At 51.4% G+C, this 115343-nt stretch carries 101 protein-coding genes (2 of these 101 cut by a window edge); 18 read left to right on the forward strand and 83 right to left on the reverse strand.

The genetic code is table 11. The features are described from left to right. From DWX59_RS00215 to dapF (DWX59_RS00245), 7 genes are all read right to left on the reverse strand, one after another. Positions 1 to 710, reverse strand: the 5' portion of a protein-coding gene (locus DWX59_RS00215) for an N-acetylmuramoyl-L-alanine amidase (RefSeq protein WP_117555306.1). The gene continues 73 nt to the left of window position 1, outside the view; only the first 710 of its 783 coding nucleotides appear in the window; its start codon is at positions 708 to 710; its stop codon lies off the left edge, out of view. A 65-nt stretch (positions 711 to 775) separates the two neighbouring features. Continuing rightward, on the reverse strand, positions 776 to 1216 hold the full coding sequence (locus tag DWX59_RS00220; protein ID WP_008718351.1) for an Lrp/AsnC family transcriptional regulator: 441 nt from the start codon (positions 1214 to 1216) through the stop codon (positions 776 to 778). 26 nt (positions 1217 to 1242) lie between these two features. After that, positions 1243 to 2463, reverse strand: coding sequence for an LL-diaminopimelate aminotransferase (locus DWX59_RS00225; protein ID WP_117555307.1), 1221 nt, complete (start codon positions 2461 to 2463; stop codon positions 1243 to 1245). Positions 2464 to 2715: 252 nt separating this feature from the next. Beyond that, the gene (dapF, locus tag DWX59_RS00230) at positions 2716 to 3546 is read right to left on the reverse strand and encodes a diaminopimelate epimerase (RefSeq protein ID WP_117555308.1); all 831 of its coding nucleotides are present in this window, start codon (positions 3544 to 3546) and stop codon (positions 2716 to 2718) included. A gap of 9 nt (positions 3547 to 3555) precedes the next feature. Beyond that, the gene (locus DWX59_RS00235; RefSeq protein ID WP_117555309.1) at positions 3556 to 4104 is read right to left on the reverse strand and encodes an ANTAR domain-containing response regulator; all 549 of its coding nucleotides are present in this window, start codon (positions 4102 to 4104) and stop codon (positions 3556 to 3558) included. Positions 4105 to 4157: 53 nt separating this feature from the next. Then, on the reverse strand, positions 4158 to 5495 hold the full coding sequence (gene glnA / locus DWX59_RS00240) for a type I glutamate--ammonia ligase (RefSeq protein WP_117555310.1): 1338 nt from the start codon (positions 5493 to 5495) through the stop codon (positions 4158 to 4160). A gap of 163 nt (positions 5496 to 5658) precedes the next feature. Further along, positions 5659 to 6519, reverse strand: coding sequence for a diaminopimelate epimerase (gene dapF / locus DWX59_RS00245; protein ID WP_117555311.1), 861 nt, complete (start codon positions 6517 to 6519; stop codon positions 5659 to 5661). Positions 6520 to 6766: 247 nt separating this feature from the next. Here dapF (DWX59_RS00245) and DWX59_RS00250 point away from each other — a divergent pair, with 247 nt between their 5' ends. The 6 genes from DWX59_RS00250 (at position 6767) to DWX59_RS00275 (ending at position 12667) form a co-directional block, all read left to right on the forward strand. Beyond that, positions 6767 to 7645 (forward strand): helix-turn-helix domain-containing protein, encoded by an 879-nt coding sequence (locus DWX59_RS00250; RefSeq protein ID WP_117555312.1) that lies wholly within the window; start codon positions 6767 to 6769, stop codon positions 7643 to 7645. Between the two features lie 153 nt (positions 7646 to 7798). Then, entirely contained in the window at positions 7799 to 8959 is a 1161-nt protein-coding gene (locus tag DWX59_RS00255) for an ABC transporter substrate-binding protein (RefSeq protein ID WP_117555313.1), read from the forward strand. 152 nt (positions 8960 to 9111) lie between these two features. Continuing rightward, on the forward strand, positions 9112 to 9993 hold the full coding sequence (locus DWX59_RS00260) for a branched-chain amino acid ABC transporter permease (RefSeq protein WP_117555314.1): 882 nt from the start codon (positions 9112 to 9114) through the stop codon (positions 9991 to 9993). A gap of 10 nt (positions 9994 to 10003) precedes the next feature. Continuing rightward, positions 10004 to 11119 carry a branched-chain amino acid ABC transporter permease gene (locus DWX59_RS00265; protein ID WP_117555315.1) on the forward strand — a complete coding sequence of 372 codons (1116 nt, stop codon included), beginning with the start codon at positions 10004 to 10006 and terminating at the stop codon, positions 11117 to 11119. Further along, positions 11119 to 11973 carry an ABC transporter ATP-binding protein gene (locus DWX59_RS00270; RefSeq protein ID WP_117555316.1) on the forward strand — a complete coding sequence of 285 codons (855 nt, stop codon included), beginning with the start codon at positions 11119 to 11121 and terminating at the stop codon, positions 11971 to 11973. Before DWX59_RS00265 ends, DWX59_RS00270 begins: the two co-directional genes overlap by 1 nt. Beyond that, positions 11960 to 12667, forward strand: a complete 708-nt coding sequence (locus tag DWX59_RS00275) for an ABC transporter ATP-binding protein (protein ID WP_117555317.1) — start codon at positions 11960 to 11962, stop codon at positions 12665 to 12667. Before DWX59_RS00270 ends, DWX59_RS00275 begins: the two co-directional genes overlap by 14 nt. 441 nt (positions 12668 to 13108) lie before the next feature. On the opposite strand, the gene DWX59_RS00285 is transcribed toward DWX59_RS00275, so the two are convergent. The 14 genes from DWX59_RS00285 to ftsH form a co-directional block, all read right to left on the reverse strand. Beyond that, on the reverse strand, positions 13109 to 13747 hold the full coding sequence (locus DWX59_RS00285; RefSeq protein WP_117557109.1) for a type I phosphoribosyltransferase: 639 nt from the start codon (positions 13745 to 13747) through the stop codon (positions 13109 to 13111). Positions 13748 to 13917: 170 nt separating this feature from the next. Next, complete coding sequence (locus DWX59_RS00290) at positions 13918 to 15405, reverse strand: xylulokinase (RefSeq protein WP_117555319.1); 1488 nt, start codon at positions 15403 to 15405, stop codon at positions 13918 to 13920. 28 nt (positions 15406 to 15433) lie between these two features. Next, entirely contained in the window at positions 15434 to 16180 is a 747-nt protein-coding gene (locus DWX59_RS00295; protein ID WP_166460136.1) for a tryptophan synthase subunit alpha, read from the reverse strand. Between the two features lie 29 nt (positions 16181 to 16209). After that, the gene (locus DWX59_RS00300; protein WP_117555321.1) at positions 16210 to 17160 is read right to left on the reverse strand and encodes an ABC transporter permease; all 951 of its coding nucleotides are present in this window, start codon (positions 17158 to 17160) and stop codon (positions 16210 to 16212) included. Between the two features lie 15 nt (positions 17161 to 17175). After that, on the reverse strand, positions 17176 to 18654 hold the full coding sequence (locus tag DWX59_RS00305) for a sugar ABC transporter ATP-binding protein (RefSeq protein WP_117555322.1): 1479 nt from the start codon (positions 18652 to 18654) through the stop codon (positions 17176 to 17178). 28 nt (positions 18655 to 18682) lie between these two features. After that, on the reverse strand, positions 18683 to 19750 hold the full coding sequence (locus tag DWX59_RS00310) for a sugar ABC transporter substrate-binding protein (protein ID WP_117555323.1): 1068 nt from the start codon (positions 19748 to 19750) through the stop codon (positions 18683 to 18685). A 14-nt stretch (positions 19751 to 19764) separates the two neighbouring features. Further along, positions 19765 to 20697, reverse strand: coding sequence for a sugar-binding transcriptional regulator (locus DWX59_RS00315; protein WP_117555324.1), 933 nt, complete (start codon positions 20695 to 20697; stop codon positions 19765 to 19767). Between the two features lie 248 nt (positions 20698 to 20945). After that, on the reverse strand, positions 20946 to 21863 hold the full coding sequence (locus tag DWX59_RS00320) for an ABC transporter permease (protein ID WP_117555325.1): 918 nt from the start codon (positions 21861 to 21863) through the stop codon (positions 20946 to 20948). 4 nt (positions 21864 to 21867) lie between these two features. Next, positions 21868 to 22932, reverse strand: a complete 1065-nt coding sequence (locus tag DWX59_RS00325; protein WP_117555326.1) for an ABC transporter permease — start codon at positions 22930 to 22932, stop codon at positions 21868 to 21870. Positions 22933 to 22935: 3 nt separating this feature from the next. After that, the gene (locus tag DWX59_RS00330; RefSeq protein ID WP_117557111.1) at positions 22936 to 24456 is read right to left on the reverse strand and encodes an ABC transporter ATP-binding protein; all 1521 of its coding nucleotides are present in this window, start codon (positions 24454 to 24456) and stop codon (positions 22936 to 22938) included. A 90-nt stretch (positions 24457 to 24546) separates the two neighbouring features. Continuing rightward, a complete protein-coding gene (locus DWX59_RS00335; protein WP_117555327.1) occupies positions 24547 to 25653 on the reverse strand; it encodes a BMP family protein in 1107 nt (368 codons plus the stop codon). Between the two features lie 216 nt (positions 25654 to 25869). Continuing rightward, positions 25870 to 26634 (reverse strand): response regulator transcription factor, encoded by a 765-nt coding sequence (locus tag DWX59_RS00340; protein ID WP_117555328.1) that lies wholly within the window; start codon positions 26632 to 26634, stop codon positions 25870 to 25872. Continuing rightward, positions 26631 to 28424 carry a cache domain-containing sensor histidine kinase gene (locus DWX59_RS00345; protein WP_117555329.1) on the reverse strand — a complete coding sequence of 598 codons (1794 nt, stop codon included), beginning with the start codon at positions 28422 to 28424 and terminating at the stop codon, positions 26631 to 26633. Before DWX59_RS00345 ends, DWX59_RS00340 begins: the two co-directional genes overlap by 4 nt. Positions 28425 to 28685: 261 nt before the next feature. Beyond that, complete coding sequence (gene ftsH / locus DWX59_RS00350; RefSeq protein WP_117555330.1) at positions 28686 to 30842, reverse strand: ATP-dependent zinc metalloprotease FtsH; 2157 nt, start codon at positions 30840 to 30842, stop codon at positions 28686 to 28688. A 231-nt stretch (positions 30843 to 31073) separates the two neighbouring features. On the opposite strand from ftsH, the gene DWX59_RS00355 reads away from it, so the two are divergent. Further along, the gene (locus DWX59_RS00355; protein WP_117555331.1) at positions 31074 to 32672 is read left to right on the forward strand and encodes a CTP synthase; all 1599 of its coding nucleotides are present in this window, start codon (positions 31074 to 31076) and stop codon (positions 32670 to 32672) included. A gap of 104 nt (positions 32673 to 32776) precedes the next feature. Here the strand turns inward: DWX59_RS00355 and DWX59_RS00360 are convergent, their stop codons facing one another. Next, positions 32777 to 33319, reverse strand: coding sequence for a GNAT family N-acetyltransferase (locus DWX59_RS00360; protein ID WP_330665818.1), 543 nt, complete (start codon positions 33317 to 33319; stop codon positions 32777 to 32779). A 98-nt stretch (positions 33320 to 33417) separates the two neighbouring features. On the opposite strand from DWX59_RS00360, the gene DWX59_RS00365 reads away from it, so the two are divergent. After that, on the forward strand, positions 33418 to 33606 hold the full coding sequence (locus tag DWX59_RS00365) for a hypothetical protein (protein ID WP_117555332.1): 189 nt from the start codon (positions 33418 to 33420) through the stop codon (positions 33604 to 33606). Between the two features lie 122 nt (positions 33607 to 33728). On the opposite strand, the gene DWX59_RS00370 is transcribed toward DWX59_RS00365, so the two are convergent. The 5 genes from DWX59_RS00370 to DWX59_RS00390 all read right to left on the reverse strand — a co-directional run bounded on the left by DWX59_RS00370 (position 33729) and on the right by DWX59_RS00390 (position 38218). After that, positions 33729 to 34472, reverse strand: a complete 744-nt coding sequence (locus tag DWX59_RS00370) for an amino acid ABC transporter ATP-binding protein (protein WP_117555333.1) — start codon at positions 34470 to 34472, stop codon at positions 33729 to 33731. Next, a complete protein-coding gene (locus DWX59_RS00375; protein ID WP_117555334.1) occupies positions 34469 to 35272 on the reverse strand; it encodes an amino acid ABC transporter permease in 804 nt (267 codons plus the stop codon). The genes DWX59_RS00370 and DWX59_RS00375 overlap by 4 nt, the downstream gene beginning before the upstream one ends. 36 nt (positions 35273 to 35308) lie before the next feature. Next, positions 35309 to 36253, reverse strand: a complete 945-nt coding sequence (locus tag DWX59_RS00380; protein WP_117555335.1) for a transporter substrate-binding domain-containing protein — start codon at positions 36251 to 36253, stop codon at positions 35309 to 35311. A gap of 304 nt (positions 36254 to 36557) precedes the next feature. After that, positions 36558 to 37451: a class B sortase gene (srtB, locus tag DWX59_RS00385; protein WP_117555336.1), complete on the reverse strand. Its 894-nt coding sequence runs from the start codon at positions 37449 to 37451 to the stop codon at positions 36558 to 36560. A 41-nt stretch (positions 37452 to 37492) separates the two neighbouring features. Next, entirely contained in the window at positions 37493 to 38218 is a 726-nt protein-coding gene (locus tag DWX59_RS00390; RefSeq protein ID WP_235844827.1) for a hypothetical protein, read from the reverse strand. 335 nt (positions 38219 to 38553) lie between these two features. On the opposite strand from DWX59_RS00390, the gene DWX59_RS00395 reads away from it, so the two are divergent. Continuing rightward, positions 38554 to 39792 (forward strand): AfsR/SARP family transcriptional regulator, encoded by a 1239-nt coding sequence (locus DWX59_RS00395; protein WP_117555338.1) that lies wholly within the window; start codon positions 38554 to 38556, stop codon positions 39790 to 39792. Between the two features lie 69 nt (positions 39793 to 39861). Here DWX59_RS00395 and DWX59_RS00400 read toward each other — a convergent pair whose 3' ends face one another. From DWX59_RS00400 to DWX59_RS00430, 7 genes are all read right to left on the reverse strand, one after another. Continuing rightward, entirely contained in the window at positions 39862 to 41226 is a 1365-nt protein-coding gene (locus DWX59_RS00400; RefSeq protein WP_117555339.1) for an MATE family efflux transporter, read from the reverse strand. A 130-nt stretch (positions 41227 to 41356) separates the two neighbouring features. Next, positions 41357 to 42793 (reverse strand): L,D-transpeptidase family protein, encoded by a 1437-nt coding sequence (locus tag DWX59_RS00405; RefSeq protein ID WP_117557115.1) that lies wholly within the window; start codon positions 42791 to 42793, stop codon positions 41357 to 41359. 213 nt (positions 42794 to 43006) lie between these two features. Next, on the reverse strand, positions 43007 to 43756 hold the full coding sequence (locus DWX59_RS00410; RefSeq protein WP_117557117.1) for a peptidylprolyl isomerase: 750 nt from the start codon (positions 43754 to 43756) through the stop codon (positions 43007 to 43009). A gap of 167 nt (positions 43757 to 43923) precedes the next feature. Beyond that, entirely contained in the window at positions 43924 to 45120 is a 1197-nt protein-coding gene (gene cytX / locus DWX59_RS00415) for a putative hydroxymethylpyrimidine transporter CytX (protein ID WP_117555340.1), read from the reverse strand. A gap of 12 nt (positions 45121 to 45132) precedes the next feature. After that, positions 45133 to 45924: a bifunctional hydroxymethylpyrimidine kinase/phosphomethylpyrimidine kinase gene (thiD, locus tag DWX59_RS00420; RefSeq protein WP_117555341.1), complete on the reverse strand. Its 792-nt coding sequence runs from the start codon at positions 45922 to 45924 to the stop codon at positions 45133 to 45135. Positions 45925 to 46274: 350 nt separating this feature from the next. Then, positions 46275 to 47579, reverse strand: coding sequence for an ATP-binding protein (locus DWX59_RS00425; protein ID WP_117555342.1), 1305 nt, complete (start codon positions 47577 to 47579; stop codon positions 46275 to 46277). A gap of 7 nt (positions 47580 to 47586) precedes the next feature. Then, positions 47587 to 48288, reverse strand: a complete 702-nt coding sequence (locus DWX59_RS00430; protein WP_117555343.1) for a LytR/AlgR family response regulator transcription factor — start codon at positions 48286 to 48288, stop codon at positions 47587 to 47589. Between the two features lie 202 nt (positions 48289 to 48490). On the opposite strand from DWX59_RS00430, the gene DWX59_RS00435 reads away from it, so the two are divergent. After that, a complete protein-coding gene (locus DWX59_RS00435; RefSeq protein WP_117555344.1) occupies positions 48491 to 49948 on the forward strand; it encodes a sodium:solute symporter family protein in 1458 nt (485 codons plus the stop codon). 103 nt (positions 49949 to 50051) lie between these two features. Here the strand turns inward: DWX59_RS00435 and DWX59_RS00440 are convergent, their stop codons facing one another. The 4 genes from DWX59_RS00440 to udp all read right to left on the reverse strand — a co-directional run bounded on the left by DWX59_RS00440 (position 50052) and on the right by udp (position 53419). Next, positions 50052 to 50630 carry a L,D-transpeptidase family protein gene (locus DWX59_RS00440; protein ID WP_117555345.1) on the reverse strand — a complete coding sequence of 193 codons (579 nt, stop codon included), beginning with the start codon at positions 50628 to 50630 and terminating at the stop codon, positions 50052 to 50054. A gap of 91 nt (positions 50631 to 50721) precedes the next feature. Further along, positions 50722 to 51471 carry an SIR2 family NAD-dependent protein deacylase gene (locus tag DWX59_RS00445; RefSeq protein ID WP_117555346.1) on the reverse strand — a complete coding sequence of 250 codons (750 nt, stop codon included), beginning with the start codon at positions 51469 to 51471 and terminating at the stop codon, positions 50722 to 50724. Between the two features lie 123 nt (positions 51472 to 51594). Next, entirely contained in the window at positions 51595 to 52494 is a 900-nt protein-coding gene (locus tag DWX59_RS00450; protein ID WP_117557119.1) for a DMT family transporter, read from the reverse strand. A gap of 145 nt (positions 52495 to 52639) precedes the next feature. Beyond that, the gene (gene udp, locus DWX59_RS00455) at positions 52640 to 53419 is read right to left on the reverse strand and encodes a uridine phosphorylase (RefSeq protein ID WP_117555347.1); all 780 of its coding nucleotides are present in this window, start codon (positions 53417 to 53419) and stop codon (positions 52640 to 52642) included. A 304-nt stretch (positions 53420 to 53723) separates the two neighbouring features. On the opposite strand from udp, the gene DWX59_RS00460 reads away from it, so the two are divergent. Further along, a complete protein-coding gene (locus DWX59_RS00460; RefSeq protein ID WP_117555348.1) occupies positions 53724 to 54482 on the forward strand; it encodes a GntR family transcriptional regulator in 759 nt (252 codons plus the stop codon). 54 nt (positions 54483 to 54536) lie between these two features. On the opposite strand, the gene DWX59_RS00465 is transcribed toward DWX59_RS00460, so the two are convergent. From DWX59_RS00465 to DWX59_RS00485, 5 genes are all read right to left on the reverse strand, one after another. Beyond that, positions 54537 to 55166, reverse strand: a complete 630-nt coding sequence (locus tag DWX59_RS00465) for a response regulator (protein WP_117555349.1) — start codon at positions 55164 to 55166, stop codon at positions 54537 to 54539. Positions 55167 to 55192: 26 nt separating this feature from the next. Beyond that, a complete protein-coding gene (locus DWX59_RS00470) occupies positions 55193 to 56839 on the reverse strand; it encodes a histidine kinase N-terminal 7TM domain-containing protein (protein ID WP_117555350.1) in 1647 nt (548 codons plus the stop codon). Between the two features lie 219 nt (positions 56840 to 57058). After that, the gene (locus DWX59_RS00475) at positions 57059 to 59938 is read right to left on the reverse strand and encodes a hypothetical protein (protein WP_166460138.1); all 2880 of its coding nucleotides are present in this window, start codon (positions 59936 to 59938) and stop codon (positions 57059 to 57061) included. A 130-nt stretch (positions 59939 to 60068) separates the two neighbouring features. Then, positions 60069 to 60971: a PHP domain-containing protein gene (locus DWX59_RS00480; protein WP_117557123.1), complete on the reverse strand. Its 903-nt coding sequence runs from the start codon at positions 60969 to 60971 to the stop codon at positions 60069 to 60071. Beyond that, positions 60925 to 62124, reverse strand: a complete 1200-nt coding sequence (locus tag DWX59_RS00485) for an MFS transporter (protein WP_117555351.1) — start codon at positions 62122 to 62124, stop codon at positions 60925 to 60927. Before DWX59_RS00485 ends, DWX59_RS00480 begins: the two co-directional genes overlap by 47 nt. Positions 62125 to 62273: 149 nt before the next feature. Between DWX59_RS00485 and DWX59_RS00490 the strand changes: the two genes are divergently transcribed. After that, entirely contained in the window at positions 62274 to 63152 is an 879-nt protein-coding gene (locus tag DWX59_RS00490; protein WP_117555352.1) for an AraC family transcriptional regulator, read from the forward strand. Positions 63153 to 63816: 664 nt separating this feature from the next. On the opposite strand, the gene ppdK is transcribed toward DWX59_RS00490, so the two are convergent. The 11 genes from ppdK to DWX59_RS00545 all read right to left on the reverse strand — a co-directional run bounded on the left by ppdK (position 63817) and on the right by DWX59_RS00545 (position 79174). Further along, positions 63817 to 66447, reverse strand: coding sequence for a pyruvate, phosphate dikinase (gene ppdK, locus DWX59_RS00495; RefSeq protein WP_117555353.1), 2631 nt, complete (start codon positions 66445 to 66447; stop codon positions 63817 to 63819). A 394-nt stretch (positions 66448 to 66841) separates the two neighbouring features. Then, on the reverse strand, positions 66842 to 68365 hold the full coding sequence (locus DWX59_RS00500; protein WP_117555354.1) for a response regulator transcription factor: 1524 nt from the start codon (positions 68363 to 68365) through the stop codon (positions 66842 to 66844). A gap of 19 nt (positions 68366 to 68384) precedes the next feature. After that, positions 68385 to 70166: a sensor histidine kinase gene (locus DWX59_RS00505; RefSeq protein WP_227115959.1), complete on the reverse strand. Its 1782-nt coding sequence runs from the start codon at positions 70164 to 70166 to the stop codon at positions 68385 to 68387. 115 nt (positions 70167 to 70281) lie between these two features. Next, positions 70282 to 71754: a sulfatase family protein gene (locus DWX59_RS00510; RefSeq protein WP_117555355.1), complete on the reverse strand. Its 1473-nt coding sequence runs from the start codon at positions 71752 to 71754 to the stop codon at positions 70282 to 70284. Positions 71755 to 71768: 14 nt separating this feature from the next. After that, positions 71769 to 72515, reverse strand: coding sequence for an ABC transporter ATP-binding protein (locus tag DWX59_RS00515; protein WP_117555356.1), 747 nt, complete (start codon positions 72513 to 72515; stop codon positions 71769 to 71771). A 13-nt stretch (positions 72516 to 72528) separates the two neighbouring features. Next, positions 72529 to 73302 carry an ABC transporter ATP-binding protein gene (locus tag DWX59_RS00520; protein ID WP_117555357.1) on the reverse strand — a complete coding sequence of 258 codons (774 nt, stop codon included), beginning with the start codon at positions 73300 to 73302 and terminating at the stop codon, positions 72529 to 72531. Further along, complete coding sequence (locus DWX59_RS00525) at positions 73281 to 74069, reverse strand: ABC transporter permease (protein ID WP_117555358.1); 789 nt, start codon at positions 74067 to 74069, stop codon at positions 73281 to 73283. Before DWX59_RS00525 ends, DWX59_RS00520 begins: the two co-directional genes overlap by 22 nt. Further along, positions 74066 to 74869: an ABC transporter permease gene (locus DWX59_RS00530; protein WP_235844832.1), complete on the reverse strand. Its 804-nt coding sequence runs from the start codon at positions 74867 to 74869 to the stop codon at positions 74066 to 74068. The genes DWX59_RS00525 and DWX59_RS00530 overlap by 4 nt, the downstream gene beginning before the upstream one ends. 121 nt (positions 74870 to 74990) lie before the next feature. Next, complete coding sequence (locus tag DWX59_RS00535; protein ID WP_227115957.1) at positions 74991 to 76106, reverse strand: ABC transporter substrate-binding protein; 1116 nt, start codon at positions 76104 to 76106, stop codon at positions 74991 to 74993. 886 nt (positions 76107 to 76992) lie between these two features. Next, positions 76993 to 77682 carry a response regulator transcription factor gene (locus DWX59_RS00540; RefSeq protein WP_117555361.1) on the reverse strand — a complete coding sequence of 230 codons (690 nt, stop codon included), beginning with the start codon at positions 77680 to 77682 and terminating at the stop codon, positions 76993 to 76995. Further along, complete coding sequence (locus DWX59_RS00545) at positions 77654 to 79174, reverse strand: sensor histidine kinase (protein ID WP_117555362.1); 1521 nt, start codon at positions 79172 to 79174, stop codon at positions 77654 to 77656. The genes DWX59_RS00540 and DWX59_RS00545 overlap by 29 nt, the downstream gene beginning before the upstream one ends. Positions 79175 to 79401: 227 nt before the next feature. Between DWX59_RS00545 and DWX59_RS00550 the strand changes: the two genes are divergently transcribed. Together DWX59_RS00550 and DWX59_RS00555 are read left to right on the forward strand one after the other, a co-directional pair. Then, the gene (locus tag DWX59_RS00550; protein WP_117555363.1) at positions 79402 to 80016 is read left to right on the forward strand and encodes a CDP-alcohol phosphatidyltransferase family protein; all 615 of its coding nucleotides are present in this window, start codon (positions 79402 to 79404) and stop codon (positions 80014 to 80016) included. Positions 80017 to 80032: 16 nt separating this feature from the next. Further along, positions 80033 to 80914, forward strand: coding sequence for a phosphatidylserine decarboxylase (locus DWX59_RS00555; protein WP_117555364.1), 882 nt, complete (start codon positions 80033 to 80035; stop codon positions 80912 to 80914). A gap of 65 nt (positions 80915 to 80979) precedes the next feature. On the opposite strand, the gene DWX59_RS00560 is transcribed toward DWX59_RS00555, so the two are convergent. The 16 genes from DWX59_RS00560 to mtaB form a co-directional block, all read right to left on the reverse strand. Then, entirely contained in the window at positions 80980 to 81564 is a 585-nt protein-coding gene (locus DWX59_RS00560; protein WP_117555365.1) for a hypothetical protein, read from the reverse strand. After that, entirely contained in the window at positions 81561 to 81794 is a 234-nt protein-coding gene (locus DWX59_RS00565; RefSeq protein ID WP_147325724.1) for a hypothetical protein, read from the reverse strand. The genes DWX59_RS00560 and DWX59_RS00565 overlap by 4 nt, the downstream gene beginning before the upstream one ends. A gap of 116 nt (positions 81795 to 81910) precedes the next feature. Continuing rightward, positions 81911 to 83299, reverse strand: coding sequence for a glycine--tRNA ligase (locus tag DWX59_RS00570; protein ID WP_117557127.1), 1389 nt, complete (start codon positions 83297 to 83299; stop codon positions 81911 to 81913). Positions 83300 to 83335: 36 nt separating this feature from the next. Next, positions 83336 to 83989, reverse strand: coding sequence for a hypothetical protein (locus DWX59_RS00575; protein ID WP_117555367.1), 654 nt, complete (start codon positions 83987 to 83989; stop codon positions 83336 to 83338). A gap of 109 nt (positions 83990 to 84098) precedes the next feature. After that, positions 84099 to 84749, reverse strand: coding sequence for a DNA repair protein RecO (gene recO / locus DWX59_RS00580; protein ID WP_117557129.1), 651 nt, complete (start codon positions 84747 to 84749; stop codon positions 84099 to 84101). Between the two features lie 93 nt (positions 84750 to 84842). Continuing rightward, the gene (gene era / locus DWX59_RS00585; protein WP_117555368.1) at positions 84843 to 85754 is read right to left on the reverse strand and encodes a GTPase Era; all 912 of its coding nucleotides are present in this window, start codon (positions 85752 to 85754) and stop codon (positions 84843 to 84845) included. Between the two features lie 13 nt (positions 85755 to 85767). Next, positions 85768 to 88737 carry an insulinase family protein gene (locus DWX59_RS00590; RefSeq protein WP_117555369.1) on the reverse strand — a complete coding sequence of 990 codons (2970 nt, stop codon included), beginning with the start codon at positions 88735 to 88737 and terminating at the stop codon, positions 85768 to 85770. Between the two features lie 70 nt (positions 88738 to 88807). Beyond that, positions 88808 to 89635: a YdcF family protein gene (locus DWX59_RS00595; protein WP_117555370.1), complete on the reverse strand. Its 828-nt coding sequence runs from the start codon at positions 89633 to 89635 to the stop codon at positions 88808 to 88810. Positions 89636 to 89678: 43 nt separating this feature from the next. Further along, a complete protein-coding gene (locus DWX59_RS00600) occupies positions 89679 to 90914 on the reverse strand; it encodes a peptidase U32 family protein (protein WP_117555371.1) in 1236 nt (411 codons plus the stop codon). Between the two features lie 24 nt (positions 90915 to 90938). Next, positions 90939 to 91586 carry an O-methyltransferase gene (locus tag DWX59_RS00605; protein WP_117555372.1) on the reverse strand — a complete coding sequence of 216 codons (648 nt, stop codon included), beginning with the start codon at positions 91584 to 91586 and terminating at the stop codon, positions 90939 to 90941. Further along, complete coding sequence (locus tag DWX59_RS00610) at positions 91583 to 92263, reverse strand: endolytic transglycosylase MltG (protein WP_117557131.1); 681 nt, start codon at positions 92261 to 92263, stop codon at positions 91583 to 91585. Before DWX59_RS00610 ends, DWX59_RS00605 begins: the two co-directional genes overlap by 4 nt. Positions 92264 to 92363: 100 nt before the next feature. Beyond that, positions 92364 to 94529, reverse strand: a complete 2166-nt coding sequence (locus DWX59_RS00615; protein WP_227115966.1) for a ribonuclease J — start codon at positions 94527 to 94529, stop codon at positions 92364 to 92366. A 167-nt stretch (positions 94530 to 94696) separates the two neighbouring features. Then, positions 94697 to 94975: a DUF1292 domain-containing protein gene (locus tag DWX59_RS00620; RefSeq protein ID WP_117555373.1), complete on the reverse strand. Its 279-nt coding sequence runs from the start codon at positions 94973 to 94975 to the stop codon at positions 94697 to 94699. Continuing rightward, a complete protein-coding gene (gene ruvX / locus DWX59_RS00625) occupies positions 94965 to 95411 on the reverse strand; it encodes a Holliday junction resolvase RuvX (RefSeq protein ID WP_117555374.1) in 447 nt (148 codons plus the stop codon). Before ruvX ends, DWX59_RS00620 begins: the two co-directional genes overlap by 11 nt. Before the next feature lie 321 nt (positions 95412 to 95732). Next, positions 95733 to 95993, reverse strand: a complete 261-nt coding sequence (locus tag DWX59_RS00635) for an IreB family regulatory phosphoprotein (protein WP_008718501.1) — start codon at positions 95991 to 95993, stop codon at positions 95733 to 95735. Positions 95994 to 96180: 187 nt separating this feature from the next. Beyond that, entirely contained in the window at positions 96181 to 97554 is a 1374-nt protein-coding gene (mtaB, locus tag DWX59_RS00640; RefSeq protein ID WP_117555376.1) for a tRNA (N(6)-L-threonylcarbamoyladenosine(37)-C(2))-methylthiotransferase MtaB, read from the reverse strand. A gap of 212 nt (positions 97555 to 97766) precedes the next feature. Between mtaB and DWX59_RS00645 the strand changes: the two genes are divergently transcribed. Beyond that, a complete protein-coding gene (locus DWX59_RS00645) occupies positions 97767 to 97997 on the forward strand; it encodes an HPr family phosphocarrier protein (protein WP_008718507.1) in 231 nt (76 codons plus the stop codon). Between the two features lie 105 nt (positions 97998 to 98102). Here the strand turns inward: DWX59_RS00645 and thiI are convergent, their stop codons facing one another. The 6 genes from thiI to DWX59_RS00675 all read right to left on the reverse strand — a co-directional run bounded on the left by thiI (position 98103) and on the right by DWX59_RS00675 (position 104321). Then, complete coding sequence (gene thiI, locus DWX59_RS00650; RefSeq protein WP_117555377.1) at positions 98103 to 99287, reverse strand: tRNA uracil 4-sulfurtransferase ThiI; 1185 nt, start codon at positions 99285 to 99287, stop codon at positions 98103 to 98105. 34 nt (positions 99288 to 99321) lie between these two features. Next, complete coding sequence (locus tag DWX59_RS00655; RefSeq protein ID WP_117555378.1) at positions 99322 to 100476, reverse strand: cysteine desulfurase family protein; 1155 nt, start codon at positions 100474 to 100476, stop codon at positions 99322 to 99324. 123 nt (positions 100477 to 100599) lie between these two features. Continuing rightward, entirely contained in the window at positions 100600 to 101349 is a 750-nt protein-coding gene (locus tag DWX59_RS00660; RefSeq protein ID WP_117555379.1) for a 16S rRNA (uracil(1498)-N(3))-methyltransferase, read from the reverse strand. Between the two features lie 61 nt (positions 101350 to 101410). Beyond that, positions 101411 to 102367 carry a 50S ribosomal protein L11 methyltransferase gene (gene prmA / locus DWX59_RS00665; protein ID WP_117555380.1) on the reverse strand — a complete coding sequence of 319 codons (957 nt, stop codon included), beginning with the start codon at positions 102365 to 102367 and terminating at the stop codon, positions 101411 to 101413. A gap of 14 nt (positions 102368 to 102381) precedes the next feature. Further along, on the reverse strand, positions 102382 to 103137 hold the full coding sequence (locus tag DWX59_RS00670) for a sulfite exporter TauE/SafE family protein (RefSeq protein WP_117555381.1): 756 nt from the start codon (positions 103135 to 103137) through the stop codon (positions 102382 to 102384). A 413-nt stretch (positions 103138 to 103550) separates the two neighbouring features. Continuing rightward, positions 103551 to 104321, reverse strand: coding sequence for a hypothetical protein (locus DWX59_RS00675; RefSeq protein ID WP_117555382.1), 771 nt, complete (start codon positions 104319 to 104321; stop codon positions 103551 to 103553). Between the two features lie 208 nt (positions 104322 to 104529). Here DWX59_RS00675 and DWX59_RS00680 point away from each other — a divergent pair, with 208 nt between their 5' ends. From DWX59_RS00680 to DWX59_RS00690, 3 genes are read left to right on the forward strand one after another with little or no spacing between them, the layout of a single operon-like run. Continuing rightward, positions 104530 to 106254 (forward strand): ABC transporter ATP-binding protein, encoded by a 1725-nt coding sequence (locus DWX59_RS00680; protein WP_117555383.1) that lies wholly within the window; start codon positions 104530 to 104532, stop codon positions 106252 to 106254. Continuing rightward, positions 106254 to 108143 carry an ABC transporter ATP-binding protein gene (locus DWX59_RS00685; RefSeq protein WP_117555384.1) on the forward strand — a complete coding sequence of 630 codons (1890 nt, stop codon included), beginning with the start codon at positions 106254 to 106256 and terminating at the stop codon, positions 108141 to 108143. The genes DWX59_RS00680 and DWX59_RS00685 overlap by 1 nt, the downstream gene beginning before the upstream one ends. 26 nt (positions 108144 to 108169) lie before the next feature. Continuing rightward, positions 108170 to 108622 carry a MarR family winged helix-turn-helix transcriptional regulator gene (locus DWX59_RS00690; RefSeq protein ID WP_117555385.1) on the forward strand — a complete coding sequence of 151 codons (453 nt, stop codon included), beginning with the start codon at positions 108170 to 108172 and terminating at the stop codon, positions 108620 to 108622. Positions 108623 to 108677: 55 nt separating this feature from the next. Here the strand turns inward: DWX59_RS00690 and DWX59_RS00695 are convergent, their stop codons facing one another. The 7 genes from DWX59_RS00695 to DWX59_RS00725 form a co-directional block, all read right to left on the reverse strand. Then, positions 108678 to 109574, reverse strand: coding sequence for a D-isomer specific 2-hydroxyacid dehydrogenase family protein (locus DWX59_RS00695; protein ID WP_117555386.1), 897 nt, complete (start codon positions 109572 to 109574; stop codon positions 108678 to 108680). 55 nt (positions 109575 to 109629) lie between these two features. Then, positions 109630 to 110415, reverse strand: a complete 786-nt coding sequence (locus DWX59_RS00700) for an aspartate dehydrogenase domain-containing protein (protein WP_117555387.1) — start codon at positions 110413 to 110415, stop codon at positions 109630 to 109632. A 165-nt stretch (positions 110416 to 110580) separates the two neighbouring features. Then, complete coding sequence (locus DWX59_RS00705) at positions 110581 to 111771, reverse strand: coenzyme F420-0:L-glutamate ligase (protein ID WP_117555388.1); 1191 nt, start codon at positions 111769 to 111771, stop codon at positions 110581 to 110583. Between the two features lie 134 nt (positions 111772 to 111905). Further along, the gene (gene pfkB / locus DWX59_RS00710) at positions 111906 to 112856 is read right to left on the reverse strand and encodes a 1-phosphofructokinase (protein WP_117555389.1); all 951 of its coding nucleotides are present in this window, start codon (positions 112854 to 112856) and stop codon (positions 111906 to 111908) included. An 11-nt stretch (positions 112857 to 112867) separates the two neighbouring features. Then, positions 112868 to 113914 (reverse strand): galactitol-1-phosphate 5-dehydrogenase, encoded by a 1047-nt coding sequence (locus DWX59_RS00715; protein WP_117555390.1) that lies wholly within the window; start codon positions 113912 to 113914, stop codon positions 112868 to 112870. A gap of 30 nt (positions 113915 to 113944) precedes the next feature. Next, complete coding sequence (locus tag DWX59_RS00720) at positions 113945 to 114793, reverse strand: class II fructose-bisphosphate aldolase (protein WP_117555391.1); 849 nt, start codon at positions 114791 to 114793, stop codon at positions 113945 to 113947. 13 nt (positions 114794 to 114806) lie between these two features. Beyond that, positions 114807 to 115343, reverse strand: partial view of a CehA/McbA family metallohydrolase gene (locus tag DWX59_RS00725; protein ID WP_117555392.1) — the 3' portion only. It continues 378 nt past the right edge of the window; only the last 537 of its 915 coding nucleotides appear in the window; its start codon lies off the right edge, out of view — the gene reads right to left on this strand; its stop codon occupies positions 114807 to 114809.

The following is a 115343-nucleotide window of genomic DNA, read 5'->3' on the forward strand; positions in this document are numbered from 1 at the left end:
GCATAATCCATGTTCAGGAACGCGCCTACCCTTACCTTATAAAGCCCATCGTCATACACAATGAACGCAGGCAGTCCCTTGGCCTGGAGTTCCCTTACCAGACGGTCCGCAGGCATCCTGGTGCTAAACGCGCCTACCTGGACCTGATAATATTCCGGACGCTGCTGCTCCTGCTGCCGGATGGTCTCCAGGACCCCGTCCGCGATTGCCTGGGCAATGGCGTCAAAATTTTCATCAAAAAATTTGTTGTCCGCCGGATTATCGATAAATCCTGCCTCCACCAGAACAGCAGGCATCTGGGTCCGCCTGAGCACGATAAGACCCGGACGTTCCTGGATTCCCAGGTCGTTAAAGCCGGTCTGTACCAGATTGCGCTGGATATTCTCAGCCAACATGGCCGGGACGCCTGCGTCCTCATATACCAGGACCATTGCCCCGCTTCCCGTACCGGGCACGGGCATGGCGTTGCGGTGGATGGAGACAAAATAATCAGCGCCGGAATTGTTGGCAATCTGCGCCTTTTCAAGAGGCGTGTCAAACACATCCGTGGTCCTTGTATAAACCACATCCACCCCATTCTTTTCCAAAATCTGTCCTATTGCAAGAGCCAGCCGCAGGGCATCGTCTTTTTCCCGCCGCCCATCATACATGGCGCCGGGTTCTTCACCGCCGTGGCCGGCATCGATAATCACTCTCTTAATGTCTGCCATATCAGACTCTCCTTCACATGTATCTCTACACTATACCATATGTGAAAGTGAGACAAATGTTGACACTAAATTTCGTCCACATCCACACCCCTTGGGCCGACGTGGGTGGAAAATACAATCTGCGTGCTTGTCTTACCGAACTTCTGAAGCTGTCCAATGAACATATCCAGCTCCATGGTGCTCTGGAAGGCTACTTTCATCAGCATGGAAAAATCCCCTGTGACACAGCTGCACTCCAGCACATTGGGCACTTCCTTCGCATACGCGTAAAACTTGGGCTTATCCTCCGGAACCACGTCCAGGTTAATAAAGGCCAGGATATGATACCCCAGCTTCATGGGGTCAACCATGGCATGGTATCCGGTTATGATCCCTTCCTTCTCCAGCCGTTCAATCCTGGCGGACACGGCCGGCGATGAAAGGAAGGTGTTTTCTGCAATGGTCTTAAGGGACATCCTTGCATTGGCCTGCAGAAGTTTCAGTATCTTGCGGTCAATATCATCCATACTCTTATGTTCCTCCCTTGGCAGCGTTATTGTCTGAGGGACTTTAGCCTTTCCACTGCCCTTACTGTATTTTCATAAGTTCCAAATGCCGTAAGACGGAAATATCCCTCTCCGCTTGGCCCAAAGCCGCTGCCAGGGGTTCCCACCACATTGGCCTTTTCCAGAAGATAGTCAAAGAATTCCCAACTGGTCATGCCCTTTTCTGTCTTAAGCCAGATGTAAGGCGAATTCACGCCCCCGTATACGCTGTATCCAGCCTCCTTAAGCCCTTCGCGGATGGTCCCAGCATTCTTCATGTAATAGGCAACCTGATCCATGACCTGCCGGTTCCCTTCCTCTGAATACACTGCCTCTCCCGCCCTCTGTTCAATATAGGGCGCCCCGTTGAACTTGGTCCCATGGCGGCGGGCCCACAGGGAATGAAGGGACACGTCACCGCATTTCAGGTCCTTGGGCACCACGGTAAATCCAAGGCGGACGCCTGTAAAACCTGCCTTTTTAGAAAATGAACGGAACTCAATGGCGCAGGTCCTGGCCCCTTCTATCTCAAAAATACTGTGGGGCACATCTGGTTCTGAGATATACGCCTCGTAGGCAGCATCATAAAGAATGACGGCCCCTGCCTGGTTCGCATAATCCACCCACCGCTTAAGCTGTTCCCTGTTAAGGGTTGTCCCGGTCGGGTTGTTGGGATTGCACAGGTAAATCAGGTCCGGCGTTTCTTTTGGAAGTTCCGGGGAAAACCCATTTGCCTCCGTACAGGGCATGTATATCACCCTGCTCCACATCCCGGTGCCCTCATCGTATTCACCGGTACGACCTGCCATCACATTGGAATCCACATAGACCGGGTACACGGGGTCGCACACCGCAATCCTGCTGTCCCCGCTGAAAATCTCCTGGATATTGCCGCAGTCGCTTTTGGCCCCGTCAGAAACAAAAACCTCATCTGCCTCCACCGGGCATCCCCAGGCCCTGTAGTCCTTTTCCACAATAACCTGCCGAAGGAAGGGATAACCCAAATCCGGGGCATAACCGTGGAATGTCTCCGCCTGCCCCATTTCCCCTGCCGCTTTTTGGATGGCCTCCACAACCGCCGGGGCAATGGGCAGGGTCACATCACCGATTCCCAGGCGGATCACTGCCTTGTCAGGATTGGCCTGCTGGTACGCCGCCACCTTTTTCCCAATGGTTGAGAAGAGATAACTGCCCGGCAGTTTTAAATAATTCTCATTGATTTTAAACATGCGTTCCTCCTGTCCTCTCCGGAAGATATCCTGCCCTGCATGCCTGAAACCAGGCCCCGGCGCAACAATCACCTTCCATAAACGTAAACGCTCCCAGGAAACCCGTCCGGCTCCGCACAGGACTGAAAGGACAGCAAATAACCACCATCACAGGGCCTGTACAGAGACAAACCGCACATCTTCGTGCCATGGTCCCTGAGAGTGTATTAGATTACATATAATTTAAAGTGTTAAATAATTAAAGTCACCTTGTCAATCATAATATATTTCCTGCGGTATGTCAATAGTTCCGTTAAATACTTCCACCGCAGGTCCTGTCATAAAAAGGTGGCCCGTGGCACGGTCCAGACGTATCATAAGCTTTCCCCCGCGCAGGGAAACCTCCGCCTCATCATCCACATACCCCATGAGGATGGACGCCAGCACGCTGGCCGTGGCGCCTGTGCCGCAGGCCCAGGTCTCCCCGCTGCCCCGCTCCCAGACCCTCATATTGAGATGTGTCCGGTCCACCACCTCTATGAACTCCGTGTTCACCCGGTCTGGTGAAAACCGCTGATGGTATTCAAAGGCAGGTCCGATCCGTTCCAGGTCCAGCCCGTCAATGCCGTCCATATAATACACTGCATGGGGATTGCCCACGTCAATGCCCACAAACCGATAGTCCTCCCCATCCACCTGTATATCCTCAGGAAGCCTGGAAGTCAGGGTCCCCTCTCCCATGTCCACGGTTATCAATACAGCCTTCCCGTCCCTTACATCCAGTTCAAGGGTCTTAATCCCGCCCAGCGTCTCCACGGTCATGTTCCTCCGGTCAGCCGGCACCAGGCCGTGGTCGTAAGCGTACTTGCCAACACACCGCACCCCATTGCCGCACATGGATCCCTGGGAACCGTCCGCATTGTACATTTCCATCCTGCAGTCCGCCTTCCCTGAGGGACAGATAAGGATAAGGCCGTCCGCCCCGATTCCGAAATGACGGTCGCTTATGAACCTGGATACCTTTCCCGGTTCCTTTACCTGTTCCTTGAAACAGTCCACATACACATAATCATTGCCAATCCCCTGCATCTTTGTAAACTTCATTCCCACACCTCACACATGAATTAAACTGATGACCATCTGGGCCGTTTCCACCAGATTGGTGCCGCTGTCCATACTGCACTTCTGTATATACCTGTGAGCCTCTGACTCTGTCATATTATTGCGCTCCATCAGCAGCGCCTTTGCCTCGTCAATCAGCCTGCGTTCCTCGCTGCTGCGCTCCCTGGGCCGGCTTTTCATCTTCCGGCGGATCCGGACCTGCGCCTGCACCATCATTTCCAGGGTGCTTATAAGGTCATGGACCTTAAGGGGCATGGGAAGGCAGATTACATTGCCCGGGGCCTGGCCTCCCAGCCGGCTGGGCGAGGAGATAAGCAGCATATCAAATGCAGCCGGCAGATACTGGCGCAGTTCGTCGTACAGCATATCCTCAAACCGGTAGCCGCTCACCACGATGCCGCTGCCAACCCCTTCCGCCGCTGACAGCGCCAGTGAACCGGATGTGCAGACAGCGACCACCTGATAGCCGTTACGCACCAGAATCCCTTTTATGTTCTTTCCATCCTCCGGTTTGGAGAACGCTACGATAATATTAGTCACATGCCTCACCTCCAAGCAAGCCTTTGGACCGGAACCTGATTACAGTACCGGCTTCAATATTTATAAAGATATTCGCTTACTTCCCAGTCAGTGACCTGAGCCCTGAAATCGCGCCACTCCTTTTCCTTTGCTTCCAGATATTTGGTATAGATATGGTCCCCCAATACATCCTTCATAAACCAGTCTCCGTCAAATGCCTCGATGGCATCCCCCAGGGTCTCCGGTATGCGCTCCACATTCCTGGACTTCATATCCTCCGGCCCCATGGTAAACATGTTGCCTTCCACGCACTCCGGCAGCTCCATCTGCTTCTCAATCCCGTCCAGGCCGGCTCTCAGGCATGCTGCCAGGGCCAGGTAGGGATTCATGGCCGGGTCCGGACAGCGCAGTTCAATCCTGGTGCTCTCCCCCCTGGGCGACGGTATGCGGATTAGGGAACTGCGGTTGGAGGTGGACGACCAGGCTATATAGATGGGCGCATCGTACCCCGGTATCAGGCGCTTGTAGGAATTCACAAGCGGGTTGGTAAGGATGGTCATGGGCTTCATATGGTGAAGGATACCTGCCATGAAATAATAGGCTGTACGGCTCAGCTTCAAAGGGTCTGAGTCATCTGCAAACAGGTTCTTCCCGGTCCCGTCCGACAGGGACATATTGATATGCATGCCTGAACCATTGATTCCCTCCTTTGGCTTTGGCATGAAGGTGGCATGAAGGCCATGGCGCTTGGCAATGGTCTTGGCCGCCATCTTAAAGGTTATGATATTGTCCGCCGCCCTTAAGGCATCCGTGTACTGGAAATCAATCTCATGCTGGGCCGGGGCAATCTCATGATGGCTGGCCTCAATCTCAAATCCCATATCCTCCAGGTTGAGCACGATATCCCGGCGTACATTTTCAGCCAGGTCAATGGGGGATACATCAAAATAACCGGCTGTCTCATGGGTATTGGTGGTGGGCCTTCCCTCCTCATCCGTGTGGAAAAGGAAAAACTCGCACTCAGGCCCTACATTAAATACATAACCCATGTCAGAGGCCTTTCTGACCGCCCGCTTTAACACATTCCTGGGATCTCCTGTAAATGCGGTCCCGTCCGGATTATACACATCGCAGACCAGCCTTGCCACCTTGCCCTGCTGGGGCCTCCACGGGAATATCTCAAACGTATCCAGGTCCGGATACAGGTACATATCGGACTCGTCAATCCTTACAAACCCTTCAATGGCGGAGCCGTCAAACATGCAGCGGTTATCCAGCGCCTTATCCAGCTGGCTGGAGGTAATGGCCACATTCTTAAGCATGCCAAAAATATCCGTGAACTGAAGGCGTATAAACTCCACATCCTCTTCCTCGGCCATGCGGATAATGTCGTCCTTACTGTATTTGCTCATCTCTATTCTCCCTCTCTCGCAAACTGCTATACCAACAATGTGAATCCGTGAAATAGGAAAAGCAGGGGCGCCCTGGGACGCTCCCGCCTCACTCTACCAAAAATATATCAACAGAATTTTTATTTGTCAATGCGAATTAACGATTTCGTGTTTTTCACCAATATCACTTTAAAGCGCGAAGTTGTTCTGTGAAATGATTACCTAATTTCATGGTGCCCACATACCCCACATCGCCGGTCATGTGCACAACGCCCTGTTCATCAATCTCAATCTCCAATGTGCCGCCGGGCATCTGGACCACCATCTTTGGATCTGTCAGTCCCAGGCGGTAAGCCGCTGCCGCTGCCGCACAGCACCCGCTGCCGGAGGCAAGGGTATATCCGGCCCCTCTCTCGTAAACCTCGGTCTGGATATGGGTCCGGTCTAACACCTTCATGATCTGTGTATTAATCTTCTCCGGGAACTGCCTTGCGCTCTCTGAATATTTCCCGATCCTGCACACCAGGTCCTTTGATATCTCATCCATAAGGATGACACAGTGTGGGTTGCCTACGGACAGACAGGTCACCGGATAAGGAATCCTTCCAAATACCATTGTCTCATTGATGATTTCCCTGCGCGGGCCTTCCACCGGCACATCGCTGCTCCAGAAAGAGGCCCTGCCCATGGATGCCTTCAGCCGGGTCCCTTCCTCGTTCAGGTAGTGGATTGCAGCCTCGCCGCCGCTGGAATATATGGTGAAGTCCTTCTTCTGCACATATCCCGCGTCCTTCAGGTACTTTGCAAATATCCTGACCCCGTTGCCGCTTTTCTCCGCAATGCTGCCGTCCGGATTCCACACCACCATGGAAATCCTGTCCTCACTGATTACAGGCCCTTCCAGCACGCCGTCCGCCCCAACGCCAAAATTCCGGTTGCACATCAGCTGTACATTGGCAGGGTTCAGTTCCATCTTATTCTTATTCGGGTCATAAACCAGATAGTCGTTGCCCAGTCCATGATATTTCTCCACTATTAGCCTCATATCCATATCCTCCATATTTTCCTGGCATTCCGCTTAACATCCTGTTTTATCATTCTGCTTTAACACTTTGCTTTAACATTTTATTTTATATTTTATCAGGCATTTTTTAATAATAATATAGATATAATGCTGCTTTATATTGCAAATAATGCTATTATTCGTATATACTGTTCCTGTAAGACGGTTTCTGCAGGACGGTTCCTGCAGGACAGTATCCATAAAGTGCTTCCCGAAAGGAGGAACATCCATGTATATAAGCGACAGCTCCCCTGACACCCAGAAGCAGGGTTATCTGGAAGGCGACTTCCATTTGTTCCACATCAAAGACAGACTGCAGCGCACCTATAATTTCCACTATCATGATTTCCTCAAAATCCTGGTGCATCTGGAAGGAAATGTAATTTATACAATTGAAGGCCGTTCCTATTCCCTCTGTCCCGGGGACATCGTGTTGGTGGACCGCGGACAGATCCACCGCCCTCAGGTGGATTTCGCATCCCCCTATGAACGCCTGGTCCTGTACCTTTCCCCGGACTTTCTGGAACGGTACGGCGAACATGGGGCTTCCCTGGACAGCTGTTTTTCCACCGCGGCCTACCGCCATTCCAATGTGCTGCGGCTAAAGGAGGATATCCGGCATCCCATGCTGTCCCTCCTGCGCAGGCTGGAGCGGGCCCAGAACTGGCAGGAGGAAGAATTTGCAGGCCCCCTGTACTGCCGTTTACTGTGCCTTGAGTTCCTGGTGGAGCTGGGACGGGCGTCCATGGACGCCAATGCCCAGTACATCCCAACCGGCACACTGAACTATCACGTATCAGGACTTATATCCTATATTAATGGGCACCTGGACCAGGACCTGAGTATCCAAACCCTTTCTGCCGGCTGCTGCCTCAGCCCCTACCACATGATGCGGATGTTTAAGGAAGAAACCGGTTACACCATCGGAAACTACATTACGGAAAAACGCCTGCTGCGGGCCCGCGACCTGCTTGCGCAGGGCAAAAGCGCAACCGAGAGCTGTTTCCTGTCCGGGTTCCGGAACTATTCCACATTTCTCAGGGCCTATAAACAGCACTATAAAGAACTGCCCAAGCACTCAGGCCGGTTAAAAAACAGTAAAAATTAAAGTATTTCTGATTTTTTCTTGAAATTTTCGTAATATCTGTTATAATATACTCATTGTTTTCCCATTGAGGACAGTTGTCTTTGTGAGATGAACACACCTTGCACAGTGGATTTGGAATCAGTGGATTATTCATGAAATGAGGAGGATTGTAGTATGAGAATCAGGAAAATCATGGCCGTGACCATGGCCGCATGTCTTGTTGCCGGTTCCCTTGCGGGCTGCGGCAAGAAAACAGAAGAAAAAGTCATCAAAATCGGCGTGTTTGAGCCGACCACAGGCGAGAACGGGGGCGGCGGCTTCCAGGAAGTACTTGGTATCCGGTATGCCAGGGAGATGCACCCGACCGTAACAATCAACGGCGAGGAATATCAGGTAGAACTGGTAGAGGTTGACAACAAGTCCGATAAGACAGAGGCTGTCAACGCCGCGCAGAAGCTGGTAAGTGAAAAGGTAAGCGTTGTCCTTGGAAGCTACGGCTCAGGCGTATCCATTGCAGCCGGACAGATATTCGCAGACGCCAAGATCCCGGCCATTGGCTGCTCCTGTACCAACCCACAGGTAACCGAGGGCAATGATTATTATTTCCGTGTATGCTTCATCGATCCCTTCCAGGGCACGGTTATGGCTAACTATGCATTCCAGAACGGTGCAAAGAGCGCTGCCGTCATCACACAGCTGGGCGATGACTATTCCTCAGGCCTTGGTTCCTTCTTTAAGGATGCATTTGCCAAATTAGGCGGGGAGATTGTAAGCGAAGAGCAGTTCCAGACCAACCAGACTGACTTCAAGGCAATCCTGACCAATATCAAGGCAGCCAACCCTGACATCATCTTTGCCCCATCCTCCATCACCACTGCCCCGCTTATCATCAAGCAGGCAAGGGAGCTTGGCATTACGGCAACCATCGCGGCAGGCGATACCTGGGAGAATTCCACCATCATCGAGAACGCAGGCAAGGACGCCGAGGGCGTTGTGCTTTCCACCTTCTTTGACGAGGCTGAACCGGCCAATGACGAGGCTGCTGCCTTCATCAAGGGCTTTAAGGAATATCTGGTAAAGAACAAACAGGAAGACATCATCCCGGCCGTATCCGCACTGGGCTATGATTCCTACCTGGCAGCCATCAAGGCCATTGAGACAGCCAATTCCACGGACACCACCGCTATCCGCGATGCGCTTAAGGGCGTCCAGATTGACGGCGTGACCGGAAGCATTACCTTTAATGAGACAGGTGATGCCAACAAGGATATCGCTTTCATCAAGACCATCAAGGATGGCAGGTTCCAGTTCCTTACAACTACAACCGTAGAGTAAGGTCATCTGACAGTTACATATGAAACAGAGGCCGCAGGCGGCAGCCATTGCCCCGCGGCCTTTCTCCGGCTTATGGCGGATGAGCAGGATACCATGTCCTCATGCCATTCCCTGCAGGATACAATCATTAAGAAAACAGGAGGCAGACTCTTATGAGTTTAACAACATTTCTTCAACAGTGCCTGACCGGTATCTCCCTTGGCGGCGCCTATGCGCTGATTGCCATCGGTTATACACTGGTATACGGCATCCTCCGTCTGATTAATTTCGCCCATGGCGACATATTCATGATGGCAGGTTATTTTATGATTTTCGCAATGGCCAGCCTTCCCTGGTTCATCGCAATCCCGGTTACCCTGATTGTCACCGTTGTCCTTGGTGTTACCATTGAACGGGTGGCTTACCGTCCCCTGCGTTCTTCCCCCAGGATGTCCGTCATGATTTCAGCCATTGGCGTATCGTATCTGCTGCAGAACCTTGCTACCTATCTGTTCACAGCCCTGCCAAAGGGGTACCCTGAGATTCCTTTCTTAAAGAAGATTTACCAAATCGGCGGTCTCTCCGCTTCCTTTGTAACCTTCCTCACACCTGTCCTGACCCTGGTGCTGGTATATCTTCTGATACTCCTGATTAACCACACCAAAATCGGCATGGCCATGAGGGCTGTTTCCAAGGATTACGAAACCGCGTCCCTGATGGGTATCAAGATTAATAAGACCATCTCCTTCACCTTTGCAGTGGGTTCCCTGCTGGCAGGAATCGGCTCCATCCTCTATTTCACGGACCGCATGACCGTATTCCCGTTCTCAGGCGCGCTGCCCGGCCTCAAATGCTTTGTTGCCGCTGTATTCGGCGGTATCGGAAGCATTCCCGGCGCTGTCATCGGTGGTTTCATCCTTGGACTTGGCGAGACGGCCCTGGTTGCCATGGGACAGTCCACCTTCAGTGACGCATTTACATTTATCCTGTTGATTGTTATGCTTCTCATCCGCCCAACCGGCCTGTTTGGTGAGAAGACAACCGATAAAGTGTGAGGTGGCGGACATGAAGAATATGACAAAGAACAAAAACAAGGTTTATACCATCATTGCCCTGGCTGTCATAATCGGGATCCTGGCATTCCTGCAATCTGACACGGCAGAATACAGTTATCAGATATCCATCCTGGAGCGGAGCGCCATCTATGCGGTGGTTGCTGTTTCCATGAACCTGCTGACCGGCTTCACCGGGCTGTTCTCCCTTGGTCAGGCAGGCTTTATGGCAATCGGCGCCTATATCGTGGCCATATTCACCATACCCGTGGGCTCCCGCGCCAGCGTATACTATGTGAGCGGGATTTCACCTGTGATTGCCAATGTAGCGCTCCCCATCCCCGTGGCCCTGCTCCTTGGCGGGCTGGCCGCCGCTGCCCTGGCTGCCCTTATCGGCATTCCGGTGCTGCGCCTTAAAAGCGATTACCTGGCCATTGCAACCCTTGGCTTTTCGGAAATCATCCGCGCCTTCATCGCAGCGCCCATGTTTGACACGGTCACCAACGGTTCCTACGGTCTTAAGAGCATACCCGGCTTCCCCAATATCTTTGCCGTATTCGGTCTGGCAGCCCTCTGCATCGCGCTCATGGTACTGCTGATCAACTCCTCCTATGGCCGTGTCTTTAAGGCCATCCGCGAGGATGAGGTGGCCGCCCAGTCCATGGGACTTAACCTGTTCCGCTACAAGGAGCTTTCCTTTGTGATTTCCTCTTTCTTCACAGGGATTGGCGGAGGAATGCTGGCCATGTTCATGCGTTCCATTGACTCCAAGACCTTCCAGGTTGCCCTGACCTATGACCTTCTTCTGATTGTGGTCCTGGGCGGCATCGGAAGCGTTACAGGAAGCGTCCTGGGCGCGTTCCTGGTAACCTCGGGGCGTGAGCTGCTGCGGTTCTTCGATGACCCGCTAACCATTGCAGGGGTACACATCCCGCTGTTCCGTTCCGGTTTCCGTATGGTCATCTTCTCCATTCTTTTAATGGTAGTGGTGCTCTTCTACCGCCGCGGCATCATGGGCAACAATGAATTTTCCTGGGACGGACTGTTCCGGCTCATACGCGGCATACCTGACAAGCTAAAGAAAGGCCGCGGAAAGAAGGCCGCCTCCAAAAAAGGAGGTGCAAGGTAATGGATAACATGAAAAACGTACTGCACATGGACAATGTAACCATGCAGTTCGGGGGCGTGGTAGCTGTCAACGGACTGTCCTTGGATGTAAATGAACACGAAATCGTGGCCCTTATCGGACCCAACGGAGCCGGTAAGACCACTGCCTTTAACTGTGTGACAGGCATCTACCAGCCCACCTACGGCTCTGTTTCCTTTCACGGGGAAATAATCCTGGCCGACACGCCTCAGGGCAAGATGCGCCGTCTTTATGCCGGTGACGTTGCGCCGCAGGCGCTTACGCCGGTGCGCAAAACGCCGGATGAAGTGACCAAGCTGGGGATTGCCAGGACCTTCCAGAACATCCGTCTGTTCGGCAACCTGACCGTTTTTGACAATGTACTGATTGCAAAACACATGCGGGCCAGGCAGAACGTATTCTCCGCCACCCTGCGCCTGAACCACGCAGAGGAAAAACGGATGCGGGATGAATCCATGGAGCTTCTTAAAATGCAGGGCCTGGCACATCTTAAGGATGAAATCGCCTCCTCCCTGCCCTACGGCCTGCAGCGCCGCCTGGAGATTGCGCGTGCGCTGGCAACCAGCCCCAGCCTGCTCCTTCTTGACGAGCCTGCGGCTGGTATGAATCCCCAGGAGACACAGGACCTGACCGATTTCATCAAGCAGATCCGGGACGACTACCATCTGACCATATTCATGATTGAGCACCATATGGACCTGGTCATGCAGATATCCGACCGCATCTATGTGCTGGATTTCGGCAAGCTCATTGCCCACGGCACGCCGGATGAGGTGCAGAACAATCCAAAAGTAATTGAAGCATATCTGGGGGTGAGTGACGATGTTAACGATTAAAGATCTGAGGGTAAACTATGGCGGGATTGAAGCTGTAAAAGGCATCAGCTTCGAGGTCCCGGAAAAATCCATTGTCACCCTGATTGGCGCCAACGGAGCAGGGAAAAGCACCACCCTGCGTTCCATCACAGGGCTGGTCAAGGCCTCCGGCGGTTCCATCCAGTTTGACGGCGCGGAACTTCTGGGCATGGACACACCGGATATCGTGGCCAAAGGCATTACCCTGGTACCGGAAGGCCGCCGGGTATTCCCCGACATGACGGTAATAGAGAACATAAAGATCGGGGCCTACTTAAGAAGCGATTCCCTGGAAGACGACATCAACTGGGTCTACGACCTGTTTCCCCGTTTAAAGGAAAGGAGCTGGCAGCTGGCCGGCACCCTCTCCGGCGGCGAACAGCAGATGCTGGCCGTTGCAAGGGCCCTTATGAGCCATCCCAAGCTGATGATGATGGATGAGCCCTCCCTGGGCCTGGCGCCCCTGATTGTACAGGATATATTCAGCATCATCAAGGAAATCAACAAACAGGGTGTGACCATCCTCTTAATTGAGCAGAATGCCAACATGGCGCTGAGGATTGCCGACCAGGGGTATGTGCTGGAGACCGGACGCATTGCCCTGACCGGCACCGGCAGGGAGCTGCTGGCGGACGAGTCAGTGAAGGCGGCATATCTGGGAAAGAAAAAGAATTAAATACCGCTTCAGGCTGCAGGGGAAACCTGGGCTGTATAAAAGCAGACGGTAAAACCACAAGGGAGGAGGATGGCCTGGCTTATGTCATTTAGTAAAGATGCTGGACAAAGCATTCCGTGAAGTCTGGACCTATTCAACCACGGACATCCTGATTAACCCGGATTACCACCTTAACATAGATGATAAGCAGATTTCCTTTACAGACTGGGATGGAAACCACCATCAGCTGGATATGGACGGACATCTTCTCTGTTATAAAAAACGGGAGCTGAACGTAAAAGAAAAACAGCCCGGGGGATGCAGCCGCGTTCGAAAAAATCATGGCAAGATATACCCGTCCATATGGGCATTGCCAATGTATCTATACATAAAACAAAAGCAGGTATGGCCTCGGCTGCCAGCCGTACACCATACCTGCATCCACTTCCATCATCCAGCCCGTCACAGCTGTGTGAATCCATATGCATTCACCAATGCATCAAGCTTACGCTTCTCCCTGCATAAAGGACAGTCCCTGTAATCATAATATGCGTAATCCGGCACATCCTTCTTGCCAAATATTGAGGTAATCCTATACCCGTTCACCTCTTCCACCGCACTGAATATGGCAGTAACCCCTCTCAGGATGCCGCCATAATACTGAATGGCCTCAATCCCTTTATTAAGCGCCAGTCCCGTGGTAACAGACGCTGTCATGATAAGGACATTCTTATCCCGGATCATAGGAAGGTTATTCTCCTTAAAAATCATCTGGCTGTTGCTATTATACTCCGGGGTCACTATGTACATGGTCTTATGTGCGTTCATGGAAAGGACGCCCGCACTGGTCAGTTCATCTGCCAGAAACGCTCCAATGACCTGGGTCCCCTCCAGGCACACGATTGTATCCACCACCGTATCATAGAGAAACATCCCCACCAGACTCTTTGCAATCTCCCTGGCCTCACTCAGCCTGGTCTTCAGGGTTGTCATATCAAGATAATAATTGATATGTGCATGATTGGTTGCAAAATGACCGGGTGTAATCTTCAGCGGCGCATTACATCCCGCTGTCTGAATCTTTGTATACTTAACATCCATAAAAACGCCCCCTTCTGCATCGGGTATGTCTGAAGTCAGGCCTTCAGACATACTCCTGTTTCCACCATCAGTATCTATCTATTATTATACTAAAAAAAACAATCCCATACAAGAGCCGTATCATTCATGGGCCTGGATTTGTTTGACAGGTTACTGTTCAGGTATCACGTTTATTGTACATGATAATACCGCTTTACCGCCGGATAGATATCCAGATACCGTCTATAAAGCCTATCATAAAAAGCAGCCCGTTCCGGATCCGGCTCATAGGCATCTGAGCGTTCCCTGCCCTGGAGGGAATCCGTAAACCCTGAATATCCCCGGATCCTGCCTTCTGCCAGCAGCACTGCCGCTCCCAGGGCCAGGGCCGGGAGCATTTCCCCGTCTTTGTATACATAAACGGTCTGGTCCAGGATATCGGCCAAAATCTGATTCCAGACGCTGACACGGCCACCCCCGCCAATGACGGATATGGTTTTGGGCGGCACTCCGATACATTCAATCCCCTGTCTGATGGAAAATGCCACACCTTCCAGACAGCTCCTTATCATATCCCCCTGTCCCGTGGCTGCCGTGATTCCCAGAAAGCTTCCCTTTACCAGGGAATCCATCACCGGGAACCGTTCGCCGTTGAGATAGGGGAGGAATACCACGCCTCCGCTTCCAGGACTGCTCTCCCTCAGCCGTTCCTCCACATATGTGTAATCAATGGTATCCCGGGAGTCCCGGGCCGTAAAAAGGCTGCTGATCCATTTATGCACATTCCCAGCATTAAGGAAGGGAACCACGTTGATATAGGAGCCCTGCTCCATTGCTGCCAGATTGAATATGCCCTCCGATCCCCTGGAAACTTTTCTGGATATGGTGGAGACCCAGCCTGAAGTGCCCAGGTTTATGTTATATTCACCAGGGCACCTTATCCCGCTGGCAAGGGTGGCTGCACCAGCATCCCCCACACCTGCATATACCTTGATTCCTTCGTCAAATCCCGTGGCCTCTGCCCCCTTTTTGCTCATGGTCCCCACTGCCTGATGGGGATAATACAGTTCAGGCAAAAGGCTTAAATCAATTCCGGCAGCTGACAGGATCCTGCTATCCCAGGTGCCAGAGGCCATATCCATGGCCCCGGCCGTGGAGCAGGCAGTCATATCCCCAACAGCCCTGCCAGTGAGCTGCAGGATGATATAATCCTTTGCGCTTATAAGGACCTTATGGATCTTCCCGTATAAATCAGGCTGGTTTTCCTTAATCCACATCATCTTGGGCAGCGGCAGGGATCCGTCATAATGGTTTCCTGTTACAGATTCCAGATAATCCTTTCCCATGCGCTCAATCAGTTCCCGGGCCTGGGCAGCAGCCCGGCCGTCTGAATACAGGACAGCATTTCCCACCGGACAGCCTTCCTGGTCCACAGGAATCACATCCTGCATCTGGCCGCTCATGATGACCGCCTCCACGGGTGTCTCCTTGTCCATGGCCGCAAATCCCTTGGAAATCCTGCAAAAGGCATCATACCAATCCTGGGGCCTCTGCTCCTTTTTTTCATTGTCAAAAATCGTACTGATTGTTTTTGATTCAGAGGAAAGCACCTCCCCCTTTTCATTAATCAGCACTCCTTTGACTGCCGTTGTACCTATGTCATATGTGGCAATTGTCATTTGACGGATTCCTCCTTGCTGCAGGCGCCTAGCGGGCCTGCTCCATAATACCTGCCAGCTCATCTATGAAGCCGTAAAGTTCTTCCTGGGATTTGTTCAGTTTTCTCATGATCTCGGTTCCAATAATGGCCCCATAGAATCCGTTCTGTATCAGTTCCCTGACCCGGCCGCCTGAGCTGATCCCAAAACCTGCAAAAATTGTATTGCTATGGAACATCTTACCGTAATCCAGCAGTTTTTCATAGTCGTTCCCACTGGTTTCCATGCCCGTAGGACCGCTGTATAAACGCTGGTAAATCATGGGGAACTCCTGGATGGTCATTGTTATCTCATTAAAGCTGTCATCACTTGAGATAAATCCAACCACATCCAGGCCATACCCGTTCATCTCAGATTTTAACCGGATCCTGTCCTCAATCCCCATATTGGGGATTACCAGGGCGTCAAACAAGCCTTCCTCTGCCAGGTCCCTGTAAATTTCCGAATCAATCAGGTCCTCCCTGTATCCCATAAGCCATATGGGAACCGAAACCTCAGCCCTAAGGCGCCGCCAGAAGTCCATGGCATGACAAAGCCCTGTCCCCACGGTTTCATGGGCCTTCTTAATTACTTCCCCATCCTCGTAGGGGTCCTTGGAAGGAAATCCTATTTCCAGTACCGGAAGCCCCCTGCAGCAGCACTCATGGATGATATGGAAAAAACATTCCTCGTCCGGATATCCGGCGGTTATGTATCCCACAAACAGATTCCTGTTGCCGTCTATACTTTTTTGCATACGTCTGCTGTGAACTTTTATCTGATCCATTACTTAGCGTCACCTCGTCCCAACTTCTGGGCAATTACAGCAACCACTATAATAATGCCCGTAATAATATTCTGCATATAAGAGGGCATCTGCAGGATTGTCAGCCCGTTTGCCAGGATTGACAATATGGCAGCTCCCACAAATGTCCCCGCCACATTGGGGATTCCCTGCCTGGACACCGTGCAGCCGATATAGGCAGCGGCATAGGACTGGAGGAAATATCCGGCTCCCGCCGAGGTGTTGGCCGAACCCACCCTTGACGCAACAGCGATTCCCGTCCCCCCTGCCAGGGCCCCGCACAGCATAAATGCCAGGATTTTATAGGTCCTCACATTGATTCCCGCAATTTTGGACGCCTCCTCGCCTCCGCCGATTGCATACATTTTCCTGCCCGAAGGCGTATGTTTCATGAAAAACGCAAATGCCAGCACAAACAGGATCATAAGCACTGAAAGGAAGGGGATTCCTCCTATCTTAGAAGTTCCCAGCCAGGTAAAGCTCTTTGGTATGTTTTCAAAAACAGTTGCCCCGCCTGTCAGCCTGTAAATCAGGCCGTCCAACACCGTACTGATGCCTAGTGTGGTGATAAAAGAGAGTACCTTAAATTTTGCCACAATGTATCCGTTAATCCATCCAATGGCCATGCACACCAGTACCGTGAGCAGGAAGCCGGCTCCCACCGGTATGCCTGCCACTGCCATCAGGGCCGCCATAACGCCTCCCAGGCTGGCCATGCTGCCCACGGATAAATCAAATTCATTCACCACCATTACCATGGTTGCTCCAATGGAGATAATGGTAAGGGCCGCCATCTGCCGGCTTATATTGATAAAATTCTTCAGGGTAAGAAAAGCGGCAGGCTTCAGGACGCCGAATATCATGATGATTACAAGAAGTGCGATTATGGTTCCATAGGCCTGGGCCATCTGTTTAAAATCTGTCTTTTTCATCCTCTTCACCTTTCTTTATTTATCATAACAATAGGATAGCACTTCATTTGATGTAAGGTTTTCATTCTTCAGCAATTCCTTTGTGTATCCCCGTGACATGATCAGGATATTATCTGCCACTTCAAGAATCTCTTTTAAGTCAGATGACACATAAACCACCGCGCTGCCCGCCGCTGCCCGCTCCCTCAAAAGTTTATGGATTTCATTGCGGGTCTTTACGTCCACTGCCTGGGTGGGCTCATCACACAGGAATACCTTAGGGTCTGTCATAAGCGCCTTTGCAAACACCACCTTCTGCTGGTTGCCTCCTGACAGTTCGATGGCCCTCTGGTCCATGCCCGCCATCTTTATCTGAAGGCTTTTGAGCCGCTCTGATACGGCCTGTTCCTCCTTCTTTTTACTGAGCACCCCATGGTCTGAATATTCGTCAATACAGGACAGGGTCACATTTTCCTTAATGCTCATGCTTCCGATCATTGCCTTTCCCCGCCTGTCCTCACAGATCAATACCATTCCTGCGCGGATGGAATCCCCTGGGGACAGCTTCCCCATCTCCTTTCCGCCTATGGAAACAGTGCCGCATTTGGCGGCCCTGTATCCATATATGCACTCCAAAAATTCTGTCCTTCCACTGCCGCCCAGTCCGAATATCCCAAGAATCTCCCCGCTGTGTGCCTGAAGGCCGGCACATTTGACAATCCCGTCTTTGGATGCCATGTCCCTTACCTCCAGCTGCACCGGCCCCAAACCCACGGTTTTATCCACTGCCTCTGCCTTCCACTGTTCGGTCATCAGGGAAATCAGCCCCTCTTTATCCACGTCCTTTGTGCCCACAACACCTGATTTTATACCGTTTTTAAAGATGGTTATCCTGTCCGTGAGCCGGAAGATCTCATCCATCCTGTGTGTAACATAAAGGATGGATGTGCCTCTTTGTTTCAGACGTTCAATGATGCCGAACAGGATTTCAGATTCCTTATCTGTCAATGACGCGGTTGGCTCATCCAGGATCAGCAGCCTGCAGTCCGTCATCATGGCCCGGATGATTTCCAGGCATGTCTTTTGGGGCGGGCTAAGCTGTGAAGCCGCCTTTGCAAGGTCAATCTCAATTCCCAGCTCCTGTGCCTTGTGCTGCACCCGCTCCTTCATCTGCTTCCAGTCAATGGTCCCCCCTCTGCCCGGATATTCCATTCCAAGATATACGTTCTCCACCGCATCAAACGCAGGAATCAGCACATGGTCCTGATGTATGACATTGATTCCTATCTTGCGGCTGTCAGCAGGGGTATGGATGGCAACAGGCTGGCCGTTCCAGTAAACCGTGCCTTCATCCAGTGAATACACGCCTGTAAGGATTTTAATCAGGGTGGATTTGCCTGCCCCATTTTCCCCAACCAGTCCATGTATCTCTCCCTCCTGGATATCCATGTCTATTCCCTTTAACGCATAAATCCCATTAAACTGCTTACTTATATTTTCTGTCCTTAAAAGCATGCTCTTACTCCCTGTCAGTGTACTGGTGTCACTGTGCGTCTGCGTTTTCCTGGGTAATCAGTGTGGCCGGGGCATACAGTTCCCCTTTTTCAATCTCCTCACCCTTAAAATACCGGTCCATCTGCTCATAAACAATCTGGGCCATTCCCTCAAAATTCTGTTTTACCGTGGCCTTCAGGTTGGTCCCCTCTTTTACCAGGGCAATTGCCTGTTCATTCCCGTCCACGCCCGTAACCAGCACCTGGCTTCGGCCAGCTTCCTGCAGCGCCTGTGTGGCCCCGATGGCCGGTTCATCCCACGCAGCCCATATGGCGGTTATGGAATCCGGGTCCGGGTTGGCAAGCAGAAGGTTTTCCACAATATCCTGGGCGTCATTGATTGGCTGTTCGGCCGGCACATGCTGCTCTGTGATGAGCGTAATGTCCGGGTACTCCTTAATCAGATCGTCAAATGCCTCACAGCGCTTTACAACTCCCGGATGAGGCCTGTGTGTGAGGGCAATCACGGTGCCCTTTCCTCCCATCAGGTCATCAAACAGATATTTCACAATCAGCTCTCCCATCTGGTAATTATCACTGGTGGCATTCACCTGCATTCCCTCAATAAATCCGCTGTCACATCCAAACACCGGGATTCCCGATGCAAATACGTCCTGAAGCTGGTTGGAAAGCTGCCCCGGATCCGCGCTTACCAGCACAATCCCGTCTGTTCCCGCTGAAACCACATCCTCCAGCCTGCTGGCCAGCTGGGAAAAATCGTTGTTTGTGTTGATTACAGACACCTCTGCCCCTGCATCTTTCAGCTTTTGTTCTATGTACTCAACCATCTGGTTGGTGGTCACCGAACCAAGATAAGGGGTCATCAGGGATATACTCTTTCCCTGCAGCCCGCCTGCATCACCGGCCGGATTGCTGTCCTTTGCCTGTTCAGCCTCTTTCCCGTCCGCTTCACTGGCTGCGCCCGCGTCCTCCTTACCGGCTTCCTTTCCGGTTTCCTTGCCGGTATCACTGCCTCCCTGCGTGGAAGCGCTGCATCCCGCCACTGCCACTGCCATCATTGCTGCTGTCAATATGGCTAACATTTTCTTGATTCTCATGTTTCTTCCTCCCATCATATCTGCTTTGCTGTATCCAGGTCCGTGACCAGAATATCTATTTTGCCGCTTTTCAGTGCAGCCTTAATGGCCTCAACTTTGGAATCTCCAATGGCTGCTGCTATAATCCTGCTTTTCTTTAAATCCTTAAGGGACTGCCCGATGGAGCGCTCCAGGATTTCCTGCCCCACCTCCCGTCCGTCTTTGTCCAGGTAGGAACTGCACACAGAGGCAACCGCGCCCTGCCTTCTCAGCTCATCCACATCCTGTTTCCTGAGACTGCCCAGCTGGATATTGGTTGCTCCCTCGCTCAGGTTGCCAATTCCCACCAGGGCTATGTCAACCTTTTTCCCGGCCTCCAGCACCTTTGCTATGGATTCCTCCTTTCTCAAGGACACAGCCAGGTTAAGATCCGACACAACAGCCGGTGCGTTGAGATTTAATGCACTTGTTCCATGCAGGTCCGCCAGCTTCTGAGCCAGGGTATCCGCATGGATGCTCATATTGGTGGTGGATATCCCGCCTGCAAGAGGGACCACCAGCTTCAGCTTCTTGGGCGACTGTTCCATGGCGTCAATCATGGCCTTGCAGGTATATCCGCTCATGACCCCCACCCTGGCATCCTGGGGAATGTAATCCTCCACTAATCTGGACGCCTCTTTTGCAAAAGACTGCATCCTGTTTTCCCCTTCCCCGCAGGTGCTGTCAACAACCAGCGCATCCCTGATGCCAAAGCACCCAATCAGCCGGTTCTCCAGCTCTGTCTCCCTGACATAGGGATTGGAGATGGAAATGTTCACAATCCCGCCCTCCTTAGCCGCTGTGATCAAACGGCAGATCTGGGGCCGGGATATGCCGAGAATGGCTGATATCTCCTTCTGGCTCTTGTTCTGGATATAATATAGTTCACATACCTTAATCATTAAACGTTTATTATTCATTGTCCCCATGGTGATACCTCTTTTGAAATTAATTTCAATATCTGCAATATTGCTTACACCCTTATTATAGTTAAAAACATTCAATTGTCAATATTTCATAAATTGAAATTAATTTCACCTGCATTTTATGTCATATCATACAAACCGCATCTGCCTGTTTAACTGAAAAAAGCCGGAAACAGAATCCCGCCCCTTTACCTGGGCCTGGATTCTGTTTCCGGCTGTCTGTCCATGAAAGATGAAGTTTTACCTGAAAATCAATTTTCCTTACTATAGCTAACCCCCAGCTTGGCGGGCACATTAAAGCTCTTCCTGGAAACCGTCAGCACGATTGTCAGTATATAAGGCAATGCAATGAACAATTCATTGGGGAAGTATCCGCCTCCGCCCATGGACTGCATATAGATAGCCACTGCCTCTGCCAGTCCGAACACCACGGTGCCGATTACAGCTCCCTTTGGATTCCAGTTCCCAAGGAAACAGATGGCAAATGCAATCCATCCGCGGCCCCCAATCATGTTGGTGGTAAACATCCCCAGGTACCCCACCGAGTAAAAAGAGCCTGCCACGCCGCCCATGACGCCTGCCAGCAGCACGGTAAAAAAGCGCACCGTATTTACATTGATACCTGCCACATCCACTGCTTCCGGGTTCTCTCCCGTGGAGCGGATGGTCAGGCCGATGGATGTCTTAAACAGTACAAAATAAGACACAGGGATAATCAGATACACAATATAGGTCAGTATATTCTGCTGGAACAGAACCGGTCCAAGCACCGGGATCCTGCTGAGCACCGGGATGGCAATCTCCGGCAGGGGACTGATTTTTAAAGGCGTGGTCGGGACGCCGAAAAACACCCTCTGGAGGTAAGTGCAGATACCGGCCGCCAGCACATTGATGGCTGTTCCCGTAACCACCTGGTGCTGCTTCAGATAGATACACACCACCCCATAAACAGCGGCTGCGGCCACACCTGCCAGGATGGCGCACAGGATGCCGATAAAGGCATTGCCCGTAATATAGGTTCCCACAAATCCGCCCCAGGCGCCCATGAGGAAAATGCCCTCTATGGCAGTTACCATCATGCCGGAACGCTCCGCAACCACCTCTGCGATGGAGCCGAAAAGCAGAGGCGTACTCATCATCAACGCACGTTTCAATAAACTTACAACCATGGCCTTACGCTCCCTTCTGCAGTTTAAGCTTCTCTCTCCGGTTCTCCAGATAATGCCGGAAGAAATAGGAGACAATGACAAACAGCATGACAAATCCCTGCATCAGATCCACGATGCTGGACGGCACATTGACCCCCGGCATCCGGCCCATCAGGTTGCCCATGACACCCAGGGCGCCAAAGAGGATGGATGCAAAAATGATACCGATTGGATTGGCATTGGCCAATATGGCGATGCCCAGCCCGGCGGATCCAACCCCGCTGTTAAAGTCCTGGATCAGCATGTGCTGTACGCCGTTTACCTCTGTAAATCCAGCCATTCCGGCCAGGGCCCCGCTGATAAAGAAGGCGGTCACAAACACCCTTTTAGAGTTAATACCGGACATCCTGGCCGCGGAATCATTGCTGCCGACCGCCCGGATGCGGTATCCGAGGGGCGTCTTATACAGAAGTATCCAGATGCCGATTGCCACCAGGACAGCCAGCACAAAACCTGCATGGAGCCTGGTTCCCTTTACAATGGTGGGAAGCCACGCCGCCCTTGTAATGGCGTCTGTCTGAGGATATTCACCCTTGGATTCCTTTAAGAATGTACGCAGCAGGTAGTTCATCACATTCAGGGCCACGTAGGTTGACATCATGCTTACAAGGAATTCATTTGCCTTGTAATGGGCTTTCAGGAACCCGATCAAAGCCCCGATCAGGCCTCCTGCCAAAGCCGTTGCAAGACATACAATCACCAGCAGGACCAAAGTCGGCACCTTGCCGTCCAGTTTAAGGGACAGCGCAATGGCAGCCACGGCGCCCATATAGAACTGGCCCTGTGCGCCAATGTTGAACAGGTTGGCCTTAAAGGTAAATGCAAATGCCAGGGCAGTGAATATAAGAGGCGTTGCCTTTAAAAAAACCTCCCCTGTGGTATATTTATCCGTCAGCATGGTGGTGACGGAATAGGTAAATACCTCCACCGGATTGATATGCAGCATAAGAAGCATCAGGCCGGAAACCAGCAGGCCTGCAAGTATGGCAACCGCATTGGTCACAATCATATCACGTACTTTCCCATTCATGCTTTATGCCTCCTTCCCTTCTTTATAACCTGCCATAAGAAGCCCGATCCGCTCCGTTGTCAGCTCATCATGGCGGTAGATTCCCATGAATGCGCCCTTATATATAACCGCAATCCGGTCGCACAATTCAAAGATTTCCGACAGTTCCGTGGATACCAGAAGAATGCCTTTGCCCTTCCTCCGCTCCTCCAGTATGCTGGTGTGTATATTGTTGATGGCCCCCAGGTCAAGGCCCCGGGTGGGCTGGTCCATAACCAGCATTTCCCCTGCGTTGCCCACCTCCCTTGCCAGAATTACCTTTTGCTGGTTTCCTCCCGAAAGCCCCCGTATCTGGGCGTCCGGCCCCGGCGCCTTGATTTCAAAATCCTCAATGGCTTTTTGGGTATGGTCATACAGCTTTTTCCTGTTAAGGAAGCCGTGCCTGGTCCATGTCCTGTCAAAGCTTGTCTTAAGCATCATATTCTCAGCCAGGGTCATATCCCCAACCATGGCGTCCCTGTACCGGTCCACCGGCACATAACCGATTCCAAGGCCGATCCGTTCCCTGACCGAGGTGCCCGTGATGTCCTTTCCCTTAAGGAAAACGCTTCCTTCCGTAACAGGAAGGGCGCCGCAGATGACCTCACACAGTTCCTCCTGCCCATTGCCGCTGACCCCGGCCACCCCAAATATCTCGCCTTCCATGATCTGGAAGGTCAGGTGGTCCAGCACCGGCATGGCGCCCTTATGCTTCACTGTCACGTTCTTAAGTTCAAGGCACACCTTTTTCCCTTGGTCATCCTGTTCCTCATCCCGCTTTGCGGCTACCATTTCCTTGCCCATCATAAGCCTTGCCAGTTCCACCTCATTGGTCTCTTTGGCCGTCAGATTCCCTGTAAGCCTTCCGTTCCTCATTACAATAATCCGGTCCGCCACTTCCATGACTTCCTTCATCTTATGGGTGATGAAAATCACGGAATTGCCCTTTGCCGTGTATTCCTTTACAAACTGCATCAGGGTTTCCGATTCCTGGGGCGTAAGGACAGCGGTGGGCTCATCCATGATAAGAAGGCTGGTTTTCAGATAAAGTGCCTTCAATATCTCCACCTTCTGCTGCACGCCAACCGCCAGGTCCGCAATCTTTGCATCCACAGGGATATCAAATCCATACTGCCCTGCCAGCTCCTCCACTTCCTTCTTACATCTGTCGTAATCAATGACGCCGCGCACATTGCCCAGGATGATATTTTCCGTCACCGTATGCGCATTTACCAGGGAAAAATGCTGCTGGATCATGGAAATGCCCAGGGCCATGGCATCCTTTGGGGAACCTATCTTCTGTTCCTTTCCATCCATGAATATCTGTCCTTCATCTGCCTTATAAAGGCCGTACAGAATCTTCATGACCGTGCTTTTTCCCGCCCCGTTTTCCCCTAACAGGGCCAGTACCTCCCCCCTTTGTATGGAGAAGGAAATGTCTTTGTTGGCCACTACCCTGGCAAAATATTTTGATACATTCCTCAACTCAAAAAACGGTGTATCCACAAGCGTCATCCTCCTTTAATCCATTGGCTGCGCTAGAAAGGCTGCTGCATCCAAAACCATCCCTGCAGCAGCCCCTTCATGTCTACCAAATTATTTTTCAAACATTGCCTGCAAATCTACTTTTCCATCCTTGAAATCCTTCAAGCCCTGGTCAACCGCGGCCTTTATCTCATCGGAGATATTGTCTGTGTATACAGGTACAAAGATGTCTTCATTAATGCCTGCCTCATGGACCATGTTGCCTGAAAGCTTTCCTTCCATATACTGGCCGATTGCCCATATATAGAAGTTCTTGAAATCAAAGTTTACAGAAGCCACAACCGTGTCAGGGTCAATGGTTGTCTGGTCGCTGGAAAAGCCGATGAACTTGGCTCCCTTTGCCTTGGCCGCCTCAATACATCCCAGGCCGACTTCATTGGCGTATACAAACAGTGTGTCCGCCCCATTGTCAATCATCTGCTCAGCCATCTGTTTGCCCAGGGCCACATCATCCCATGTGTTGGCGTAAGCCCTTGTTGCCTTTGCGCCTGAGATACCTCTCTCCTCCGCAATCTTAACCGCATTTTTCTCATACACATCCATCAGATGTTCCATTGGCTCGTTGGGGAATCCTCCGATGGTTGCGAAGTTGCCGTTCTCTGTCACATATCCTGCGATAATGGACGCCACATAGCTGGCTTCATATTCCTTTGGGAAAATAGGAGCCACATTGTCCCCGTCGCACTTGGAGCCGTTAACAGCACAGAACGTGGTATCCGGGTAATTGGGGGCCACGGCCGCAACCGCCTCGTCAAACTGGGAACCGGCAGCCATGATCAGGTCATATCCCCGCTCCGCATATTCCCGGAATGTGGATTCATAGTCAGACGCCTGAACATTCTCAACATATTCCATTTTGGTGCCCAATGTCTCATTACATGCAACCAGGCCCGCATAGTTGGTAGCGTTCCAGCTCTGGTCATTGATTGGTCCCGGAAGAATCAGCACAATCTTATAATCTGCCGCATTTTTGCCGCCCTGGGCAGGCGCAGCCGCCTCAGCCGCCTTAGTGTCAGCTTCCTTGCCATCCCCTGCAGGCGCAGCTGCCTCAGTGGCTGCTTTTGTCTCAGCTGGTTTGCCGGAGCTGCAGCCGCCCAGCGCCACTGTACTTACCACCATGGATGCTGCCAATAATAATGCGCCTAATCTTTTCTTCATAATTACAATCCTCCTTTTTACTTGTCTGTCAATGGTATTACGTGTACGGTTTTCTTATAACAATAGTATATCAACGCCCCATGTGTCCCACAATTCTGTGAGATTACTATTTACTCCAAAATATTACGGATTTTGTTAGTATTGCTCAATAAAAGAAAGGCTGGATATGATTTTTCGTCATTTTTCCAGCCTTTTACACAATTTCACAAAATTCTTTTATCTCTTATTACGGTATTCCAACGGGGTCATCCCATATATTTTTTTAAATGTGCTGCTGAAATACTTGGCCTCCTTGTACCCCACCATCTCAGCCACATCCGATACTTTATACTCCACATGGTTCAGATAGGTCCTGGCCTTCATCATCCTGTACTCAGTCACATACTCCATCAGGTTCTTGCCCGTATGGCGTTTAAAAAGCTCGCATAAATAATTAGGGGAAAGATGCAGTTCTTCCGACATGTCCTTCAGTGTTATCCTTCCGCCGTAATGTACCTCCACGTATTGGATTGCCTTCTGCACCAGAAGGTTTCCCACCCCGTCCCCATCAGCAGCAGGACCGGCCTCAGCCTCCCGGGACAGCTGTTTCCCGTCCATGGCAGCCTCCCTGCCCTGGTTCAGCTCTTTCTCAATGCCCTCCAGCACCGCAATCAGTTCCCTTGGATTGGTGGGTTTTAACAGATACCTGGTCACTCCCAGTTCAATGGCCTTCTGGGCATATGCAAAATTACTGTGCCCGCTCAGTATCACGATATGTATGTCCTGGTTCCTCTCCCTTATCTGCCGGATCAGCTCCAGGCCGGACACCTCCGGCATCTTGATGTCTGTCACAATCACATCCGCCTCATCATCATAGAGTGCGGTCAGGGCCGAAAGGGCGTCCTCAAACACGCCTGTAACCTGCCATCCTTCCCTGGCCCCCAGCAGTTTTAAAAGACCGTTCCTGATTTTCGGCTCATCATCCACAATCATCAATTTCACGTTCCGCTGTTCCTCCCATCTCCCAATACATGGCTGAATGCTTCTTTTGGTATCCTCAGATGTATGGATGTCCCTTCTCCATACACACTTTCAATCCGGATGCGGTACTGCTCCCCATAGTGAAGCCGGATGCGCCTGTCCACATTCCGAAGGCCGATTCCGGTGTGCCCCTCCTTCTCCAGGTCTGGCAGTTCCTCCTTCAGGTGGTTCAGCTGTTCCGGCGTCATCCCTATCCCGTCATCTTCCACCGTAACCAGTATCTCTTCCCCAGCATCCCTTATGAGGATACTGACCTTTCCCTTCTGCCTGCGCGGCTCTATGCCGTGGGTGATTGCATTTTCCACCATGGGCTGCAGTATCAGCTTAGGTACCTTTTCTTCACGCAGCGCATTATCCACCTGCACCTGGTACTCCAGCTTGTCCTCCAGACGGTTTTTCTGTATTTTCAAATAGCTTATCACATACTCCACTTCCCTGTCCAGTGGCACAAAGGCGTTCTCGTCCTCAATGCAGTAGCGCATCAGGCTGCCCAGGGAAATGATGATGTCGCTGATATCATACTCTTCCCTGTCAATCAGCATCCAGTTCACCGAATCCAGGGTATTGTAAAGGAAATGGGGGTTAATCTGCGCCTGGAGCGCCTGCACCTCCGCATTCTTCTGGGCAATCTTCTCCTGGTAGACCTGGCGTATCAGGGTATTGATCTTGTCCACCATGTAGTTGAAGGAATCAGTCAGTTCACCAATCTCATCCTTCCTCCAGTTTGGCACGCGCACCGTAAAATCCCCTTCCTGCACCTGGCTCATGGCCCCTGAGAGGCGCTTAATGGGCCTTGCCATGGCATAGACCAGCACCGCGATTATCCCCGCGATTCCAATGGTGCACATCATCACCACCAGCCAGATTGCGCTGCTTAAATCCTTGGCCTGGGGAAACAGCCCTTCTGCCGGGATTGCGGAATAGGACTTCCATCCAGTGACCCCGTTGTACTGACCGCAGACATAATATTCCTTCCCCCTCCACTCCAGATCAAAACGTCGGATTCCCCGCTCAAACCTGTCGTCAATCTCCTCCTGCCATCCCTTATCCACCTTGGGATTGCTGCATATGACTTCTCCCTTCTGGTCCACGATAAAGAGGTACTGGTACTGAAACAGGCCCTGGTTGCCCAGCAGAAGGTTGCTGAACATATCCGGGTCCAGTTCAATGACCATGATGCCAAGCACCCGGTCCTGTCGCTGATCCATAATGGCCCTGGCCACCGTCACCACCTGGCGCTCCTGTTCCGGTCCTGCAATCAGGGCCGGCATGATTCCAGCCCACACAGCCTTATTGTGCCTGTCCCCCACCGCATCATAATACGCGGCCAGCATTTCCCCCGAAATGTCCTTAAGCCCCGCGGTACCGGCATCCCCTGTGGTATATAAAATCCCTGACCGGCTGATAATGGAAATGTCCATCTGCTCGCCAATGGATTTAATAAGGCTGGCGCAATAATCATCCAGATAGGTCCTGCGGATGCTCCTCTCCCCCTGGTCCCATCCCGACAGGCAGGCTCCCCGCACCAGTTCACTGTCCGCAGCGCTGTCCAATACCTCCATGATATAGCGCACCTTCACATTGATGTTAATATCAATGCGGTTGATGGTATCCGACATCTCCTGTTTCTTATTCCTCACAACAATACCCCTGCTGTGGTAATAGGAAAATCCTCCAATCAGGGTGCCTTCAATCATGACCGTCACGATGAAAACCAGCGTAAGCTTTAAGCGGAATGACATATGTCCCATAACCTGTTCCTCCGGATACGTTTCATTTGGCACTGCGGCATGCAGTTTCCTTTGTCTTATTATAGCAGAGAAAAGCAACGGATTAAAGGCGACGGATCCACCATAAAAAAACAATACATTCAGACCAGCATTTCCATCCGTGTCCGGACCTGCATTCAAAACCCCCGGACATCAGCAATGCCCGGGGGTCCATATCATCCATACAAAATCTGTATGCTATCCTTTTTCTGTCTGATACGCCATCATGGCCAGTGAGGCATGTCAGCTCCTAAATCCGTCTCCCGGATGATTCCAGTGGGTTTCCCTGGTATCATCAGACGCAGTATACCGGCCAGATGTATTGCTGTCTGAGACACTACCGGCATCCTGTCTGTCCCCGGCCGATTCTCCCGCCTTATCTTCCGGCCCGGCCCCGGTGCTTTCTTCCGCCCTGTACCCCGGCTGGTTCGCTGCCGTACCCTCCGGCTTGGCCCCGGTATCTTCTTCCGCCCTGTACCCCGGCTGGTTCGCTGCCGTATCCCCGGGCTTGGCCCCGGGCTTCTCTTCTGCCTTATCCTCCGCCTTTTCCTCAGGCTCCGGTATTCCCTTCACCTTGCGGAAAATCTGCATGAATTCCTTACCCGTAATGGTTTCCTTCTCAATCAGGAATGCCGCAATCTGGTCCATGGCATCCTTATTGTCGCTCAGCAGGCTGATTGCCTCATGATAGGAATCCTTAAGTATCTTCATGACTTCCTTGTCAATCTCCGCCGCCGTGGCATCACCGCAGTTCAAAACATTGCGTCCGGTCAGGTACTGGTTTTCCTGTGACTCCAGGCCCATAAGGCCGAACTTCTCGGACATGCCGTATTGGGTAACCATGGCCCTGGCCAGATTAGTGGCCTGCTGGATATCATTGGCAGCCCCGGTGGTGACTGTTTCAAACACAATCTCCTCAGCAGCGCGTCCGGCCATCAGTTCCACCAGCCTTGCCTGGAGTTCCTTCTTGGTATTCAGGTACTTCTCTTCCTCAGGCACGTTCATCACATAACCCAAAGCGCCCATGGTCCTTGGCACGATGGTAATCTTCTGTACCGGCTCTGAGTGTTTCTGAAGGGCGCTGACAAGGGCGTGGCCCACCTCATGGTAAGATACGATGCGGCGTTCCTCCTTGCTCATAATCCTGTCCTTCTTCTCCTTACCTACCAGCACAACCTCCACAGCCTCAAACAGGTCCTTCTGCGAAACCGCGCTGCGGCCATGCTTAACCGCATTGATGGCAGCCTCATTCATCATGTTGGCCAGATCGGCGCCCACTGCGCCTGAGGTGGCCAGGGCAATATCCTTAAAATCCACGCTCTCATCCAGAAGCACATCCTTGGAATGCACCTTAAGGATGTTGATACGTCCATTCAGGTCGGGTTTATCCACAATGACACGCCTGTCAAAACGTCCGGGACGCAGCAGGGCCGGGTCCAGGATTTCCGGACGGTTGGTCGCGCCAAGCACCAGCAGTCCCTTGGTGGAATCAAAACCATCCATCTCGGAAAGAAGCTGGTTCAGCGTCTGCTCACGCTCGTCATTACCGCCCATACGGCTGTCACGGCTGCGGCCAATGGCATCAATCTCATCAATGAAAATAATACAGGGCGCATTCTCCGTTGCATTCTTAAACAGGTCGCGGACACGGGACGCGCCGACACCCACGAACATTTCCACGAAGTCAGAACCGGACAGGGAATAGAAGGGCACATGGGCCTCGCCTGCCACTGCCTTTGCAAGCAGGGTCTTACCGGTTCCCGGAGGTCCCACAAGCAGGGCTCCCTTGGGAAGCTTTGCGCCTATCTTGGTATATTTGCCGGGATTGTGCAGAAAATCCACAATCTCGGTCAGGGATTCCTTGGCCTCGTCCTCCCCGGCCACATCCTTGAAAGTGACCCCGGTCTCCTTTTGCACATACATCTTGGCGTTGCTCTTGCCCACGCCCATGATTCCGCCGCCGCCCATCCGCTTCATGGTAAAATTCATGAGGAACAGCAGGAACAGGAATGGAACCGCATAATTAAGGAGTACCAGCAAAAGGGTATTGGCATCCTTGTTTTCCTGATGTGTCTCCACATTATTTTCCAGGAAACGGTCCACGAACTTATAATCCCCCGGCACCTTCACCACATAGTAATCCAAATCCTGGGAATACTTAGCATTGTCCTTCTTTGGTACAACTGTAATCTCGGTGCCGCCTATCTTGATGGATTCCACTTCGCCGCCGTCCACCATTTTGACAAATTCATTGTAGGACAGTTCCTGGCGTTTCTTGGAATTCAGGTAGGAGTTCATCCAGCTCACCAGTCCAAATGTAAGCAGTGCAGCAATCAGCAGCATGGTGATGGTCTGCCAGTTGCTCTTCATATTCGGATCTTGTTTGTTTTTATTATCCATATCGTACAGATTCTCCCTCTGAATGGGCCCATCTATCATTTACCAACAAAAACCCATTCTCTACCATTATAGTGTCAGTCTCCCCATAAATCAAGGAAAGAACAATTAATTTTCTTAAATTTTCACAAAATCTCCTAGATTTATTTTTCATGCCGATGTATAATGTATCAGTTATTTTTTTGATACTATCATCATAGACGTCACACAAATCAAAAAGGAGGTATCCCCACCATGCCAGTCAAGTACGTATTTGTTACCGGCGGCGTTGTCTCCGGTCTGGGAAAAGGCATTACAGCCGCATCCCTGGGCCGCCTGTTAAAAGCCAGAGGCTACAAGGTAACCATGCAGAAGTTCGACCCCTACATCAACATTGACCCCGGCACCATGAACCCGGTCCAGCACGGAGAAGTGTTTGTGACTGATGACGGCGCCGAAACAGACCTGGACCTTGGCCACTACGAGCGCTTTATCGATGAAAGCCTTACCAGGAATTCCAATGTGACCACAGGAAAGGTCTACTGGACCGTTCTCCACAAAGAGCGCCGCGGAGACTTCGGCGGCGGCACCGTTCAGGTAATCCCCCATATTACCAACGAAATCAAAAGCCGCTTCCACCGCAACTATTCTGAGACAGAAACAGAAATTGCCATCATTGAGGTTGGCGGTACCGTGGGCGACATTGAGAGCCAGCCTTTCCTTGAAGCCATCCGCCAGTTCCAGCATGAAGCAGGTCCCGGCAATACCTGCATCATCCATGTGACCCTGATACCTTACCTGAAAGCTTCTGAGGAGCTTAAGACAAAGCCGACCCAGGCCAGCGTCAAGGATCTTCAGGGAATGGGCATCCAGCCCGATATCCTTGTCTGCCGCTCTGAAAAACCTCTGGACAAGGGCATCAAAGACAAGATTGCCCTGTTCTGCAACGTTCCCCCTCACCACGTTCTCCAGAATCTGGATGTGGACGTGCTTTATGAAGTTCCCCTTGTCATGGAAAAAGAACACCTTGCCCAGTCAGCATGCGAATGCCTGGATCTGCCGTGCCCAGAACCCGACCTGGCAGGATGGCAGGATATGATTGACGCATGGAAACACCCGGTAACAGAAGTAACCGTTGCCCTGGTAGGTAAATACATCCAGCTGCATGATGCTTATATTTCCGTGGTTGAGGCCTTAAAGCACGGCGGCGTTGCCAATCATGCAAAGGTCAATATCAAGTGGGTAGACTCAGAGCATGTCACGGAGGCCAACGCCCCCCAGGTCTTTCATGATGTAAAAGGAATCCTGGTGCCTGGCGGATTTGGTGACCGGGGCATTGACGGCAAGATATACGCCATCCAGTATGCCCGCGAACACGGTATTCCATTCCTGGGACTCTGCCTTGGCATGCAGCTCTCCATTGTGGAGTTTAGCCGCAATGTGATTGGCCTCAGGGACGCACACAGTGTTGAACTGGATCCGTCCACCACCCATCCGGTCATACACCTGATGCCGGAACAGGATGGCGTTGAGGACATCGGCGGCACCTTAAGGCTTGGTTCCTACCCATGCGTCCTGGACAGATCCTCCATGGCATATGGACTTTACCAGGAAGAAACCATCCACGAACGCCACAGGCACCGTTATGAGGTAAACAATGATTACCGCGGCCTGCTCACCAAGAACGGCATGAAGCTGTCCGGCCTTTCACCGGACGGACGCATCGTGGAAATGGTGGAAATCCCTTCCCATCCATGGTTCATTGCCACCCAGGCCCACCCCGAGCTCAAATCCAGGCCCAACCGTCCCCATCCGCTGTTCAGGGGGTTCATAGAAGCCGCGCTGAACGCATGATCCGATAAATGCATGGATTGATATATGCATGATTCGATAAACGGATAGACAGGCCAAAACAGCGGACAGGCAGCCAATTCACACCGGCTGCCTGTCCATTCCCCTTATTCCATGCCATACACACCAGGCAGGCATTTCCACCAAAGGGTTTCCTCCTGTCTGTATCTGACAAATCCACAGCGTATAAGCACACGCTGGGAAGCAGTGCCCTGTTTATCCGTTTCTGCGGTTACCCGCCTGACACCCTCCTGGCTAAAAGCCCAGCCGCACATGGCTTTTACTGCTTCCGTCATATATCCTTTATGCTCAAACTCATTTCCCAGCCCATAACCGATTTCGACCTCACCGTTTTCATCCGGCGTCCCCTTAAAATCAGCGGACCCCACAACAACCCTGTCACTTTTGCGTATTAACAGCCAAAAACTGTGCCAGCAATAATCCATTGGATTACATTCCGTTATCTTCAGCTGTTCTTCTACAATATGCAGGAACATCCCTTCCATAGGTTCTGCCTTATAACTGCAACCAAGCCTCTTCTCAAGTCCTGGGATATCCTCTGTCCACATCCTGAGAAGCTCCGCACGCAATGGCACCAGCTCCAGCCGTTCTGTCTCCAGCATCTCCATTTCCATCCCCTCCGTTTCCAAACAATCTCCTAATTATAACTATCCCAATCATATATTTCCCAGTATAACCTTACTGCCGCTGCACAAACTATCCATAAACACAAAGCGGAGGTAATGCCATGAATGACCCAGAAAACAAATCACCGGAAAAAGACCCCTTTGATATCAACATCCAGGCCTGTTCCACTATGGACTGCACCGGCCTGATTCCCTCTTTGCCCCAGGACGAGGCAGAGCAGGAAGCATATGAGGATCTTTATCCCTATATAACAATGGCGGTAAAGGATGAGGGGGATATGGAAGGATAAATCCCAGGTACATCCGTCCGTAAGGGATAGTATGCAAAACGGGGAAGAGCACCCTTGCCAGAATAACAGCAGGCTTAGGTACTTTTCCCCTTATTTTATAAATGATTGATTCGGCCCGTATATCAGCCATGCATAAACCGGCTCAGGAATTCCTGGGTCTGCCTGTCCTTAGGCGCTCCGAATATCTGTTCCGGCGCTCCTTCTTCCACGATGACACCCCCGGCCATGAATACCACATGGCTGGATACATCCCTGGCAAAAGCCATCTCATGGGTTACGATAATCATGGTCAGGCCTTCTCCTGCCAGCTTGCGCATGACCTCCAGGACCTCCCCCACCATCTGGGGATCCAGCGCCGAGGTCGGCTCGTCAAAGAGAAGTACCTCCGGCTCCATTGCAAGGGCCCTTGCAATGGCTACCCTCTGCTTCTGCCCGCCGGAAAGCTGTCTTGGCTTTGCATTGATGTAGGGCGCCATCCCCACCTTTTCCAGATAATACATGGCGTTCTTCTGGGCTTCTGATTTGTTCTTTTTCAGGACCTTGGTCTGCCCTATGATACAATTCTCAAGTACTGTCATGTTGTTAAACAGGTTAAAGTTCTGGAAAACCATGCCCACCTTGGAGCGGTACTGGGGCGCATTCACCTTTTTGTCCGCAATGTTGGTGCCATGGTAGGCAATCTCTCCCGTGGTAGGTGTCTCCAGCAGGTTCAGGCACCGCAGGAGCGTGGACTTTCCGGAACCGGACGCGCCGATGATACAGGTAACATCCCCGCTGCTGACAGAAAAATCAATATCCTTAAGAACCAGGTTGGTGCCAAAGGTCTTGCTCAAATGACGGATTTCTAAGATATTATCACCCTTCATCTTGCATCCTCCTTATTCTTGGCCTTATCATCCGGAAAACGGTACATGCCGCTGGTATATGCCAGGGTATCCGTGGTGGCCAGGTCGAAGTTGTCCGCCCCGTCCATCCGGTCCTCCCACCAGCGAAGAATCCTGGAACAGGTAAATGTCATGATGAAGTACATGATCATCGTGATGGTATAGGTCTCAAAGTTCATATAAAGAGCACCTGCAGCAGCCTTTGTCTTGTAAAGCAGCTCCGTGACGCCAATGACGGAAAGCACGCAGCTGTCCTTGATATTAATAATCAGGTTATTGCCGATCTGGGGCATGATATTGCGCAGGGCCTGAGGCAGGATTACATAAATCATGGTCTGCACATGGGTCATTCCGATGGACTTGGCCCCCTCGGTCTGTCCCAGGTCAATGGAAAGGATTCCGCCCCTGACCGTTTCCGCCATATATGCGCCCGTATTGATGGAGAGGATGAAATACGCAGCCCCCCACATGGACATATCAATGCCTAACAGCGGCAGAAGCCCGAAGTAGATGAACATGGCCTGGGCCATCATGGGCGTCCCGCGGAAAAATTCCACATAGGCGTTGAGAATCAGCTTTACAATCCAAAGCAATACCCTCTTGACCGGATTGTCCCCCTTTCCGCAGGGTATGGTCTGCACAATACCAACGGCAAAACCGATGATACAGCCCACCAATGTGCCGACCAGGGCAATCCTCATGCTGACGCCGGCGCCCTGCAGCATTGACATACCATATTTGTTGAATACGACCATTACACGGCCGAAAAAGTCTGTAGGCATATCCTTTCTCCTTACTGTCTTTGCGTACTTTGCTGATTAATTCGCTAATGGCTGTACAGAAATCGCCTCATCCATCATGCTGGAGAAGTCATCCTTTGTCATCTTGGAAAGTACGCTGTTGATTGCTTCCTGTAACTCAGTATTACCCTTCTTTAAGGAAATACCGATGTTGATATCTTCCTCTGTTACCTGGAAATCATCTGCGCCGCCGCCAAACTCAAGCATCTTAAAGTTGGGGTATGCAACCAGGGCGCCCTTGCCGGTTGGCTGGTCCGTTACAACCAGGTCGCATTTGTCGGCGTTCAGGGACATCAGCATGTCCGGTGCGCTTGCAGTTGCTGCCAGTATATTGGCTCCCTCAATCTGGGGCAGGCAGGTATTGTACCAGATAGTGCTCTGCTGGGAAGTACAGGTTGCGCCAGCCAGGTCGGCAACGCTCTTTGCATCCGCATACTTGCTGCCTTCCTTCACCAGGGTAACAATGGTTGCATAGTAATACGGCTCAGTAAAATCAACTGCCTGAAGACGCTCGGATGTGATGGACTGTCCTGCGATGACACAGTCAACCTTGCCGGTTGTTACGGCCGGAATCAGGGAATCCCAGTCCAGACGTACGATTTCCAGGTCATATCCCAGTTCCTCACAGATTTTCTTTGCCATCATGACATCATATCCGTATGCGAACTCATTGCTGTCAGCAATGGGTACAGCGCCGTTGGCGTCATCGGGCTGTGTCCAGTTATATGGTGCATAGGCGCACTCCATGGCAACCCTTAAGGTCTTTTTCTCCCCGGATGCTTCTGCTGCGCCGGCAGCCTCACTTTCACCGGATGCCGCGGTTGACGCCGCTTTATCACCCTGGGCCTCGGTTGCTTCCGCGGTGGTGTCTGCGGTACTGCTTCCGCCGCATGCTGTCAGGGAACCTGCGGCCAGGACGCCTGCCAGAACCATGCCTAATACTTTCTTTGCATTCATTTTCATAATAATCTCTCCTCTTTGATTGAAACTATGCCGGTATGGCTGTTTAAGAAAAAAGCCACACCCATCCACACAGGTATGACTCCAATGTCATCTGATGACCGGCAATTTCCTAAACAGTTTAACCTTGCCCTATTATCCCTCGCACACTTTCATTTCTTAATATAAATGTGCCTAACGTGCTAAGTATAGCATAACTCGTCCTGATTTCCAATACCTATTTATGCTTTTTTATGCGTAAAAGCAGTATAAATATTTGTAAAAACAGCCACTAATCCACCAATTTGGATTTGTGGCTGCTAAAAAGTCAGTTTTCCTGCCCCTGGTCCCCTTTTGTCCCTGCGGCAGCGGCCTGGGCCTTTTCCTTCATTAAATCATCCATCTTTTGGAGGAAATCCTCATCCGGCCCAATCTCATTGCCGTCCTCATCCACCTCCACTGCAAACAGGAAGGTCCTGGCATCGTTTATCTCGTAGCTGCAGGTAACCAGGGTATACAATGTCCTTGCCGGATATGTAACATCCTCTGCAAATGAACATGGCTTAACCATCTCATGTATAAATGCGTCAAAGGATTCCTGGGATTTAAACCGCGTCTTGCGTACAATGGGCTCTGCCTCCCCGTAATAGCAGGCAACTGCCTTAAGCTTAATCTCACGGTCCGGCGTGTAGATGCTGAAATACTGGTGTTCCTTAAAATACTTCTCATCCTTATAATATATCACATCCTTGAACATGCTGCCGTTTTTCATATTGTGCCCGTACAGGATGTTGTTGCGGCCCACAAAATCCCCCTGGCTTTCAAAATCCAGGTAAATGGACCCGCCCACGCTCTCTTTTCCATAAAAATCATGGTTCAGATAAAAATCATTGTCCGTTCCCTGGACAATGGGATAATCAATATTGGTGTCCGGTACCTTTATCCAGCCCACGGTATCCGGATTCTCCTCCATCAATTCCTCAAAATGGATGGGGGAAACATACGGCTTCTCAGGCTCTGTCTCCACAGGCGCCGGGGGCGTCTCCGTCTCCACAGGCGCGGTTGTCTCCCTGGCAAGCTCCGCCAGACGCTCATACTCCTCCTGTGTCCGTTTATCCTCCAGATAGCTGTGAAGGCTTAAACCTCCGCTGATCAGCATGACTGCGGCCAACAGGATGATGACAATCCTGCGTGCCCTGCTTCTGCCCTTGTTCTGCTCCATCTATGCCTGTCTTTCCTTTCCAGTTCTGATTCTGTCACGTATCACGCCAATACGGCTGCCGTCCCTTCCGGTTCCTCATCCCATGCCTCGCTGCAAAGCGCCGCGTCCTGCATCAGCAGAAGCATCTCCAGAAAGCTGCGGAAGCTTACCTGACAACGTTTTTCCTTCCAGCATATGGTTCCCTGCCAGGTGGCATTCCGCCTGAAAAGTATGCGGACCACAAATGTGGCGGGACCAAAATTACCTGCGCTGACCGTTACGGTCCTTGGTACGATCAGTTTCTCCTCCTCCGCCCCCACAGGCAGGGGATTCAGCATATAGCCGATTTCTTCCCTTAAATCAAACTCATTGCAGAAATCCATCCTTTTATCCACTGCCGGATGGGATACATCCCCGCTCATGGCAAAGTCCTCATAATTGCGTACAATCACTTCACACATCTTCTTACCAAGGCCAAAGGGATTCTCCCCTCCATCGCCCCCAAGTGTCCTGTTAAAATACTCCATCAGTTCCAGGAAACTTAAAAAGGGAAAAATCTTCCCGTCCTTTAAATTCTTTATATCGCCCTGCCATGTTGCGTGGAACCGGTACTTTACATGAAGCCTGAATTCCCCCAGACTTCCCTCTGTCTTTTTTTCTTCCACGTCCTGACTGTCAGAAATGTCCCTGCTTTTCCCAGGCAGGTACTTTTTATGGAAGTTCCTCTGGTCCACACTTTTCATCGGGTAGTGAAGCCGTTCAAACATCCCTTCCAATATGAATGCCATCTCAGAGAGACTCCGAAACTGCAGTCCGTGGTCCAGGCTGCTATGATAAACCTGTCCCCTCAACAGGCGTCCGTCAAAACCGTCTATGCTTATGGTATAATATTTGTATGACTCCTGCAGTGCCCCTGTTCGCGAAACAGACATATATTCACCTACTTTTCTGTAAAATAATAGAAAATGTCCCATTTATCCTGATAACAGTATAACAGCAGCCGGTTACATTCCGGTTACAAAACTTCCTTTTCATGAAACTTTTTTTGATTTTTTTCCTGGACATTTCCATTATTGATTAGTATACTAAAGTGTAGTATTCCGTAATGCAAAGGAGAAGCGCCATGATAACATCAGCTTCAGAAGAAAAGCCCACCATCCATGTCAATACCCTGGGCGGTTTCTCAATAAAGGTTGGTGATAAAGAGATAACCGACAACAGCAATCAGTCTAAGAAGCCCTGGTGCCTTTTAGAGTATCTTGTTGTGTTCCAAAAAAAAGATATCAGTCCCAATGAACTGATTAATATAATATGGTCAGATGACCCGGGAGTCAATCCCGGCGGCGCATTAAAGACCCTGATGTTCCGTTCCCGTAAGCTCCTTGACCCCCTGGGGCTTCCGCCCCAGAAACTGCTGGTGCAGCAAAGGGGTTCCTATGCCTGGACCCAGGAATATCCTACGGTTCTGGACATTGATGAATTTGAGTCCATCTGTACCAGGGCAATCAACCAGCCCCATGGCGGGGATGACATCCTTAAGCTCTGTCTTGAGGGCCTGTCCATTTACAAAGGTGATTTCCTTCCAAAGTCAGAATATGAATCCTGGGTCATCCCGATCAGCACGTACTATCACTCCCTTTATCAGAAGCTGGTGTATAAAACAGTGGATCTGCTGCTGGAGCGGGAAGATTTTTCACAGATTACCTCCATCTGCCAGTCCGCAGTGGGAATCGAACCATTTGATGAGGAATTCCACTACTATCTGGTATATTCCCTGTACAAGGACGGGCATACCAGCCAGGCCATTGAAGAATACAACCATACCATGGATTTATTCTACAATGAATTCTCCATCTCCCCGTCGGACCATTTTAAGAATTTATATAAAACAATCCGAAGCAAGGAACAGGGCATCAACACCAACCTGGATTCCATCCAGGAGACGCTGCGGGAAGAGGCTTCAGGCGGGGCGTTCTACTGTGAGTATCCGGTGTTCCATGATTTGTTCCAGCTGGAACGAAGGGCCATAGAACGGACAGGGGATTCCATCTACCTCTGCCTTCTTACTGTCAGCGACCTGGACGGACATGTCCCCAAGCTTGCCATACTCAATAAGGCCATGGAGCATCTCAACAACGCCATACGCAATTCCCTCCGCTGCAGCGATGTGTACACCCGTTACAGCATCAGCCAGTACATTGTCCTGCTTCCAACCGTCACTGCCGAGAAGGGTGAGATGGTGTTAAAACGGATAACCTCTAATTTCCGAAAGCAATACAACCGAAAGGACCTGTGTGTGGATTTTAAGCTCCAGCCGGTCATGCCATGGGAACGCAGTCCTGAGACTGTAATCCCACTGTAAACATCATATTCATAAGAATCATAAAAGCTGCGGACATTGTATGCCGCAGCTTTTATGATTCATGATTCTTTATGCATTTGCCTTTCCATAGAACATCCTGCCCAGACTCTTCATCACGTACCGGTAAGCCGGGATCAGGAACAGGTCAGCCGCAATCCACGCCACCGGGTTGGCAATACAGACCGCCAGGTAACCAAACAGGGGTACCAGGCAGAAGCCCACAAAGGAACGGGCCGCCATCTCGCAGACACCTGCCAGGATTGCCAGCCTTGGATACCCAAGGCCCTGTATCATGAACCGCACCACATTGACCCCCAGAAGCGGAATGAAGAACAGGCTGTTGGCAATCAGGAACAACTGTGTGTTCTTAAGTATTTCCGTTTCGCCCGGGTCCACAAACATCAGGGCAACCCATTGGCCCATGAATAAGAGTACTGCAAATGCAGCCACTGCATAGATACAGCCTATCAGCGTTCCTGCTTTCAGGCCTTTATCAATACGGTCCAGCTTCCTGGCCCCCACGTTCTGGCCTCCGTAGGTTGCCATGGTGGAACCCAGGGCGTCAAAGGGACAGCAGAAAAACATGCTGATCTTGCTGCCTGCCGTCACTGACGCAACTGCCATGGAACCAAGGGAGTTAACAGACGTCTGCAGGATCACGCTTCCGATTGCAGTAATGGAGTACTGGAGTCCCATGGGGATTCCCATGTTGCACAGTATCTTCATATAATGGCGGTCCGGCTTCCACTCCTCCTCATCCATCTTAAGGATTGTAAACTTCCTGCGCATGTAGATAAGGCACAGGATACCTGACACGGCCTGGGCTGTTATGGTGGCCCAGCCGGCTCCTGCCACCCCCATATCCAGCACCAGGATGGTAAACAGATCCAGCAGCACATTGACCACCGATGAAAATACAAGGAATATAAGGGGCGTTGTGCTGTCCCCCAGGGAACGTATGGTACAGGATAAAAGGTTGTACAGATAGGTTGCTGGGATTCCCAGGAAAATCACGAATATATAGCTGTAAGCCCCCTCAATGATATCCTCCGGCGTCTGCATCAGAACCAGGATGTCGCGGCAGAAAATGCACACGGCAAAGGTCATCACAACTGCAAATATGGCTGCCAGCCATCCGCTGTTTGCCACGAACCGCCTCAGGGCCTTCATGTTCTTCTCCCCGAACTTCTGGGCCACAGGTATGGCAAACCCGCTGCATACGCCCAGACAGAACCCAATGATCATAAAATTAATGGAACCGGTGGAGCCAACCGCCGCCAGGGCCTTCACCCCCAGGAACTTCCCCACGATAATGGTGTCAGCCATATTATACAGCTGCTGGAACAGAAGCCCGAACAGCATGGGGATGAAAAATCCCAGTATCAGTTTTAAAGGCGGCCCTTCCGTCATGTCTTTTGTTGCACCCTTGGCCATATCTTATCCTCTCTGCTTCTATGAATTCATCTGATTAATTTACTCTGTTTGCCTTTATTTTGCAAGTAGAAAATAATCAGGATTTAATGGGCAGAGCATACATTTTTAACAATTTCCCCGGATACCGCCGTTACTCATAACAGAGTACCGGCATCCCCTTATAAACCAGTCCGTAAAGTTCCTTTGCCTTGGCCGGGGGCAGGTTGATGCAGCCGTGGCTTCCGCTTGTCTGGTAGATGGTGCCGCCGAACTTGCTTCTCCAGTTGGCGTCATGGAGACCGATTCCTCCGTTAAACGGCATCCAGTAATCCACATGGCTCTCATATTCATAGGTGCCGTCCGCTTTCTTGGCTCCCCTGAGTATCCGGTCCATCTCCTTATAGGTCAGGCTGTAGATTCCTGCTGGCGTATTATAATTCTTGGCAATGTTTCCGGTGACACAGGGCGCTTCCCACACCAGGTTCCCTTCCTGGAACATATACACATGCTGTCCGGTCAGGTCAATCTCCACATATGTGTTCCCCCAGTCAGGCAGACTGCGGCTGGCAGCCGTGGCAGCATAAACCGGTTCCCTGTCCTGCTCCCCTTCCGCAAGTCCTGCCTGGATCAGCTGGGTAAGGGCAGCCACCTCTCCCGCCACATCCAGCTTCCATCCATAAGGTCCGGTAATCTCCACGTCCCGGCCTCCTGCTGTATGGAATGTCCTGGCGGTTCCCGCCGTATCATACTTACCTGCCAGGCCTGCCACAAATGCAGTCACCTTTTCCTGGTCCAGGATTACCGCGGTCCCCTGGCTTCCGGTCATCCAGCTGCAGATGGTCTCTCCTGTGAGGGGTTCCTTCACATCCCCGAACACATAATTAATGGTCGCGTTCCTGTACCGGTTCATGGTATCGCAAAGGGCTTTCAGTTCCTCGCTGTCTTCCCGTACATTGACCTGGTAATAGCATCCGGCCTGGTCCACATCCACGGATGCCTGTCCCGCCTTTACCGCTGCCTCAATCACGCTTATGGTCTTAGCCTCATCCACATTATTGCCCTGCACCGAAGGGATGATGGTAAACGGCTTCCCTTCCTCATACGCAGAGATACGTGCATCCGCCGTCACCGTGATACCTGAACCGCTTATAAGGGATAATGACTTTATCCTTGCAATCAGGGCCTCCGGATCATAGGACGCCGTCATATCCATGGTATGGGAGTTGTCCGCAGACGGACCTGAATTGCGGCCCGATGCGTTCTGGGCATCCAGGATGGCCTGAAGCCCCTCGGGGACCGTTACCTTGTATCCGATGTCCGTACCCTTGATTGATTCCTCTGCCCCTCCGCGTCTGCGGACGGTTAATGTATATTCGCCATCATAAAAACCTTCTATCCTGGTTTTTGCCTCATCTGTGGTGAGTCCGCCAATCCCCACACCGTTCACCCTGGTGCCGGGTACGAATCTGGATGTATCAACATCCTGGTCTGCAAGGGATGTCACTGCAAATGCAGCTGCAAGGGCTGCTGCCGCCAGAGCTGTCACAAACATCCTGCCAATGGTTCTTCCTTTTTCTGATTTCTGCATAAAATAAGCACCAATCCTTACTTCTTTTTCCAGAATTACCTCAATGAGGCATTCTGCCTTCTTAACATAACAACCTTTTAACATAATTTCAACCTGTTGATGGAAAATGTAAGAATTAATTAATGATAGGGTAGGATTTGCATGGCTGGACGGAAAGGCGGGGATGGAATCCTGTCATGATTCAGGAATCCATCCCCGTCTTTTGTCTTGTTCTTAATCAATCACTTCAACACTCTCAATAACCGGCTGGTTTTCCCTTGCCACGGTGCCGTTGTTATCCTCTACCTTGGTGGCCTGGCAGATTGCGTCCACCACCTCCATGCCCTCTGTCACATATCCGAAGCATGCATATTCCCCGTCCAGGAACGTACTGTCTTCATGTACAATAAAGAACTGGGAACTGGCGCTGTCCTTTATCTGTGAGCGGGCCATGGATATGGCGCCCCTTGTGTGGGATAAGGGGTTCTCCACGCCGTTGCTGGCAAACTCTCCCTTGATTTCCTCATCGGAACCGCCCAATCCGGTTCCCAGGGGGTCGCCGCCCTGAATCATGAAGCCGTCAATGATACGGTGGAAGGTAAGGCCGTCATAAAAGCCGTCCTTTGCCAGCTTCAGGTAATTCGCCACCGTAATCGGCGCCTTGTCCCCGTCCAGCGTGACGGAAATGGTCCCATAATCCCTGACCGTAATCTTCACATGATGTTCCCCGGCTGCTGCCTGCAGGTCTTCCGATGAAATCCAGCCGTCCCCTGCCTGACCTTCTGGGTCCGAGGTTTCCCCGGTACCCGCCTGCCCCTTTGTTTCCGCCTTCGTATCCGCCTTTGTATCTGCCTCTGTCCGGGTTTCCATCCCTGCTTTTGTGGTCTGGGCCGCTGCATCGCTGCTGCCTGACCTGCCGCTGCATCCGGCCAGCGCGGAAACTGCCAGCATGGCTGTCACACATACACACATCCATTTTTTCATCATAACTGCTCCTCTTTCATCTGGAACCCTATGCCACCGCGCCAGGGCGTGTTTGAAAACAACGTTCCAACACACCTTGCGGTGAAGGGTTCCTGGTATTAAGCATGAACTGCCAGAGCATATTGTAACATCCAAACCTTATCCACGTAAAGGACTTTATAGAATTATCACATTTTCATCACATTTACGTTTCCTGTATCCTTTGAGCATACCTTGTGGCACGCATAGGTAAGCGCCATGGTGGCCGCCATGTCCGGCAATGTGTTCCCCACCGGTGTATCCACCTGCATCAAAAACCGGTAGAGGATGAAACCGGCCAGCCATATAAGCAGGTTACTGACACAATACGCATCCCTGCTGCGGTCCTTCCCCAGCAGGAAATAGTCTGTTATCTGAATCGCTATCATGGGCGCGAATACCGAACCAATCAGATAGAGGAAGCCGGTAATATTGTCCATGGGAAATGTGGCGGCCGCGCCAGTACCCACCACCGTCACTGCCACTGCCGCCCATTTTTCCTTTATACCGGAAGAAATGGATACGCTGGACACCCCGGCTGAATATGCGTCCAGGAATGTGGTGGTTACCGTGGACAGCACCACAATCAGAAGTCCGGTAAGGCCAAGTCCCGCTTTTACCATGATGACGGAAATGTCATACTCCCCTGTATGGATGGCTGCCCCCATACCGATGACGTACATGAAAATGCTTATGATGCCATACACAGCCGCGCTGGCAGCCGTGGCGGCAAAGGGCTTTTCGGCCTCCCTGGTATAATCGCTGATTAATGGGAACCAGGACAGGGGCATTGCCACGGACAGTTCCACGGCAGCTCCAAAGCTCATGTCCCCGCCGGATATGCCTGCTGCCGCGCCATGGCCGGTGAATATGACACGGCACAGGACAAGGGTGAGGATGAAAAGCGCTCCCATGGCGATTACGTTGATTTTCCCCAGGTTCTGGATCCCAATCAAGATCCATATCAGGATCAGGCCGCCGATGACCAGGCACCAGCCCCACCGGCCAGCCCCATAGATGCCTCCTGCCGCAAGGGCGCCGTCGTATATCATGATGGAAGTCCACCCCACCAGCTGAAGCACATTAAGCAGGACAAACAGAAGGCTGCCCCGTTCCCCAAAACTCATTTTCACGGTTTCCATTGCGCTCTTTCCCGTATATCCGCCAATCAGGCCGGCCAGGAACAAAAGAGCGCAGCCAATCACATGCCCCAGCAGGATGGCGGCCAGCCCCCTGCCAAATCCCAGCGGCGCAAGATATGTACCTGTCAGTATCTCTGCAATGGACACCCCGGCCCCAAACCAGATTAAGCCGTTGCTGAATACAGAAGTCTTTTTTCCTCTCATTTCCCCGCCTCCTTAATATTCGCCTTGGATGGCAAAGGCATGGTTCATGGGACCGCTTCCCTTTCCCAGGTCAAGCATGGCACCCAGGGCGCCGGACAGATATGCCTTGGCCCGCTCCACGGCCAGGTCCATGGCCATCCCTTTTGCCAGGTTAGAGGCAATGGCGCTGGAAAGGGTGCAGCCGGTTCCATGGGTGTTGGGATTGTTAATCCGCTTGCCGTAAAACCACTTAGCCTGCCCGTCCATGTACAGCAGGTCATTGGCATCATTCTGCTGATGGCCTCCCTTGCACAGAACGGCACATCCGCACCTGTCCCCTATTAGACGCGCTGCCTGTTCCATATCTTCGGGGGAGTTTATCTTCATCCCCGACAGGATTTCCGCCTCCGGCACATTGGGTGTCAGGAGGTCCGCCATGGGAATCAGCCTGTCTTTAAGCACTGCCACCGCTTCCCCGTCAATGAGCCTGGAACCGCTGGTTGCTGCCATGACCGGATCCACCACAATATGGGAGGCCTGATAGAAAGCCAGCTTTCCTGCAATCATTTCAATCAGTCCTGCCGAGGAAACCATTCCTATTTTTACTGCATCCGGGAAGATATCTGTAAAAATATCATCCAGCTGTTCACCCAGAAATTCAGGTGATACCTCCATTATTCCTGTTACGCCGGTTGTATTCTGTGCAGTAAGGGCCGTAATCGCGCTCATGCCGTAAACCCCATGGGCTGTCATGGTCTTTAAATCTGCCTGGATGCCGGCGCCTCCGCTGGAATCACTTCCTGCGATTGTTAATGCTGTGTACATAGTCATTCTCCTTTTCGCATTAATTTTCTTAGGCGGCAGAAGGTGGTGCCCCCAATCTGCCGCCGGGGCCATAAAGTAACTGAAACGGATACCGGCCTCATGCAGGTACGCCAAAACGGCGGTACACCAAAACAGGTGCACCGCCGGCATATAATCCCTATGGTCCCTACGTTGGCATTATCCAAATCAGGTAATGGGTCTAGGCATGAACAGCCTACTCTCAGCCCGCTTAAGTGAGCTCCCCGTTGTCTATTTACAATCCTTATTATAACTCGTAATCAGGAAAATGCAATCTGTTTTTCCATCCCGCCATAGTCCCCGCCATTATCCTTATCCCGGCATGTGGTCAGCTATCTTATCATCCGGTCTGCAATTTTAACCATTACAGTAAATGTGGCGCCGTCATAATCCATGTCGAATTCGTCCCCCGGATAGTTTAATATCCTGCGTATGCTGAGGATTCCCAGGCCCCCGTCCTTTTTGCTGGAAAGGATTTTACCGCCGCTCTGCCTGATCTGTCCGTCATAGGAATTTTCCACCATCATCATCAGGTGGTCCTCCAGCCATCTGGCCTGGATGCGGACGAACCGTTCCGTTTCAATGCGCCTGCATGCCTCAAATGCATTTTCCAGAAGGTTTCCAATGACAATGCAGAGTGTCAGGTCGTCCACCGGCACATGGGCCGACAGATCCATACGGGCCTCAAAGTCAATCCGGGCCTGCCTTGCCCTTGCTGCATATTCCTGAAGCAGGCCGTTGACAGCCTGGTTCTGACAGAATACCATGTCGGCGGTGCGGTCCAGCTCCTCCTTCAGGTTCTTAAGGTACTTCTGCTGCTCCTCCCTGCCCATGTTCTGCAATGCATGGATGTGATGGCGGAAATCATGTTTGATGATGCGGACCTGTTCAATATAGTCCAGCGTCTGGTTATAGTGTTCCCTTTGCTTGCCGATAAGCTGCCTTGCAAACTGCAGCTCCTCCTCCGTCTTCCTGCGGCACATGATTCCCAGGGTATTTCCCAGAATCATCACATACAGCACCAGGATCATGGCGCAAAGGGCAAGAAAGAACAGGATGTCCCAGGTCCCCCTGGCCGCCAGGGACCTGGGCGAAAATATGGTGTTGGTGCCAATGGACAGGATAAGCAGGGATACGGACGGATACGTAAGCAGCAGGGAACAGGAACGTTTTGAGAGCTGCGCGAAAAGGCGCTGCACCGTATCCTTAAGCCAGTAACGCACAAACAGGCAGAATCCGGCCGCCGAGACCAGGGACACCACCACTGAAATCTGTCCATAGGTCAGGCTGACCCGGTGAAGCAGCAGCCAGACGGCAAATTCATTCAGGGACGTGGACAGCACCCCAAAGAGCCAGGCCGATATGTAGAGGAATGCCTTTTCCAGCAGGCCGCCCTTAAAGAAGATAAGCAGCACCAGAAAAAACAGGCAGGAAAATATGCCGTGAAATACAAAAAACACCTGGGGGCTGATATGGAACAGGGATTGCAGTGACACCATGATGACCCACAGATAGGCGGACACGGCCGCGATGTTTTCCCTATTCCTGTGTTTTGGCTCCAGACATACAAAGATGGGCATCATGCGCACGGCCATGTTAATCAGGTTGAGGATAATCGTACATGCATTGTCGTTCATAGGAACCTCACTTCAGCCTGTGGTGGTAATATGCATTTTTGCTCTGCTTATAAAAATTCCTGGATATGGGAATCACCTGGCCGTCCTTCATATGAAAGCAGGAGTCCTCCAGCCGTTCCACCTGCTCCAGGTTAACCAGGTAGCTCTGGTGGCAGCGCAGGAACCCCGGATATTCCCCCAGTTCCTCCTGCAGTTCGGTCAGCTTCTGGTGGATGGAAATGACCTCCCCGTCCGTAAGGGTTACAAAGACCCGGTGAAGCCGGTTCTCAAACCATGCAATCCGTTCCAGCTTAAGCTTAAGCGGCACACGGTTATGGACCACGGATATACAGGCATCCTCCTCTCCCAGGCGCTGTTTTACCACCCGCTCCATGGTGGCCCAAAAGCTCTTCCTCTCCACGGGTTTCAGGATGAATCCGGCCGCATTGACACTGTAGCCATCCACCGCCGCTTCCAGGGACGAGGTGATGAAAACCACTGCGCGGCACCCGTTTCCCAGGCGGGCAGCTGTCTCAATGCCGGTAATCCCGGGCATCATTACATCCAGGAGATATAGGTCATACTGCGTCCCGGATTCCAGCAGCTGGGTCCCGTTGCCATATATATCGATGTGCACTTCCCTGCCCTGTTCCGTGAAAAAAGCAGACGTATACTCTACTATCAGGGCACATTCTTCCTTTGTATCATCGCAGACAGCAATCTTAAGCATCCTTTATCCCCCTCCGCCCATGGACCTGGCGCCTGTCCTTCCTATCCCCCGTGCATTTCCTTCTATTTTATGGTGATTCCCTTCATAAGTCAAGTTTTGGCGGAAATATCATATTTGGTATATTTTCTGCAGAACTGGTCATTAAGCACACAACGGGTTTATGTTACACTTATTGTAAGAAAATTATTACAGGAGGGATTTTATGGGTACAAACATTATTGTAACAGTCATTGTAATCGTCTACCTGCTTTTCATGCTGTGGATCGGATGGTATTCATCCACCAGGATTTCCACCAACACTGACTTCATGGTGGCAGGACGCCGTCTCGGGCCGCTCCTCATGGCCGGAACCCTGGCAGCCACGGAAATAGGCGGCGGAAGCTCCCTGGGCGTTGTGCAGAACGGTATGTCCGGCTTCGGACTCAGCGCCCACTGGTACATCACCACCATGGGTATCGCATTCATCATACTTAGCTTCATCGCCCCTAAGTTCAGGGCCGCCACCGTTAAGACGGTTCCTGAATATTTCCGCAGGCGCTACGGCAAATCCTGCGGCATCATCACAGCCATCATCATGCTCCTTCCGCTGGTGGGCCTTACAGCCGGACAGTTCATCGCCTCCGCCGTCATCCTGTCCACCATGCTGAGCATTGATTACCAGGTTGCAGTCATCATCGTGGCCGTGGTCGTGACCGTGTACTCCATCATGGGCGGCCTCTGGAGCGTTACCCTGACAGATTTCGTGCAGGTGTTCCTTATTGTAATCGGCATGATCATCGCGGTTCCCTTTGCCATGAATTATGCAGGCGGATGGGGTCAGGTCACTGCCAACATACCGGAAGGCACCCTGAGCATGTTCCAGGGCTATGATTTATTCGGAATCATCTCCCTTGTAATCATGTACACGGCTACGTTCTCCGTTGGACAGGAGGCTGTTTCCCGTTTTTATGCCGCAAGGGACGAAAAGGCTGCCAAGGGCGGCGCATGGCTGGCGGCCCTGGTAAACTTTATTTACGCCTTTATCCCCACCATCCTTGGCATCATCACCCTGGCATTAATCAATATGGGCAAGTTCAGTTCCGACCAGTTTGCCGCGGTGGGCGCACGTTACGCCCTGCCGGTACTGGCCATCAATACCATGCCCGCCATCATCTGCGGACTGCTGTTTGCAGGAATCATTTCCGCAACCATGTCCAGTTCCGACTCCGACCTTTTAGGCGCAGGCTCCATTTTCGCCAATGACATCTATAAGGCCGTGTTAAAGCCGGATGCCTCCAGCCAGTCCGTCATGAAGGTGACCAAGATTGTCATGTGCCTGGTGGGTGTGGCCTCCATGCTCATCGCCCTGTTCAACACACAGAGCATCGTATCCATCCTGATGTTCTGCTTCACACTGAGGGCTGCCGGTTCCTTTTTCCCATATGTAATGGGACACTACTGGAAAAAGGCTTCCACCGCAGGAACCATTGCTTCCCTGATTGCAGGAACCATTGTGGTTGTATACCTGGAGCATGTATCCAAGGGAATGCTGTTCGGCATAAAATTCAGCCAGCCCATCATCCCCGGCCTTGTGGCTGCATTCATCTGCTTTATCATCTTCTCCTATGCCATGCCTCCAAAGGTTGAATCCACGGAACTGGCGCCGGAAGAGGATGACTGATAGGGAAACATATAGGATACGGACATGACAGACCCGGCGCCGTACAAACCTTTAAAGGTTTGGGACGGCGCCGGGTCTGTCATGTCCATCTGGTGACGGCCGGTCATGGTCCCACCGTGACCGGTACCCCCAGATTACAATATTCCCATAATATGTCCATCACGTCATTGGTGACGGCAATGCATCCTGCCGTACCGCCTCCCTGTTCGCCATGTATCATGATGGCCCCTCCCAATGGCGTATCCCAGGGCGGCTGCTCTCCTGCCTTATTGGCGTCCACGATTGCCTTGTACTGCTCTTCGTTAATCAGGCCGTCGGCCAGCCCCCGCTCCGCATCCTCGATGCCTGGATAGGAAAGCCCCAGGGACAGATAGTACTGGCTCTGGTCATTCTTCGTACACACGTAGAACTTGCCGGAAGGGGTTATCCCATCTCCCTGCTGCACCTTGTCCCCTGCAGCGGACTCCCTTCCAATCTGGGCGGGCCAGCTTCCGATAGTGGAATTATACCGGTTCAGGGTGACCGTGTTTCCCTTTTTGCTTACATAGATACTGATGCCGTTCACGGACGGCTTATACGCTGCCCCAGGTCCCGCCTGCCCGGCCATGGCGCATGCAGGGCCCGATGCCGCCAGGGCCAGTGATAAAAGACCAAGCCCAAGGCATTTACGGATATTCCTCATTTCTGTTCTCCTTATAACCATTTTTTACCTGACGCCATTATACCATACGAACCTGGAAATGGAATGCAGGTAATAAAATTGAAAGGAAATCCTAAGCATTTGTTTCATCCCCATACCCCAGCAGAGGCAGCACATCCATGGGGTAGTCCAGGAGGACCAGCGCCGCCTCTTTATCCAGATAGTGTTCCTGCTTGTGGATAATCACGATATTGCGTCCTGTAAAATACTCAATATACTGCCGGAACACCTCAGAAGCAAGGGTGGTTCCCAGAAGCAGCAGGGTGTCCGCCTTAGTTATCTCAACCGTTGTCTTAGTCATGTTCTGGCTGTCCACCATCTCCCCAATCAGGGAAATCATGGGCCTCACAGGGATGTTGCAGGATTGGCAGATTGGCACGCGTCTGGCCTTTGTTATATATGTAACCGGATATTTCCTCTTGCACCTCGGACACTGGTTCTGGTAAATGCTGCCGTGAAGGTTAATGACATGACGGCACCCTCCCCTTCTGGGCTTGTCATAAATGTTGCTGTCTATGACGCACTGAAGCTTCCCCGCCCGCTCCATGGCGGCCAGGGCCGGGCCGGATGCAGTATCCCTTGGAGCGTTATAGAGCATTTCCTTTTTATAAAACTCGAAAAACTGTTCCGGACGCGTATTATAAAATGCACTGGAATACATTTCTTCCACACCATAGCCATAACGGTTTTCAATGTCATATGCTTTATCCTGCTTCTTGATTCCTATGAATCCTCCCTCTTCCATCATACCGGAACCACAGAGCGCTACCGTATAGTTGCTGTCATCCAGAATTTTCCTCAGCTGTCCTATCTTCCCGTTCATAGTGATACCTCCCTTTAGTCCTTCTCCCGGCAGAGCCAGAAGGTTAACCATTGTCATGTATTATCACTATTATATCTTCTTTTCCAGATTATTACCACATTTTCCCGCTGATTTTTCTAATTATTATGATAGTTTTTCCCTGTTTTCTTTCTTTTCCACATGGGAATAGAGCAATACGCCCCCAATGGTAACCGCTCCCCCCGCTATCTGGAGGGGGGCCGGGACCTCCCCAAACACAAACAGGGCAATCACAGCCGCCACCGCTGGTTCGCACAGCTTGGACGCAGAAACAAAGGAGGGGGACAGGAACTTCAGGCACCAGCTGAATATGCTATGCCCCAGAAGGGTGGAGCAGACGCTGAGCAGCAGTCCCACAATTACGGAGCGCACCCCGTAGCCGGTAAATGCAAACCCGCTGGCAGCCGTGGCGATTCCCAATGCAAGGGCGCAGAATACATAGACAATGTAGGTGTATACAGTTGTGGACATATGCCCCCTTGCCTGCCGTCCAATCAAAGTATACACGGCGCAGAACACAGCCGCGGCCAGGGCCAGCACATCACCCAGCAGGTGATTACCGCCCGCTGAGTAATCGGAAAGGGCAATCAGCAGGCTTCCTCCCACCGTGACAAAGATGCTTCCGGCAGCGGCCGGGGAAATCTTCCCTTTCAGGAACAGGCAGTAGCCGATTGCCACCCAGATGACCTCGGTGCACACAATGGCAGTGGAGCTGGCCACGGAGGTCTTGTTCAGGGACTCAAACCAGGTGGTAAAATGCATGGCCAGGAACAGACCGCTTAAGGCGCACAAAAGTACTGACTTCCTGTCCGTCCCCATGAGTTCACGTCTGGATTCCCCCCGTCCAAAGACTACCGGCGTCATCAGGACCACGGTCCACATCAGCCGGTAAAAGGCCGTTACCACAGAGGGTGCCTGGGAATATTTAACAAAAATAGCCGATAATGAGATACCGGCTATTCCAATTACAATCATGATTAATGGATGTTTTTCTAAAAATTTCATCTTGGGTACCTTTGCCTTTGCTGGTTTATCCACGTTATTCTACCACAGGAACCAGGCCGCGTCCAGATACTGCCATATTTCTTTCTGCCATTTCATCCGGATTTCATCAAAATAGTGTCAATAGGCCGGATTCCATGGCGATAAACTACTCTTCTTTATCCGCCCGGATTAGCCTGCGGACCGCTTCCACCGCCACTTTGATGGCTGCTTGCGTATCATGGACAATGGGGTTATCCAGCCCGGCAGCCTGGCGTTCCTGATTCCCCACCACCAGGAAATCAGAGCCGCAGCGCACCCTCAGGTGGCTTGCAGCAACGAACAGGGCAGCGGATTCCATCTCAGAGGCCTTACATCCCAGGCGCTTCCATGCCTCCCATTTGTTCAGCAGTTCATAGCTTACCGGCATGCGCTGGGGCTCATGCTGCCCGTAAAATGCATCCTTGCACTGTACCACGCCCGCGTGATAGGTATATCCCAGGTCTTTTGCCGCAGCAACCAGGGCATTGGTCACTTCAAGGTCCGCAACCGCCGGGAACTCGATGGGCGCATACTCCCTGCTGGTGCCTTCCATTCGGATGGCTCCCGTGGCAACCACAATGTCCCCGCCCTTTACATCCATATCCATTCCGCCGCAGGTCCCCACCCGGATGAATGTATGGGCGCCGCACAGCACCAATTCTTCCATTGCAATGGAGGCAGATGGTCCGCCAATGCCGGTGGAGGTCACGCTCACCATCTCACCGTCCAGATAGCCGGTGTATGTAATGTACTCCCTGCTGTCGGCAACCAGCCTGGCATCGTCAAAATAGCCGGCTATCCTGGCACAGCGCTTGGGATCTCCAGGCATAATGACATACCGGCCCACATCCCCTTTCCTGATTTGTAAATGGTACTGTAAACCCTCTTCACCTGAATAATTCTGCATGATATTCCTTCCTCTCTTTTCCTTTACTGTCCCTCTCAACCTGTCCCTTTAACTTGTACATGTATAATATCATTTTACTTGTCTATTTTATAGTTGGGATTTTTTACAATTATTGCGGTTTGCATTTGTGCACTTTTACAAATATCCCACGCTTTTATTATGGTTTTATCTTGTTTTTATTCAGAGTTATACTTTCACGCAACTATACATGTCTATTTTATTGACAAATACCCGTTGTGGATTTATGATGTTTGGTAAGGACCTGTATACTTTATCAGACAGGAAGACAGGAGATGACAGTCCCATGGAACAGGATGAGGTAAGTGAGAAGGTAAGGAAATTAAAACATGTAAAAGTATATAACCGGCTGTATTCCATGATACAGGACGGTGTCTATCCTCCGGGCAGCCAGCTTCCCTCTGAGCCTGATCTTGCGCAGCAGATGGATGTGAGCCGCATGACCCTGCGCAGGGCCCTGGCCCTTCTTCAGGAAGATGATCTGGTCATCAATATAAGGGGAAAAGGGAATTTCATCAACGAGACGGACCCGGATGCGGCCCTGCCGGGCATGGAAACCATCCAGCATCCGGTTCTTGGGACATTTGCCGGTACTATCAGCGATACGGAGCTGGAATTCCGTATCGAGCCGCCCACAGAACCAATCATCCAGTGCCTGAAACGCAGGACCCCCGTTGTTGTGATTGCCGACCGCTGGTACAAGCAGGTGGGAAAAGCCTGCGCTTACAGCCTGAGCTTTGTTCCGGTTGAGGTGATTTCTGAAAAACAGATTGATTTAACCAGCAAAGAGGATTTATTCCAGTATCTGGAACATGGCTCCTACCAGGATGTCAGCCGCAGTACCTGCCAGTTTTCCTATACCACCACAGGTAATTTTACAGCCGCCAAATACCTGCTGTCCCAGCACCCTTCCTTTATCCTGATACAGGAGACCCTGTACGATGAAAACCACCGGGTCCTGGTATCCAGTAAGCACTATATACCGGTGGAACTGTTTAAAATGCAGGTCAACAGCAATACCGGACACGGCCTGAAAGATGAATGAGGACAGACTGCCCCCGGTATACAGGCAGCGCGGATTCCCCGTACACGGAGGGCATCATACATCCAGGTTGTTTTTCACTGTAAATACAGCCAGCTGGGTTCTGTCCTTCAGCTTCAGCTTTTCCAGGAGACGGGATATATTATTGCGCACGGTCCCCTCTGCCAGGAACAGTCCTGCCGCTATCTCCCTGTTATCCATGCCCTGGGCAACCAGGCGCATGATATCCCGCTCCCTGGGTGTTAGGTCCAGGCCAGGTCCGGCTCCCGCCGGCGCCATCTGACGGCGCATGCCTTCAAACACACTTCCGCCGAACACGCGGATTCCCGCGCATACAGCCTTCACGGACTGTATGACCTTATCATCTTCCATCTCCTTAAGGATATATCCGTCCGCCCCGCCCTGCACGGCAGCATCCACTGTTTCCCTGTCGTCAAAGGTGGTGAGCACCAGCACCCGTATGTCCGGGAAATCCGCCTTAATCCTGGTAATTCCATAGCTCCCGTCATACTGGGGCATGCGCATATCCATCAGCACCACATCCGGCTTAAGCTTCCTGCACAGCTGCCACGCCTCCCTGCCATCCGCTGCCAGTCCCGCCACCTCTATCTCATCATCCTGCTCCAGGATGGCCTTAAGCCCCTGCCTCAATATCTGGATATCATCAGCAATCACTACTTTTATCATACCGTATCTCCCTTATTCCCTTGTGATTATGCCGCGACAAGCGGCAGCCGGATGTAAATCTGGAACCCTTCCCCATTGCCGGATATGGTCCGGACAGTACCCCCGGCCGCTTCTGTCCTCTGGCGGATACCGCGCATCCCATTGCCCTCCTGTATCTCCCCGCACCCTGCCCCATTATCAAAAATGTACAGGTTCAGGCAGCCGCTGCCAAACTTAAGGATTACGTCCATGTGGGTGGCATGGGCATACTTAAGGCAGTTGGTAATGGCTTCCCGCAGGCACTCATACACAACCGGGGAAAGGTGGGAATATGCCTCCCTGTCCTCCCCCTGTATCTCCACCTCCACCTCAAACTCCTTCACGCTTTGGGCCAGCTGGTATACGCCCTGGGTTATCAGTCCATAGGATGAGGACTGCCTGAGATGGTTGATGGAACAGCGCAGTTCCCGGATGCCGTTGCCCGCCAGTTCCCGGGCCTGTCTCAGGTATTCCGGGATTCCGGTTTCATCCGCCCCGGCTTCCTTTCCGTCTTTTTCATATTCAATACGTATCAGCTTCAGCAGGGAATTTATCATGGTAAGGGTATGGCCCGTTGTATCATGGACCTCCTGGGCTATGCGGTTGCGCTCCTGCTCAATGGCCAGTTTCTGGTTGGACACAGCCAGTTCCTGCTCCTGCTCCAGAAGCTGGTAATATTTACCCACATCGGTAAACATCACTGCCCCGGCAATGTTTTTGCCATTCCGGTCCCTGTAGGCATAACGTTTCACCTCCAGTTTCCGGCCGGCCGGACCATCCCCCAGCGTCATGACCGTTTCCTTCCCCTCCGCCGCCTCCTCCGGGCTGATTCCATTTTCCCTTAATATTGCCCAAAGCATATCCACGCCGTCCCCGGCTTTCAGGCCGAACCAGCCCGCGGCAGCACCGTTGCAGTATGTAACCTTCCCCCTCCGGTTGTACACCACCACACCCTCTGCAATGGAATCAAACATCCGGTCAAATGCCATGGTATTCACATCCAGGAAATCATACCGGAACACGGCCAGCAGCATAAGGATGCTGGACAAGGCAAATGCGGGAGGCGTCAGATCGAAACCGGATTTTACCAGACCCGTCATATAGAGCAGGTTAAACCCAAGGGGAACCGCGGCCGACAGAAGGATGACCGTTATATGCGGCAATGCGACGGCATTCTTCCTGAATGCCATCAGCACCACCCCCATCCCCGCCAGCACGCAGATATAGGTGTAAATCATGTGGACATAGAAGACAGGCCCGTAAACCACCTGCCCTATCTCAAAGCTTGTATAGAACAGATGATGGTATTCATTGGTCAGCAGAAAGGAATAATTAATTGCTCCAATACCAAACAGCACAGCCTCCGCCAGATGCCCCAGCCTCCTTTTGCTGTATAGGAAGGCAAACACCAGCCACGCAGGCCCGATAAAGCTGATTCCCACATAGGAAATCACATAGGTCAGGTATTTTATCCCTTTGGTTACCGACAAGGAAGAGAACATCTGTGGTATACACCATATAATGATAAGGAACTGGCAGACAGCCAATGCGCCGGTGGTCTTATTCTTATCTGCTTTTATCAGCAGCCATCCGGACGTGTACAAGGACAGGATGATGGCTGAAAGATATGCGGTTTTCAATAGGATATCCAACATTCCAGAACCTCCCCGGAGAGCTTATTGCTTTCCGTTTTCCCTTTTTCTTTTTCCTGAAAAACACATCAGGGGACAGAAAAACCTGTCCCCTTGATTATAGCCTTTCTGTAACAATGTGTCAAAAGAATACTGGCCTTCTTTGAATGCTTCTTCTGTTCAGGCCTTCTTCCGTTCAATGCTTCTTCCGGCTATGTTTCTTCCCTACAGCGTTTCTTCCGTTCAGTGCTTTTTCAGTTCCGTGTACGCCGCAAAGATGATAAGTCCCAGGCCGGCTGCCAGCAGGTATACCCACCAGGACAGGCTGAGCCAGAAGCTCTTTGTCATATACAGCGCCACCGTGACGATGATGATGCCGGAAATACGGAACCACCTTACACATTTCCTTACATGCGCCCACAGGAAGATTACCAGGCACACCGCTTCCAGAATCAGTGCATCGCCTACATTTCCCGTATAAAACGCGTCCAGTATCATGGCCCCCAGGCACAGGCAGCAGATGGCTGTCTGAAACCAGGGAATGAACGCCTCTTCCTTCCATATACGGGCCAGGGACCAGCTAAACAACGCCGCCGGCGCCAGCTGTACCTCCAGCCGGATAAGGTCAGGCCACTGGATATACGGCTGTATCCAGAAGGCAAGGACTGCCAGGGCAGATGCAATGGTAAGCGAACCTTTCCTCAGTGGCTTCACCGCTGCATACTGAAGTACATAAAGCACTGCCAGAACCGTGTAGGCAAATCTCCAGCCCCTTCCCGCGTCAAGTGCCAGGGAAACCAGGGGCAGGATGACCAGGATATGGAACCAGTCCACATCCCAAGCAGCCGGGACATTTTCCCGCTGTCTAAGGATTGGCCTGTAATACCGGAACAGGATACCCGATATAAGGACCGCTGCCCCTGTAAAACCACAGGCCTGGTTCTCTGTCCATCCGTACCTTAAGGCTGCTGCCAGCGGCAGCGGCAGTACGGCTATGGCCGCCGCCAGGTGAAACCACATATTCCCTCCCCTGTAAAACATCACATAGAATACTGCAAAGGATGCCAGGCAGGGAATCAGGTTCCAGACAGAAAGTCCGGGATTCCAATAAAATGCAGCCATTGTACAGAGGAACACGGTCAGCCCGGCCCCATCCCAGAACCATGTCCTGGCCTGGCCCCGATAACACATGACGGCGTATTCAGCCCCATATGCAGCGGTTACCCACATCATGACCGCCACACCGTTATCGGTCAGACTGCCGGCAAAGATATAGACGCCTGCCAGAGAATACAGGCAGCTTCCCTTAACATACCACTCCTGCAGCTTCCCTTCCTTTCTGAAGGACCATAGGAAAAGATATGCGGCCAACAGGATGAAGAACGGAAGAGGCTTTTGTCCATTTATCTGAAAAAGAATCTGTGCGATTGTCCCTATTACCAGGATGGCCTCCCCAAACCGGCCGCGTCTTTGCACATCCCACACAGCCATGATCAGGATGTAGGTAAATACAATCACATCATATCGCGGTTCCAATCCCGGAACCTGTGCCAGAATCTTTCCCGCCGTCATGGTCAGGGCGTAAAGGATGGCCGGTATGGTTTTGTGTAGGATTGGATACTGTCTGCCCCACCATGCTGTCACGGCTGCCAGAAGCAGGATTGCTGCGGATGTGGCTGCCTGGGCCCCCAGGTCATACCGGGACAGGGATTGGGCCACAAGCATCAGCGTATCAATGGCGAGAGCCGCTGTTAAAACGCATCCGCCCGCCTGGCTGCAAAGAGGGCTTCCCTTTTTCCGCTCAGCCAGGAACCATCCTCCGGTCATGAACGCACCTGCAACTATCTGATATATGGGTCCAAACGGCAGGCAGAAACCTGCGTACTGTAAAAATGCCGCCATGGAAACGCTGTGGAGGACGCACATTTCCATACGCCTGTCCCCCAGGGCTTTCAACGATATCCCTGCTGCTGTCAGGCCCAGTGCAAGGGTACTCCACGGAGTTATCCGTACGGTCCCTAATAAGGAAAAGCCGGTTATGCCGGTCATCCATCCGGCCGCTGCCTCCAGTGCCATAAGGCCGCTGAATATCCAGAAATGGAGGTTTACAAAGAAACCCAATCCGGCTTCCATGAATTCCGGCAGTAAAAATTTATCTAAAAACCTTGCTGCGGCCCAGCCCTGTCTTTTTCTGATTCCCCTGTCCCATAAAAGCAGCAGGAAGGAATAGTATACCATTACATGAAGGCAGCCTGCGTATCCCAGACCCAATGCCCCCATAAGAAAGGTCATGCTGACCGTCATTCCCCAGAAACAGGACTGGGTATAAAGCCGGTCGCGGAACTTCCTGGTTCCTGCAAGCATGGCGATTTCGGTCACCATACTGCCAACCCAGAGTACCCGGTAACGGTTCTGTCCCTTAAGGATGAACTCCGGCCCTATAAGGCCGAAATATCCAGCTGTCAGGACGGTCAGGAAAAGAAAAATACTTCCCAGTATGTAAAATGCCTGGCTGGTCCTCTGAATCTTAAGGATTTTCCCAGCCAGCAGGCTGGAGCCAAAGAACAGACCCGAAAAACCCAATACCATGATTACCTTGCAATAGCTTGGAAGTACATGCCATGCAGTGGTGGCAAATATCAGCCCTGCCAGAACCACAAATACAACGCCGATGATCAGGGCCGCGGTTCCTTGATAGAAGCAGGGTTGTGCTTTGCGGATCCGGACGGGATGGTCCGGTTCAGGGGCTGGTTCAGGGTACAGTTCAGGATTCGGCTTAGGATTCGGTTCAGGGGCCGGTTCAGGGCCCTTGTTACGGTTTATGATATGGACCGTATTCGGATATTCCTGTGGGACTACAATCGTTTTCCCGGTTTGGCCCCATGATGCTTTCACTATGGATGCCGGCACCAGCCATCCGTCTGACAGCGTTTCAGGTTTTGGCGGATCAGGCGGCATTTCCCCTGCCCTGGTTTTCTCCCTCTCAAAACCATACAGCCTCTGGCGTTCCAGCTGACAGGTCAGTTCCTGTATCCTCTTTTTATGACGCCCATTGGCGATGGCCAGTCCGATTATGACACCGGCTTCTGCAAAAGGAGCCACCAGCCAGATTAATAAAATCATGATTATCTCCATATCCATTCCCCTTTCATCAGATACTTCCTTTTCATGATTCTATTATAGATAATTATCCCGGCGGTTCCCAGATGTCTGGCGTCATTACCAGAATGACATTTGTCACTGATTTCCTATGTCAGCGCTCCATGAGCATTCCCAGCTGCCCTAATATTTCCTCATCCGTCACCAGGCTTACATACCCGCCCAGGCAGATGGAAGGTTTTGTCTTTCCATGATAGTCGCTCCCGCATGTGTATATAAGCCCATTCCTCCTGGCCGCCTCATAATAACAGGCTGCCTGCTCCGGCGAATGGTAACTGCTGAACGCCTCTATTCCGAACAGGCCGGTTTCAATGATTGGCTCCAGCAGCTCGCTGTGGCCCTTTAAGTTAACGCCGGGGTGGGCCAGTACCGCACAACCTTTATTTCTGTGGACCATATCAACCACCTGCTCCAAATCCGGATATTCCATCTTCACATAGCAGCATTTTCCCTGTGAATAGTAATCCCAGTAAAAATTCACATAGGGATTATCAGCCCGCTTCCCGCCCGGACGGTAAGGCCGCAGCATGGGATGGTCTGCGTATTCAGGTTTATCTAACAGTACTTCGGCGAACATTTCCCCGGTCCATATGTCCTTATTAAAATTATTCTTTGCCAGTTCCTCCATCTCCTGTTCCGAAACCTGGAATCCCATCTTCCTTGTGGCCCAAAGCATCTGCCGGGATGCCGCGGTCCCCTGGGCAGCTATATTGTCCTCTATTTCAGCAAAATCAGGACTCTCATACTCAATTCCATATCCCAGCACGTGCAGGTTCACCCCTCGGAACGTGCAGTCAATTTCAATTGCCGGAATATAGGTGATACCTGCCTTTGCGGCTTCAAGCTTCCCCCGGGCATTGGCCCGCACCGAGTTATGGTCCGCTATGGCCATGACCTTTATACCGCTGCTGCTGCATTTCCTCACCAGTTCTTCCGGTGTAAACTCCCCGTCATCGCTGTAATAGCTGTGCATGTGTAAATCGATTGTTTTTCCCAACATGGATTCTTCCCACCCTTTCTGTCATCATGATCATGGACCCGGCAAATGCCAGCAGGCATACCGGATACAGGCCAATGCTTATACGCTCTCCCAGCAAACCGAACAATGGGGGCATGAACGTGCTTCCCATATACGCGCAGGCCATCTGCATCCCCATCATGGACTGGGAGTACTCTGTACCGAAATTATCCGGCGTCTCATGAAGCAGGCTGGGATAAATAGGCGCGCAGCCAAGCCCTACCATGACAAGACCGGCCAGCACAGCCCTGTCCCCGGCAGCCGCCAGCATCAGGACAGCCCCCGTGCATGCAGCCGCCTGTCCGCACCGCACCATGTTCCTGTCACCCATACGGTCCGTAACAAATCCGCATATCAGACGTCCTGCCGTAATCCCCAGATAAAAAAGGGAGGCCCATTTTGCTGCCGTCCCAGCCGATATCCCTTTGTGAAGGACCATGTAACTGCTGGCCCAGAGACCTGCTGTTGCTTCAAGGGAACAGTAACAGAAAAAGGACGCCAGGACCGCCTTTGCTCCCGGAAGCCGCAATGCCCCGCCTATCCCTATCTTTTTACCTGCGTCTGCATTTTCTGCTTTGGAACCTCTTTTCGATTTCCACAAAGGCAGGGCCAGGACAAGGACCGCCACCAGCACAACCTGGATGATTCCCACTGACATATAGCCAAAATTCCATCTTAGCCCTCTGGCAAGACATAATCCCATGATATAGGGACCTGCGGTTGCCCCGATGCCCCAAAAGCAGTGCAGCCAGCTCATATGCCGCGATTTATAATGTATGGCCACAAAGTTATTTAACGCGGCATCCACACTGCCTGCCCCTAATCCATAGGGAATCCCCCAAATACATAGCTGAAGAAAGGTCCGGGAGGATGAAAAACCGAACAGGGCAGCCGCTGTCATGGCCACACTCAGCGCTGTCACTGCGCCGGTCCCCATCCTTCTGATAAGCCGGTCACTCAGGATACTGGATATGATGGTTCCGCCTGCAATAATCATACTGATGATTCCCGCATAGGATACCGCTGCGTCCAATTCCCCGTACATGGAAGGCCAGGCCGAACCCATCAGCGCGTCCGGAAGCCCAAGGCTGATAAAAGCCAGATAAATAATTACTAATAACAACTGATACATCGTGTCCTCCTGAATCATAACCTTTTTGCTGAAACCCGCCATCCTTTTCAGAAAGAGGCTTTCAGTAACAGGATACCGTCTTTCTTCCCTTGATTCAATTCAAATCCCGACTTATAATATAAGAAAAACGACCAAACGGAGGTGTGACCATGGGATTACAGAAATGTGCCCTCAACCTGAACCGCATAGGCAAAGAGCTTCAGCCACATGGGACGGCACAATTCCCCTGTGCAGGTTATTCTGCCGTCTATACGGACAAACCAGAGGATGTCATCCCCTGGCACTGGCATGAAGAGCTGGAAATCGTGTACGTGGAAACCGGCAGCTTAAAGCTTCAGATTCCCGGAAAGACCTTTCATTTAGGGCAGGGAGAGGGATTTGTGATTAATTCCAACCTTCCCCATTATGCAGCAGCGGAAAACTTCTGCGACCTGCATTCCCTGGTCTTCCATCCTGTTTTGATAACCGGCAGCAAGGATTCTGTCTTTGCAGTCAGATATATGACGCCGCTGATTCACTGCAGCACATTTGACGGCTGTCCTTTAAGCCTGACAGATGCATTTAACAGGGCGTTCCGGGCATTGAAGGAGGAGCGGCCGGGGCATGAATTCACGGTCAGGGAAAATCTGTCCTTCATCTGTTTTTCCCTTCATGAGCGCTATGCCCATGAGATTGATTTGGGTGAAACAGGGCTGGATCCAGACAGCAGACGCATCCAGATCATGCTGGAATATATCCATCAGCACTACTGTGAGAATCTTGACCTGACGCAGATTGCGCGGTCAGCCGATATCGGTAATCGGGAATGCCTTCGCTGCTTTAAACGCAGCATCCAGAATTCCCCCATGCAGTACCTGTTAAAATACAGGACCACCCAGGGCGCTGCCCTGCTTCTTCAGGATCCCGGCAGCAGCGTCTCCGAAATAGCAGCCATGTGCGGATTTAACAGCGCCAGCAATTTTTCCCAGATGTTCAAGCGTTTTTTCAAATGTACGCCCAGGGAGTACAGGAGGGAGCATGGCAGGTAAGCCCTTGCCTGCAAGTGCAGAAAGCCCCGGCAAACCTCCGGCATATAATCTGCCTGCGACCTAAAAGGTTCCGGAACATAATCTGCCGGAACCACTGCCATCCTGTCAGTTAAAGTCAGCAACAGGCTGAAGCACAGGATGGCCAATGTTGTTGTGCGGTACAGGCTTGTTCTTCTCATACGCATCCTCCCTTTACAATTCCCCTCTTTTAGTCCCTCTATCATAGCAGATGACGTTGCCTGCTTCATTTGCATACGGACTGCCAGCCAGCGGCAATTAGCCTGAAGAAAGCCCCAAAGATGCAACTCTGGGGCTTTTGCTTTGTGTATACATATAGAACTACTCTCTTTTGCCTGGTTTCCATACAACTCATGCTATACTATATTTGTTGTCGCACCCATTCTGGCAACAGAAAGGGGGTGCTTACATAATGGAACTTCTCTCTTTTATTCTCTCTATCACAGCAAGTGTCGTTGCCTACTTCATTTGCAAATGGCTAGATAGGAGATAACCGCGACAATTAGCCTAATGAAAACCCCAGGACTGGTACTCCTGGGGTTTTCGCTTTGTGCTTACATATAGAACTACTCTCTTTTGCCTGCCTATATTATATCAAACACTACCTGAAAAATCAATCATGGTTTTTCATTGAACAAACGGTTGCTTACTTATTATTAAGCGCTGCCTGTGCCGCTGCCAGACGGGCAATCGGAACACGGAACGGTGAGCAGGATACGTAGTTCAGTCCAACCTTATGGCAGAACTCTACGGATGACGGATCCCCGCCGTGCTCGCCGCAGATACCGCACTTAAGGTTCGGTCTTGTAGCGCGTCCCTTCTCAACAGCCATCTTAACCAGCTGGCCAACGCCTTCCTGATCCAGTCTTGCAAATGGGTCAGACTCATAAATCTTAGCCTTGTAGTAGGAATCTAAGAACTTGCCGGCGTCATCACGTGAGAAGCCGAAGGTCATCTGTGTCAGGTCATTGGTTCCGAATGAGAAGAACTCTGCCTCTTCAGCCACCTTGTCAGCGGTCAGGGCTGCTCTTGGAATCTCAATCATTGTACCGATGTGATACTGGATATCGGAATTCTTTTCCTTCTTAACCAGTTCAGCAATCTCAACTACAATGTCCTTAACGAACTTAAGCTCTTTCTTCTCGCCAACAAGAGGAATCATGATTTCCGGAACGATGTCATAACCGCACTCTTCCTTAACCTCGATAGCAGCCTCCATGACAGCCCTTGTCTGCATCTTGGCAATCTCAGGATAGGTAACAGCCAGACGGCATCCGCGGTGTCCCATCATTGGGTTGAACTCATGAAGCTCCGCACACTTGGCATTTACTTCCTCTACTGTCATTCCCATATCATCAGCCAGGGCCTTGATATCCTCCGGGTCCGTAGGAACGAACTCATGCAGGGGCGGATCCAGGTAACGTACGGTCATAGGTCTGCCTTCCAGGGCCTTGAACATGGCCTTGAAGTCACCCTTCTGGAACGGAATCAGTTCATTTAATGCTTCTTCCCTCTGCTCAACTGTTTCAGACAGGATCATCTTACGGATCTTAGGAATCCTCTCTGCGTCAAAGAACATATGCTCGGTACGGCACAGGCCGATGCCCTCAGCGCCAAGCTTAACAGCGTTCAGCGTGTCTGCCGGGGTATCTGCGTTGGTGCGCACACTCAGGGTCCTGAACTGGTCAGCCCACTCCATGATACGCTCAAAGTTGCCGCTTACGGTTGCTTCCTGTGTAGCGATGTCGCCCTTGTAAATCTTTCCGGTAGAACCATCCAGGGAAATGTAATCCCCCTCATGGAATGTATATCCGCCAAGTTCAAATACCTTAGCCTCTTCATTAATTTTAATCTCGCCGCAGCCGGATACACAGCAGGTTCCCATGCCGCGCGCAACTACTGCTGCATGGCTGGTCATACCGCCGCGTACAGTCAGGATACCCTGTGCAGCGTGCATACCTTCAATATCCTCCGGGGATGTCTCCAGGCGGACCAGGATGACCCTCTCGCCTCTGCCGCCCTTGCCGGCGTCCTTGGCTTCGTCAGCAGTAAAGTATACCTTACCGGCCGCAGCGCCAGGGGATGCAGGAAGTGCGCTTCCGATTACTTCGCCGGCCTTCAATGCTTCCGGAACAAATGTAGGATGCAGCAGCTGGTCTAAGGACTTAGCTTCAATCCTGCACACTGCCTCCTCAGGAGTAATCATTCCCTCGTCTACTAAATCGCAGGCAATCTGGATGGCTGCGGGAGCAGTCCTCTTGCCGTTACGTGTCTGTAAGAAATACAGCTTGCCTTCCTCAATGGTGAACTCCATGTCCTGCATGTCGCGGAAATGATTCTCCAGCTTCATGGCCAGGTTCATGAATTCTTCATAACACTCCGGAAGGTCTTCTGCCAGCTTGGAGATTGGCTGAGGTGTACGTACGCCTGCAACAACGTCCTCGCCCTGTGCATTAATCAGGTACTCACCATAGATGCCCTTTTCACCGGTGGATGGGTTACGTGTAAATGCAACGCCTGTGCCGGATGTCTCTCCCTTGTTGCCGAATACCATGGTCTGGACGTTGACAGCAGTACCCCAGTCGCCGGGGATATCGTTCATACGGCGGTATACGATTGCACGTGGGTTGTCCCAAGAACGGAATACAGCCTTCACAGCGCCCATAAGCTGTTCCTTTGGATCCTGTGGGAATTCCTCGCCGTTCATGGCTTCCTTGTAAACAGCCTTGAACTTCTCTGCCAGCTCTTTTAAATCATCCGCTGTCAGGTCCGTATCAAAATGCACGCCCTTTGCTTCTTTCATCTCATCAATGATTTTCTCAAAATAGGACTTGGGCACTTCCATGACAACGTCAGAATACATCTGGATGAACCTGCGGTAGGAATCATAGGCAAATCTTGGGTTGCCTGTCTTCTTGGCAAAGCCCTCAACTGCAACGTCATTTAATCCAAGGTTCAGGATGGTGTCCATCATACCAGGCATGGATGCGCGTGCGCCGGAACGTACGGAAACCAGCAACGGATCTTCCGTATCGCCGAACTTCTTGCCGTTAATGCCTTCCATCCATGTGATTGCCTCAAAAATCTGCTCCTGGATTTCATCGGAAATCTGCTTGCCGCAGTTATAGTACTCGGTACAAGCCTCTGTAGTAACTGTAAATCCCTGTGGAATCGGCATTCCCAGGTTGGTCATCTCTGCTAAGTTGCAGCCCTTGCCGCCAAGAAGGTTCCTCATTGCTGCGCTGCCTTCATGGAACTTATAAACCCATTTTGCCATAAGTTAATTTCCTCCTCATGTTCTTGTAGACTGGCTTTCTACTCTTATATCTGCCTTATTCTTTCCGGGCGGAACAAATGCTTCTCTCTTGTCCGTCCACCTCGTCCATTATATCACAAACATTTCTTGAGTAAAGAGTTTTTCCGCGAAAATTTGTTAAATTTCAAGTAAAAAACCGTGTAAGTGCTTTCATTTTCTGTCATTTTCACATATCCGTTGTTAGTTCGCATATGCGAATATATACCTTATGGTGTACGCAATTTTATACATCCGGCCCCATACACTGCCTGTTTTGCATATGTCCAATTCCATCTGTTTTATGTAAGCGCTTACAAGTTTCAACCCGCACATCCGGCATTATCCACAAATGCCGCCGGCTGTCTCCGGCCATGTTTTACCCTACGCTGTTTTTACAGTTATTCTTATAGTCAAATGGATTCTGCCCAAAGTTCTTTTTAAACACCGTTGAAAAATAACTCAGGTTGGAATATCCCACCTGCTCCGCTACCTCATATACCTTCAGATTGGTCGTCTCCAGCAGGTGCAGCGCATGTTTCAGCTTCAGATTGTTCAGGTATACCACAAACTTCACCCCTGTCTCCTCCTTGAACAGGCGGCTCAGATACTCGGGGCTTAAGCCCACATGGGCGGCCACGTCCGGCAGTGCCAGGGATCCGGCAAACTGCTCCTCCATATAGCGGACCGCGTTCCGTATGGGCGCCGAATACGCCTCATTCCCCACACCGTGGATGCCGCATTGCTCAAAGCCCTGTTCCATCACGGCGTCCAGCTCATCCAGGGACATGGCCGCAGCCATCTCACGGTTCAGGGATGAAAGCTGTTCCTCCACCTTGTCCACGTCATCCTTGGTCATATGGTACAGGGATGTCAGGAAAAATGAGTACAGCTTTTTCAGGTATTCAATGTCCGTCACCTCCTCTGTCCGCGCCTCGGCCATCATCTCATCCCTGATTTCCTCTGCCCTGGAATAATTCTGGTTTACAAGCTCCTTGCTGAACCGGATTTTGTACTTTTCCCCGCCCGGCAGGCGGTATCTTCCCGTGGGCTGCACGGAAAATATCCTTTCCCTTGGATGATAAAAACAAAGCTTGACCCGGTCATGGGCCTGCCTCATGGCATCGCCCAGCCTGCCCAGGTCATCATATATGTCGCTGCACCCGATACGGCAGGGAACCTGCCTTAAAATCAGCCGGCAATAGGAATGCAGGTCCTCCATCCGGCGCAAACCGGATGCCGAGGAACCGCGGCGCAGGTTTCCAAGAAGGATTGTATGGTTCAGTTCCAGGGGCACTTTTATCACATGTTCCAGAGGGCCTTCCCCGGGCAGTTCAATCCGCAGGGGCCCTTCCTGCTCCGTCATGATATCTAATGCAGCGAACTCCCCTTTTTCCAGCGTGACATCGTATTCCTGCAGCATGGAGCCGCTTACCTGGGCCGCATGTGTGCTGAGGACCAGTGAGCGCAGATAATGGTTCCGGTTGGAAATCTCCTCATAGTGTTTTTTTAACCCATCCCCCAGCTCCCCCATGACCGCCTTTTTTCCGTTTTCCAGCGCCTGCTGCAGGCTTTCCTCTGTAATCTCTGTTTTTAATATGTATTCAGAAGCACCCAGCTTGATTGCCTGTCTGGCATATCCAAAATCCTCATGGCTGGTCAGCACTGCCACATAAACAGCAGGATTGATGCTCCGTATCAGCTTGAGCATTTCCATGCCGTCCATAACAGGCATCCGTATGTCCGTGATGATGATATCCGGCACGGTCTTCCTGAATATGGAATATCCTTCCGCCCCATTGGCGGCCGCGCCCACAACCTGATATCCTTCCATCTTGTTAATGCAGAATTCCAGCCACTGCCGGATCGGCACTTCATCATCCGCAACCAGTACCTTTATCATGGTCTCTCCTTTACACATCTTAATCAACTGCCGGTAGGTTCAGGATGATTTTCGTGCCCTTCCACTGGACGCTTTCAATCTTCATCCCATAGTTCCCGCCGAAATTCAGCTGTATCCGTTCCTTGACATTCACAATGCCCACATGGGCCTTTTCACCCATCCGCTCCCCCCGGTTGATCTTCTCTATGATTTCAGGAGCAATCCCCATACCGTTGTCCTCCACCGTCACCGCCACGCCGCCGTCATAGGCCCTGGCCGTGATGATGATCAGGCCCTCCCCTCTTTTGAATTCCACCCCGTGGAAAATGGCATTTTCCAAAAGGGGCTGGATGAGGAGCTTGGGTATCTTTTTTTCCTCCACCCCTTCGTCACATTCAAATATCACCTGGAAACCGTCATCATAGCGGAATTTCTGGATTTCCACATACTGGCGCAGCACCCTGAATTCCTCCCGTATCATTACAAACTCATTGGGATTGGACAGGGTGCTGCGCAGGAGCTGGATAAAGGAGACCAGCATCCCGGACGCCTCCTCATTCTTTCCCATGTCCACCATGCACTTGATTGAAAACAGGGTATTATACATAAAATGCGGGTTAATCTGGGCCTGGAGGAAACTCAGCTCCATCCCGCGCTTCTGCTTCTCCTTCTGCCTGATTCCCTCCATCAGTCCCCTCATCCTGTATAACATTGCATTGAGCCGGCTGCTCAGGATATTGATTTCCGTATACCCGCGGACGCTGCATTCCTTATCCAGGTTGTCACCTTCCACCTGCAGCATGAACTCGCACAGCTGGGAAATGGGACGGGTGGTCTTATCCACAAAATGACATGCATACACAGCCGCTGCCCCCACGGCAAGAAGGGCCATGGTGAGGATTACCAGCCGCACCTGGCGGATAGGCTCCATCAGCACTGACAGCGGTATCTCCTCCAGGACCGTGAATCCGGAAGCCTGGTCATAATAGTGGGTAAAGAGGATATTCTCCCCCTGCATCTTTGTAAATATATAGGGCGCGCTTCCAAACAGGCGTTCCAGGTTCTTCATATGGAAGAACTCAAAACCATTGAGCTTGCGGTTGCTTGAGGATATGATGTTCCCGCCCTCGTCCACCACATATACCGTATTCCGGTTTCCTTCTGTCAGGGGCTGGTACATACCGTAAATCTGGGACTCCTCCATGTTAATCATCAGATAGGCCAGGGGATTGCCCTCTTTGTCATTGATGGAGCGGGCCACACAAAAATAATCGGTCTGGTTCTCCTTATCCTTAAAGCATGCGATATCAATCAGACCGCCACGTGCAAAAAGCATTTTCTTATACCATATCTTTGTCTTTGGGCTCATGTAACCGCAGTCCACGTGCTCCGGGGTATGCACCATACAGTATCCCCCTCCCTTTTCCAGGGCCAGGGTCACCTGGAACTGCCGCCCGCTTTCATAAAAGGAGTTCTGGTACTGGGAGGTCAGCCGTTCCATGTACGCCTCAAACTCCGGCGCCAGTTCCTCCTGTTCCCCTGCATCCATCCTCTCCAGATAGCTGTGCAGGGTGCTGTCATAATAATAGAGGTTGGAAAGGGTGCAGGCATTCTCCTTTACCTGGCGGACACGCTCACCCACCTGGCGCAGTACGTCGGCCCTGTTATGGCCTATCTCTGAAACCAGGGTCCGCTCAAATGTTTTATAACCAATAGCCGACACAATGATGGTCAGGATGAATACCGCTGCAAACAAAGTGAAAAGCAGACGTATTTTCATGCTGTTCTTATCCACCCGCCAGGACCAGATACTGCTTTTCACGGCTCCATTTCCCCTTTCTGTTTTTCTGGTTGGCTTTTAGTATATCATATATAAAAACACAAAAACAACCCCGGCGCCTTTTCCGGGAACAGCTTAAGGCGCAGGGGGTAATCCGTCAGTATTTACCAATCCGCAGGGGAAGCGGGTCTTCTGTCTCAATGATGCGGTCCATGAGTTTTTTTATCATATATGCTTTTACAGCCCCATAGGACTCATCCTCCCACAGATTCCTAAACTCCTCCGGGTCCTGGTTCCGGTCATAAAGCTCCCCGAATCCCTCCCCTGCATAGTAAGTCAGCTTGTAATCCCGGCCGGTCAGGGTTTTCACGCTGAGCCCCCAGTCATAGCAATTGAATTCCGTCATGGCGTACTCCTTTCCCGCCCCCTTGTCCCCCCTCAGGATGGGCGCCATGGAGCATCCCTGGACGCCGTAGGGGGGCCGCACCCCAGCGTACTCCAAAAGGGTCGGCATGATGTCCACGTGTTCCGTTACCTGGCTGTAACGCGACCCCTGGGGAACCACCCCTGGCCACTTGATGATCATGGGCGCCTTAATGAGGCAGTCATAGTGGAACGGCCCCTTGAACAACAGCCCATGGTCTCCCAACAGCTCCCCATGGTCATTGGTAAACAGGATCAGGGTATCCTTTTCCATCCCCTTTTCCTTAAGTGCATGAAGGATCCTGCCGATGTTGTCATCAATCAGGGTAATCATGCCATAATACGCCGCCTTTATCTGGCCCCACTGATGGTCTGTCAGCTTCCGGTAATCATATCTTTCATTGGAAAACCCCCTTGCAGCCAAAGCCTTCCTGAAATGAGGCGGTTTGTCTATTAGTTCCCCTTCCATACGGCACGGGGCGTCAAGGGCATCCGGGTCATACATGTCCCCGTACGGCTTTGGCGGGTCAAAGGGATGATGGGGGTCCACAAAGGAACAGTAGGCGAAAAACGGCCGGTCCGTTCCGGCCCCTTCAATCAGGTCAATCATCCGGTCCGCAATCCAGTGGGACTGATGGTAACATGGTTGGATGCCGCTGGGATAAACCTGGGGCGGTCCGCCGGTATCCTTATCAGCAGCCGACGCCCTGTCCTCTTTTGCCTTGCGCTCCCCCTGCATCTTCACTTCCTCATAATCCTTGGGGCTTGCCTCCTTAAGCCAGTTCAGGTATTCCCCGGTCTTGCAGTCGCAGGTGGTATGGATGATATCAAATCCATAATTATCCTCAGGCCAGTCCTCCTGTTCGTCCTCCTTGGGCACGAACTGGGGGGTGATATGCATTTTCCCAATGGCAGCCGTGCGGTAGCCGCTGTCCCTCAGGACCTCTGCCAGGGTTATCTCTGAATCCCTCAGCGGGATACCGTTATCCCGGGTCCCGTGGTTTTTGGGATACCTGCCCGTGAGCACCGTGCACCTGGAAGGAGAACACACCGGGTTCTGGACAAAATGGTTGTCAAATGTGCTGCCGTTTCGCGCAAGGCTGTCAATGTGTGGGGTGTGTATCTGCCTGTTCCCATAGCAGCCCAGGGCGTCAAACCGCAGCTGGTCACACATAAACAGAATGATATTAGGCCGTCTGTCCGCCATTTGCATTTCCTCCTTTACCACCACTTAATCAGATCCGTCACATGATTCCGGATTTCCACAAAATCCTCAGCCGTCACATCCCGCGGCCATGGCAGGGGATTGCCAATTTCCTTTTTGATTTTGGTGGGTTTGTTGGTCAGCACCAGAATCCGCTCGCTTAAATAAACAGCTTCTTCTATATTGTGGGTAATGAAAATCACCGTGGTACCTGTTTCACGCCAAAGACGTATCAGTTCATCCTCCAGACGGAACCGCAGGGAAATATCCAGCTGCCCGTAAGGCTCATCCATGATCAGCAGCTCCGGCTGAACTGCAAATGCCCTTGCAATCACCACACGCTGCAGCATGCTGGCTGAAAGCTGGTCCGGATAATATCCGCGGAATTCCTCCAGCCCCACCATGGCTATCACCTCATCGGCCCGCCTCTGCACCTCATCCTCAGCAATCCCCTTGATGCGGAGGCCGTATTTTACATTTTCCTCCACCTTAAGCCAGGGAAAGGTGGAATACTCCTGGAAAATGTATGCTATGTTATGCCTCTTTAAATCCACCGGTTCCCCGTTAACCAGGATTTCACCTGCCGTGATATCATACAATTTAGTGAGGCTGTTTAAAAATGTGGTCTTGCCGCAGCCCGTGGGCCCTACGATACAGAGGAACTCCCCTTCCTTTACCTCAAAGGAAATGTCATCCAGCACCAGAAGGTCCCCGAATTTTTTCGTCAGGTTCTTCACCTTGACCTTTACCTTATCCTCGCGCATGACGCTCTCCCTTCTATAATGTCTCGTCCGTATTGTCCAGGATTTCCTTTCTCAGACGCAGGAATTCCTGGTCCACATAACTTCTGGGCCTGGGCAGGTCCACCACATATTCCTTTTTAATGGTGGTGGGGCAGTTGGTCAGCAGTATGATCCGGTCAGCCAGATAAACCGCTTCCTCAATATTGTTGGTGACAAAGACAACCGTGCGTTTTTCCTTCTGCCAGATTTTCTCCAACTCTTCTTCCATCATATATCGTGTCTGGGCATCCAGATGCCCGAAGGGCTCATCCATCAGCATGACCTTGGGGTCATTGCAGTAAGCCCTGGCAATCCCCACCCGCTGGCGCATGCCCCCTGAGAGCTGGTTGGGAAAGCTTTTCTCAAAGCCCTGAAGCCCTACCAGGTCAATGAAATACTGGGCCCGCTCCCGCCTGGTTTTTTTATTAATCCCCCGGGATTTGGGACCGAATTCCACATTGCCCATGACAGTGCAGAAAGGGAATAGCGCCGTTGTCTGGTATACCACGCCCCGGTCCGCGCCCGGCCCTTCCACCTTTTTTCCATCCACGGACACCGTGCCCTCTGTCACCAGTTCCAGGCCTGCAATCAGGTTGATCATGGTGGTCTTGCCGCACTGTCCGGGTCCGAACAGCACCACGAATTCGTTTTCCTTTACCTCCAGGCTTACATCATCCACCACTTCCTTCACGCGCCCCGCGGATTCAAACCGCTTGGTCACGTGTTCCAGGCTGATGATCCCCTGTCCTATACGTCCATCCTGTTCCATGAACAAAGCCTCCTTTCCGCTTCCCTCATAAGGGTGGCCAGCACCAGGCCCACCACTCCGATTACAACCATCCCCACAAGCACCAGGGGGATATTGGTGGTATCGCTGCCTCTGAGGATAATCCAGCCGCAGCCTTCCTGGGCCCCCACCATCTCCGCTGCCAGCACCGCCATCCACGCGGTGGACAGCGCCACCTGCATGCCTGCGAATATCTGGGGAAGGCTGGAGGGAAGGATGACCCTCAGGAAAATATCCCGGTCGCTGGTCCCTAACATCCTGGCGCAGCCAATCAGGGTGGGGTCCACCCGCTGGGCCCCGGTGTATGCGTTAAGTGTGATGTTCGTAAAAGAGCCGATAAAGATAATGGCGTATTTGGGCAGTTCACCCACCCCGAACCACAGGATGACCAGTGGAATCCAGGCAATGGGAGGGATGGGGCGGATCAATTCAAACAAAGGCTTGATGATTGCTTCCGCGTAACGGGAGGTTCCCATGGAAATGCCCACCACAATGCCGGATACCGCCGCCACCGTATACCCCACCAGCACACGCCGCAAGCTGTAATACAGATGCCCATATATGGTATAGCGTCCGATTGGCTCAAAAAAGGATGTGAACAGCAGCCGGATGACCTGAACCGGTCCCGGAGTCGTCTCCCTGGCAGCGGTAAAAGTGGTGATAAAAGCCCAGGCCAGGAAAAAGGTGGCGATTGCCAGAGCTGCGTAAACAGACTTTTCCGCCTTTTCAGAAACCGTCATTTTCCTCATGACTTCTTCCCTCCCTTCACCATGCGGTTCTCCATTTTTGTCAATACCACCGCAAAAACAGTGCCGATAAAGCCAATGGTCAGCATGCCCACGATAATCAGGTCGGCCCTAGCAAGGGAACGGTTCAGCTGTATCATATATCCCAGCCCCTTGTTGGCTGCCAGCATCTCGGCCGCGCACAGGGTGGTCCAGGCAGCCTGAAGGGATATCCTCAGCCCGGTGAAAATCAGAGGCATGGCAGTTGGGATTGCCACGGTAAACAGCATCTTGGCACGGGAGGCGCCAAAGGTCTGGGCCACCCACAGGTGAACGGGTTTTGTCTGTTTAATCCCGGCATAGGAATTGATGACGCACGGAATGAATGCAGATACAAAGATAATGGCGGCCTTTGCCCCCAGGCCGATGCCAAACCATAGGATCATCAGGGGAATCCATGCAATGGTGGGGACCGGACGCACCAGGTCAAACAGGGGCGTGACGAATAAATCAATCCGCCTGAACCATGCCATGCAGATGCCCAGCGGAATCCCAATCACAGCTCCCAGCAGGTATCCGCTGAGCGCCACCTTAAGGCTGGCCAGGATATGCTGGAACAGGGTCCCTCCGTCCGGCGCCTTGTGGTTCAGTTTGTATATAAACGCCTCCAGCACCTGCAAAGGGCTTGGAAGGCAGTAATCCGGCATCAGATGCATGACCGCGGTCGCCAGATGCCAGACCCCGAAAAACACCACCAGGGAACATGCGGAAATCGCAGCAAACTTACGTTTGTCATGCAGCTGTTTCTTCTCTAATCCTGTCACGTCTATCCCACCTTTCAATAATTGGGGGCGCTGTTTCAAGCGCCCCTGTCGTCCGTATGGCCTTATCATCCGTATGGCCATTTAGCCCGTATGGCCATTCTAATCCATATGGTCTTTTAATCTAGTACCCCAGGGCCTCCCTGACGATTGTGTCGTCCACATGCTTTGCAATCTCCGGGAACCTGGATTCCTCCAGCAGTTCCTGGGATACCCAGAACTCACCTGTTATCTGGACAGAGTCGCCGATTGTTATGGTCTTTGCCTCATCAGAGGTCACAAAGGGACGTGTCTCAATTTCTGTCCTGCATGCTTCCAGGGAAGACTCCGAACCATTTTCCGTGTACCAGTCAAGAAGCAGCTGGGCCGTCATGTCCGGATCTGCCTGCAGTGCGTCGGTGGCCTCAAAAAATGCTTTTACATAATTCACAAGCACATCTCTTTTCCCGGTAAATGCCTTGTTGCTGACAATGATGGAATCAAACTGAGGCACTCCCAGGGTGGTCAGGCTGGAGGTGATGACCATCCCCTCTCCTTCCGCCTGATAGGAAGTGGGCGGGTTCAGGGCAGCCACATCACAGTTGCCAGTCATAAGCGCCTGGTATGCGGACGGGAAATCCATATGTACAATCTCCACATCCTCTGTGGTAAGCCCCAGCTTCTCAAGCCACTTAATGACATTGAGATGGGAAATGGTTCCTGTATTGGTCGCAATCACCGCGCCTTTCAGGGAATCAGCGTCACCGTATACATCGGGATAGGATGGGTTATTGCCCTTAACCTTGGCAATAGGGGATTCCGGCCTGCATAGGGTATAGAGCCCGCCTTCTGAATGGCCGATATCAGCAATACAGTATGCACCGTAGATTGCCAGCGAATTAACCGCTGCCGCGCTCAGTGTCCCTACCTCCCACTGGTCCGCTGCCAGGGCCTCATTCATGGCCCCGCCGTTGGCAAAATAGACTGTCTCAATCTTAAAGCCGTTCTTGGTGTCCAGTCCCTGGTCTATCATATATTTAATGGGGATACTGTTTAAAAAGGGCATGACCGCCACCTTCAGCACAGGCAGGTCCGCTGTATCCTGGGCAGCCTGGGTCCCGGCGCCCCCTGCTTCCCCTGACGCGTCTTCTTTTTCTGCCGCTGCTGCCGGAGTCACCTCCACGGGCTTTGGCGCGCATCCTGCCAGTATGCCTGTCAGCATGGCAGCTGCCATTAATAAGCTTAACCATCTTTTCTTCATAACGTATGACCTCCCTTTCCTATGCAGACATGAACCGGCATGCTGCATGTTGTCATGTTTCATTTGATGGGATAATCATACTAAATTCCCGGAAAACCGTATATCTGTTTTCTTATGGTTTTTTTGGTTTTTTTGTCTTTTTGGATTATTCAAATAAGAATGTTTAGAATTTTTGATATTATTTTAGATTTTTTAAACTGGTATAAGGTTTCTTCTACACCACATCCCGCGTAATGTCAGGTTCGTACAATATAAGAGTAGGGATTACATCCCCTATTCTTATTTTTTTGTTATGATGAGTTTGATTGGCTGACGAAATGTCAGTTGGGACACCACGCCCGTCGTCTAAACCTGTTAGCCAACTCTCATCATTGAGCACTCGATTCAGCAGGTTGGGTTTACACCTTAAAGCGGTACCCAACAATCTGTATCATGTATAACCGTTTATACCCTTTTTAGCCATGTAATCTCTAGGCATTTTCCCTATATTACCGTTTCTTTCCCTCTCATTTTTTTCTAACCGTGTAACTTTCGGTAGTATTTGTGGTAGTATGGGAATTTTATACTACCAAGAAGAAAAGATTCAAATTTACTCTGACTGTTCCGTAAACATGCCTATTGTAATACGATATAATGGATATGCTGTCGACTCTCTCCAGCAGAGGGGAGGTGTGCAGATGGATTACATATTTAACTTCCTTCTTTCGGTCATGGCAGGCGTAGCTGGCTACTATATCTGCAAATGGCTAGACCGAAACCATAAAGACAGCTAGCCAAAAAGAAATCCCGTGTACTGGCATACACGGGATTTCGCTTTGTGTCCAAATGGACATACTTAACTTCCTGGCTAAGATTATTCTACACCAAATATCATGTAATGTCAATATCACACCTTAAAGCGGTACCCAACCCCCCAGATAGTCTCAATATACTGGGGTTTGGCTGTGTTAAATTCAATCTTTTCCCTTATCTTCTTAATATGCACGGTTACAGTAGCAATGTCACCAATGGATTCCATGTCCCATATCTTGCTGAACAGTTCTTCTTTTGTGAACACATGATTTGGATTCTGGGCCAGGAAGGTGAGCAGGTCAAATTCCTTGGTGGTAAAGGTCTTCTCCTCCCCATTAATCCATACCCGGCGCGCTGTCTTATCAATCTTTAAGCCACGGATCTCGATAATCTCATTGGAGGGCTGGCCGCTGCCAATCAGCCGCTCATAGCGGGCCATATGTGCCTTGACCCTGGCCACCATCTCGCTGGGGCTGAATGGCTTGGTAATGTAATCGTCCGCCCCTAGCCCCAAACCCCGGATTTTATCAATATCCTCTTTTTTGGCAGAAACCATGATGATGGGGGTATTCTTAACCTCCCTTACTTTCTTGCAGATTTCAAATCCATCTGTCCCGGGAAGCATCAGGTCCAGAATCAGCAGGTCATAGTCTTCTTTTAAAGCCTTGGAAAGGCCTTCTGTCCCGTCATTCTCAATCTCCACTTCAAAACCGGACAGTTCCAGATAATCCTTCTCCAGCTCTGCTATGCTCTCCTCATCTTCCACGATCAGTATCTTGCTCATCCTGTATAACCTCCTGATATTTTCTAAGGACAAAGTGGATTTCCGTTCCAATCCCTTCCTTGCTGGTAGCCCATATACGGCCTCCATGGTCCTCTATGATCTTACGCACGATGGACAGTCCGATACCGCTTCCTCCCTGGGATGAATTCCTGGAAGAATCCGTGCGGTAAAACCGGTCAAATATATTAGGAAGGTCTTTTGCCGCAATACCCTTCCCGTTGTCCTCAATCTCCACCTGGATGAAATCACCCACATCCTTTATCCGGATATTGATAATACCTTTTTTCTTATCCAGATATTTTACGGAATTGCTGATGATGTTGTTGATTACCCGCTTCATCTGTTCGGCGTCGGCAATCACCACGATATCCTCATCCACATAGTTGAAATAGCCCAGCTCAATGCCCCTGGCTTCCATATCCAGTCCCACTTCCTCAATGCAGTCCCTGAAATACTGGGCCACATTAATCTTAGTGAACGCATATGGAATCTTGTTGGTATCAATCTTGGAATAAAAGGTGAGCTCATCAATGAGCCTGTCCATATCATTAGCCTTATTGTAAATGGTACGGATATATTTGTCCAGTCTTTCCGGTGAAAAGGCAACGCCGTCCATGATTCCCTCCACATAACCCTTAATAGCCGTAATCGGCGTCTTCAAATCGTGGGATATGTTGCTGATCAGTTCCTTGTTCTCCTTATCATCCTGTATCTTTTCATCTGCATTCTCCCGGAGCCTGATGCGCATCTCCTCAAAATCCTGGCACAGCTGCCCTATCTCATCGTCCGCATCCACATCCAGGGTAAAGTCCAGGTTGCCGTCCCGTATCTTCTTAGTGGCCTCCTGCAGCTTATTAAGCGGGCTTAGGATAGAGCGGTAAACCCAGAGCGTAAGGGCGATACCTGCTATCATCAGTATCATGGCCCCCAGTATCAGCATCTCACGGAGCATTGACTTCACTTCCGGAACCAGGTCGTCCACATTGGATATGATGAATGCAGTGCCGGCTTCCCCGTCAGGAAACGTGAAATCCATCTGCTTAATCAGGTGCTGGCTCTCGCCGTCCAGATAGATACCGCCTTCCAGGTCGCCTTTCATGGCGCCAAAATGAGGGAGCTGGGCACAAAGCGCCTCATCCTCCTTGATATTATCATCCCCACAATAGATGATTACATCCCCTTTAAGGACCATCAGGAATGCATAGTGGCTTTTCAGTTCCGCATTAATGGAATCCAGATAGTCCGGATCGCTGTACTTTCCGGGATTCTTATCCAGTGTCCTGCGGATATCTTCCTGGGAACGCTTTGTCAGCCGGTTGAATATCTGCATGGAATTGCCGGAGAAGAAATCAACCGGCTCCGTCAGCCCATACTCTTTGATAAAGGATTTGGCCTGATAATTGCCAAGCACCATGGCCATCAGGTAAAACAACATCATAGGTACAATGGTAATGGTCAGAAATGCTACTGCAAGACGGGTCTTTAATTTCATAAGTCCCATCCTCCTTCATTAACTTACGCATGACACCGTCCTTATAAAGACATACTGTCACCCGCTATTGACAGTATATCACAATTACTTATAATCGTTTATAAAACTATTATAAATTTTATTAATAACTATCCTGTTTATCCTTGTTTCCTCGGCAATATCTGATATAATAATACTATTGCCCATGAACAGACGGGCGAAAAAGCAGTAATGAATGGGGTTAGATTATGATTGGTTTTTACAGTTACACTGTGATTTTGACATACCTTGGACTTGCATCCGCTGCCCTGGGTATGATGCTTACATTTAACGGCTTTGCCAGATATGCCTTGTTCTGCCTGGCATTTTCAGGTCTCTGCGACATGTTTGACGGCAAGGTGGCCCGGACAAAGGCAAACCGGACCGAGGATGAGAAGCGTTTTGGCATTCAAATCGACTCCCTCTGTGATGTTGTCTGCTTTGGCGCATTTCCCATGATCCTGTGTTACTCCATGGGAATGAGGGGGATTGCCGGAATCTGTATCCTGGTCTTTTATCTGACAGCAGGTGTCATCCGCCTGGCCTTTTTCAATGTGATGGAGGAACGGCGCCAGGATGAGACGGATGAGGCCCGCAAGTACTACCAGGGGCTACCGATTACATCCATTTCCATCATCCTGCCCCTATTCTGCACCCTGCGTCCCTTGCTTGGGCACCGTTTCCTGTCCGAGCTGCACATATGCATCCTCACGGTAGGGCTGCTGTTCATCATCAATTTCCAGCTTAAGAAACCAGGCTGGAGAATGCTCACATTCCTGATATCCATTGTGGCACTGTCACTGATTAAGATATACTTTTTCTAAAGAAAGGTGTGATTGAATGAAATATGCTGACAGGACCGGGCGCATCCATGGCAATGACACATTACAGGACAGATTCCTGCGCCTTCTCTACGGCAGTCTTCCCGGCCGTTTACTTTTAAAGCCCCTGATCCATCCATGCGTATCCAGGATTGGAGGATATGTGCTGGACTCTTCCCTGTCATCCATCCTGATTAGGCCATTCATGCGGTCCTGCGGTATTTCCTTAAGGGACTGTGAGATTCCGGCCACAGGCTGCTACCGTTCCTTCAATGCCTTTTTCACACGTTCCCTAAAGGAGGGCGCCAGGTCCTTTGATATGGATCCGGATGTGCTCTGCAGCCCCTGCGACGGACTGGTTAGCGCATATCCCATCAGCCGGACCCGGCATTTCTTCATCAAGCACACGGACTATACCCTGGACCAGCTGTTAAAGGACCATAAGCTGGCTTCCCGTTACACTGGCGGCACCGCCCTGGTGTTCCGTCTTACCGTGTCAGACTATCACCGGTATGCTTACATTGATGATGGAAAGCGTTCCTCCTACCGCAGGATTCCCGGCGTCCTTAACACAGTGAATCCTTCCGCTGCAGCCAGCCGTCCCATCTATAAGGAAAACACAAGGGAATACACCCTGATTAAATCCCAGAACTTCGGCACCGTGCTGATGATGGAGGTGGGCGCCATGATGGTTGGCAGAATCATGAACCATCATAAGGCATATACCAGACTGGATGTTTTCCGCGGCCAGGAAAAGGGATACTTTGCCTTTGGGGGCTCCACCGTAATCCTGCTGTTTGAACCTGGCGCAGTCCGTATTGACCGTGATATATTGAGGAATACGGCCCTTGACATAGAGACTGGCGTGCGGATGGGGGAACCTGTGGGCAGACGCGCCTGATTTTCCCAGGACTGCATTGCGTAGATAGCAAGTGCTGAATTCACTGGTATTTACGCAATGGAGCACTAATTTGCGTCATGTATAGGCAGCCCCGACGGATACAAGACAGGTACCGTCTTCTCCTCCTGGCCGTAATCTGTCAGGGATTCACTATAAGTCCCCATATCTGAATCAATCAGGGTCATAGCGCCTGGGCACATCCTGAAGGTCTGATACCTGCTGTCATATCCGCGTTCATCCTCATGGTCCCGGCGAAGGTTGAGATGGATCAGGCCATTGCCCCGGTATAGTATTCCCGCCGCCTTAAACCCATCTGTTTCCGCATTCCCCAGAACCTCCTCTGCCCCCTGGCAGGCAAGGAATTCATCCATGGTGACCTGTATGGCGCCATACTCTGCAAAATCCCCATTCTCAAAAAAGAAATAATACGGCTTGTAGCTGTGCCCGCTTCCAATCAGATCCCGGCGCCCGTTTTCCATTTCCAGATATGACACCGAACCGTCATATGCACTTGTGCGCAGGCATACATTGCCCATATCATCCAAATGGAAACCCATTCCCCAACCGGATAAATTCATGGAACGCGGCGAGCCGTCTTTTACGGTCCATAGATAGGATGTGGATGAGGTAAATGCATCCAAATCCGTCAATCTGCCACAAAGGCAAATGCCTCATATACTCCGTCGCCGTCATAATCGTCATAATCCAAGGAGGAAAAGTCCAGCCTTAATTCCCTCAGTCCGGTGAGCAGGGATAGTTTTGCATAATCAGTCCCGCTGCATATGGTTAGGTTGGCAGCGGACGCATCCCTGCATATTGCCTGCGTCTTCCCATCCTGGTCCGCGAATGTCACGTATCCGGATATTGCCAGCGCCTCCATAATACAGAGAAAGCCGCACATCCAGGCCAATCCTTAAGGTGTGCAGCTCTCTGTCATTATCTCATCATAACATCATGCCATATATAACTCTATGGAATGTAAATACTCAATTTCCCCTAAAACATGAACTTATCAGCAAAGTAATCCTTCAGCCCGCTGATTGGAATCCTTACCTGCTCCATGGTATCCCTGTCACGTACCGTCACTGACTGGTCTTCCTCAGAATCAAAGTCATAGGTGATACAGAACGGAGTGCCAATCTCATCCTGTCTTCTGTATCTCTTGCCGATATTGCCCCTGTCGTCAAATTCACAGTTAAAGTACTTGGAAAGCTCGGTGTAAACCTTCTCAGCGCCCTGGTTGAGTTTCTTGGACAGCGGAAGCACCCCTACCTTTACAGGTGCAAGGGCCGGATGGAAATGAAGCACGGTCCTCACATCCCCTTCGCCAATCTCTTCCTCATCATATGCAGCGCAGAGGAATGCCAGTGTCACACGGTCAGCTCCCAGGGATGGCTCGATTACGTATGGGATGTACTTTTCCTTTGCCTCGTCGTCAAAATAGGACATATCCTGTCCTGATACGTTCTGATGCTGTGTCAGGTCATAATCCGTCCTGTCGGCAATTCCCCACAGCTCGCCCCATCCGAATGGGAACAGGAACTCCAAATCCGTGGTTGCCTTGCTGTAAAAGGACAGCTCTTCCTTCTCATGATCCCTTGCACGCATCTCATCTTCCTTGATTCCAAGGGCTTTTAACCAGTCAATGCAATACTGCTTCCAGTATGCAAACCACTCCAGATCCGTATCAGGCTTACAGAAGAACTCCAGTTCCATCTGCTCAAATTCCCTTGTACGGAACGTAAAGTTACCTGGTGTGATCTCGTTACGGAATGACTTGCCGATCTGGGCAATTCCAAAGGGGACCTTTTTCCTTGAAGTCCTCTGTACATTCTTAAAGTTGACAAAAATACCCTGTGCTGTCTCCGGACGGAGATAAACCGTATTCTTGGCATCCTCAGTCACGCCCTGGAAGGTCTTGAACATCAGGTTGAACTGGCGGATTTCCGTAAAGTCATGGGCGCCGCAGCTTGGGCAGCAGATATGATTGTCATCAATATACTGCTTCATCTGCTCCTGGGACCATGCGTCCACGGAGCCTTCCATCTTAATGCCGTGTTCATCGTTAAAATCCTCAATCAGTTTATCTGCGCGGAACCTCTCCTTACACTGCTTACAGTCCATCAGTGGATCGGAGAAACCGCCCAGGTGTCCGCTGGCCACCCATGTCTGGGGATTCATCAGGATTGCACAGTCAACCCCCACATTGTATGGGCTTTCCATTACAAACTTCTGCCACCATGCCTTTTTTACATTGTTCTTCAGTTCCACGCCAAGGTTGCCGTAGTCCCAGGTATTGGCAAGGCCGCCGTAGATTTCAGAGCCGGGATAGACAAATCCCCTGTTCTTTGCCAGCGCCACAATTTTTTCCATTGTCTTTTCCATATCCGTATCCTCTCTTTTATCTTCATTCATTTTATATTAATCTAAAATGATATAACTGGTGCCTTCCTCCGGCGTCTCAACCGTACTGGAATCCCTCAGGCTGCATCCGTCACTGACATAAAGTATCTTCTTTTCCGTCTTGATGACACCGGGCCCCTCTGCCTTTACCAAAAACTGCTGGCCGTCCGACACTGCCTGGGATGCATCCACCGCATTGCCCTTCATATCCTTAAAGGCCACGGCCTCCAGGCCCTGGCCCAGCACTGCCACCCTGCCTGCTTCCAGCGCCGTAAAGGTCACGTTATAGTCCCCGATTTCCCTTGCAAACTCCACAATACGTGAAGCCGTATCATATTCAGTTATGGTAAAGGCCTTACCATCCCCGATTTTGGCTGATACAAGAGCTACAGGCAGTTTCTCAGCGCCCTCGGTGTTCTCAGACTTTTCCGCCTTGCCAAGGGAAGCGTTGAAGCTGCTGATCCGCTCCTGCACAAATGCCGTCAGCTCCTCCTCCGGATAATCCCCTTTGTCATAGGTTTCCACGGATACCCACTGGACATTGCCATCCTTTTCTATCATTACGCTGTTCTCCACAGGCGTTCCCTTGCCCGGTGCACCGATTCCGGCACAGCCCGTGGCCAGGACCGCGGCTGTCATGAGAGCCAGCGCCATTACCATGATTTTCTTCATACTCAATCCTTTCGTGTAATTAATCCGCAGACCCGCTCCGGCTCCCGCCACGGGCCTACCCGGATATTATATCCTCTACATCCTATAATTTCAAGCCTTAGAATGTATTTTATCCGGTGAGCACATCCAAAATCTCAAGGGATTTGAACTCGTGGCGCACATAATAGCGCCTGCTGGCCTCCACCACTGACTCAAACTCCCTCATCACATCATCCTTCAGGATGAATTTATAAAGGGATTCTGACGGGGAACACACCACATATTCCCAGGCATAGCTGCAGGATTCCGAAACCGGCCTTGGAGGTTCCTCTGTATACTCCCCATTTATAACCATGGATTTAAGCTCAAACACCCGCCTTGCCAGCCGGTTGGGGATGGACGGGTTCAAAAGGGCGCGCAGGGACTGGTAGAGCAGCTTTAAAAGTTCGGTTCCATCCATGTTTTCCTGTGAAAAATAATCCGCAACCTCCAGAAAATAGGAGCCATAACATGTGCACTCCATATCCAGGGACAATCCGTCAAAGTAATTGGCTATCTGCGATGACTGGAGGTTATAGGCGCTCCTCCCCTCATACAGTGTGAATGTCCCAAAGGAAAAAGGCCTGCTGGATGCCATCAGGGGATTGCCGGGTTTTCTGGCTCCATGGGCAAACGCAGTAATACGTCCCCGCTCCCTTGTGAGCAGCACCAGCCTCCTGTCATAATCCCCGGAAGGGGCTGAAATGAGGACCATCCCGGTCAGCGTTACTGTCTCTCTCATTTCAGATTCCCCTCCCCTCTGCTTATCCATCAGACCTTATCTCATTGCCATGCCGTGGTATCCGCCACTAATCTGTTGCAAATACAACATTTCCTACACATTCCTGCCGTCATAACCATAGTTCTTCATATAGAGCTCGCTGTCCCGCCATTCCTTTCTGACCTTGACCCACAGCTTTAAATTCACCTGGATATCCATCATATGCTCGATATCCTTCCTGGCTTCCGTGCCAATCCGCTTTAGCATGCTTCCGCCCTTACCGATGATGATACCCTTGTGGGAATCCCTCTCGCACACAATGCTGGCGTCAATATCCATGATACCGTCCGGCCGCTCCTTCATCCTCTCAATGGTCACCGCAATTCCGTGGGGAATCTCGTCGTTCAGGAGGCGCAGCGCCTTTTCCCGGATTAACTCAGCCGCAATCTGGCGCATGGGCTGGTCCGTCACCGTGTCCTCATCATAAAACTGCGGACCATAGGGAAGGTACCTGAAAATCAGCTCTGTAAGCAGATCCGTATTCTTCTCCTTCAGGGCAGACAGGGGTACAATCTCCGCAAAGTCACATACGTCCTTGTATGCCGCCATGAAGGTAAGGATTTCATCCTGGTTCTTAACCGTATCAATCTTATTGATGACCAGGATGATTGGCGTCTTAACCTTGTTCAGCTGCTCCGCAATATGGCGCTCCCCTGCCCCGATAAAGGTGCTTGGCTCCACCAGCCACAGTATGACATCCACATCCTTCAGGGTGTGCTCAGCCACATTGACCATGTATTCGCCCAGCTTGTTCTTGGCTTTGTGGATGCCCGGCGTGTCCACAAAGATGATCTGCCCCCTGTCGTCCGTGTAAACGGTCTGTATCCGGTTCCTGGTGGTCTGGGGCTTGTCGGACGTAATTGCAATCTTCTGGCCGATCAGATGGTTCATCAGGGTGGATTTGCCCACATTGGGCCGCCCGATCAGTGTCACAAAGCCTGATTTCTTCTGTGTATTCTCTTCCATTCATATCTCCTTATCAGTGGTACAGATTCTTGATTTCCCCAAACATTGCCCGGTCCGCCTTAATCTGCTCATCATTGCCGATCACGCACAGCGCTCCGGTGTCCAGAACGGCCTGGACGATGTCTGCCAGGTTCCTTATATCCTCCTGGGTCACGTCCAGGATTTCCTCCCTCTCCTGCTGTATCATGTCATCGGTCACGCCGGAGAGATAAGCGGAAAGGTTCCTGCTGCCCTTCAGCGACGGGGTAAGGGGTGTATCCACATCACTGATAGTGCCAATCACATATTTGGTCATATCCCGTTCATCAATGGAGAAGCCTCTCAGATAATCCGGTATACCCTCGTATATTTCATTGGTTTTCGCCATATTCGGGTCGCGGTAGGATACCATGTACCCTTCCCCAGACCTTCCGAAGCTGCTCATACAGCCGTAGGCCCCGCCTTTTACACGCAGGTTCATCCAGAGATACTCATAGTTCATGATTACCTTCAGGACCCTCAGCGCCCCGGTATACGAGAGGCTGCGTCCATTGACCGTCTTATCTGCAAAGGAACCGCACCTGGCCACATAATTGACCTGTGAAGCTGTCTTATAGCCCTCATTGCGGTTGCCTGCTTCAAAGGAAAAGGCATATTTTTTACCGCTGCCTTCCAAAAGACCTGCCTTAAATGTCCGAAGTTCCACAGGAAGACGTCCATAGCCCTCCTCATCAGCCGTATACGCCACAAGGATATTATCCTTTGTAAACAGCTGACGGGCCGTGTCCTTAAGCTTTTCAATCAGTTCTTTCCTGTACTGCGGCTCCTCACCGTACCTGCGGCTTACATACTCCAAAAACTGATAATATCCGATTCCGCCTATGATATCATTAAATGCCGAGGTTGCTGAATAGTAGGAGGACGCCCTGCCAACCGCGGCTGCATGGGAGGAATCCTCCATTTTCATCCTGGCCCTGGAACGCGTTTCGTCCAGGATTTCCCCCAGGCGCTTCTCATTATCCAGATTGGAACGCGTAAGGATTTCGGTCAGTATGGAAAATGCAAAATCCAGTTTTTCATACAGAACCTTGGCGCTGGCCACAAAGGCGCCGGTAAACCGGCCCGGATTAGCCATGTCCGGAAATGAACTTACTGCAAAGCTCACCCCCCCGCTGTTTAAATATATCTCGCTGGATAAATCACTGTAGCCGTAATGTTCCGTATCCACATATCCTAAAACAGACTTGAGGAGGCCCACATAGGAAAGGTCTTCCACCGGCACGCGGTCCGTATCAAAAAGCACCTTCAGATAACCGATGCCAGAAGTAAACATACTGCTGTGGATTACCCTTACCCCGTCTTCCATCTTAAGTTCATAGGAAAGCTTTGTACCTTCCCGGTTAATGTCTTCCCGTTTGAGCATGGGGATTTTCTCCAGATCCTCCTGGGAAGAGGTTTCCTCCTGGTATGCCTTCAGCGCCTTGGTCCTGGCCACAAGTCCTTCAATCTCTTCCCTGTCAAGGGAGGCCTTATGGGCCGCAAGACGTTCTGCCAGCTTCCTGTCCTCCTCGGCTGTCTGGTTTACCCTGGGGCTTACCATGATTACAGCCTCATGGGGGTTATCCAACAGATATTTGAGGATCAGCTGCTCAAAGTAGCCTTCCCCTGCCGCCTTCTTAAGAAAATCAAAGGTCTTCTGGTATTCCAGATGCAGCATCGGGTCCCCGCCATACAGCCAGCTGTCCATGGACCACAGGCCGTACATAAGCCCTTTGGGGGCGGAACCATAGTCGGCTTCCCTGTAACGGAACTCATAATAATTCAGTCCGGCCAGAAGGCTCCTTTTATCAATGCCCTGGTCAGCAAGCCTGCGGAGGGTGCCCTTGACAACTGCCAGGAACTCCCCCTTCTGCTCCCTGTTGGCATTCTTGGCAACCACGGAAAAATAGGGCTGGAGGATTCCGCTGTCATACCCGCCCAGGATATCCTGCCCAATCCCAGCATCAATCAATGCCTGTTTCAGAGGCGCGCCCGGGGCGTTAATCAAGGTATATTCCAGTATCTGAAAAGCCACATACAGCTCCGGATCTAAATCCGTCCCAACCACCGTATTCACGGACAGATAGGTCCTGTCGGCCGTACCTTCCTCCTCTGTGACAGAATAGGTAATCTCCCTTTCCACCGGGCAGTCAAATGCCTTCTGCATGGGAATGGAAGAATCCACATAGCAATCCTTCCTGTCATACCTGCACAGATATTCCTCATCCAGCCATGTAAGCTTCTGCACCATATCCATGTCTCCATACAGATAGATATAGCTGTTGGCCGGATGGTAATAATTCCTGTGGAATTCAATAAACTGTTCATAAGTCAGATTAGGAATCACGGCCGGGTCCCCGCCTGACTCATTGGCATAGGTGGTGTCCGGAAACAGTACGTTCCTGGTGAACCGGTCCAGCACACTCTCAGGAGAGGAAAATGCACCCTTCATCTCATTATACACAACTCCGTTAATGGTCAGGTCATCCTCAGGGGACTGCATCTCATAATGCCATCCCTCCTGCAGGAAAATCTTGGGCTCCCTGTAGATGGCAGGGTGAAGCACCCCGTCCAGGTACACGTCCATCAGGTTCTGGAAATCCTTTTCATTGCAGCTGGCCACTGGATACACGGTCTTATCCGGATAGGTCATGGCGTTTAAGAATGTATTTAAAGAACCCTTGACCAGTTCCACAAACGGGTCCTTGACCGGGAACTTATCAGACCCCTCCAGCACGCTGTGTTCCAGAATATGCGGAAGGCCGGTGCTGTCCTCAGGAGGTGTCCGGAAACCAATGCAGAACACCTTGTTATCGTCATCATTTGACATAAGGAACAACCTTGCCCCGCTCTTGATATGTTCCAGCACCATTGCGCCGGAATCCATTTCCTCCACAAACTTCTCCTTAGCCACACGGTAGGCCGCCAGTTCTTTGACTGCTTCCAGTTTCCTTTCATCTGCCATAGATTCACTCTCTCCATTCTATATCATACTACTTTATAGTCTGCCTTGGTTGCCCCGGCTTATTCACAACCTACATATTTCCCATAAGCCTGTCCTTTACAATGGACGCGCATTCCCGGACACACAGATGGATGAACAGCACAGGGTCCGAATCAGCCGATATTCCATAGACATTGTCAAATCCCCACTTTTCAGCGGTCAGCCTGGCCCTGTATATATGGAAATTGCTGGTAAGGACACCGATTTCCAATGGTTTGTCCGGCGCAATGGCATAGGGTACCGAAGTGGTCCTGCGGGTCAGCGGGACCAGTTCCTTCTTATCCCGGTTCCGGTGCTCCTCAATCACGACCTTGCTGTAAGCGATATTCTCCACCGTGCTCACTGACCGGTCCTCGATGAGAAGCTGTTCCGGCCTGACCCCGTTGTATTCCAGGTACTGGCGCATCACTTCCGCCTCGCTCACATCTTCCCCCGGCCCGCGCCCGCCGGAAAGCACCAGTATGGTGTCCGGGTTCTCCTGCGCATATTCGATTGCCTTATCCAGCCGTTTTTTTAATGAATTGCTCACCGTGTGCTCCTTTACCCTGGCACCCAGCACAATTACATAATCCAGGTTTTTCTTATCCGAGGAAGCCGCGCCCAGAAATACAAGCACACAGAGCACAGCCAGCGCCACAACCCCTGCCACGCAGGTGGTGACAACGGATACAGGTACCCATCTGGGAATCCGGTCCATGTTCCTGCTGTAATACCAGCGTCCATAAACAAGGAAAAACAGCAGGGCTGCAAAAAACAGCCAGATAAAAGCAAAGGACGTCCCGATACCCGCATACACAACAATCACTATAAAATAGGCAATGCACAGCACTCCAAGCCCAATCAGTATTCCGTCCGCCATCCCCAGGCACCTCCTGTCAACAGATACTTCCATGTATATCCGGTCAATTTTCCTCTTTTTTCCGCAAAATATCGTAAACCGCCAGGTCTGCCCCCGGCTCCAGGTCAATCCAGAGAACCTGCTTGGGATGCGGCGCGCTGTCCTGCGCATTCCCTTCCTCATCCCTTATGGCAGCCACCCGGGCCATGAGATTGCGGCCATCCGGCTTCATGACCTCTATGGAATCGCCCACAGAGAATTTGTTCTTCTGTTCTATCCTGCACCTTCCCTGGCCGTCCGCCTGTTCCACGGTGCCAAGATAGGTATAGTTCTTCACATATGTGTTATTGTCGTATATCTGCGCATCCTCAGCAGGCCTGCCAAAGTAGAAACCGGTTGTAAACTCCCGGTAGGTACATTTGCCTATCTCCTGTCTGTACCACTCCATATTGGCTTTGTAGAGGGCCGGGTCCTTATTGTAATCGTCAATGGCCTTCCGGTAAGTCCTGGCAACCGTGGCAACATACAGGGCGGTCTTCATCCTGCCCTCTATCTTGAAGCTGTCGATTCCCGCATCAATCATCTCCGGGATATGCCCGATCATGCACAGGTCCTTGGAATTGAAGATGAAGGTGCCACGTTCATTTTCATATACAGGCATATACTCCCCCGGCCTTGTCTCCTCCACAATGGAATACTTCCAGCGGCACGGATGGGTGCAGGCGCCCTGGTTGGCATCCCTTCCCACAAAGTAATTGCTTAACAGGCATCTTCCTGAATAGGAAATGCACATGGCGCCATGTATGAAGCTCTCAATCTCCATGTCCTCCGGGATCCGGGACCGTATCTCCTTGATTTCCGCCAGCGAAAGTTCCCTTGCCGTAACCACCCGGCTGGCGCCAAGCTGGTGCCAGAACAGGTAAGTACCATAGTTTGTATTGTTGGCCTGGGTGCTGATGTGGATTTCCATGTGGGGAAGCACCCTTTTTGCAATGGCAAACACGCCTGGATCAGAAATGATCAGGGCGTCAGGACCAACTTCTTTTAATTCTTCAAAATAAGCCTCCACCCCCGGCAGGTCCCCGTTATGGGCCAGGATATTGGCCGTAACATAGACTTTAACCCCGCGCGTATGGGCAAAGGCAATTCCTTCCTTCATCTCTTCTTTGGAAAAATTATGGGCCTTGGCCCGAAGGCCGAAGGCCTCACCTCCAATATATACGGCGTCCGCCCCATAAATGACAGCTGTCTTAAGCACATCCAGGCTTCCCGCCGGTATCAACAATTCGGTCTTTCTCATTTTCTTCTCTCCACAGAACTAAAACTATTTTATCCTGGTGCTGATTGTCACGCCATCCCCGATAGGTATTACCGCTGTCTCCAATTCCTCCATGTGTTTCAGGGTATGGAGGTATTCCCGCATCCTGCTGTGGATGGTCCTGTTCCTGCGCTGGACGGCAAATCTGGATTCCACGATATCGCCGTCCTGGAGCACATTGTCCGATATCAGGACCGCACCCACGGGCATGACTTTCAGTAACTGCGGCAGCCAGTGCAGGTACTGCCCCTTGGCCGCATCCATGAACACCAGGTCAAAGCTCCTGCCTTCCAGTTCCTTAAGAAGTACATCCGCATCCCCCTCCAACAGGGTAATCCTGCCTTCTTCCCCCGCCTTCTTAAAATTCCTGCGGGCCACAGGGATTCTCTTCCCATACTTTTCAATGGTAGTTATATGGCATTCACGGGGCATGGCCTGGCACATAAGAAGCGCCGAGTAACCCACCGCCGTGCCGATTTCCAGTATCCGGGCCGGCTTAAGGGCGGCCACCATGGTGCGCAGCAAGGACGCTGTCTCCCTTTTTATGATGGGGACATACGCCTCCAGCGCCTCTTTCTCTATTGTGTCTAAAAGCACTCCCTGGCTGGATTCCAGGGAGTGCAGATAATCCCTTATCCTGTCGTTCACAATCATGGATCCTGCCCCTCAGTCACGTCCTCAAACCATCCGCCTTCCATCTCCTGGTCCTCGCCCTCGTAGGTCTCCTGGTTGGCCATCTCATCGCTGCTTTCCGCCTCCGGATCCATGGACCGGCCTGGTGCAGCGGCCTCCTGGCTGTCCGCATCCCCGGCAGCCCCTGCCTGACCGGCAGCAGCCGGAGCAGCAGTCTTTCCTTCCGGGGCAGTTTCCCCGGCGGATCCGACAGTCCTGGCCGCGGGCGCGGCAGCAGCCTTGCCTCCTCCTGACTGGGCCGGTTTGACATCCTCTTCCGTCTCAGGCTTTTCATTGAGCATCTGGAGGATTTCCTTGGAAGTCATGGATGTGTTCAGGGTATAGGTGCCTGGGTAAATGGTATCATAGTCATAGAATTTGCTCTGGAATATAAATGCAAACTCGCTTTTGATAAGCCCTCTGCGGGCCAGGAATTCCGCTGCCTCGGACACGCTTTCGCCCTCGGTCATCTGGACTACCATGTCATGGCCCGGCGGCGCCTCCACTGCTTCCGCATAAAATATCTCATGCCCAAAGGCATATCCCTTGGCCACCGCCTCATACAGCAGCAGGACAATCAGGGCATATACGATGAGCTTCACCGATATGCTGATTATGGTGGTTGTTATCTTGTTGATCTCTCTCGTTCTGTTGCTCATAATCCATTCCTCTTGCCCTGCCTGGCAGACCATGATATCCGGGGACCTCCCGGCGTATCCACGCCGGGATATACCGGCTGCTATCCGCACCGGTGTCCGGTTATACCTCCATGATGATTGGCAGGATTACGGGGTTGCGCTTCATGCGCTTCCATAAAAAGTCACTTAAACTGTCTTTGATGATGTTCTTTATCTTGCCCCAGTCATTGACATGACGGCCCATGCAGTCATCCACCGCATTAACCACCACGGAATGTGCTTCTTCCAGCAGGTCCTCTGATTCCCTGACGTACACAAAGCCCCTGGATACGATGTCCGGTCCTGCAAGAAGCTGGTTGCTGTGCTTTTCTAATGTAAGCACCACTACAATAATACCATTCTGAGCCAGGTTTTGTCTATCCCGCAGTACAATATTGCCAACATCGCCCACTCCAAGGCCATCCACCAGGATTCCTCCGCAGGTCACATGGTCAATCACCTCGCAGGTCTCGCCGTCCAGGGCAACCACATCGCCGGAATTGACCAGCACTGCATTATCCTTGTCAACGCCCATGAACTCAGCCAGTTCCTTCTGCGCAATCCGGTGTCGGTATTCGCCGTGTACCGGTATTGCAAACTTCGGATGGATCAGGGAATAGATTAATTTTAAATCTTCCTGACAGGCATGTCCTGAAACATGGGTATCCTGGTTGATAATCTTGGCCCCCTTCATGGACAGCTCATTGACCACGTTGGAAACAGCCTTTTCATTGCCGGGAATCGGCGTGGAGCTTAAAACAACCACGTCCCGCGGTGTGATGGAGACTTTTTTATGAATGCCGGATGCCATGCGTGAAAGGGCTGCCATGGACTCGCCCTGGCTTCCCGTGGTAATAAGCACGGTGGATTCCGGCGGATAATTCCTCAGATGCTCAATATCAATCAAGGTGCCTTCCGGTACATTGATATAACCCAGCTTACTGGCAATATCCATGACCGTTACCATGCTGCGGCCTTCCACCACCACTTTGCGGCCATACTTATACGCCGTGTTCACCACCTGCTGCACCCTATCCACATTGGACGCAAAGGTCGCAACAATGATGCGCTGGTTCTTATGCTCTGAGAAAATGTTGTCAAAGGTCTTGCCTACCGTGCGCTCAGACATGGTGAATCCCGGCCTGGTGGCATTGGTACTGTCTGCCAGCAGCGCCAGCACACCTTTTTTACCCAGCTCGGCAAAACGCTGAAGGTCAATGGGGTCGCCGAATACCGGCGTATAGTCTATCTTAAAATCGCCTGTGTGAAGCACGATTCCAACCGGCGAGAAGATTGCCAGCGCGGACGCGTCCTGGATGCTGTGGTTGGTCTTAATGAATTCCACCCTGAAGCAGCCCAGGTTCACGGACTGTCCGTGCTTCACAACCTTGCGCTTGGTATTCTTCATCAGCCGGTGTTCCTCCAGCTTGTGCTCTATCAGGGCAATGGTCAGCTTGGTGCCGTATACAGGCACGTTGATCTGCTGAAGGATATAGGGAAGGGCGCCGATATGGTCTTCATGTCCATGGGTAATCACAAAGCCCTTTACCTTATCAATATTCTGCTTCAGATAGCTGACATCCGGTATCACCAGGTCAATGCCCAGCATATCGTCTCCAGGGAATGCAAGGCCGCAGTCCACGATGATGATGCTGTCTTCATACTCAAACGCAGTGATGTTCATTCCAATCTGCTCCAGGCCGCCTAAGGGGATGATCTTCAGTTTCCCTTTGCCGTCCTTCTTGCTGTCCCTGGAAGGCTGCCTCACCGGCGCTTTCAGTTCCTTGGATGCAGATGATGCTTTGGCTGCGGCCGTCCTGGCCTGGGGCCGGGAAGCCTTGGCAGTTCCCTGGCCGGAGCGGTTGTCCTGCTGGGATGCCTTGGCTGCCTTATCCTGCTGGGACGCCTTTTCTGTCTTGGCCTGCTGGGACGCCTTGGATGAGGCCTGGGCTGTCTTTAATCCTGTCTGGGATGTTTTAGCTGATGCCTGCCCGCTGCCGTCCGCTGCCTGCTGCTTTGCCTGTGCAGCCTGTTTGGCAGGTCTTGATGCCTGGGCGCCTTTTCCGCCGCGGCTTCCCTTCTGCCCCTGGCCCCTGCCGGATGCCGAAGCTTCCTTGGCAGCCGGCTCCGCAGCGCGTGTGCCCTGTTCCTTGGAAGCGCTCTTTCTCTGTGCAGGCCTTCTGTTCTGAGGCTTCTTAGCCTGCTGTTCCTGCTGCGCCGCCTGGTCTGCCGCGGCTGTCTGTTCCATGGCAGCTGTCTGTGCCGCTGCCTGTCCTGATACCTCTGTCTGTCCCGATGCACGTTCCGGCGCTCCTGTCTGTCCTGATACTGCTGTCTGCACCGGTGCCGCTGTCTGCGCGCCCATCTCCGGCATATTCTCTTTTTCTTCTAAATTCAAATTGATTCCTCCAATCTCTATTTCTCAAGCTCCACATCTGCATCGCTTAACAGTTCTTCAAACACGCCCATAAGGCCGTCCAGTTCGCGGTCATCTTCCACAAACTCATACACGGCTTCTGCGTCCTGCTGCCCGGATACATCCTTTAAAATGTAACACTCTCCGTCCTGATCCTCCGGTGCATCTGTCACCAGCAGATAGTTTACTGCATTGATTCTTGTTTCCTCTAACACATAAAAGTCCACGGATTCTCCTGAATCCGTTAACATTGTGATCATATCCGTCTTATCTTTCATTGTTCGCTCCTAAACCATTGGACAGACTGTCCAGATATCCCTGTAAAATCATAGCCGCCGCAATCTGGTCCACGCTTTCTTTTCTGTGTTCCCTGCGCACACCGCTTTCAATCAGCACCCTGCTGGCAGCCACGGTTGTGAGGCGTTCATCCCAGAGCACCACAGGAAGGCCTGTCCTTCTCTCAAGGGCAGACTTAAATTCCTCTGTCTTCACAGCGCGCTCCCCAAGCGTATTGTTCATATTCTTAGGATATCCAAGAACAATCCGTTCAATCTCATATTGGCCAATTAATGCCTCTATTCTTGCAAGGGTCTGCCGCAGTTTATTTTCATCTTTGCGTGTAATGGTCTCCACTGTCTGCGCAGTGATACCTAAAGGATCGCACACCGCTACCCCGACTGTCTTTGAGCCAAAATCCAGACCCATGATCCTCATATTCATTTTCCTCCGTTATCCTTAATAAAATAACGCACAACAAAACCAGCTGGTTGTCCACCAACTGATGCATCCCTGTCTTATCTTACATATCCGTACATTGCCGTGAAGGCCCGCTAAACGGGCCTTCTCATCTTTCGCCACGGTGTGCCTGACCGGCCTGTCCCAATCCGGCTGCTTCCAGATGCCAAAACATGTTTTGTCATTCATTCCCACGTCCTGGCAAAGCATCCGGGTACAGCGTCCTGTCCGGCACCCCCTGAACCATACGCCTGTCACGAAAGCATCTTCATGCCGCGTGTCTGAAACTTCAGACACGCCCTACCGCAAACGGGCATCAATATACACAGCCATCAGTTCTTCCAGAATCTCATCCCGTTCAACCTTCATGATAAGGCTTCTGGCACCCTTATGGCTGGTAATATAAGTCGGGTCCCCAGACATGATATATCCCACTATCTGATTCACAGGGTTATATCCTTTCTCGGTCAAGGCAATATACACCTGCTCCAGCACATCGCTTACTTCCATCTTCTTGTCCTGAACAGCTTGAAAATATTGAGTTTCACTTATATTGCCCATGTCATCACGTCCTTTAAGTATTCTTCTCTATTCTACATTATAATTTCCTATTCGGCAATAGATAATTTTCTTAATTTTTTCTAATTATTGTCATGTATTTGTAAAATTTCGCATAATATTTCCGTCAACCCAGGGAAATGTTTCTATTTTTGGAAAAATACATGCCAACTGCAATCCTACTGCAATCCTACTGCCACCCTACTTCCAGCAGATCCCCTCCCAGCAGGCCAGCTGCCTTAAGACAGAGAATCTGACCGGAAAGCCTGTTTTCCTCCCCGTCCTTTACAGCAAGGGCCGCCTTCACATACTGCGGTGTGTGGCCTATGATATACTTCCTGCCTTCTACCTCAGCCATGTCTTCGAACAGCACCCAGACACTGCTTCCAATAAAATGTTCCCTGTATTCCCGGGACATGGACGCCTCCAGTTCCAGGAGCACGTCACTGCGCCGGCCCTTCACCTGTTCCGGCACCTGGTCCGGCATCACGGCTGCCCTGGTCCCGGCCCGCTTGGAATATTTAAATACATGCATCTCATAAAAATGCACCTTTTTCAGGAACTCCCTTGTAATCTCAAACTCTTCCTGGGTTTCTCCCGGGAATCCCACAATCACATCCGTTGTAATGGCCGGATGATCAAACCACTTCCTCAATATGCCGCAGCGCCGTAAATAATCCTCTGTGGTATAGTGGCGGTTCATCCGCTTTAAGGTGGCGTCGCAGCCGCTTTGAAGGGACAGGTGGAAATGCGGACAGAACTTAGCCAGGCCAGCCAGGGCCCCTGCGAATTCCTCCGTGATGATCCGCGGCTCCAGGGAACCCAGGCGGATGCGCTCCAGTCCCGGTATCCGGTGGATCCGTTCTATCAGGTCAAGCAGGGGACCGTGGTCCCAGTTGCCGCCCTGCACCGGTCCTCCCTCCCTGTGTTCCATCCCATAGGAGCTTAAATGGATTCCGGTAAGGACCACTTCCTTGTACCCCCGGGCCACCAGGCCTTTCACCTCTGCCTCCACATCTTCCGGCTTCCTGCTTCTCACCCGGCCCCTGGCATAGGGGATGATGCAGTAGCTGCAGAACTGGTTGCAGCCGTCCTGTACCTTGATGAATGCCCTTGTATGGTCCGTGATATTGTCCACATAAAGGGGCTCATATTCATCGGTCCCGCCAATATCCAGCACGTGTATTCCGGATTCAGGCCCTTCCTCTTCCTTAAGCCTGCCTTCCATATATTCATCCAGTATCCGCGCCAGCTGGCCTTTTTTATTATTGCCGATGATCACGTCCACGCATGCATCTTCCTTAAGCGTATCCGCCGCCACCTGCACGTAACAGCCGGCCGCCACCACCACGGATTCCGGATTCAGCTTCTTGGCCCGGTGCAGCATCTGACGTGACTTCCTGTCCGCAACATTGGTCACGGAACATGTGTTGATAATATAGACATCCGCCTTTTCATCAAAAGGCACGATTTCGTATCCGTGCTCTTTCAGCTGCTGCTGCATGGCTTCTGCCTCATAAGCATTTACTTTGCATCCCAGGTTGTGCAGGGCTGCTTTTGGCATGTTAAAACCTCCTATTGGTCATGTTATGGTCGAACCTCCAATGTCCCATGGTTCAGGGGCAATGTACTGCCATAATCAATTTACCAGTTTCTTACTGCATTTTTCATGCAATCTCACTATTGACTTTTACCCCCGCGGTCTGTAGTATTAAAGCAAAGCAGTTATACTAAGCTGCAATTCAATTCACATACACCACAAGGAGGGTTCTTCGTATGAAAACAGTTCGCATTTCGTTAAATTCCATTGACAAGGTTAAGTCATTTGTAAATGATTTAGCTAAGTTTGATGTTGATTTTGATTTAGTTTCCGGCAGATACGTGATTGATGCAAAGTCCATCATGGGCATCTTCAGCCTGGATCTGTCCAAGCCCATCGACCTGAACATCCATGCAGAAAGCAATGTTGAGGAGATTCTGGGCATCCTGAAGCCTTACATCATCTAATCTGCGCCATACATTACATGGGCGGGACTGCACCGCGCTGTTTAATAAGGAAAGAAGCAAGAGTCTGCTGCCGCAGACTCTTTTTTTATGTTCCTGACCGGTCTATTAACCCTGGCAGAGGATCTGCTCCGTTGTATCCAGCGCCGTCTCCACCAGCTGGTCAATCTTTTCTTCCAGATGGCGTTCCGAGCTATGGATCACATTGATGTTGGGCTTTGTCACAGGGTGCTTTGCCACAAAGATGGTGCAGCAGTCCTCAAAGGGCTGGATGGATGTTTCATAGGTCCCGATTTTCTCGGACACATCCACAATCTCCTGCTTATCAAATCCAATCACCGGACGGAATACAGGCATGGTGCACACCTCGTTGGTGGCTGCCAGGGACTGAAGCGTCTGGGAGGCCACCTGGCCGATGCTTTCGCCCGTAATCAGGGCGATGGCCCCGTTCTGTTCAGCAATGGTCTGGGCAATGCGCATCATATAACGGCGCATGATGATGGTCAGCTCCTCATGGGGGCATTTATCGTAGATATAAAGCTGGATATCCGTGAAATTCACCACGTGGAGCATGATTGGGCCAGCGTAGCGCGCAACCAGATTGGCCAGGTCCACCACCTTCTGCTTTGCCCTCTCGCTTGTATAAGGCGGCGCATGGAAATATACGGCGTCTATTTTCACGCCTCTCTTGGCAATCATGTACCCTGCCACCGGGCTGTCAATCCCGCCGGAAAGCAGCAGCATGGCCTTGCCGTTGGTTCCAATGGGCATGCCGCCCGGCCCCGGGATCATCTGGGAGAACAGGTTGATTTTCTGGCGCACTTCCACCCGCAGCAGCACATCCGGATGATGGACATCCACTTTCATCTGGGGGAATGCATCAAGGATTGCCTCGCCCAGATCCCTGTTGATCTGATCCGAGGTCACAGGATACTGCTTGTCCCCTCTCCTGGCATCTACCTTAAAGGTAATGTTCTTGTCAGGGTAAACCTGGTCCATGTATTCCTTCACATGATTTTTCAGGTTTTCATAATCCTTGTCATCAATCTGCACCATGGGGCAGATATCCGCGATTCCGAACACGCGCCCAAGGGCTTCCACGGTATCCTCGTAATCGTATTTCCCTTCCGCCTTCACATAGATGCGGCCTGACTCCTTTGTGACCTCAAAATGGCCGTCCACGTCCCGGAGCGCATACCGTATCTGTTTTATCAGGGCATCCTCGAACATATAACGGTTCTTTCCCTTGGTGCCGATTTCCGCGTATTTAATTAAAAATGACTGGTACTGCATGTTTTACCTCTTTCTATTATTGTTGCGGTGTCATTCATCCTCTGTGATATTTCCTGAGTACGGGAAGAAGTCCTTCCAGCGCCTCCATACAATAATCAATTTCCTCTTTTGTGTTAAACAGCCCGAAGCTGAACCTGAGGGTGGAATCCAGAAGTTCCTTTTTTACCCCGATGGCCTTTAACGTGCCGCTGATTGCAGGGTGGTTGGATGAACAGGCAGACCCCGAGGACACATAAATCCCCTTTTCCTCCAGGGCGTGCAGCAGCACCTCGCTCCTGACGCCTGCAAATCCTGCGCTGACAATCTGGGGCGCGCCCTGACCGCCTTTTAAGCTGTTGACCGTCACCCCCTCCAGCTGTCCCATCCTGTCTATCATATAATCCTTAAGGCCGGTGATATAGTCCACCTTTTCCTGGTGGTCCGTGTACATTTCCTGGGCTGCAGCGCCCATTCCGGCAATACCCGGGACATTTTCCGTGCCGGAGCGCAGGTCCTTTTGCTGTCCTCCGCCGTAGAGCAGGGGATGTATCTTCACCCGCCCGTCAATGAACAGGAAGCCCACGCCCTTTGGCCCGTGGAACTTGTGGGCGCTGACGCTTAACAGGTCAATCCCCTGTTTCTTGGGATGGATTACCAGCTTGCCGTATGCCTGGATGGCATCCACATGAAGGAGGATGGCCGGATTCCTGCCGTGGACCAGGGACGCAATCTCTTCTATGGGTTCTATGGCTCCCACTTCATTGTTCACATACATGACGGAAACCAGGATGGTATCCGGCCGTATGGATGCTTCCAGCTCCTCTAAGGAAATGTGTCCCTGGCTGTCCACGGACAGATAGGTCACCTCAAAGCCCTGCTGTTCCAGGAATGCCAGCGGATTATACACCGAGGCGTGTTCAATCCTGGTGCTGATTATATGCTTACCGGCCCTCTGATTGGCCATGGCCGTCCCTATCAGGGCCATGTTGTTGGATTCCGTGCCGCCGGAGGTAAAAAGGATTTCCTTATCCTTGACCTTCAGGGTCTTTGCTATCCGGGATGCGGCCTGGCGCACATACTGCTCCGCCTCCATGCCTTTCCTATGCTTGGCAGAAGGGTTGCCGTAGTCCTCTGTCATTACCTTTACCACCACGTCCCTGACACTGTCAAGCACACGGGTCGTGGCGGAATTATCAAAATATACTTCCATGGTCTGTCTCCTATTTTCCTTCTTCCTGCGGGGCCTTCCTTTCCTGGGTCTCGCCTTCCAACGCCGTAAGGGGTCTTCCCTGCCTGGGGCCTGCCTTCCAGCGCCGCCGGGGGCCTTCCTTGCCTACAGCCCGCCTTCCAGCCGCATCATAAGCACGGACAGCATGGCAAGTCCTGCTGTCTCTGTGCGCAGTATCCGCTTTCCAAGGCTTACCGGGCGCACGCCCTTTTTTAGGGCAAGATTGATCTCCGACTCGTCAAACCCGCCTTCCGGGCCAATGAATACCGCAATATCCTGCCCCGGCGCCACGCGGGAAAGCTCCTGCCTGCTGCCTTCCATCCCGGCTTCGTGCTCATATGGGATCAGCCGCAGGGCAAACTGTTCCTTCTCTATATAATCAAAGGCCTGTCCCAATGTCATCAGTCCCATGACCCGGGGCATCAGGCTGCGCCCTGACTGTTTGGCCGCGCTCTCCGCAATGGCCTGCCACCGTTTGCGCTTGGCCTCCTCTTTCTTTGCATCCAGCTTCACAACCGCATTTTTTGTGGACACCGGCACAATGCCCGCCGCCCCCAGTTCCACTGCCTTCTGGATGATCAACTCCATCTTATCAGATTTGGGCAGCCCCTGGAAGAGCCAGATCCTGGAAGGCAGTTCCCTTCCGTCCCGGTCCGCGGACACGATCCGCGCTTCCACACAATCGCTGTTAAGGGATGACAGGCAGCAGTGATAATCCGTTCCCGTACCGTCACTGACCAACACCTCTTCTCCCTGTTTCATGCGCAGGGCATTTTTCATATGGTTCACATCAGGACCCGTAATACGTATGAAATCACCCATGACCTGGGCCGGGTCCACAAAAAAGTGATGCATGGCTTACCTCCAATACCCCTACCTGGCACTGCCTTGTGCAAGGCAGTACTAAAGTGTTTCATCAGCGTTTCCTTGCCGTGACAGAAACCCATTCGCCCTGATACGTCACTTCAACAAGTTCCAGTTCCTCACATTCTGCAAACGCAGCCTTAACCGCCTCTTCCTTCATATTGATGATGCCTGAGGTGATGAAATAGCCGCCCTGCTTCAGATGGGCCGGAATCTCGTTGACCAGCAGGATGATTACATCTGCCAGGATGTTGGCCACCACTATATCATACTTGTCATAACCGGCCCAGTCCTTTACGGATTGATTGTCAATGATGTTGCCCTGTATCACATGGAACCGGTCCGTGGAAATGCTGTTGGCTTCCAGGTTCTCTCCCACTGCAGTGATGGCATTCTCATCCAGATCCGTGCCCCAGACTTCCTTGGCCCCCAGTTTTAAGGCCGTGATTCCCAGGATTCCGCTGCCGGTTCCCACATCCAGCACCAGGGTGTCCTGATCCACCCGCTTCTCCAGCTGGCGGATACACAGCTGCGTTGTCTCATGCATGCCGGTTCCAAAGGCAGTGCCGGGATCGATCTGCACCAGCAGCTTGTCCTTGTGCTCCTCCGGTATGGTCTCCCAGGTGGGTTTAATCAGGATATGGTCCACGGTAAACGGCTTAAAGTACTGTTTCCAGTTGTTAATCCAGTCCTTATCCTCTGTTTCGCCCGAAGTGATGGTCCTGGCGCCCAGATTGGTGAACAGGCTCAGCTCATCCAGTCCCTCTTCCACCTTCTTAAGGATTTCCTCCGCATCCGCGTCGTCGTCCAGGTAAAAGCTGACCTTGGCAATCCCCTCGTCAGGCGGAAGCTCCGGGAGGATATCGATGAACATCCCCTTTGTCTCCTTGTCGGTCAGGGGAACATTGTCTTCTATCTCAATCCCCTCAATCCCAATATCATCGAACATGCTGCTGACCAGGTCCACCGCTTCCGTGGTGGTGGTTAATGTAAATTTTTTCCATTTCATAATCCATACTCCTTTTATTTTCCGCTGATAATCTTGACAAACAGCACGGCCAGTACCAGAAGGACAACCGGACGCACCACCTTTTTTCCGTTATGTGCAACCATGCCGGCCCCGATATAATGGCCTGCAATGGAGCAGACCCCTGCCGTGAGGCCCAGCGGATAAAAAACATTTCCAGTTGCAATGAAGGTTACAAGGGCCGCTATGTTGGACGACAGGTTAATCACCTTTGTCTGGGCAGACGCGCTTCTGGTATCCAGCCTGGCCGCCCCTGTAAGGATGAGGATCAGGAAGGTCCCTGTTCCCGGTCCGTAAAATCCGTCATAACCTCCTATAAAAAATGCGGCTGCAATGCAGATCGCAAAAACCTTTACTTGTGGGATGGTGCCTGTCTTTTCATTTTCCCCCATGTCCTTATTCCTTAAAACATAGAACGCCACAATGGGCAGCACCACTATCATCATGTGCTTGATGATTTCCTCCGACACCATCAGGGCCAGATGGGCTCCAAGGGCCGAACCGATGAGCGCTGCGGCGGCCGAACATGCGGCCATGAGCATTTTCCCCCGGAGATAGCCGTTCCTGGCAAACCGGGCCGTGGACACGACGGTCCCCATGGCAGAACTCATTTTGTTGGTTCCAAGGGCCATATGGGCGGGCACCCCTGCAATGAGATATGCAGGCAAGGCAATGAGCCCGCCTCCGCCGGCAATGGAATCAACCAGTCCGGCCACAAACACAAGCGGGCATACAATGAGATACTGTATCATGATTTTATCCTCTTTTCCATAAAACAACCTTTATATTATCATATATTAAAACCACTGGCAATAAGCGGCAATTTTTTTTTGCAATAAAAAACCATGATCCTGCATTAACATTATGAACGGATGAGAAACAACTGTAAGGGGCCGGGGATTCCGGCACATATAAAATCAGCCGCCCCCGCCGCACTGCGGGCAGGCAGGCATAAGAAATTTCCAGATTGCATTACAACTCCATCACACACACACCGGATGGGACGGACCCTTGCAGGATTTTCATTTTACCAATGAAGGATATTACGAAAGAGGATGAGTTAGTTCTGGTCTTAACAAAAGATACCATACGATAAGGACAGAGGACCGCGCCCCTGCTTGCCGCAGGAGGACGGTCCTCTGTTTTATTGAAATCCTGCCGCGGCCTACTGGATCAGCGCCCCGTCCGCCCCCACCTGATAACCGTCAGGCGTGGTGGCATTCACAAACAGCCGTCCCATGGTGCCGTCTGACTGTGTGTTGAAATAATAGGACCTGCCGTCAATGACCTGCCAGCCCGTACGCATCATGCCAAGGGTGCCGTCATCCACAGGATTCAGATAGTAACGGTTTCCGTCGCCGTCCGTAAACCAGCCCGTGACCATGTAGCCGTTCTGGTCAAAGCGGTACCAGCGGCTGTGTATAAGCTGCCAGCCATTGGACAGCCAGCTGCCGCCATAGAGCTGGAACCACCAGCCGTTAGGGCTGTAACGCCAGCCCTGTCCGTACTGGACGCCGGGGCCTCCGCTGTAATACCACCAATCGTCATCATCGTCCCAGTCATCCCAGTCGTCGTCATCCCAGTCCCACCAGTAATCCGGGTTAAATTCATAGCTGGACGTGTCCGGCACATTGGTGTTAAAACCCGGATATGCCCTAACCACGTTGTCCGAGGTGACCTGGGCATTGCCCTGGGTGCCCGACGGTCCGCCGTAATCCATGACCCCGGATGGCCCGGCACCGTAATCATATCCTCCGGGGCCCCATCCATAACCATAGCTGCCAGGGGAACCCGTGCCGTAATCATAGTTCACTCCAGGGCCGCCCCTGTAGTACCCGCTGCTTCCCGGGCCGTAGGCCATTGTTGAAACCGGCGCTCCCATGGTGAATACCATGGCTGCTGCAAACAGCAGGGGGACGGAATAAATTTTCCTCATATGCTTCTCCTCTTGTCCAAATCAATGTCTGAGTGTATCAGGACCATGTTTCCGGTCCATCTTATCCGTAGCTGAAACAATAATTATAAGAAGTATATCACAACCGCGTTGACATTTTCAACACATGAGCATACAATAATTGCATGTGCAACTATTGCTTGTGCAATTGACTTTCATAAATATTAAATGCAACAAGGAGGAATCCGGAATGAAGGATTTTCTAAAGTATCTGCGGCCTTACAAAAAGGAGGCCTGTCTGGCAGTCCTGTGCATCGAGCTGGAGACTGTGTTTGAACTTGTCATCCCCCTTGTGATGGCGTCCATCGTGGACGTGGGGGTTGCAAACGGCGACCGGCGCTATATTCTGATGAAGGGGCTGCAGATGGTGCTTTTTGCCCTGATATCCCTGGTGCTTGGACAGGGTTCCGCCATGTTCTCGGCCCGGTGCGGCCAAGGCGTGGGCGCTGAGATCCGCAAGGCGGAATTTGCAAAGCTGCAGCAGTTTTCCTTTGCAAACACAGACCATTTCAGGAGTTCATCCCTTGTCACAAGGCTTACCAGCGATGTGACCACCATACAGAACTCCCTTTCAACGGGCATGCGGCCGGGGTTCCGTTCCCCGGTGATGATGCTGACAGCCATGGTGGCTTCCTTCTATATTAATCCGAAGCTGGCCCTGGTGTTCTTTGTGGCTGCCCCGGTGCTGGGCATCCTGCTGTTCCTGATCATCAGCCATGTGCGGCCCCTCTACGGCGTGATGCAGGGCGCCATCGATCTGGTCAACCGGATCATCCAGGAAAACCTGACCGCCATCCGTGTAGTGAAGTCCTATGTCCGTGGGGATTATGAAATACAGAAATTCGACCAGGTCAATACGAACCTGAGGGACACGGCTGAGCACGCGTTCCGTCTGGCAGCCCTCAATATGCCCGCCATGCAGTTTGTCATGTATTCCACCATCCTCTGCATCCTGTGGTTCGGCGGCAGGCTGGTGACCGTGGGCGGCGTCAAGGTGGGCGAGCTGACCGGTTTCCTCAGTTACGTGCTTCAGGTCCTTAATTCCCTGATGATGTTTTCCAATGTGTTCCTCATGACCACCAGGGCCCTGGCTTCCTGGAAGCGAATCTCAGAGGTCATGGACGAGGAAATAGATATCAAGGAGGACATGGCCCTTGACCTGAATGTGGAGCAGGGTGATATACGGTTTGAACATGTGTACTTCAAATACAACAAGGAGGCGGCCGAATATGTGCTGTCAGATATCTCCTTCCATATTAAGCCGGGGCAGACCGTGGGAATCATCGGGCAGACCGGGGCTGCTAAGAGCACCCTGGTCCAGCTGATTCCCAGGCTTTATGAAGCAACCGAAGGCACGGTCTATATTGACGGCCATCCGGTCCAGGAATATCCGTTAAAACACCTGAGGGATTCCATTGCAATGGTGCTGCAGAAAAACACTCTGTTCTCCGGCACCGTAAAGGATAACCTCCGCTGGGGCAAGGAGGATGCCACGGATGAGGAGATTGAAACAGCATGCCATATCGCATGTGTGGATGAATTCATTGACCGGCTGGAGCGGGGTTATGACACGGAGCTTGGCCAGGGCGGCGTCAATGTATCCGGCGGCCAGAAGCAGCGGCTGTGCATTGCCAGGGCCATCCTCAAATCACCAAAGGTAATAATCCTGGATGACTCCACCAGCGCGGTGGACACGGCCACAGAGGCCAGGATACGGGAAGGTCTGGCGCAGTACATGCCGGGGACCACCAAAATCATCATTGCCCAGCGCATTTCCTCCGTACTCCACGCGGACCAGATCATCATCCTGGAGGATGGGAAAATCAATGCCTCCGGCAGCCACGAAACGCTTTTGGCAAATAACAGGATCTATCAGGAAATTTATTATTCCCAACAGGAAGGGGCGAATCTGTAATGGCAAGAATAGCGAATTATAACAGACCGAAAAACACCAGACGCACATTGATGCAGATGTTAAGCTACCTTGGACGGCATAAATGGTATATGCTGATGATTGCGCTCCTGGTCACGGTCAGCGCTTCGGCAAGCATCCTGGGGACCTACCTTTTAAAGCCCGTGATCAACAACTATATCATTCCGGGCGATATACCGGGACTTGTGAAAATGCTCATACTCATGGGAATCCTGTACCTGTGCGGGGCCCTGTCCTGTTATGCGTACAACCAGATGATGGTCCACATTTCCCAGCAGGTGGTTAGCGAAATACGTTCCGACCTGTTTGTCCACACCCAGCGCCTTCCCCTCACCTACTTTGACGCCCACACCCACGGGGAACTGATGAGCCGGTTTACCAATGATGTGGATACCATCAGCGAGGCGCTTAACAGCAGCTTTGCCATGATGATACAGAGCTTCATCACCATTACCGGAACCCTGGCCATGCTCCTTATACTGAGTTTAAAGCTGTCGCTGATCGTCATGGTCTTCCTGGCCCTTATGATACTGTTCATCCGCTTTAACGGCAGGCGGAGCAAGAAATATTTTGTCCAGCAGCAGAAATACCTTGGCAGCATCAACGGATTTGTGGAGGAAATGGTTGCCGGGCAGAAGGTGGAAAAGGTATTTAACCACGAAGCCCAGGATTATGAGGAATTCTGCCGCCGCAACGAAGCCTTCCGCGCAGCCGCCACCAAAGCCCTCACCTACTCCGGCATGACGGTCCCCACCATCGTGTCCCTGTCCTATATTAATTACGCCCTGTCGGCATGCGTGGGCGGACTTTTTGCACTGGCAGGGCTTACGGACCTTGGGACCCTTGCTTCCTATCTTGTCTATGTGCGCCAGAGCGCCATGCCCATGAACCAGTTCACACAGCAGATTAATTTCCTGCTGGCAGCCCTTTCCGGCGCGGAACGTATTTTCGATATGATGAATGAAGGCCAGGAATCGGATGAAGGCAGCGTGACGCTCTGCAACGTGGCTGTGGATGGGAACGGGGAAATGAAGGAGTGCGCCGGATTCACCCAGGATTTTGCCTGGAAAGTCCCTGCCGGGGTAACGGTCTTTACGGACGCGGACAACAGCGGCCAGGCATTCCGCCTGGTTCCCCTTAAGGGCGATGTGCGTTTCAACCAGGTGGTGTTCGGCTATACGCCTGAAAAGACCATCCTGAACGGCATCAGCCTCTATGCCAAACCAGGACAGAAAATCGCTTTTGTGGGTTCCACCGGGGCAGGCAAGACCACCATCATCAATCTGGTCAACCGTTTTTATGAAATAAACAGCGGCAGCATCACCTATGACGGCATTGACATCAGGGACATTAAAAAGGATGACCTGCGCCGTTCCCTGTCCATGGTCATACAGGATACCCATCTTTTCACCGGGACCATTGCCGACAATATACGGTACGGGCGCCTGGATGCAACGGATGGGGATGTGGTGAATGCGGCCAAGGTTGCCAACGCCCACTCCTTCATCCGCCGCCTTCCCCAGGGGTATGACACAGTGCTTCACAGTGACGGTTCCAACCTGTCCCAGGGCCAGCGGCAGCTTCTGGCCATTGCAAGGGCAGCCATCTCCCGGCCTCCTGTGCTGATCCTGGATGAGGCTACCAGCTCCATTGACACAAGGACGGAAAAACTCATCGAAAAAGGAATGGACGCCCTGATGGACGGCCGCACCGTGTTCGTCATTGCCCACCGTCTGTCCACGGTGCGCAACTCCAAGGCCATTATGGTATTGGAAAAAGGGGAAATCATTGAGCGTGGGAACCACGATGAACTGCTGGAACAGAAGGGACGGTATTATCAGCTTTATACCGGACAGTTTGAATTGGAATGAACCATTACGGAAAGGAAGTCTGCACTATGATTAAACGTTACAAGGTACGCCACCTGCTTATAAGGGCGGAGAAAGCGCGGGGGCGCCTTCTCCAGCCTCTCTTTCATTCCATCGGCCTTACCTTTGGCCAGGGCCATGCCCGGATCCTGGATTCCCTTCTGGCCAGGGACCACGTGACCCAAAAGGAGCTGGCAGATATCTGCCATATGGATGTGACCACCATGTCACGCTCCCTGGACCGGCTGGAGGAATCCGGGTATCTGGTCCGGGAACGGGATCCCGGCTGCCGCCGCTCCTTCCACATATGCCTCACAGAGGCAGGTGTGGATGAAGCTGAAAAGGTCCATCAGATCCTGGAATTTGCGGACAGGCAGATATGGAAAGGCCTGTCCGAAGAAGAGATGGAACAGTTCTGCTCCAGTCTGGAAAAGATATGTGATAACCTGGAGAACTGTGATACGTCAAAAGGGCCGTTTTAATCGGATGTATCCGGCTGTGCAAAGGTGTCATGGCCCTGCCGGGTGTTCCGGTCAGCTATCCAGCCAGATAAGTGCGGATGTTGTCCAGCACCTTGCTGCTCAGAAGTTCAAAGGCCTGCCTTGTCCTTCCTGCTGATACGCGGGCACAGAACACATGGGGATGCTGAATGAGTTCTCCTGACGGATCCCCCAAAGCGCCCTGTGTGTCGCAGACAAAGTAATTGCCTTCCCGGTCCAGCCATGCCTTAAGGGCCGGGACGTCAAATGCAGGCCCTATGGATGTGTTGAAAAGGATCTTGCCTGTGCCAAGGTGTCCAAACTCCTCCTCATGAAGCAGGATGGCATTCTTGTTCAGGCATGCGAATACCACCTCGCTGTATTCCAGCAGTTCATTTAAGGGGCGGTATATCATGCCCTGGGCTTCCCGGTCCGTTTTCCTGGTACGGCTGTAGTAGGATAGGTCGGCGCCCATGAAATTCATGGCGTCCGCAATCATTCCTCCGGAAACGCCCATACCGATGATTCCCACCTTTAAATCCGTGATTTCAATGGGCATTTCCCGGAACATGGGACGGTCAAAGCCGTGGAGGAAACGAACCAGCTCGCTGATTGCATATTCCACCACCCCCCGGTCCCCGTAATCCCGGATTCCCAGGACAGTGATGCCCCGGGACCTGGCGCATGCAATATCCACATTGGCGCTCTCCTCAGAGTAAAGGCTGCAGCACATGCCGATATAGCGGATGGACGGACAGCTCTCAATCACATGGGCGCTGATCCTGGACGTGTAGCTCACAAGGACACTGTCCGCGTCCCCAATCCTGCGGATGATTTCCTGGTCATCTCCAGGTATGTCTTCATAGATCTTAACTTCTCCCGCATACCGGCGCAGTTCTTCTTCCGCCTCCAAAACCAGGTTCACCGGCTCAATGGCAACGATTTTCTTAAACATATGGATTCCTTCTCCTGTTCTTATTTATTTTCCTGAAAGCAAAACCTGCGGATGGTCAGAATACAATGGGCGACACAAGGTTCTTAAGCACCGCCACCACACTCCATCCCGCAATGGCGCTGGTGCTGGAGTAGATGTCCACAACCGCCTTTACCCCGTCTATCTCCGCGGTTATCTTATGGTCATCCCCTATCATTCCGGGCACGCTGAAAATGTTCACGCTGGTGTCCTCGGGTCCGATGGTTGCCAGGGACGCGGCCACCGCAACATTCACCTTGGTGGGCAGTATGGAGATTGCCTCTTTGGCATTGCCTGAGAAAACCTGCCTTTCTTCCTCCTCCGTCATCAGGCAGTCATCATACAGGGGGGTATTCTTAAGGGAGGCCGGTCCCTTCCTGGTGCAGATGCCGGACTTGGCCTGCCCCATCAGGGATACGGTGCGCAGTACATCAAACCCGCCCACTGCCCCGGAAGCAATATGTACTTTTGTATCATGCTCCGTGGCTGTCTCTTTTATCTTATCATACAGCGCCTTATCTGCAAATGCGCCGATAGAAAGCACGATCAGGTCCGCACCTGAGGACAGTACCGTTTCTGCGTTGTCCTTTATACATTGTACGGATGCGGCCTCAGCCACGATATCAGGTTTCAGGGCCAGCAGTTCCTCAACCGTGCCGCACGCCTTACACCCGCCTCTTTCAGCCAGGGCAGCTGTCTTATCCGGGGTGCGCCCCATCACTCCCACCAGCTGGTATTCATCTAAAATACCGCTCAGATAACTGTCTACTATGATTCCGGCCAGATAGCCATTTCCCATGATTCCAAACTTCTTTTTACCCATGATATCCTCGTTTCTATATTTTGCAGAAAAGGAGGGGGAGTTTTTCCCTGTTTTCTGCCATAATTATGTTTATGCTTTACACCGAAACAGCTCCACCAACCCTGCAGGTGCAGGATTGCTGAAGCTGCCCATACGTAACAGTCCGGACTGCTGTTTACTTCGCTTCTAATTGGTATAGTTATCAAAATACCCCTGTACCAGAATGATAGGAGTCCCCTTGTCCCCGGAGCCGCTGGTAAGGTCGCAGAGCGAACCTATGAGGTCTGTGAGGCGTCTTGGGGTGGTTCCCTGGGAGGACATGTCTCCAACCAGATTAGACTTCTTCTCTTTGATTCTCTGTGAAATGGCGTTCTTCAATGCTTCGCCCGACAAATCCCTAAAGTCATTGTCAGCCAGGTATTTTAACTTAACTTCATTGGGAGTTCCCTCCAGCCCTTCTGTATTGGCAACGGCAACACATGGATCGGCCAGTTCCCAAATCTTTCCTACCGGATCTTTGAATGCACCGTCGCCATATACCATGACCTCAACATGCTTTCCTGTCCTGTCAAGCATCTGTTTCTGGATATCCAGGACCAGGTCCATGCATTCCCTTGGGAAAAGCTTGATGCTGTCCTCAGTAGACTTGTTGGAGCCAAGAAGTCCGTACTTCTCATTGCATCCGCTTCCATTGACCGGCGCGTTCAGGATATCGTCCATTCCGCACACTACCTCTGCGCCGGCCGCCTTAAGGATACGCTTGGTCCTTGCGCGGGAATGTATGTCGCAGGTCAGGACATGGCTGGTATGGTTAAGGATTTCCTTTGGATTATTGGCAAAAATAACTTCCGCCTCCGCACCCGCATCCCTGATGATCTGGCAGTAATAATCCACATAGTCCACTCCGGTGAATTCATGTTTGTTCTCACCAAAGAGTTCCCTGTAACGCTCCAGGGTAAGCACGTCGCTGTATGGATTGATTCCGGCCTCATCTACCTGGTCCAGGGATACCAATGAGTTGCCCACCTCGTCCGTGGGATAGCTGAGCATAAGGACAACCTTTTTTGCACCCCCTGCAATTCCCTTTAAGCAGATGGAGAAACGGTTTCTGGACAGGATTGGGAAAATGACACCGATGGTCCCTCCTCCCAGCTTTGCCCTGACGTCCTCAGATATGGCCTGAATCGGGGCATAATTTCCCTGGGCCCTTGCAACCACGGATTCCGTTACGGAGATGACGTCCCTGTCACGGATTTCAAAGCCCTCGCTCTCTCCTGCTTCCAGAACACTGTTCACCACAATATCTGCCAGATTGTCGCCCTCTCTTATGATTGGGCAGCGGATTCCCCTTGAAACTGTACCTACTTTTCTTTCCATATGTATCTCTCCTGTAAATCATAATTTTCATCAACTATTCTATTATAGTATAAAAACCTTAATAGGGGAAGTATTTATTTCCCGTGGACAGCAAAAGCGTAATCCGCAAAACAACATATAGCCATTCAATAGGTTCAGATTAAGTCAATAGGCTTTTCCGGCCCTCTTACCTCTACCCGTTCCAGCAGATTGAGATAATCTTCATGTAAAAAAAATCCTGTTTTTTCATTTACTGCATTGGCCGCTGCAAATGCCAGCCCATACCGCAGCATTTCCCGTACTGGCAATGCATGGGCGCATCCGGCAGCAAAAGCCGCTACCATGCTGTCCCCGCATCCTACCGTATTCACTACTGGAATATCCGGCGCAATCCCAGTGTAAACGCCTTCGGAAGTCACCGCAACCGCCCCGTACCTTCCCAATGAAACAACGACAATTTCTACTCCCTGGTCTTTGATTTTCATTGCGGCTTTCAGTAATTTCCGATTATCAGAAAATTTTTTTCCCATCAGGTCTTCCAGCTCTTTCCGGTTTGGTTTTACAAGATAAGGTTTTTCACAAATTCCTTCCTTAAGCAGATTCCCGCTGGTATCCAAAATCACTTTTTTTCCCATATTTTTGGCAATCCGTATCAACTTCCTATAAAATTCCGGTTCAATTCCTTTCGGGGCGCTACCAGAAATAACTACCACCGGACAGGCCGCAATTCCCTTTTTATATGTTTCTAAAAATAGTTTCTTCTGATCAGACATAACCGTTACGCCCGGCTCCAAAAACTCTGTCTGCCTTTTTGATGCTTTTTCAAATAGATTGATACAGGACCGCGTCTCTCCCTCTGCTTGCGTAAAATCACATTCAATATCCAACTTTTTAAGTTCTTCTATAATATATCCGCCAGAACAGCCTCCGATGAAACCCATGGCAAAAACCTCCTCTCCTGAGAGTCTTGCCACCCTTGACACATTAATGCCTTTCCCTCCCGCGCTATAGGAGCATTCCTCCAAGCGCAGCACCTCGCCTGGCTGAAGTTTTTCTATCACATACCGTTTATCTATGGCGGCATTTAAAGTAACCGTTGCAATCATTGCTTTCTCCTTTAATCGTTCACTAGTAGAATCTTCCCGTGTACCTGTTTCGGATTATAAAACAGATTGAACGCCTCCCGTACTTGGCTCATTGGATATTGTCTGAAAATAAAAGCATCATCGAATTTTAACTGTCCTGTAGAGAAATAATGGGCCGTCAGGTCCCATTCCCTGCCAGGAAAAGGCGCACTATAGCTCATCCATGAACCAGTCAGTTGGAACTCTTTGCGGTTCATGCGCTCCCACTCGCCGCGGGTAAATGAAATATCTGTTTGCGGCGTCCCAATAAAACAGACCTTGGCTTTATTAGCAGCCACTTCAAAGGCCATATGCATGGTCTGCGTATTCCCCGCCGCCTCAAATACAAAGTCATAGCCTTTCCCATCCGTTAATTTCATGGCTTTTTCCGGATAATCTTTCTCTGATGTATTAACCACTGCATCGGCTCCCATACTCATTGCCAATTCCAGCCGCCCGTTATCAATATCAAATACCACCACCTTCCTGGAACCGAAGATTCTGGCCCACTGTGCCGTAAAAATCCCAATCGTACCACAGCCAAGCACAGCCACATATCCTCCACCGCGATAACCACTATCCAAAATCCCATGCAGGGCCACTGTAGACGGCTCAAACATTGCGGCCTGCTTAAAAGGGATTGCAGAATCATACTTAACTGCATTGGCCTCCGGAATCACCACATATTCCGCAAAGCTTCCTTGTTCTCTAGAACCAATAAAGCTATAATGTTTGCAAAGAGCATAGTTGCCGCAAAGGCAGTCTTCACACTTCATGCAGGGACGTAAAGGCGCTCCTGAGACAGTGTCCCCCACCTTTACAGATTGTACGCATTCTCCTATTTCCGTTACTATTCCGGAAAATTCATGCCCCAGGACTACCGGGTAAGAATGGGCTCCATTGTAAAGCACCCGCGGTATATCCGAACCACAGATTCCCGCAGCCTTAACCATTATTTTAACCATACCTGGAGTCGTTTTCGGCGTTGGATAATCAGCATACCGGATATCATCATTACCATATAAAACTGCTGCTTTCATCTCTCCTCATCCTTCTTCTTTCAATTTCCGTCAGCCCTTTCCACAACAACCGCATACTCTCATGCGGCTCTTGACCTGCGCCTTCACTTCTTCCCTTCCGACAGCTCCATATTTTTTGGGATCGAATACATCCGGGGTTTTATTAAATGTATTTTTAGCTGCATTACTGTAAGCAATCCTTAATTCAGTTGCAAAGTTAACCTTGCAGATTCCGTGGCTAATACAGTTTTGAATATCCTGGTCCTTCAACCCCGATGCTCCATGTAACACCAACGGTACGGCAACCTCCCTCTGTATTTTCGTCAAACGGACAATATCCAGTTTAGGAATCCCTGAATATACCCCATGGGCAGTACCGATTGACACCGCAAGGGAAGAAACCCCAGTTCGTTCTACAAATTCCCGCGCCTGTTCCGGACGTGTATATTCATCCTTGTCCGCTTGTCTTCCATCTTCTTTTCCTCTAACTTTTCCCAATTCAGCCTCAACTGGAATCCGGATGGCGTATGCTACCCTGACAACCGATTTTGTAAGTTCTATGTTTTCTTCAAATCCCAAATGGGAACCGTCAATCATCACTGATGTGTAACCCTCGCGAATCGCCTGTACCGCCAACTCAAAACTGTCCCCATGATCTAAATGGAGGGCGACCGGAATCCCAGCCTGTTCAGCCAAACAGGTTATCAATGCAGAGTAGACGGGCAATGTACCATATTTTGTAGTAGACGGTGTAGTCTGAATAATTACAGGCGAGTGTTCTTCTTTTGCGGCGCTTATAACCGCCTGCGCCATTTCCATATTCTCCACATTGAAAGCGCCAACGGCATATCCGTTTCTTTGTGCGTCAAGCAATAGGGACTCCGATGTTACAAGTGGCATATCTCTCTCCTTTCTATTCCAATATAATGGCATTCGTCCAGGCCTTTTTCCCAAAAACATCCACTACCTCCGCCCTGACCCAGCCGCTCAATCCCTTCAAATCAAACCTCGCTTCTGTTAACGGTCTTTCTTCTGCAAATTCTGTTTTTCCCGGACGGTTTGAAGGGATGCAATGAATATATGCTGCAGGCGAACATGTAATTTCCAAAAAGCCGGCATGAATCATGCAGGAGTGGATTTCCGGCCCCGCCGAAGAATAAAAATCACCGTTTCTAAGCGCCTCGACAATACTGTCCTGACTGTTCTTCTTTGCCCACACCATTACCCAGCCGCCGCCTATATCATTGTGTAAATCATGTGAATCATCCACAGCAACCGCCTTAATCATCCTTCCACGTTTCAGCAGATTATCCCAATAAAAATCCGCATACCCGCTGTCCCCTTCAAAATAGCAATTATGATTGTATGCCTCCAGAGCAAAATAACCGGTAAGATTTTCAAAGTCGCGCAGCTCCGTCAGACACCACACCGGATGCGCTACGATAGCCAA

It is taken from the genome of Enterocloster aldenensis (assembly GCF_003434055.1).
GTDB classification, from domain to species: Bacteria; Bacillota; Clostridia; order Lachnospirales; family Lachnospiraceae; genus Enterocloster; species Enterocloster aldenensis.

Coding starts and splice junctions, on each gene's coding strand:
- DWX59_RS00220 (WP_008718351.1), bottom strand. CDS start 1,216: ATGGATGATATTGACCGCAAGATACTGAAACTTCTGCAGGCCAATGCA.
- DWX59_RS00225 (WP_117555307.1), bottom strand. CDS start 2,463: ATGTTTAAAATCAATGAGAATTATTTAAAACTGCCGGGCAGTTATCTC.
- dapF (WP_117555308.1), bottom strand. CDS start 3,546: ATGAAGTTTACAAAGATGCAGGGGATTGGCAATGATTATGTGTATGTG.
- glnA (WP_117555310.1), bottom strand. CDS start 5,495: ATGAGCAAATACAGTAAGGACGACATTATCCGCATGGCCGAGGAAGAG.
- dapF (WP_117555311.1), bottom strand. CDS start 6,519: ATGAGGCTAATAGTGGAGAAATATCATGGACTGGGCAACGACTATCTG.
- DWX59_RS00250 (WP_117555312.1), top strand. CDS start 6,767: ATGTATATAAGCGACAGCTCCCCTGACACCCAGAAGCAGGGTTATCTG.
- DWX59_RS00255 (WP_117555313.1), top strand. CDS start 7,799: ATGAGAATCAGGAAAATCATGGCCGTGACCATGGCCGCATGTCTTGTT.
- DWX59_RS00260 (WP_117555314.1), top strand. CDS start 9,112: ATGAGTTTAACAACATTTCTTCAACAGTGCCTGACCGGTATCTCCCTT.
- DWX59_RS00265 (WP_117555315.1), top strand. CDS start 10,004: ATGAAGAATATGACAAAGAACAAAAACAAGGTTTATACCATCATTGCC.
- DWX59_RS00270 (WP_117555316.1), top strand. CDS start 11,119: ATGGATAACATGAAAAACGTACTGCACATGGACAATGTAACCATGCAG.
- DWX59_RS00275 (WP_117555317.1), top strand. CDS start 11,960: ATGTTAACGATTAAAGATCTGAGGGTAAACTATGGCGGGATTGAAGCT.
- DWX59_RS00285 (WP_117557109.1), bottom strand. CDS start 13,747: ATGGATGTTAAGTATACAAAGATTCAGACAGCGGGATGTAATGCGCCG.
- DWX59_RS00290 (WP_117555319.1), bottom strand. CDS start 15,405: ATGACAATTGCCACATATGACATAGGTACAACGGCAGTCAAAGGAGTG.
- DWX59_RS00295 (WP_166460136.1), bottom strand. CDS start 16,180: ATGCAAAAAAGTATAGACGGCAACAGGAATCTGTTTGTGGGATACATA.
- DWX59_RS00300 (WP_117555321.1), bottom strand. CDS start 17,160: ATGAAAAAGACAGATTTTAAACAGATGGCCCAGGCCTATGGAACCATA.
- DWX59_RS00305 (WP_117555322.1), bottom strand. CDS start 18,654: ATGCTTTTAAGGACAGAAAATATAAGTAAGCAGTTTAATGGGATTTAT.
- DWX59_RS00310 (WP_117555323.1), bottom strand. CDS start 19,750: ATGAGAATCAAGAAAATGTTAGCCATATTGACAGCAGCAATGATGGCA.
- DWX59_RS00315 (WP_117555324.1), bottom strand. CDS start 20,697: ATGGGGACAATGAATAATAAACGTTTAATGATTAAGGTATGTGAACTA.
- DWX59_RS00320 (WP_117555325.1), bottom strand. CDS start 21,863: ATGGTTGTAAGTTTATTGAAACGTGCGTTGATGATGAGTACGCCTCTG.
- DWX59_RS00325 (WP_117555326.1), bottom strand. CDS start 22,932: ATGAATGGGAAAGTACGTGATATGATTGTGACCAATGCGGTTGCCATA.
- DWX59_RS00335 (WP_117555327.1), bottom strand. CDS start 25,653: ATGAAGAAAAGATTAGGCGCATTATTATTGGCAGCATCCATGGTGGTA.
- DWX59_RS00345 (WP_117555329.1), bottom strand. CDS start 28,424: ATGGGACATATGTCATTCCGCTTAAAGCTTACGCTGGTTTTCATCGTG.
- ftsH (WP_117555330.1), bottom strand. CDS start 30,842: ATGGATAATAAAAACAAACAAGATCCGAATATGAAGAGCAACTGGCAG.
- DWX59_RS00355 (WP_117555331.1), top strand. CDS start 31,074: ATGCCAGTCAAGTACGTATTTGTTACCGGCGGCGTTGTCTCCGGTCTG.
- DWX59_RS00365 (WP_117555332.1), top strand. CDS start 33,418: ATGAATGACCCAGAAAACAAATCACCGGAAAAAGACCCCTTTGATATC.
- DWX59_RS00370 (WP_117555333.1), bottom strand. CDS start 34,472: ATGAAGGGTGATAATATCTTAGAAATCCGTCATTTGAGCAAGACCTTT.
- DWX59_RS00375 (WP_117555334.1), bottom strand. CDS start 35,272: ATGCCTACAGACTTTTTCGGCCGTGTAATGGTCGTATTCAACAAATAT.
- DWX59_RS00380 (WP_117555335.1), bottom strand. CDS start 36,253: ATGAAAATGAATGCAAAGAAAGTATTAGGCATGGTTCTGGCAGGCGTC.
- srtB (WP_117555336.1), bottom strand. CDS start 37,451: ATGGAGCAGAACAAGGGCAGAAGCAGGGCACGCAGGATTGTCATCATC.
- DWX59_RS00390 (WP_235844827.1), bottom strand. CDS start 38,218: ATGGCATTCATATTGGAAGGGATGTTTGAACGGCTTCACTACCCGATG.
- DWX59_RS00395 (WP_117555338.1), top strand. CDS start 38,554: ATGATAACATCAGCTTCAGAAGAAAAGCCCACCATCCATGTCAATACC.
- DWX59_RS00400 (WP_117555339.1), bottom strand. CDS start 41,226: ATGGCCAAGGGTGCAACAAAAGACATGACGGAAGGGCCGCCTTTAAAA.
- DWX59_RS00405 (WP_117557115.1), bottom strand. CDS start 42,793: ATGCAGAAATCAGAAAAAGGAAGAACCATTGGCAGGATGTTTGTGACA.
- DWX59_RS00410 (WP_117557117.1), bottom strand. CDS start 43,756: ATGAAAAAATGGATGTGTGTATGTGTGACAGCCATGCTGGCAGTTTCC.
- cytX (WP_117555340.1), bottom strand. CDS start 45,120: ATGAGAGGAAAAAAGACTTCTGTATTCAGCAACGGCTTAATCTGGTTT.
- thiD (WP_117555341.1), bottom strand. CDS start 45,924: ATGTACACAGCATTAACAATCGCAGGAAGTGATTCCAGCGGAGGCGCC.
- DWX59_RS00425 (WP_117555342.1), bottom strand. CDS start 47,579: ATGAACGACAATGCATGTACGATTATCCTCAACCTGATTAACATGGCC.
- DWX59_RS00430 (WP_117555343.1), bottom strand. CDS start 48,288: ATGCTTAAGATTGCTGTCTGCGATGATACAAAGGAAGAATGTGCCCTG.
- DWX59_RS00435 (WP_117555344.1), top strand. CDS start 48,491: ATGGGTACAAACATTATTGTAACAGTCATTGTAATCGTCTACCTGCTT.
- DWX59_RS00440 (WP_117555345.1), bottom strand. CDS start 50,630: ATGAGGAATATCCGTAAATGCCTTGGGCTTGGTCTTTTATCACTGGCC.
- DWX59_RS00445 (WP_117555346.1), bottom strand. CDS start 51,471: ATGAACGGGAAGATAGGACAGCTGAGGAAAATTCTGGATGACAGCAAC.
- DWX59_RS00450 (WP_117557119.1), bottom strand. CDS start 52,494: ATGAAATTTTTAGAAAAACATCCATTAATCATGATTGTAATTGGAATA.
- udp (WP_117555347.1), bottom strand. CDS start 53,419: ATGCAGAATTATTCAGGTGAAGAGGGTTTACAGTACCATTTACAAATC.
- DWX59_RS00460 (WP_117555348.1), top strand. CDS start 53,724: ATGGAACAGGATGAGGTAAGTGAGAAGGTAAGGAAATTAAAACATGTA.
- DWX59_RS00465 (WP_117555349.1), bottom strand. CDS start 55,166: ATGATAAAAGTAGTGATTGCTGATGATATCCAGATATTGAGGCAGGGG.
- DWX59_RS00470 (WP_117555350.1), bottom strand. CDS start 56,839: ATGTTGGATATCCTATTGAAAACCGCATATCTTTCAGCCATCATCCTG.
- DWX59_RS00475 (WP_166460138.1), bottom strand. CDS start 59,938: ATGATTTTATTAATCTGGCTGGTGGCTCCTTTTGCAGAAGCCGGTGTC.
- DWX59_RS00485 (WP_117555351.1), bottom strand. CDS start 62,124: ATGTATCAGTTGTTATTAGTAATTATTTATCTGGCTTTTATCAGCCTT.
- DWX59_RS00490 (WP_117555352.1), top strand. CDS start 62,274: ATGGGATTACAGAAATGTGCCCTCAACCTGAACCGCATAGGCAAAGAG.
- ppdK (WP_117555353.1), bottom strand. CDS start 66,447: ATGGCAAAATGGGTTTATAAGTTCCATGAAGGCAGCGCAGCAATGAGG.
- DWX59_RS00500 (WP_117555354.1), bottom strand. CDS start 68,365: ATGATAAAGGTACTGGTTGCGGATGATGAAGTGCCGATCCGGCAGTGG.
- DWX59_RS00510 (WP_117555355.1), bottom strand. CDS start 71,754: ATGGCGGACAGACGGCCTAATATCATTCTGTTTATGTGTGACCAGCTG.
- DWX59_RS00515 (WP_117555356.1), bottom strand. CDS start 72,515: ATGCGCGAGGATAAGGTAAAGGTCAAGGTGAAGAACCTGACGAAAAAA.
- DWX59_RS00520 (WP_117555357.1), bottom strand. CDS start 73,302: ATGGAACAGGATGGACGTATAGGACAGGGGATCATCAGCCTGGAACAC.
- DWX59_RS00525 (WP_117555358.1), bottom strand. CDS start 74,069: ATGAGGAAAATGACGGTTTCTGAAAAGGCGGAAAAGTCTGTTTACGCA.
- DWX59_RS00535 (WP_227115957.1), bottom strand. CDS start 76,106: ATGAAGAAAAGATGGTTAAGCTTATTAATGGCAGCTGCCATGCTGACA.
- DWX59_RS00540 (WP_117555361.1), bottom strand. CDS start 77,682: ATGAGCAAGATACTGATCGTGGAAGATGAGGAGAGCATAGCAGAGCTG.
- DWX59_RS00545 (WP_117555362.1), bottom strand. CDS start 79,174: ATGAAATTAAAGACCCGTCTTGCAGTAGCATTTCTGACCATTACCATT.
- DWX59_RS00550 (WP_117555363.1), top strand. CDS start 79,402: ATGATTGGTTTTTACAGTTACACTGTGATTTTGACATACCTTGGACTT.
- DWX59_RS00555 (WP_117555364.1), top strand. CDS start 80,033: ATGAAATATGCTGACAGGACCGGGCGCATCCATGGCAATGACACATTA.
- DWX59_RS00565 (WP_147325724.1), bottom strand. CDS start 81,794: ATGGAGGCGCTGGCAATATCCGGATACGTGACATTCGCGGACCAGGAT.
- DWX59_RS00570 (WP_117557127.1), bottom strand. CDS start 83,299: ATGGAAAAGACAATGGAAAAAATTGTGGCGCTGGCAAAGAACAGGGGA.
- DWX59_RS00575 (WP_117555367.1), bottom strand. CDS start 83,989: ATGAAGAAAATCATGGTAATGGCGCTGGCTCTCATGACAGCCGCGGTC.
- recO (WP_117557129.1), bottom strand. CDS start 84,749: ATGAGAGAGACAGTAACGCTGACCGGGATGGTCCTCATTTCAGCCCCT.
- era (WP_117555368.1), bottom strand. CDS start 85,754: ATGGAAGAGAATACACAGAAGAAATCAGGCTTTGTGACACTGATCGGG.
- DWX59_RS00590 (WP_117555369.1), bottom strand. CDS start 88,737: ATGGCAGATGAAAGGAAACTGGAAGCAGTCAAAGAACTGGCGGCCTAC.
- DWX59_RS00595 (WP_117555370.1), bottom strand. CDS start 89,635: ATGGCGGACGGAATACTGATTGGGCTTGGAGTGCTGTGCATTGCCTAT.
- DWX59_RS00600 (WP_117555371.1), bottom strand. CDS start 90,914: ATGAGAAAGACCGAATTGTTGATACCGGCGGGAAGCCTGGATGTGCTT.
- DWX59_RS00605 (WP_117555372.1), bottom strand. CDS start 91,586: ATGATTGTGAACGACAGGATAAGGGATTATCTGCACTCCCTGGAATCC.
- DWX59_RS00610 (WP_117557131.1), bottom strand. CDS start 92,263: ATGAGCAACAGAACGAGAGAGATCAACAAGATAACAACCACCATAATC.
- DWX59_RS00615 (WP_227115966.1), bottom strand. CDS start 94,529: ATGGAACAGACAGCCGCGGCAGACCAGGCGGCGCAGCAGGAACAGCAG.
- DWX59_RS00620 (WP_117555373.1), bottom strand. CDS start 94,975: ATGAAAGATAAGACGGATATGATCACAATGTTAACGGATTCAGGAGAA.
- ruvX (WP_117555374.1), bottom strand. CDS start 95,411: ATGAGGATCATGGGTCTGGATTTTGGCTCAAAGACAGTCGGGGTAGCG.
- DWX59_RS00635 (WP_008718501.1), bottom strand. CDS start 95,993: ATGGGCAATATAAGTGAAACTCAATATTTTCAAGCTGTTCAGGACAAG.
- mtaB (WP_117555376.1), bottom strand. CDS start 97,554: ATGCCAAAAGCAGCCCTGCACAACCTGGGATGCAAAGTAAATGCTTAT.
- DWX59_RS00645 (WP_008718507.1), top strand. CDS start 97,767: ATGAAAACAGTTCGCATTTCGTTAAATTCCATTGACAAGGTTAAGTCA.
- thiI (WP_117555377.1), bottom strand. CDS start 99,287: ATGCAGTACCAGTCATTTTTAATTAAATACGCGGAAATCGGCACCAAG.
- DWX59_RS00655 (WP_117555378.1), bottom strand. CDS start 100,476: ATGGAAGTATATTTTGATAATTCCGCCACGACCCGTGTGCTTGACAGT.
- DWX59_RS00660 (WP_117555379.1), bottom strand. CDS start 101,349: ATGCATCACTTTTTTGTGGACCCGGCCCAGGTCATGGGTGATTTCATA.
- prmA (WP_117555380.1), bottom strand. CDS start 102,367: ATGAAATGGAAAAAATTTACATTAACCACCACCACGGAAGCGGTGGAC.
- DWX59_RS00670 (WP_117555381.1), bottom strand. CDS start 103,137: ATGATACAGTATCTCATTGTATGCCCGCTTGTGTTTGTGGCCGGACTG.
- DWX59_RS00675 (WP_117555382.1), bottom strand. CDS start 104,321: ATGAGGAAAATTTATTCCGTCCCCCTGCTGTTTGCAGCAGCCATGGTA.
- DWX59_RS00680 (WP_117555383.1), top strand. CDS start 104,530: ATGAAGGATTTTCTAAAGTATCTGCGGCCTTACAAAAAGGAGGCCTGT.
- DWX59_RS00685 (WP_117555384.1), top strand. CDS start 106,254: ATGGCAAGAATAGCGAATTATAACAGACCGAAAAACACCAGACGCACA.
- DWX59_RS00690 (WP_117555385.1), top strand. CDS start 108,170: ATGATTAAACGTTACAAGGTACGCCACCTGCTTATAAGGGCGGAGAAA.
- DWX59_RS00695 (WP_117555386.1), bottom strand. CDS start 109,574: ATGTTTAAGAAAATCGTTGCCATTGAGCCGGTGAACCTGGTTTTGGAG.
- DWX59_RS00700 (WP_117555387.1), bottom strand. CDS start 110,415: ATGGGTAAAAAGAAGTTTGGAATCATGGGAAATGGCTATCTGGCCGGA.
- DWX59_RS00705 (WP_117555388.1), bottom strand. CDS start 111,771: ATGGAAAGAAAAGTAGGTACAGTTTCAAGGGGAATCCGCTGCCCAATC.
- pfkB (WP_117555389.1), bottom strand. CDS start 112,856: ATGATTGCAACGGTTACTTTAAATGCCGCCATAGATAAACGGTATGTG.
- DWX59_RS00715 (WP_117555390.1), bottom strand. CDS start 113,914: ATGAAAGCAGCAGTTTTATATGGTAATGATGATATCCGGTATGCTGAT.
- DWX59_RS00720 (WP_117555391.1), bottom strand. CDS start 114,793: ATGCCACTTGTAACATCGGAGTCCCTATTGCTTGACGCACAAAGAAAC.